The following is a 115,343-nucleotide window of genomic DNA, read 5'->3' as shown; positions in this document are numbered from 1 at the left end:
CACAGGCTTAGCACTATTTATCCGCCCGTTATTTGGACTCAAAAATCCTAAATCTAATGATTCGATTTGTTAAGTTTAAATAAAACCTTCTTTGCATGAGCAAAGGAGGTTTTTATTTTAGGTGACGTTTGGAATCGCTCTGCTATTTTGTGAATCACTTGAAGTTTAGTACAGCTCATCAGTTTTCTCCGCAGCGTTTGCGCTACTTTTCTCTTAGCCAAATCCTCTTGTTCTAACCCAAAAAGAATATAAAAACTTCCTTTTTTTATAAAAATTTCACTTATTTTGCCGATAAAACAGGAGAATTGTATGTATTTGGCGAAATAAGCAGTAAACACCAAGTCCAGACACAGTTATCAAAACGTAAAAAGGGGTTTTAACGTTACATGAACAAGTATTTAAAAAAAGCTGTTATTTATGGAAGTTTGTGTTTTTTATTGGGAGCGTGCGGAGGAGCAGGAGAACAAACCTCTTCTGAGCCGCAGAAAAAAGAAGAAACAGTAAAGTCTAAAGAAGAAGCGAGTAAAAAAGAGAAAAAAGACGCAATCAATACAACCATTAAAGTTAGCGCAGCAGGAGATTTTACCTTAGGAAACGATGAAAGCTTTGGGTACGATTCTACTTTTAACGACGTAGCAGCAAGAAATGGCCTGCCGTATTTTACGCAAAATGTAAAATCGATCTTTGAGCAAGATGACTTAACAACGGTTAATTTAGAAACAACGCTGACAACTGCGACGGAAAAAGCAAGTAAAACATTTCGTTTTAAAGGTGATCCTTCGTTTGTAAATATTTTAAAGCAAGGAAGTATTGAAACCGTTAACTTGGCTAATAATCATACGCATGATTATTTACAGCAAGGATATGATGATACACGAGAAAACTTAAAGAAAAGCGGAATAGGCTATTTTGGCTATGAAGATACATATATTACAACGGTAAAGGGAGTCAAAGTAGGATTGCTTGGATATCCGGGCTGGGATGACACAAAAGAAGTAAGAAGCCAGATTAAAGACGGAATTAAGTCTTTAAAAGAAAAAGGCGCTAAAATTATCATTGTGCATTTCCACTGGGGATCTGAACGACACTATGTTCCTGATACAGCGCAGCAGGCACTGGCGAAGTATACAATTGATAACGGAGCAGATTTAATTTTAGGTCATCATCCTCATGTTGTTCAAGGAATTGAAGAGTACAAAAATAAATTTATTGTCTATAGCTTAGGAAACTTTATGTTTGGCGGAAACAAAAATCCAAGTGATAAAGACACATTTGTATTTCAGCAGACGTTTACGATTAAAGATGGAAAGCTAACGACAAACAAAGACATCAATGTCATTCCATTCCGCATTTCTTCCACAACTGCGCGAAACGACTACCGACCTACGCCTTTAACAGGAGCAGAAAAGGATCGAGTGAAAAATAAACTGATTGATGTTTCCAATCAAATCAAACAGGAAAAGTGGACGGTCTACGATGAAGATAGTAAATGAAGCTCTCAGCACTGAGAGCTTTTTTTATAAAATAAAGCAGAAATAACTAAAAAAATGATATAATGTAAAAAAATAGATAAAAGGTGGAACTATGGTTAATATAGGTGATATTATTTTTCAAATTCTTATGCTGCTTATCCTGATAGGAATAGCAGGAGTAATAATTGCGTTTATTATAGGCTTAAAAAGGTTGATTCAAAAGCAGGGAGCAAATGAAAAAAGGCTTCAGCGCATGGAGCAAAAGTTAGATGATATGCTGAAAAACAAAGAGTCTTGACTATACAGAAGCACTGTGAATACATCAGTGCTTCTGTACTTGACATTTTATAAAAAAGCAGTAAGATATGTATACATCGTTTATATAGGGAGGAAGTTACATGGCAAAGTCAAAAGCAAAAAAAATGCGTGATAAAATGACGCGTGAAGGAAAACGAAATCCAGAATTAAACCGCAGCCTGTTTGTATTTACAGACATGGAAACGCGCAAAACTAAAACAAAGCAGGAAAAACTTCAGCATCAGCACACAAAACATAAAAAACGATTATCAGACGGAGCGTACAGTACCGGAGATAATCGTTTTTTTGTTTGCATTTAATTTATCCACAAAATGAAAAAGAGCTGTTTCACTATCCATCTTGCTTTACTCTGCCCCAAACATTTTTACTGTAAACTTTCATAAAAAACCCTTATGATAGTAAAAGAAGGAGATGAACTAGGAATGCTTACGATTGAAAAAGTACCTAAAAACCAAGCGGGCGTTTTGCAAAATTTGTATTCTCTTTATCTCCACGATTTATCTGCGTATACACCTTCTTTAGATATTCGCGAAGATGGAGCTTTTCATTTTGAAGAGCTGCCCTTGTTTTGGAAAGTAGAAGGCCTCTCGCCATACTTTATTAAAGTAGATGATAAGCTGACGGGCTTTTTTTTACTTCTTGAACAGCCCGCACTTCAGCAAGAAGCAGATTACTGCATCAATGATTTTTTTATCTTAAACAAATACCGAAAGCAGGGCATTGCTTCTGAAACGGTAAAAGACATTTTCTCTCATCGAAAAGGAACGTATATGATTATTGAGCTTGCAGGCAATAAGCGGGCTATTTCATTTTGGAAACATATTTATGAAAGCTTACATATTTCCTTTCAAGAAAAGAAAATTGAACTTGACGGAGAGCCAACTCTTATTCAAACGTTTAGTGTGTAAAACCCTTCTGGAAAGCAGAAGGGTTTTTATTAAACTAAATATTAACAATTTTCAACAAATTATGTATAATTAAAGATGCTTGTCGACATTTATTCACAGGAGCATTCCTGTAAAGGAGGAGTAAAATGAAAGCGTTATCTAATTTCTTCACGGCGCTTGTTCAGCGCTTTTTACCTGATCCGTTTGTATTTGCTTTAATCCTGACGCTGATTTTATTTGTATCAGGTATTGTTTTTACTCCTCACGGGCCGATTGAGATGGTTCAGTTTTGGGGAAGCGGCTTTTGGAACCTTCTTGCATTTGCGATGCAAATGAGCTTAGTGCTTGTCACAGGGCATGCGCTTGCTAGCTCGCCGCTTGTAAAGAAGTGGCTTGTAAACATAGCACTGTTAGCCAAAACTCCGGCGCAAGGGGTTATTCTGGTCACGCTAGGCGCAGCCATGGCCTGTATGATTAACTGGGGGTTTGGCTTAATTGTAGGTGCGCTGTTTGCGAAAGAAGTAGCGAAACGCGTGCCGGGATCTGATTATCGGTTTTTAATTGCCTGTGCTTACATAGGGTTTTTAACATGGCACGGAGGCTTGTCAGGTTCGATTCCTCTTGTTGCTGCTACACCTGGAAACCCAATGGAAAAAACGGCTGGACTTATTCCGCTGTCAGACACAATTTTTACAGGCTACAACTTATTTATTACCCTCGGATTGTTGATTGTCCTTCCTATTATGACAAGACTGATGATGCCGACGGGAAAAGAAGTGGTAGAAATTGATCCAAGATTATTGGCAGAAGATGAAATGGCTCCTGCTACAGTTGTTGAGACAACTTCTTCTAAGCCAACATTTGCTGTACGCATGGAGAACAGCAGGTTTTTAAGTCTAACAATTGCACTTCTTGGGTATTCATATTTAATTTATTATTTTGCTACAAACGGCTTTAAAATGGATATCAACACAGTGAATTTATTGTTTTTTACGACGGGTATTTTGCTTCACCGCACGCCTTTATCTTATATGAATGCCGTTTCAAATGCTGCGAAAGGCACCGCTGGGATTGTGATTCAGTTTCCGTTTTATGCAGGTATACAAGGCATGATGGAGCTATCAGGTTTAGGCGGGAAGCTAACGAACGCCTTTATCTCGATTTCAAATGAAACGACATTTCCGTTTCTCGCGTTTTTAAGTTCCGGCGTTGTGAACTTTTTCGTTCCGTCGGGAGGGGGACACTGGGTTGTACAAGGACCTTTTATTATGCCGGCAGCTGAACAGCTCGGCGTAGATCCGGGAGTCGCTGCGATGGCCATTGCTTATGGAGAAGCATGGATGAATATGGCGCAGCCGTTTTGGGCACTGCCTGCACTAGCTATCGCAGGACTGGGAGCACGAGATATAATGGGCTATTGCGTGACGACGTTAATTGTATCAGGCTTTATTTTTGCTATAGGACTAACGTTTTTCTAATACGAAAAGGTCAGCTGAAAAGCTGACCTTTTTTCATTGCTTTCTTCTTTCCCAAGCGTATCTATCTACTTTATAAACCAACTTCGCGCGCACTCCAGTCCCAAAATTCTTCTGCTAGCCGCTCATCTTTTGCTCTTGAAGAAGGGGGCGTCACGCGTTTTTTATAAAAATAAGCGCCGCTAATATGCGTTACTTCAGGGCTGTCCGCTAAATAAATAGCTGTTTCGGCACCTTCAAGAGGCGTTAAAAAGAAAGGCCGAAGCACGGCGTGAACGCTTTTTCCAAAGCCGGTTTGACGGTTAACGCCGATAGCGGTAGAAACTGCTCCGGGGTGAAGGCAATTTACGGTTACCGAAGTGTCTTTTAACTTTTTACTTAAATGAACCGTAAATAAGTTATTTGCTAATTTAGACTGAGAGTATCCTCGCCATATTCCGAATCCCGTTGTTAAATGAGGGTTGGTGAAGTCTATTTTTCCAGCTTTATGAGCACCGGAGCCAACGTTTATAATGCGTCCTTGCTGAGATTTTTTCAGCGGATTTAAAAGCAAATTAGTTAATAAAAAGTGACCCAAATGATTGACACCAAGCATCATTTCAAATCCGTCTTGTGTTGTTTCACGCTTAATTGTCACCACACCTGCGTTATTAATCAGCACATCAAGTACACTGTAGCGAGACGTAAAGTCTTCACTGAAAGCCCGGATACTGTCAAGAGAACCTAGGTCACAGGTCATAAGAGATATGGAATCCGATCCGCTTTGGCGTTTCGCTTCTTCTAAAGCGGCATTTCCTCTTTCTTCATTTCGGCATATCATAATGACTTCGAATCCTTTTTTGGCTAGTTCAATCGTTGTGGCCAGCCCCATTCCAGAATTGGCACCCGTAATTAACGCTCGTTTGGCTGTCATGAGTATGTTCCTCCCAACTACATCTTTTTTCTAGTGTATAGGATAAGAAGATACGTCGTCCACTTCTAGCTTTTCTTTAATGCATGCTTTAAAAAAATGCGTAAAATGTGCACAGGGGAGAAAATGTTGCACAAAGGTCAATATTTTACACCCTACTTGTCAATTAAAGCGGTTTCATAAATAACGGATTTCGCTAAAATAAGACATAGGGAGGTGCTAGTAAGATGAATAGCCAAAGTAAATTACAGGAGACAGAATATGTTCCTTTAGAGCAAGAACTTAAAAGAGAACCATCTATTAATACGAAAAAACGTAAAAATTTGAAAAATGTGGGTTTATTTGCTCTATTTGTAGGGCCCGCACTTTTAGCGTTTTGTGTGATTGTACTTATACCATTTTTTACAGGGATTTATTACTCATTTACAGACTGGAACGGAGTAAACGGCACGATTAACTGGGTGGGACTTGATAACTTTAAGTACTTGTTCACCGAAGATAAGCAGTTTCAGCAGTCGTTTTGGATCACAACAAAATATACGGTCGTTGCAATTATCTTAACGAATGTGGTTGGGTTCGTGTTAGCAATCCTTGTTACTCAAATGTTAAAAACACGAAACATTTTACGTACGGTTTTCTTTATGCCGAATTTAATTGGCGGACTTTTACTAGGATTTGTATGGCAGTTCATTTTTGTAAAAGGATTTGCATCTATCGGACAAATCACGGGAATTTCGCTTTTTGAACTTCCTTGGTTGGGAGACGCAAAAACAGCATTTTGGGGCATCGTGATTGTAAGTGTATGGCAAGGAGCAGGTTATATCATGCTTATTTACACAGCAGCGCTGCAAAACGTACCGCAAGAGCTAATTGAAGCAGCAAAAATTGACGGAGCAAGCAGATGGCAAATTCTTCGTCACATCACAATTCCAATGGTAGCACCGGCAGTAACGGTTTGTTTATTCTTAACGATTTCATGGTCATTCAAAGTATTTGATGTCAACTTATCATTAACAAACGGTGGTCCATTTAAATCAACAGAAATGTTAGCGCTTAACATTTATACAGAAGCATTTGTGAATAACAGATACGGTCTAGGTGAAGCAAAAGCCTTAATTTTCTTTATCGTCGTAGCAGCAATTACAATTATTCAAGTAACATACACCAAGAAGAAGGAGGTTGAATCGTGATGGGAAACAAATATACGAGCAAAACCTTTATTGTTGAAATTTTGGCAGTCCTGCTTGGACTGGTGTTCTTGGTTCCATTTTATTACGTGCTTTCAAACTCGTTGAAGTCATTTGCAGAAATTTTATCAAACACATCGGCACTGCCGACGACGATTCAGTTTCAAAACTTTGTTAATGCATTCAACCAAATGAATTACTTAAAGGTGCTTAGCAACTCGCTAATCATTACTGTTATCAGTAACGCAGTTCTAGTCATCTTCTGTTCAATGGCAGCTTACATGCTGGTTCGAACAAAGAAAAAAATCAGCAGCATTATCTTTATGGCATTCGTAGCGGCAATGGTTATTCCGTTTCAATCCATCATGATTCCACTTGTAAAAGTAGCAGGAAACTTAAATCTGTTAAACAGCATTTGGGGTATTGTGATCATGTACTTAGGCTTCGGTTCAGGTATGACGATTTTCTTATACCACGGATTTATTAAAGGAATTCCAGTTGAGCTAGAAGAAGCGGCAATCATCGACGGATGCTCACGTCTAGGCGTATTCTGGAGAATTGTATTCCCGTTATTAAAGCCAATTACAGTAACCGTCGTTATCTTAAACAGCCTATGGATTTGGAATGACTTCTTACTTCCGTCTCTTGTTCTGCAAGATCCTGAGCTAAGAACGATTCCGCTTGCGACATTCTTCTTCTTTGGTCAGTATACAAAGCAGTGGGATTTAGCACTAGCAGCACTTGTAATCAGTATTATCCCGCTATTAATCTTCTTCTTTGCAATGCAAAAACACATTGTTAAAGGAATTACAAGCGGTTCAATTAAATAATAGAAGCGGCAACAGGGCTGGTTTTGAGGCTGAGGCGTCAAAACCAGCAGCAAATAGGGAGGAACAGAAAATGGCATTCAAAATGAAAAAATGGCCTTTAGCAGTAGGGGTTTTATCGGCTACGCTTTTATTTTCAACCGCATGTTCAAACGAAAGCGCATCTGGTAATAAAAAAAGCGGCGGAGATCAAGTAGTAGTAGATGTATTTCAAGGAAAAGTAGAAATTGCAGACCAGCTAAAAGCTCTAACTGATCAATATACAAAAGAACATCCAAACGTAAAGTTTAATATCCAAACGGTCGGTGGAGGAGCTGACGGTGCAGCAGCTTTAAAAGCGCAGTTTGCGTCGGGCAATGCACCTGACCTTTTCACAAACGGCGGATATCAAGAGGCGAGAACGTGGAAAAATAAATTAGAAGATTTATCGGATCAGCCTTGGATTGATGACGCATATGAAAACACACTTACACCAATGACGATGGACGGTAAAGTATATGGACAGCCGATCAGTCTTGAAGGCTATGGATTTACATATAACAAAAAACTGTTCAAAAAAGCAGGCATCAAAGAACTTCCAAAAACGTATTCAGAATTAGAAGCAGCGGCTAAAAAGCTAAAAGCAGCCGGCATTACGCCATTTTCTATCGGCTACGGAGAGTGGTGGGTGCTTGGAAATCATGGCTTAAACATTCCATTTGCTAGTCAAAAAGATCCGGATGCATTTATTAAAGGATTAAATGACGGCAGTACGAAAATCGCAGGAAACGAGCAGTTCAAACAGTATGTAAAGCTGCTTGATTTAACAGTGAAATATGGAAACAAAAATCCGTTAACGACGGACTACAACACGCAAGTAACGAAATTTGCGAACGGTGAAGCAGCGATGATTCAGCAAGGAAACTGGATTCAGCCAATGCTTGATAAAATTACGCCGAACATGGATGTAGGGATTCTACCTATGCCGCTAAGCGACGATGCAGCTGCATCTGACAAGCTTGCAATTGACGTTCCAAGCAACTGGGTTATTCACAAACAAGCCCCAGCGGCAGATAAAAAAGCAGCAAAAGACTTCTTAAACTGGATGGTCACATCTAAAGAAGGTCAAAAAGCGCTAGTAGAAGACTTCAAGTACATTCCAGCCTTTAAGTCAATCGAAGCAAAAGACATCGGACCTTTAGGTGAAGAACTTCTTAAATATTCTAAGGAGCAAAAAACGCTTCCTTGGGAATGGACAAAATTCCCTGAAGGCGTAACGCAAAAATTTGGAGCAGATGTACAAGAATACATTGGCGGCCAAACATCTGAAGATGAGCTATTAAAATCATTAGATAAAAGATGGGCTGAATTGAAGTAATGGAAAAGACAACCTTTGGGTTGTCTTTTTTTGCAATCAAAAGCCTAATACTTTTAGGTTTCTATCCTTATGGTAGAATTAATTGTGCGTAAAAGGTTATATATTCCTATTCGGATAGAACAGTGGAAATTTTATAATGGATACACTTCCTATATAGAAACTAGAGGTGTTGTTTATGAAAATATGGAAATTAAGTACAAGTTTAGAAAGTGAGCAAATAGCCGCTGCTAACAAGGAAGATGACGAAACACTATTTAGAAATCTGCTGCAGCAAGGAGAGTATCTACATAGTAAAACAAATCTTCCAGTTGAAACATATGAAAAAGGAGAGTTAAATAACCTTTTAACTTATAAAGGTTTTGCAACTCCTCCAATTATCGATGGATATGCTGTTCAGAGCTTAGAAAAACTAATTTCTGAGTTTGTAGAATTTGTTCCTCTTACTCACCCTGAATACAAGTGCTACGCTGTTAATATTGTTAATGTGATAAACGAATGTGTGAATTATTCAGAATCAATACCTGATGATTTTGGAGGGTTTGACAAGCTGTCCTTTATAGAGGATAAGGTAAAGAGACAGCCAATTTTTCGAATAAAGTATACCGAACATAGTCTAGGAGATTTTCCTATTATCTCTCCAGAAATTTATGTTTCTGATGCATTTCGAGAGGTAGTGTTTGAGAACGGGCTAACCGGTTTTACTTTCTATGAAGTATGGTCATCACAGGAAGCAGAAGCTTCAGTTGAAGAGTTGAATCCATTTGTGCGCGAATCGCTCGATGAGGATGTGGAAGCTCACTTACAAGCATATTATGGGCCAATTATCCGCCGTGTCGAAGCAGAGTCAGCTGAGCTGACAGAGGCAGGTTTTTATGAAATGGCTCCTACAGAATCAGTGCCGTTTTATACGGTCGCAACACATGGTTATAGTACGCTTCGCCTGCCGGCACCCCCTGGATTAGACAGCGCGTACGTTGAACTGGTGATGCATGCAGATCAAGATCCGTTTGAAGATGAAAAGTACAGCTGGATTCCTCAAGTCATGCATCAAGTAGGAAGCTTTGCGGTTAACAATATGAATTGGATTGGTCAGTGGATGGTGTTTCCAAATCAAGAGCTGGATCGCTACGTGGATACCTATGAACGAACGTTAACAGGTGAAAAAGTGAAGCTGCCATTACAGGTTCAACCGTATTCACCAGAAAGCGGCTTTTGTGGTGTTATGGTCGTGCCTCCTTTGCCCCAGTGCCAAGAGGCATTTATGATGCCGTATCTTGAAAACGGAAAAGAAACCCACGGAGAGTGGCCAGTCTATTTCCATACGCTTCTCCCTTTGTACGAAGAAGAAATGGAGTACTATTTCCAGCATGGACAAGAAGCTTTGCTAGAAAAGATGATGGAAAATGGCATCGAACACTTATTTAATTTACATAGACCTAATACGTTTAAGGAAAAAAGAAAAGGCTTTTTCGGCAGATTTAATAAGTGATAAATAAAAAGAGGCTGGGACAAAAGTATGTTAGACGAAGTGAAAAACGAACCATTTATCAACCATGTTGATGAGTGGTTCGTTTTTTTGTTAGGGTAAACGTAGGTTTCACCTGTTTAGATTCTTCTAGCCGTTGATTGGAGGGCAAGACGAAGACTCCTGCGGGAAAAGCGGAACAGATGAGACCCCGCAGGAGCGTAAGCAACGAGGAGGCTCAGCGTCCGCCCGCGGAAAGCGAAGTCTTGCACGGAAATCAACGGCGGTGTCTCAAGCGGTTCAGCTCATGTCTCCCATTTGTTCGTCTTTAGATTGGATTCAACTCGTTATGTCCTAGCCTCTTTTTATTTTGCTTCTTCTTACAAAAAGGGAAAAAGCGCGCTCCTTCCTGTGTGATTGCTTAACTTCTTGGCCAAAGCATAACCGCTACGCCAATCAGACACACAAGTCCGCCAATCCAATCGTATGTATCGGGCATTTTTTTATCAACCCACCACGCCCAAAACAGGCTTAAAACAATAAAAATACCGCCGTAAGCTGCATATACACGTCCAAAGTCGGGGAACGACTGCCACGTAGCAATAACGCCGTACAGCACCAAAGCAATACCGCCCAGAAGTCCTAACCAGCTTGATGCTCCCTCGCGCAGCCACTGCCAAATCAGATAGCCTCCGCCAATTTCAGCAAGACCCGCTAAGATAAAAAGAAAAATCGCTTTAATCATAACCTATACTCCTTATATCATCATTTCGTCTCTTTATTCTATCTTACTTTTTTCGTTTGATGAACCATTCGTTTGCTTTAAATAAGTACACTGGAAAGCATTCCTTTATCAATTTGTCTTCAAACCTGCTAAACTATTAATAGTATGAGTTTATGTGACTCTTTGTACGAGTGCAAAGAGCTATGTAATGACTGCTGCTCAGAGTACTTTTACAGGTAGACGTTAGCAGGAAATTGACTAATTAAAAGAATAAGACGTTTAACAGTATAAAAAAGTAAAAAGAATGCAGATATAGGGGTTTGGTAAAATGAGTTTAGATTATAAAGTGATACGCATTGAACTGCCTACGCCATTTCCAATTGGACCAGTGAATGTGTTTTTATTAAAAGCAGACAAGTTAACGTTAATTGATGCAGGTATGAAAACCAAAGAAGCGTGGAGCGTTTTTGAAGAGGCGCTTCGTAAAGAAGGATATAAAGTAACAGATATTGAACAAGTGATTCTAACTCACCAGCATCCGGATCACACTGGATTTTTAGAATGGCTGCCGAGTGATATACCGGTTTACGGTCATAAGCTTGTGGAGCCTTGGATTTACCAAGATGAAGAGTTTGTTCAGCAGCATAATGAGTTATACCGTAATTTCCTTATAGAGTTTGGAGTCAGTGATGATGTAATGGAAGAATGGCTTCGTAAAGCAACGGCTGCGATTCAAGTTTATTCACCTAAAGGGCAGAAGCTGGCAGGTTATTTAAAAGAAGGCGATACACTTCCGTATGCGAGTGAGTGGGAAGTAATTGAAACGCCGGGACATTCTTTGAGTCAGCTGATGTTTTACAATCGAAAAGAAAAAGTCGCGTTTGGCGGAGATCATATTTTGCCAAAAGTCCCGTCAAATCCATACCTAGAGCCAACCATTCAAAACCCTAAGCCAACGCCGCTATTGGACTACTTAGCGTCTCTAGAAAAAACGTTGAACTACGACATTGATTTGATTTACAGCGGTCATGGTGAACCGCTTAGTGACATTCATTCTTTAATTATGGAACGTATTCAAAAGCAGCATAAATGGGCGCTGCGCGTGTTACAAGCGATGGGGGAAGGAAAGAAAACAACGCTTGAAGTCAGCGCTGCATTTTTCCCGGATATGTATCAAAAAGCACCTGACTTTATTTTCTCAGAAGTGTACGGCCAGCTTACGTATCTAGAAAAAGAAGGCTACGTGGAATTAACAAAAAATAAAGACGGCGTCTTGCTGTGGGAAGCTGCACGTGTGCTTGCTCCTCAGTCATAACATAAAAAAACCAGCTTCTTTAAAGAAGCTGGTTTTGTCTGCTTACAGTGAATGCAAGCGCTCAATGCGTTTTTCAAGCGGTGGATGAGTAGAAAATAAGCGTGAGAATTTTTCTTTACCGCTAATTTTAAAAGCGGCAATTGATTTTTGACGGTCATCTACTAATGAAGTAGTATGACGAAGCGATTCTAACGCATAAATCATTTTTTCTTTACCACCGAGTTTAGCTGCAAGCTCATCGGCTTTGAATTCACGTCTTCTTGAATGCCAGAAAATAATTGGGCTGCTTAAGATACTAAAGAGAATCTCAAATACAATCGATGTAAGGAAATAAACAACCATCGCAAACTCTTCTCGCACAAAGTTTGACACCGCTTTGGCTACTAAACGAGAGAAGAAAATAACGAATGTATTTAATACTCCTTGCAGAAGCGTAGTTGTGACCATATCACCGCTTTTAATATGCGCTATTTCGTGAGCGATAACGCCGCTGATCGCATCGCGGTCCATTCGTTCAAGCATTCCGCTTGAAACAGCAACAAGTGAGCGTCTTTTACTTGGCCCTGTTGCAAAAGCATTAACTTCCGCCGAGTGATAAATTCCGACCTGAGGCATTTTTCTTAATCCTGCAACAGATGCAAGTCGGTGCGTTTCTTCTAAAACAAATCGTTCATATTCACCTTGAGGGGAACGTTCATCAATAACTTGAACACCCATCATCCACTTTGCCATTAAGCGTGACATCATAAGAGAAATAATCGCGCCGCTGAAGCCGGCAATGACGCTAAATGCCAGCAGGCCGCCGTAACCGCCGCTTCCCATATAGCTTTGAACACCTAATAAAGATGTAATCGTTGTGATTGTAATTAATACTAAAATATTAACGAAAATAAACAGTGAAATTCGTTTTAGCACAAGTCTTCCTCCTTTAACTAATACGTGCATGATAGGTATACGGTTAGTAGAGAGGAAAGGTTTCATTTATTTATTCAAATTTACTAAAAAGATTACTATGTTAAGTGGTTTAATAAAAAAAGTAAATAAATGGTTGAATACTTACCATAAATCGGTTATTATGAGTGATGTAAAGCTATCTTGTCTTGCAAGGTAGCTTTACTTTAAAAATGTATCTTGTATAACAAGATAGTGAAAAGGAAGAAATCGATATGTCTTTGAGAAGTCAATTGTTAAAAGGAATTTTAGAAGGGTGTATCTTATCAATCATTCAAAAAGAAACGGTTTATGGCTATGAGCTATCCCAGAAGCTTCAACAATATGGATTAAATGATGTGAGTGAAGGTTCGATTTACCCAATTTTACTACGTCTTCAAAAGGAGGGATTAATAAAGGGAGAAATGAAAGCATCGCCTTCAGGTCCTAAACGAAAGTACTATCATCTTACGGCATCTGGTGAGAGCGCATTATGTGAAATCCAAGAGGAATGGATCAACATTCAAAACCCTGTAGATAAATTGTTGAATAGGAGTTTTTACGATGAACGCTAAGGAATTAATTAAATTAAATAATAAGAAGCGAAAAGAGCTGACCAAGGAAAATGAAGAGTACTATGATAATATGCTTGTTTACATTCGAACAAGTGTGTCAGTTTCTGAACAGCAGGCTGAAGAATTATTGATGGAGCTTTTAGATCACCTTATTGACGCACAAGCGGAAGGGAAGCGTGCTGAAGAGGTGTTTGGAGAAAACCTTAAGACGTACTGTGATGAAATGATTAAACAGTTACCTAAAGAACCCTTAAAAAGCACTGCTTTTTTTATAAGCTTTTTATTGTTACAGCTTGCAAGCTTGATGGCTATAGTAAGCGGGATAGGAAATATTGTTGTACATTATGTTAAGGATAGCAGCCAGACTGTTTATATCGGAACGGCAATCGTCACTTTTGTTATTGTTGCAGCTATTATTTCTCTTGATGTTTTTCTGCTTTTAAAATGGATACAAAAATCTGTTTACAAAATTACGAATAAGATTAAGGACTTTTTTCTACTCTTTGTCTTAATTTTTATTTCTCTTGCAGGGATGGTTTTTTTACCAAAGCTTATTCCACCTTTTGGCTATGTAATAGAAGTTGGAGGCTTCTTATATTTAGCTGCTGGTGCCTTAACGCTCATCGTTTTAAGGTGGTTAAATAGTAAATATCAAATTACAAAATGAGATATAGGAAGCAGCAAAATGTATTGTTTAGTCTATAATCAAGAGCATGTTTAAATAAATTTCATAATTTACGTCTATCTTGGGACAAGACGTACTAAAATAATTAAAAAGGTGTTCAACTCATGAACACCTTTTTGGTAACACCATTTAAAGATTACTAACCTTAGTACGTTTAAAAATGTACCTTAGGTTCTGTACCCAATTTAATTCGTTTGAAGTTTTTAATATGCTTCCATGTAATGAAAACAAAAATAATGGCTGCAAATACGATTAGTACAACATCACCTACATAGAGTGATGCCAAAAAGGCAACCAATGCGCCAATAGGTGAAGATAAGGATACGTATTTAGAAATTTTGAGAGAAATTAAAAAAGCAAGAATCCCTAGAATGAAAGCTAATGGTGAAAATGCAAGGAATACACCAGCGGCAGTCGCTACAGATTTTCCTCCTTTAAACCTTGCAAAAACCGGATAGCTATGTCCGAGAATAGCAATAAATCCAGGGACAAGCATATGCAAGTGACTATTCATCATAAGCGGTAAACAGACGGCTAGCGAGCCTTTTGCTATATCGCCGATCAATACTATAATACCTGCTTTCTTTCCTAAAGTGCGAAAGGTATTAGTAGCTCCTAAGTTACCGCTTCCGTGCTTACGAACATCGGTTTTGTAAAACCCTTTTCCAATCACTAAAGCAAAAGGAATTGATCCAATTAAATAAGCTAATAAGATAATTATAGCGTTTGTTAGTACGTTCATTATTGGCACCTCAAATTGTGTTGTTAGTATTCATTAAAATATAAATGCGGTAAAAGCAGTCTTTTGTATGGCTAAAGGCCTCTAGTTTTTTCGGTGGAGTTTTTGTAAATTCGATTGGATTTCTAGTGAACAACCCAATAATTTTTGATATGTTAAGATATTTTTGAACTTTTAAGCCTTGATACGTATTAGTATAGGTTGAGATGTCTATTGTGAATACGTAAAAAGATGAAAAGAGGAGAAACGAAAAGGAAAAAACAAAAAACTTGTAATACAATTTTAAAAATATAACATAAATATTTAAAGGTTAAAAGATATTTTGGGTATATTGTAGTAGAAAAAAGCGTTTTGATCATTTTTTTATGAAAAACAAGACAAAAAAATTAACAAATCCAAAAAAATATAATAAAATGTAAAACAGTGTTTCGAAATATTAACTTCTTAAAATTGAAAGGGGTTCTGCACTTGTTGTGGACAGATATCAAAGAACGAGAAGTAGTTATGTACAAAAACTGCCAGGCGAAAATTTTAGAAAAAAAAGGGCCGAATAAAATAGTCGTTCGAAATCTAGAATTCCCGGAAAAAGGCGATTGGATATCAGCTGAGCTTGATTTTGAGGCTGTTGAAAAATTTGAGAAGAGTCGAGAACACTAATACTAAAAACATTTTATAATACTTTTATTTGTTATATAAGAAAAAGCCGAGCTTACATTTTGAGTTCGGCTTTTTTGTTTATGTTTAATTCGTTCTCTTTACGAAGAGCTCCTCGTTATTACATGTAAAACGCCGCTTTTCCTCTCGTTTATGTTCCACTATTAAACTATTTCTACATAAAAACTTATTTTCGTTTGGGACTATCAGCTTATTTTAGAACGCGCATTTTTGCCGCTTTTTTCATATACAAACGTTCAGAAACAAAACTTTTGTGCATACATTGAAGGCAAAGGGGGAGGATACAATGGGAAAAACAAGTCGTATATTGAAATGGGTCAGCGGAGGATTGGAGGCTCTCTGGGGGATTCCCCTCTTAGGCGGTACCTTGGTTATAAGTCTAGCCTACACGCCACTCATTCTAATGCTCGCATTGCACGTCGTAGGTTTAGTATTTGCGATTAAAACAAACAAAGTTCGGACAGGGCATATCATGGGAATTGTCTGTTCTGCTATTGCGTGGATTCCAATTGTCGGCATGATCATGCATATCTTAACGGCTATTTTCTTACTGATAGAAGCAGCCAAAGATAACGAGCCATCTGAAGACGCAGTATAAAAGAAAAGCCGCCTGATTTTTAGGTGGTTTTTTTGTATTTAATGCCACAGACTTGGAGGCTATATTATTTTGGGAAATCCTTTTTATGTTAGAATATTAGAAGTATTTTCTAAAAAAGGGGGTAAACACAATAGACAAAGCAAATCAAAAGAACAAAAGATTTCTTGCCGCAGGAGTTATATTAGTCGCTCTTGTAAGCTTTATATTTTTACTATGGAGTAAAGGCTGGGTAATTCCAAATGCAATGAGTGCCAACCGCTATGAAGTAAAAGGTGTGGACGTATCTTCTTATCAAGGGGAGATTGTTTGGAATGTGTTGAGTAAACAAGATATTCAGTTTGCTTTTATTAAAGCAACGGAAGGGAGTTCATTTCAAGATCCTTTATTTAAACAAAATTGGGCACAAGCAAATCGCAAAAGCATGCGGATCGGAGCTTATCACTTTTTTAGTTACGATAGTAAAGGCTCCACACAAGCGGCTAATTTTATCAAAACGGTTTCTCTTAAAGATAACGATCTGCCTCCCGTGATTGATGTTGAATTTTACGGAGACAAAAAACAAAACCTTCCGTCTCAGAAACATGTATACAAGGAGCTTTCTAGTATGATTACACGTCTTGAATCTCATTATGACAAGCGCGTTATTCTTTATACGACGCCTAAAGCGTATGACTTGTACATTAAAAACAGATATCCCGGATGTGATATTTGGATTCGCGACGTTGTGAAAAAGCCAACTCTTGAAGAACAGCGAGAATGGACGTTTTGGCAGTATACGGACAAAGGGCGGTTAAGCGGCTATAAAGGTGAAGAAACGTTTATTGATTTAAATGTGTTTAACGGAAACCAAGCAGAATTTGAAAAATACTAGTTTACTAGAAAGATAAGAGAGGGAGGTAAAGCGATGCCTACTTATAACAAGCTAGTGCGAGATAAAATTCCCACAATTATTGAACAAAGTGGAAACACCTTCAAATCACGCGTGCTGCAGCGAGATGAGTATCAAAATGAGCTGAAGAAAAAGGCAAAAGAAGAGCTTCAAGAATACATAGAAGCCCAAACGCATCAAGATGCCATTGAAGAACTCGCAGATTTACTAGAAGTTATGCACGCGCTAGCAGCTGTACACGGGGCAACGCCCAAACAGCTGGAGAAAGTGCGTGAGGAGAAGGCCAAGAAGCGCGGGAAGTTTGATGATCGGATTTATTTAGTGGAAACGGAAGAAGTGTAGACCCGTGTTTTGTTATCTTAAATTGGTCACCGTCATTCCTTAGTATTTCTCTTTTCATCTCAGTTACAAAATCCCCTCTTGAAATTTTGTTCACCAAACAAGTAAACTAAAGACATAAGTTTGGTAAAATTGGGATAAGAAATTCATGAGGTAAGGGAGAACAAGTCGATGGAGATGGATCAAGAGAAATTTAATAAGGTGATTGAAGCGGCAAGGATGTATTATATTCTTGATTATAATCAAAGTGAAATTGCAAAAAAACTTGGTGTATCAAGGCCTACGGTTTCTCGATTGCTGCAGACAGCAAAAGAAGAAGGCATTGTTCAAATTAAAATTGTGGATTCATCTATCAATAGTGAAAAATTGTCTTCTCAGCTTGAACAAAAATTCAATCTAAAAAAAGCAATCGTCACACCGGTGCCTCAATATGAAAATCACATTATTAAAAGTCATCTAGGCGTGGCAGCAGCTGACTATCTCTATGACATCGTAAAAGATGGAGATATTATTGGGGTGACGTGGGGAACAACTCTTTATCAAGTGGCCATCGATTTAAAACAAAAGTATGTGAATGACGTGCAGGTTGTGCAGTTAAAAGGCGGAGTAAGCCATTCGGAAACGAGCACGTATGCTTCTGAAATTATGTACTTATTTGGAAAGGCATACAATACGCCTCCTATGCATCTTCCGTTGCCTGTGATTGTTGATCACGTGGTAGTCAAAAAAGCAATGGAAACAGACCGTCATATTAAGCGCATTTTAGATTTAGGCAAGCAAGCCAACATTGCCGTGTTTACTACGGGCCCCATTAAAACGGATTCGCTGCTTTTTCAGCTTGGCTACTTTTCCGAGCAAGATGTAGAGATGATTTCCTCGCGAGCAGTAGGAGACATTTGTTCACGCTTTTTTGATAAGGATGGACAAATTTGCAATGAAAGCCTGGATGAACGGACGCTTGGACTTGATTTGGAGGAGCTGAAGAAGAAAGAGTACGCCATTTTAGTAGCTGGCGGGGATCAGAAAATCGACAGCATTTACGGAGCGCTGCAAGGGAAATTTGCAAATGTACTCGTTACTGATCAGTTCACGGCGCGCTTTTTATTAGATAAACAAGAGTAAAGGAGATGAAGACGCTGTTTTTTCAAGAGCAAAAGCTTCATCGAATTGAAATAGTAGAAGATATTGTATCTTATTCCGTGTCGTCTCTGCAGGCACAGCGAAACCGGTATCCTTTTCAAGGGGACGTTTCAAAAGACGGAGTGATTGCCAAAGGAACCACGGGCTATATCATTAAACGGTGGGGAAGAATGTATTTTTCTCCTGATGCTAATCAAAAAGGAATTGAACAATTTACACCCCCTGATCAGCCATATGTATTAATTCCTTATAAAAAGGTAAAGAATAAGTACAGAATCGTATTGTCATTTGTGATAAAAGCTGAAAAATAAGGGAAGACTTCCGAGTGCGGAAGTCTTTTTTTATTCACTAAAACAGCGGCTATAAATATTTTTGAACAAATGTAAATATATCTGTTTACAATTGTTCAAAGCTATTATATAGTAAGGGTGTAAGTTGTTGAAAACGTTTTAGTGGATGCACAATATGCAGATACTTTTAGGGGGAAAACGTCATGAGAATGGTTGACTTAATTGAAAAAAAACGTAATGGACATGAATTAAATAAAGCAGAAATCGATTTTATTATCGAAGGTTATACAAAAGGGGATTTACCTGATTATCAGCTATCGGCATTTGCGATGGCGATTTACTTTCAAGGAATGACGCAGGAAGAACGCGTAAATTTAACGCAAGCAATGGTTGAATCAGGCGATCAAATTGACTTATCAAAAATTGAAGGTATTAAAGTAGACAAACACAGCACAGGCGGCGTAGGTGATACAACAACACTTGTATTAGGTCCTTTAGTAGCTGCGGTTGATGTACCGGTTGCCAAAATGTCTGGCCGCGGCTTAGGACACACTGGCGGTACGATTGATAAACTAGAAGCAGTGCCTGGCTTCCACGTTGAAATTACAAACGAAGAATTCATTCGTTTAGTAAATACAAATAAAATTGCCGTTATCGGTCAAAGCGGAGACTTAACGCCAGCGGATAAAAAACTTTATGCGCTTCGTGATGTAACAGCAACGGTTGATTCGATTCCGTTAATTGCAAGCTCAATTATGAGTAAGAAAATTGCGGCTGGAGCAGATGCCATTTGCTTGGACGTGAAAACGGGGAACGGCGCATTCATGAAGAAGCTTGAAGACGCTGAAGAATTAGCAAAAGCAATGGTTGAAATCGGAAAAGGCGTAGGCCGAAACACAAAAGCAATCATTTCAGATATGAGCCAGCCTCTAGGTTTTGCGGTTGGTAATGCGCTTGAAGTGAAAGAAGCAATCGACACGTTAAAAGGCGAAGGCCCTGAAGATTTAACGGAGCTTTGCTTAACATTAGGAAGTCATATGGTTGTACTTGCTGAAAAAGCAAGCAGCTTAGACGAAGCGCGTGCAATGCTTCAAGAAGTAATTAAGAACGGAAAAGCATTAGAATCATTTAAAACATTCTTAAGCGCACAGAGCGGAGACGCTTCTGTGGCAGACGATCCGTCTAAATTACCGGATGCAGCGCACAAAATTGAAGTGCCAGCAAAAGAAGATGGCTACATTTCAGAAATCGTTGCAGAAAAAATTGGCGTAGCAGCAATGAAGCTAGGTGCAGGACGTGCAACAAAAGAATCTGAAATCGACTTAGCAGTTGGTATCATGCTTAATAAAAAAGTTGGAGACCAAGTGAAAAAAGGCGACTCTCTTGTTACAATCCACAGCAACAGCGAAGATGTACAAGAAGTGATGGATATCGTTTATGATTCTTACAGCACGGTCGCTGAAAAAGTAGAAGCTCCAACGTTAATTTATAAAGAAATTCATTAAGAAAGAGAGAGGAAGAACAAAATGAGTCAAAACATTACGGGTATTATTGATCATACATTATTAAAAGCAGATGCAACAGAAGAGCAAGTTACGGTTTTAGCACAAGAAGCAAAAGAATATTCATTCGCTTCAGTTTGCGTAAATCCAACGTGGGTAAAAAAAGCAGCTGAGTTATTAAAAGATGCTCCAGAAGTAAAAGTGTGTACGGTAATCGGTTTCCCTCTTGGAGCTACGACTTCAGCAGTAAAAGCATTCGAAACAACAAATGCAATCGAAAACGGTGCAGATGAAGTAGATATGGTGATCAACATCGGCGCGTTAAAAGATAAAAACTATGACTTAGTGCAAAGCGACATTCAAGCAGTAGTAGATGCTGCAAAAGGAAAAGCGCTAGTAAAAGTAATTATTGAAACAGCTCTTTTAACTGACGAAGAAAAAGCAAAAGTTTCTGAGCTAGCTGTAAAAGCTGGAGCTGATTTTGTTAAAACGTCAACGGGCTTCTCAACAGGAGGCGCAACGGTAGAAGACGTAGCGCTTATGAGAAAAACGGTTGGACCGGATGTAGGTGTAAAAGCTTCTGGCGGCGTTCGCGGCTTAGAAGATGCAAAAGCAATGATTGAAGCAGGTGCAACACGTATTGGTGCAAGCTCTGGCGTATCAATTGCAAAAGGTCAATTAAGCAACTCTGATTATTAATAAATGACAGCAGGTTAGTACTAACTAACCTGCTGTAAACTAAGCAAAGGATGATGACGGTGGAGCCAAAACAATTAATAGATGAAGCAATCGCAGCAAGCAAACAAGCACATGTACCGTATTCTCACTTCCATGTTGGTGCAGCTCTTTTAACAACCGATGGGAAGATTTATCGTGGATGCAATATTGAAAACGCTTCCTATGGATTGACGAACTGTGCTGAGCGAACGGCTATTTTTAAAGCTGTTTCAGAAGGGGACAAGCAGTTTTCAGCTATTGCAGTTGTAGGAGATACGGACGGCCCAATTTCTCCTTGCGGCGCATGCAGACAAGTATTAGCTGAGTTCTGTGATGATCACACACAAATTATCTTAGCAAACCTAAAAGGAGATTTTGTGATTACAAACATTAACGAAATCTTACCAGGCTATTTTTCATCAAAAGACTTACAAAAATAAGTAAGCAGTGGAGGATACTATGAAATATTTAATTGGCATCTTAGGATTACTCGTTGTCTTTGGATTAGCGTATCTTGCAAGTAATAACCGTAAAGAAATCAAATATAGACCAATCGTTATTATGGTTGTGATTCAGCTTCTTTTATCAGCTTTACTTCTAAACACGAAGTTTGGCTTGATTATTATTAATGCGATTGCCAGCGTTTTTGGAAAGCTGCTTTCATACGCAAATGAAGGCGTAGAGTTCGTATTTGGCGGAATCGCGAATAAAGGATCAATGCCGTTTTTCTTAAACGTGCTGCTTCCAATCGTTTTTATCTCTGTCTTAATCGGGATTTTGCAGCACTTTAAAATTCTTCCGTTCATTATGAAATGGATTGGGTTGGTTCTCAGTAAGATTAACGGAATGGGAAAATTAGAGTCTTATAACGCAGTAGCTTCTGCCATTGTAGGTCAGTCAGAAGTATTTATTACCGTTAAAAAGCAACTAGACAAACTGCCGCCAAACCGTTTATATACGCTTTGTGCATCAGCTATGTCGACTGTTTCAATGTCTATTGTCGGTGCTTATATGACAATGATTGAACCAAAATACGTGGTAACAGCAATTGTGATTAACTTATTTGGCGGATTTATTATTTCTTCTATCATTAACCCTTACACAGTAACGGATCAAGAAGATATTTTAGAAGTACAAACTGGTCATAAGCAAACGTTCTTCGAAATGCTTGGCGAATATATTATGGATGGATTTAAAGTAGCAATTATCGTAGGTGCGATGCTAATTGGTTTCGTTGCGCTGATGGCTGCGATTGATAACGTGTTTGAAATGTTATTTGGTCTGTCGTTCCAGCATCTGCTTGGCTATGTGTTTGCACCGTTTGCATTCATCATGGGTGTTCCTGCTTCAGAAGTTGTGGCAGCGGGTGGAATTATGGCAACAAAGCTTGTAACAAATGAATTTGTGGCAATGATGAGTCTTTCAGATATGGCTTCAACATTCAGTGCTAAAACACTTGGAATTGTATCCGTATTCTTAGTATCATTTGCTAACTTCTCATCAATTGGAATCGTGTCAGGAGCGGTTAAAGGCTTAAGTGAAAAGCAAGGAAATACAGTAGCGCGCTTTGGTCTTCGTTTACTGTATGGAGCTACGCTTGTAAGCGTATTGTCAGCGATTGTTGTCAGCTTCATTTTATAAGTGTAATAGAAACAGAAAGAAAAGCAGTTTCCTTTTCAAAAGGAATTGCTTTTTCTTTTTTACATGTAAACCGTAACTCCGCACATCCTAAAGAAAAACATCGACACAGAGGAGGACAAGAAAAGCTGGGGGCTTTTCTTACTGAAAAATGGATCAAATTGGACTATTGCTGTCAGGTGCAGCTTTATTTTTAAACGGACTGATGCTGCTTGGAAAAGCAGATGAAAAAAATGTAGGCGTATTTAACCTATTTGTTGGAGCTTTTCAAGTTATTGCTCCGTTTTATTTAATTATTACGTCAGACCAAAGCAACTGGATTTTATATGAAAGAACGGCAATCTTTTTATTTGGCCTCACGTATTTATATGTAGGCGTGACGGTATTAAAAGGAATGCAGGGAACGGGGCTGGGCTATTATTCACTTTGGGTATCGATTATCGCTTTAGTGTACGTTACGGTTTCTCTTGTTCACTATCATGACGTAGTGAATGCCATTACATGGATTCTTTGGTCGTTTTTATGGTTTTTATTTTATGTGCTTAATACGAGCAAAAAAGATGTATCTGCATATGTAGGGAAAGTGGCGATTGTACAGTCTTGGGTGACCTTAACAATCCCAGCGCTGTTTTCGCTAACGGGCGTATGGGGAAATAAAGATATGTACAATATGTGGGGAATTGTGTTGGTAGCTTCCATCATTTATTTTGTATACGTAGGATATCGACTATTCTTTTCTCAGCCGAAAAAAATGATTTTGAAATAAAGTATTTACAAAAAATAGATAATAATGGTAAGATGTTAGAAATTAAATGCCGTGAAGAGAAAAGTAGACAGCGCGTATTCTTAGCAGAGAGCTCCGGAAGCTGAAAAGGAGCAAGAAAAACGCTGTTGAAACAAGCCTCTGAGCAGCGCATTGGATCTAACGTGATAGTGCGACGGCTGCTTCCGTTACAAAGCTAGAGTATAAGCGAAAGCCGTACTCGATAAGGTTTATATGGCGACATATGAACAAACTAGGGTGGCACCGCGATTTATAATCTCGCCCCTAAGACAGATGTCTTGGGGGTGGGATTTTTTTATTGGCAAAAATCAATAATGAAGCGGAGGCCTTTCTTTTATGAAAAATAAGCTGTTGTCTTGGAAATACCCGTGTTTATTGCTGTTTGGAATTGGCACTAGCAATATCGGCGACTGGATTTATTTAATTGCTTTAAATGTCATGATGCTTGATATGACGAATTCGCCGCTTGCGGTTTCAGGACTATACATGATAAAGCCGCTTGCTGCGCTCTGTACAAATATATGGTCTGGAAGCTTAATTGACCGCATGAACAAACGGAAGCTGATGATGTTTTTAGATTGGATGCGCGCCGGAATTATTGTTTGCCTTCCGTTTTTCTCATCCATCCTTATCATTTATGTGCTGGTATTTATCATCAGTATGGCAAGTTCGATGTTTCGTCCGACATCGATGGTCTATATCACAAAGCTTATTCCAATTGAAAAGCGAAAAAGATTTAATTCACTGCGCAGTTTGATTGACTCAGGAGGCTTTCTTCTTGGTCCGGCTGCAGCCGGTGCGTTATTTATGATTGGAACGCCTGCGTTTGCTATCTATGCCAATGCTGCAGCGCTCGTGGTGTCAGGAATGGTTACTTTATTAATGCCGAACTTAGATATAAAAACAGAAGCTAAAGAAAATAAACTCTCTGTAAACACAATTGGAGAAGATTGGAAAGCGGTGTTTCGTTTCAGTAGAGCTAACAGATATATTATGACCATTTATGTATTATTCAGTTTCTTAATGGTCATGGCCACGGCAATTGATTCACTTGAAGTTTCATTTGCAACAAAAGTCATTCATTTGTCCGAAAGTGAATACGGATTTTTATTAAGCGTAGCAGGCGCTGGCATTATGATTGGCGCAGTTATTAATACACTGTTTGCTAAGAAGCTGTCCACGAACTTTCTAATAGGTGCCGGCAGTGTAGGAGTATCGCTTGGCTATTTGCTGTATGCGTGTTCGTCTTCTTTTCAAACTATTGGAGCGGGATTTTTTAGCTTATCTTTTGCGTTAGCTTTTGCAAGTGCTGGTTTTCAAACCTTTTATCAAAACAGCATTCCCGTTGACATGATGGGGAGAGTAGGAAGTATCTATGGGCTGCTTGAGTCACTGCTAATTATTATTATGACCTTCCTATGCGGAATGGCTGCACACATTGTTTCAATTCAAGGAGCTGTAATTGGTGGAAGCCTGGTTATGCTTTTAAGTACGGTTGTACTGTTTTTGTGCACGTTAAAGCCGGCGTTTTATAAAATAAGTTTAGTTAAAAAAGAAGGAATCTAACGCATAGGTACTAATGGACAAATAAGCTAAGAAGCCGATAAAAAGAAATGAATACAGAATAAAGGATGAGAAAGCATAGTGAAAATGAAAGATGCGTTAAAGAAAAAAGGAATGTTTGTTAAAAAATTACCGAATCAAGGTGAGCTCTTTCGAAAGCGGTGGGAACATGAATTTGCAAGTGCTTTAAGCGCATCGCAAAAAAAGAAAATTTATATGGATGAATTTTTGTGGCATGCGTTTAGCTATGAAAAGCTTCCTTGCTTGCAAGGAGAACAAGCGATCCAAACGTTTGAGCACCAAGTTAAGAACGACTGTTATTTGTTATTTGAGCATGATGAACGAGTGCTGCAGCTATCTAAATGTAAGCATTTATCAACCACTGATTTGAGTGGAAATACAAATATGTATTTAGAAGATTTATATGTGGTGGATAAAGATTTTACGTGGACTTATGTGATCACGCATGAAAGTTCATGTGGACCTTACTTTTACCGAACATAAGTAAAGATAGCGTCTGCCGTGTTTATTGACACGGCAGTTTTTTTGTTATAAAAGAACATTTTATTAATTAAAAGTAATTATAGTAATAAAATGGTTTTTATTATGGGGTATTTGGGTATTTATTACTAACTATTATCCAGCTCTCTCCTATATCTATATTACCATTTGGGATTTTTTCAAAAAATAGGATATGAAAATAATTTTTTGTATGCTAAGGTAATTACTGCTAGTAAGCTTGTCTTACAAAATTCGGTTTAAAAAGGAGGTTTTTGTATGAAATGGTATTTACATGTGCTAAAAAATTATGCAACGTTTCAAGGAAGAGCAACGCGTAAAGAGTATTGGATGTTTGTCTTATTTAATTTTATTATATGGTGTGTGCTTTCAGCTATTGAACTTATAACAGATATGCCTCCGTTTTTGCGTATAGTTTATCTTGTTGCAGTCTTCATTCCATCTCTTGCTGTGACGGCGCGCCGACTGCATGACATAGGAAGAAGCGGTTGGTGGCAGCTCATTACTATTATTCCGATTGCCGGAAGTATTTGTCTATTAATTCTTCTTTGTCTAAGAAGTGAGTCGCAGTTAAACCGTTTTGATGTACCTAATAAAGTTGCGTAGGACTTAAACGGTTAGGTAGTTTAATTTAATAAACAAAGAGAGGGTTTAAAAATGTACTGGTATATAAAAGCGTTAAAAAATTATGCGACGTTTCGAGGAAGAGCAACGCGTACGGAGTATTGGCTGTTTACATTATTTGCTTATATCTTTATGATCATTCCATATATCTTGGTTTTTATCGATTCACTTGCAGTATTTGGAGTTATTTTAGTATTACTTTATGGAGCAGCAATGATTCTGCCTTCACTTGCAGTTACTGTTCGCCGACTGCATGATACAGGAAGAAGCGGCTGGTGGTATTTAATTAACTTTGTTCCAGTTATCGGAGGCATTTGGCTGCTCATCTTACTTTGTCAAAGAAGCGAAGTAACAGCCAATATTTACGACACAGACACGCAGGCTTCTTAACCAGAGTAGTTTATTAGTTTAAAAAGTTAGTAAACTAAACGTGCGAATTGTTTCTAATTAAAAAGAGGTTGGGACAAAAGTAATTTAGTTGAAGGGAAATCCGAACTAATTGAGATTCTTGATAGAGAATCCAATTAGTTCGGATTTTTTCATAGTGTGATGGTGAACGTAAATTTTATGTATGTAGATTCTTCTAGCAGTTGATTGGAGGGCAAGGCGAAGACTCCTGCGGGAAAAGCGGGAGAGATGAGACCCCGCAGGAGCACAAGCGACGAGGAGGCTCAGCGCCCGCCCGCGGAAAGCGAAGCCTTGCACGGAAATCAACGGCGGTGTCATAAGCGGTTCAGCTCATGTATCTGATTTGTTCGTCTTTAGATTGGACTGATTTCATTATGTCTCAATCTCTTTTTTTCATTTTCCCATACGCTGCTGGGAATTTCTTTTCGAAGAACAGGTGCAATATCACTTGCAAAGCGCTCTAGCTGTTCGCGCTGTTCTGCTTCGCTTAGACCTTCTACGCTGATGCTCAGCACTTCGTTTCCATAAGCATGGTGATAATCTATTATTTTTTTAATGATTTGCTCCGTGCTTCCTACTAAAGCAGGACCGTGTTGAACGATATCTTCTAGTGACGTGAACGGCGATTGATTATGTTTCGCTGCCTCTGTATTGCTAAACGCGTTATAGTACGGGCGATAGCGGCGAATCGCTTCTTCCGTTGTATTAGAAATATATAGGCTGCTTGCCCCTGAACCGACTATGGCCCTGCTTGGGTCATGACCATAATAAGCAAAACGTTCGCGGTAATGGTCAATCAGCGCTTTATATTTAGCCTGAGGGTGAAAAGAATTGGATGAAAATAGAGGCTCTCCGTATTTAGCTGCAAGTTCTGTAGACAGCGGGCTTGACGCGCTTCCATGCCAAACAGGAATAGAAGGTTGAAACGGGCGAGGCTGAGTCGTAACGTTTGTTAAAGGCGGACGATAACGGCCGCTCCACGTGACATTTTCTTCTGTCCAAAGCTGTTTCAAAAGAGCGTATCTTTCAGCAAGAGATTCCCACTGTTCTTCTTCTGTAATGCCAAAAAGCGGATAATGACGCGGGTCATTGCCTTTTCCGATAATCAGTTCAAGACGGCCACCCGACAGGTGATCGAGGGTGGCATAATCTTCAGCTACTCGTACAGGGTCTAAAATGCTTAGAACGGTAACGGTAGTAATGAGACGAATATGTGACGTTTTAGCAGCGATTGCACTTAAAACAACGGGAGGAGAAGAAGACAAAAAAGGAGCTCCGTGTCTTTCGCCGACTCCGTAAGCATCAAAACCTAATTTTTCTGCCAGTACTGCTTGATTTAACACATGCTGAAATTTTTCTTGAGCAGTTAATGTTTTTCCAGTAACCGGGTTTGGAATGTTTTGAATAAGGCTAAATAAAGCAAATTTCATACGTTTTACCTCCAAAAGATAAAATGGTGGACGACAATAAAAAAAGCAAACGTACACTCATTATCGTGTCCATTTGCCTCCAGTTGACTGGTAGATATGCAGTTCCATTGTTTTATTAGTTGTATCTTAAGCGGTAGGCGCCGAGCTGTCAAGATAATCTTTTCTGAAAACCTACTTGATTTATCGGTTAACTAGTATTATGATGTGAATAATCTTACACGAAGTAAGCCCACTGGTTAACCAGAGGCTCTTGATGAAGCAGGTGCTTTATCAAGAGCCTCTTTTTATTACATAACATAAGGATTCAGGGGAGGAACGTATGAAAAAATATTGGCTGTTTTTACTTTCAATTGTAGTAGCTGTGAGCGTGGCAGGATGCGGAAAAAACGTATCTTCAAGTGCAGGAGAAAAGGAAGAAAAAGATGTTCAAACGATTGTTGTTGGAACGGGCACTCAGTTTCCTAACATTTGCTTTATTGATGATAAAGGTAAACTGACCGGCTATGATGTAGAAGTAGTAAGAGCGATTGATAAGGAGTTAAAGAATTATAAATTTGAATTTAAAACGATGGAATTTTCAAATCTGCTTCTCAGCTTAGAAAGTAATAAAATTGATATGATTGCTCATAACATGGCTCAGAACGCTGAGCGAAAGAAAAAGTTTTTATTTAATGATGAAACATATAATTATTCTCCGCTTTATGTAACGCTCCCTAAAACACGAGATGATATTCATTCCTTAAAAGATTTAGAAGGTAAAAAAATGATTGTAGGAGCTACAAGCAATGCGGCTGTCTATCTAGACAAATACAATCAAAAACATGGTAATAAAATCGATGTAGTTTACGCTGGTCAAGGTGCTGATGATGCCACAACTCAATTAAAAACAGGCCGGGCAGATGCTACGCTTGCGACACCATTTTCCATCGACTTTAGTAATCAAGCGCTGAAATTTCAGCAAAAAACGGTTGGAGATATTGTGATTAATTCAAAAGTGTATTTTATGTTTAACAAAAAAGACGAAAAGTTAAAGTCGGAAGTCGACCAAGCGATTAAAAAGCTGAAAAAAGACGGTACGCTAAAAAAACTCAGCACAAAATGGCTAGGAGAAGACTATACGGTGCAAAATTGACTATAGCAAAAAAAGCAGCTGACCATACAGCTGCTTTTTTTGCATGATATAAATTCAATAGATAGAAGAAACGATCTGCAAAGAAAACAAAAATTAGTGTATAGTAGAGCTATAAGTACTATAAAAGCAGGACCGCAGTAGGAGGCAATTCATTGATTACGGATTTACAGCGCGGAGATTTCTTTCAAAAAGGACATCGTTATCGCAGAAAACAAATTCATAAGCTTTATAAAGGACAAGAACAAAGCGAAATATCAACGCCAAAAGCGCATCCATATATTTTTATTTTCACAAAAGAAAGCGGAAGTGAATACGGAACAGGACACGGATGGAATAGAGATAAAACCTCTTTTTTCTATACGGGAGAAGGTCAAAGAGGATCCATGCAGCTCATTAAAGGCAACAAGGCGCTTCGTGAACATTTTTTATCAGGAAAAGCCGTTTACCTGTTTCACTATGTGGAGCCGGGAGTAGTCGAGTTTATTGATGAAGTGACGTATATTAATCATCAATTAGAAATTATGTGGGATTCAGACGGAGAGCTGCGTGAAGCGATTATTTTTGAACTTGAACCAAATCCTGTGATTGAGGAAAAAGCAGCAAAGCTGGATGTTTCAGCTTATTCAACTGAACAGCTTCGTCATATAACGTTAGGGAAAGAAAAAAAGGCAAGTGTTTATGAACAAACGGCAGCTCTTAAACAATATGTTCATAAACGAGCGGCAGGTATCTGTGAAGCCTGCGGAGAAAGCGCGCCGTTTATCGCAAAAGATGGAAGCTCCTTTTTACAAATGTACTATCTTTCAAAGCTGTCAGAGGGCGGACTTGCTAAGCCAAAGGACGCTGCTGCACTGTGTCCCAACTGTCATAGCCGTCTACGCTACGGGAAAGATAGTGAAGTATATAAAGAAGAGCTTATCATTAAAATTAACAAAAAAGAAGCAGGGGAGAAAAATGAGTAATATCACTTCTCCTATTTTCTAAAAAACCGTCTCTAGACAGTACAACTGCCGAGGCGGTTTTTTGTATGTAGAATGACTTCAAAAAATAAAGACAATAAAGCGTATAAAAATAATAGAAAAACAGATAATGAAAAACTGAAGCTTTCGTTTAGAAAATAGTAAAAGCTGGGGTGATGTGCTGTGGCAGACAAGTATGATTGCGTCATTGTTGGCGGAGGAATTGCAGGACTTCAAGCCGCTATTCAGCTTGGAAGATATAAGCGCAACGTGTTAGTTATTGATTCAAACGATGGACGTTCCAATCTCTGCAAAAATTATCAAAATATATTGGCATGGCCTGAGGGAATAAGCGGGCAAACTCTAAGAGAAATGGGAAGGCAGCAAGCAAAAAGCTACGGCATTCAATTTGCAGAAGAACGTGTCCTTCAGTGTGAAAAAGAAATAGAAGGGTTTAACGTCATTACAAACTCTGCGAACTACGAAGCAGCTACTTTACTGTTTGCGACGGGAGTAGTAGACCGGATTCCGCCTGAACTTCAGCAAGAGCTATATCCTTGTATGGGAAAAACCGTATATGTATGTCCCGACTGCGATGGGTATGAAGTAAATAATAGAAGGGTATTAGTACTAGGGTCAGGAAAAGCAGGAGCCAGTTTATCTCTTACGTTAACATATTGGACAAATGACATTACGTACATTAATCATGACAAAAAAGAGATTGGACCTTTAGCAGATACCTTGATGCAAAAGGGAATTACCTATAAAGAAGCGGCAATAAAAAAAATCATAGCTGAAGCAGAAATGTTAAAAGGAGTCATCCTCGAAAACAATGAAATCGTCTATGGTGAAAGAGGTTTTTTAGCGTTCGGAGGAAATAAAGTTCGAACAGAATTAGCGCATGAGCTCGGAGCAGAACTTCTAGAAAATCAGCACATTATCGTAAATCCGCGTACAAAAGAAACCAATGTTTCAAACGTGTGGGCAGCAGGAGATATTGTGGCGCACTCTGAACAAGCGGCGGTAGCGATGGGTGAAGGTTTGCAAGCAGCCATTTGGATACATAAACGACTGCTGGAGCAAGAGGGACAAAATAATTTTTAATAAAAATAGAAACAACATGTTTCATTTACTTTTATTAGGGAAATGGAAATAAAAGAGAGATAAAGAATGATTAAAAACAAGGAGAAGGAGTGTCAAAAAAGTGGTATATAGTCAAGCAGTAAGAAAGCCTGAGTTTCAACAAGCGGAATCGGAAGGGTTAAATGAAGCCATTCACGAGTACATAACTCGTCGTACACGTCACAATGCACCGGTTGTGGATGCGCTTCGATATATTATGACCATTGAACATAAACATGAACGTATGCAGATAGCGGCAGAGCTGTTCGGATCAGCTATTCAGCGTGTAAAAGATCAAGATATTATTCAATATCTAAAAAAGTGCGGAAGCTACAGAAGAATTTCTGATACGACGGAATAAAACCGTTTTCTTTGAAAAAGCGCCTTTAATGGAAAGGGGCTTTTTTTGTTTCCTGCATTTAAAAGCGAAGGCAAATACATAGAATTCTTCCAGTTTGTGCATAGTAAATGAAGCAGAATTAATTGAGGAAGAGACAGAGTTTTGTATCTGACTACGTGAATGAACATTAAAGTAGAATACAATCTTCATTTGTACAGATACCCACTCTTGAATAAATAAAGCTATACGTATGTAGCCCTAGCAGGAGGTTTAGTATATGAGTCAAGAAATACCGTTAAGTTCAAGTGAAATTGCTACTCTTTGGATGACCTATCAGCAAAAGACAATGATTCAAAGAATTTTAGAATATTTTATTGCCCAGGCAGAAGATGACAAGGCGAAAGAAATTATGCAAGATACGTATACCCAAGTGGTGAACTACATTGAAGATATCAAAATAATTTTAAAGAATGAAGGGGCTGCCATACCGGTTGGATATACAGAAAAAGACGTAAATGTTGGCGTTTCTAAGCTCTATGATAAAATGTTTGATATTATGTTTCTTCGCCTTTTAAAAGAAATTAGTATGGGATTACATACGCTGCATTTAACGATGTCCTACAGAAAAGACATCATTCGTTTTTATAAAGAGCTTACCGCTTTCACGCAAGATGTGTACGACAAATGTGTAGATTATCTTCAGGAAAAAAACGTGCTTCCAAGACCTCCAGCTGTTTCAGTACCTAAAACAGCGAAGTTTGCTGAAGGCACAGATTACATGAACGGAATCCATTTATTTTCGAGTAAACGTACATTAAATACTGTAGAGGTAGCACATATTTATTACGCTATCGAAAGCAACGTTCTTGGCATGCAAATGATTACAGGGTTCGCTCAAGTAGCAAGTGAGCCTGAAGTAAAGAAGTATTTTATAAAAGGAAAAGAGCTGGCTAAAAAAGTTGTAAGTAATTATAGCAAGATTCTTTTGGAGAGCGATATTCAGACGCCTGCTACTTGGGGAGCGAAAGCGACAGAATCAAAAGTAGCACCTTTTTCAGATAAACTGATGATGTACTGCGTGAGTTTATTCTGCAGTTTCGGGCTGGGGAGCAACGCTTTAGGCACTGCGTTTAGTTTGCGTGGAGATCTTCCCCTTACTCTTGTCAGTACGGCAAAAGACATTTTAACATACGGGCAAGACGGGGGAAAAATCATGGCCAAAAACGGATGGCTTGAGGAACCGCCAAGTATGGAAGACCGAAATGATTTGATTAAATAGAAAGATTATAATACATCAAGAAAACTTCTTTTTTTAAAAGAAGTTTTTTCTTTTGGATAAAAATGTCGTTATTTGTTCATTTAACGGTTTGTTTTTTGAATAAAAAGGATATATAAACTATAAATTTACAATTATATGATAAAAAAGGAGGATTTTGCAGATGAAATGGTACATAAAGGTGTTAAAAAATTACGGGGTATTTTCTGGTCGAGCAAGCCGAACTGAATACTGGATGTTTGTGTTAGTTAACTTTGTTATTTCGTGTATTCTTTCGTTCCTTCAGTTCGTTATTGATAAGCCTCTTTTTCTGCCGGTTATCTATTCGTTATTGGTTGCAGTCCCATCGTTAGCGGTAGGAGCAAGAAGACTCCACGATACGGGAAAAAGCGGATGGTGGCAGCTTATTACATTGGTTCCACTTATCGGCGGTATTTGGCTAATTGTGTTATTCTGCCAGCCTAGCGATCCAAAAGAAAATCGTTTTGGTACAACGGCCAAAGCAGCATAAATAGAACTCCCCCTTATATAAGGGGGAGTTTTTTAGTGCACAGGTTCCACTATAGCTCCATCATAAGCCGATTGGTAAATGGCTCGTATGTCTTTTTCATGAAGAGGTAAAGGACTGCGAGCAAGAATTCGTTTTTGCTGGACGCCATCTTCTGTCAGCCTTTGAAGGGCACTTTCTGGAATATCAAATCCGCGAAGGGTTTGAGGAATGCCGACGTCTTTAACAAGTGACTGCAGTTGTTTTACACACTGATAAGAAGCTTTCTCTTCTGATAAAGAAGTAGCGTTTCCGCCTAGTGCTTCAAAAATATCCCGCATCTTTGTCACGCAGCTGCTGCGGATATAGCCCATAACGTATGGAAGCAGTACGGCGTTTGATTCACCGTGAGAAATATGAAACTGACCGCCTAATGGATAAGCAAGCGCATGAACACCAGCAACACCGGCGTTAAAAAAAGCAAGACCTGCTAAATAGCTTCCGTAGCTCATCTGAGTTCGCGCTTCTTTATCTTCGCCATCTTCTACAGCTGTTCTTAAAGAAGAGCTGATCATGCGTATAGCCTTTAGGGCTAAGGCGTCCGTTACTGGATTTGCATTTACCGATACATAAGCTTCAACGGCATGAGTTAATGCATCAATCCCTGTAGCCGCCGTTACTTTAGAAGGAACGCTCAGCGTAAGCTCGGGATCTACAATGGCGGCGTCCGCAAGCAAATGGTCGTGGGTCACGACGTCTTTGCTGCTTTCAAGAGATAATACAGAAATATTCGTTACTTCTGAGCCTGTGCCGGAGGTCGTAGGAATTAAAATTTTTGGAAGCCCTTTTTCCGTAATTTGTTTCGTGCCAGTTAAGTTCAAATATTCTTCTACAGCTCCGTCATGAACGGCTAAAACGGCCGTAAGCTTTGCTAAATCTAATGCGCTACCGCCGCCAACGCCAATGACTAAATCATATTTTCGGCTTTTTGCGTAAGATACGAGTTTTTCACCAAGCGCTAAGGGCGGCTCTGGTGCCGTATCTGCGTATACATCTACTTCGTATCCATTTTGGATAAGAGGAGCACTCACTTTATCGACAAGTCCAATGTCTTTTAACACGGGATCTGTGACGATTAAAATATGAGCAGGGTCATATTTTTTTACTTCCGGAAGCAGTTGCTGAAGTGATCCCCATCCTGTATAGCTAAGAGGGGTAAAAACTAGTTTTGACACAGTCATTCTTTTATCCTCCTATAGGCACTGTTTTGTTGGCGGTTTCAAAGATGTGGTTTTGCTTCTACGTATATTATAATGAAGTATCGCAAATTTTTCATTGAATGCAAATTAGCCGTCACGAAAAAATTGAGCTTTACTTAACAGAGGCAAAGGATGGGGAAATGTTGAGATACGTAACAAAAGAATTAGCTCAGAAAATTGTTTGTAGAACGATGGAAATTATTGATTGCAACATTAACGTGATGAACGAAAAAGGAGTCATTATTGGTTCTGGTGACAAAAAGCGAATGGACCAAATTCACGAAGGAGCGCTAATGGTATTAAAAAGCGGCAGTTCTTACGAAATTACTCAGCAGCAGGCTGACACGCTGCGTGGAGCCAAACCGGGCGTGAATTTGCCTATTTTCTTTAATGGAGAAATTGTTGGGGTTGTAGGATTAACAGGACTGCCAGATCAGATTCGTAATTACGGAAAGCTCGTGCGCATGGCGGCTGAAATGATTTTTCAAGAAATGATTTTAATAGAGGAAATTCAGTGGGATGAACGATTAAAAGAAGAGCTGGTTCATCAGCTTCTTCAACAAGAAGAGCCGCTTGATTCCTTATTTTTTGAACGAGCGAATCGGTTTAATATTAACTTATACCTTCCAAGAATGGCACTAATTATTAAAACTGAAAATCGCCATGAAGTTATGAAGGTTGTAAAGAAATACATAGCTAATAATGATTTATACGCTATGCTTCCAGACGGAGTAGTCATATTAAAATCTATAGAAGCGGGCAGCGCCAGTAGCTATGCTGAACAGCTGGAAAAGCAGCTTCGTGCGTCTGTTTGTCCTTATAAGTTATCTGCAGGATCTGTTCAAGCTGATTTTAAAGGCCTTCATACATCGTATCAGCAGGCAAAAGATACGCTTTCGGTTGGTTCAAAGCTTCATCAAGAAGCTGATTTCTACTGCTATTCGGATTATCAAATTCCAGTACTGTTACGTCAACGCGCCGGTTTTCAAGAAAATCATGATTTGTTGCAATACTATGAAAAGCTTAAGGAATATGATAAGAAAAAAGAGCTTATCGAAACGTTAACGATCTACATAGAAGAAAATGGCGAAGGAAGCACGGCAGCTAAAAAGCTTTTTATTCATCGAAATACGCTAAGCTACCGTTTAGATAAAATTCAAGATATCACGGGAAAAGATCCAAGGAAAGTAAAAGATCTTTTCGAACTGTATGTAGCGCTACTGCTATCTAAAATTTCATAATTGTGCACGTGCATAAAAGATCTTGCGATAGCAAGGTCTTTTTCTGTTGAAGTGACTAATGAAAGAATATTAGATAGCGCTTACAATTTACTTTAGGGACAGGAGAAACAAGAAAGGGGATGCTTTATGGACGTTCAAGTAAGCGCATTAGGCGCTATTTGTGCATTAGTAATTGCTATTATATTAATCTTAAAGAAAGTGGCTCCAGCATACGGAATGATAGCCGGAGCTTTAATTGGAGGACTGATTGGCGGAGTTAATATCGCTGATACCGTTAATTTAATGATTGAAGGAGCGCAAGGCATCATTCCTGCAGTGCTGCGAATTCTTGCAGCTGGGGTATTGGCCGGGGTATTAATAGAATCAGGTGCTGCAGCGGTTATAGCAGAAACCATCGTAAAAAAACTAGGTGAAACAAAAGCGCTTTTAGCTCTAGCGCTAGCTACACTTATTCTTACGACAGTAGGCGTGTTTGTTGATGTAGCGGTTATCACAGTGGCGCCTATTGCTTTAGCTATTGCTAAACGTACGGGTATGTCAAAGCCAGCTATTTTATTAGCAATGATTGGAGGGGGAAAGGCAGGGAATTTAATGTCTCCTAATCCTAACGCTATTGCTGCTTCAGATGCATTTAATATTCCGCTTACATCCGTGATGGCTGCAGGAATCATTCCCGCTGTATTTGGCGTAGCGGCCACTTATCTAGTAGCCAAACGATTAGTGAAAAAAGGAACAATGGTTCAAGCTGAAGAAATAGATACAGTGGATGCAAGCAGCTTGCCGCTGTTTTTAACGGCTATCATAGCACCTATTGTTACCATCGTGCTGCTGGCGCTGCGTCCGCTTTTTGATCTTAATGTTGATCCGATGGTTGCACTTCCTGCAGGAGGGATTGTTGGTGCCATTGTGATGAAAAAAGGAAAACAGCTTAATACATACGCTATTTCAGGTTTAGGGAAAATGTCAGGTGTAGCCATTATGCTGCTTGGAACAGGGACATTGGCAGGAATCATTGCTAACTCTCAGTTAAAAGACGTGATTATTCAAGGCTTGTCTGCCATTGGATTGCCAGCTTATGTTTTAGCTCCGGTTTCAGGTATTTTTATGTCAGCCGCAACCGCTTCGACAACTGCAGGAACAGCAGTCGCAAGCCAAGTTTTTGGCTCGACGATTTTAGAGCTAGGCGTTTCTGCTTTAGCCGGGGCTGCTATGGTTCATGCCGGAGCAACCGTACTTGATCACCTTCCGCACGGAAGCTTTTTCCACGCAACGGGCGGAAGTGTAAATATGAAAATAAAAGAACGTTTAAAATTAATCCCTTACGAATCGCTTATTGGACTCATTATGGCAATTGTATCCACGCTTATATTTGGTGTATTAAAGCTATACGGGTAAAAACAAAAAGGAGTGTTTCTATGAAAATTGTGATTGCACCGGATTCATTTAAAGAAAGCTTAACGGGTTTGCGCGTTTGTGAAGCGGTTGAAAAAGGAATAAAAGCTCATTTTCCTAACGCGGAGATTAGTAAAGTACCTATGGCAGATGGAGGAGAAGGAACCGTTCAGTCGCTTGTAGACGCAACGGGTGGAGAGATTATACAAACGCGAGTAACCGGACCTTTAGGGAAAGAGGTGGAAGCTTTTTACGGAATTCTTGGAGACGGCAACACGGCTGTTATTGAAATGGCGGCCGCTTCAGGTCTTCATCATGTCTCTGTCGATAAACGAAATCCGCTTATCACAACAACGCGAGGAACCGGCGAGCTCATTCTTAAAGCGTTAGATCATAAAGTGAAGCATATCATTATTGGCATTGGAGGAAGTGCTACAAATGATGGAGGAGCCGGTATGGCAAAAGCTTTAGGGGCAAAGCTTCTTGATGCTAACGGAGCAGAAATAAAAGAAGGAGGCGGCAGCTTAGATCAGTTAACTGCTATTGATCTGACAAACTTGGATTCCAGGCTTGCTGAAGTCAAAGTAGAAGTGGCGTGCGACGTAGACAATCCGTTAACAGGTGAAACCGGAGCATCCGCCGTATTTGGGCCTCAAAAAGGCGCAACTTCTGATATGGTTAGACAGCTTGACCGTAATCTAGCTCATTACGCAGCGGTTATTGAAAAAGAAATGGATATTCATATTCAGAACGTCCCTGGTGCCGGAGCGGCAGGAGGACTAGGAGGCGGCCTGCTGGCATTTTTATCTGCGGAGTTAAAGCCAGGTGTAGACATCGTCATTAAAGCAACTGAGCTAGAAAGCTATATTAAAAATGCCGATCTTGTCATTACCGGTGAAGGAAGAATAGATGGACAAACCATTTACGGAAAAACACCCATTGGCGTAGCCAAAACAGCAAAAAAGCATAGCGTTCCGGTGATAGCGATAGCAGGGAGCATTGGAGCAGGAAGCGAAGCTGTGTATGAACATGGTATTTCGGCTTTATTTAGCGTCGTGCCCGGAGCGGTCGATCTGTCAGAAGCGCTGGAAAAAGCGGGTGAAAACATTGAACGAACGGCTAAAAACGTAGCGTCAGTTATACGCTTAGGCATCAAGTGAAGAAGTTACAGTTTTTATTGTTCTCTTTTTAATAAATAGTAAAAGGTCTCTTTCATCAGAAGAGGCCTTTTTTTCGTTTAGTGCTGAAGTAAGCTGCTATCATTCTTTTAAATTTTATATAGGAAATAGAACTAAACGTTTTCTGAAGCGTCATAGTAAGTAAGCAGTTACAAAGATTCGCTAGCATGCTCGTCGGCTTACTAACTGCTACTTACGGAAAGGAGAAGTAAACGTGCAAAAAAAGTTTAGGTTCTTGAGAATTCTACGAAACATGATAGTAGCTATTTTAGGGATATGCATGATTTGGGTTGTAACGAATCAAGTTATAACGGCGGTAGAAAAGAAAAAGTACCCGCCTATTGGTCAATTAGTAGAGGTTAATGGCAGAGATATTCATGTATATACAAAAGGTAAAGGGGAAAATACAATTGTACTACTAACCGGCCTAGGAACGACTGCGCCTGCACTGGATTTTGAACCGTTAGTAAATGAACTGTCGAAGGATAATAAAGTTGTGGTAGTAGAACCATTTGGATACGGATGGAGTGACACTACGAATAAAAAACGTACGGTAGAAAATAGTGTAAGTGAAATGAGAGAAGCTTTGCAAAAATCGGATATAAAGGGTCCGTATATATTAATGCCGCACTCAGTTTCTGGCGTGTACAGCATGTATTACGCTAATAAATATCCAGATGAAGTAAAAGCAATTATTGGAATAGACCCTACGTTACCAAAAGCGCTGGATTATTTTAAAGAAGAAACGCCGAATATACCAAGTTTGATGAGTGTTTTAGCGCCAAGTGGAGTTGCTCGCTTAGCCCTGCTTACTAGTCCTAATCAGTATCTACCGCTAGCCGAAGAAGGAACGTATACAGCAAAAAATTTAAAAATGACAAAAGCAATCTCCAGCTGGAAAGGCTACAACAAAAACGTCATTGATGAAGCAAAAGAACTGAACAACAATATAAATAAAACTCTCGATATGTCGTTTCCTTCAAAAATGCCCGTAATGATTTTTACTAGAAAAATAGATAAAGAAGCAAAAGAAGGAAAATCGAATATCACGTTTTATCAAGATCAATTAAGTCACGTATCGTCGCAAAAACTAGTTGTTTTACAAGGTCATCACTATTTACACTGGACGAAGTACAGAGAAATGAGCAAATATGTGAATGATTTTATAGATACATCTATTAATTCAAGTACAAGGAAATAAAGTTGATTTAAGAAAAGGAGTCCGAACATTGGATCTCCTTTTTCTAGTACAGTGAAGAACGATAACTAATTTATTCGTTCTATGTATATAAATGTTATAATTAACCAATAACTGGAATTTTTTGTGTATAAGTGAATTTTAAGAAAGTTGATAGGAAAAGGAGTAACATGATGAAAAGTCAAGTTCGTTTACTAAGGGATAAAGAATTAGAAGAAGCAGCAATCATCTATACAAATGTTTTTAGTGGGTCACCGTGGAATGAGCCTTGGAGTATAAACACTGCTTATGCTCGTCTATACAATATCAGTAAAACTCCAGGTTACATAGGGATAGGTTTCTTTCATAGTGAAAATAATAAACTCATAGGATTTATAGTAGGAAATGAAGAACAGTGGGCGAACTATAAGACGTTTTATGTAAATGAAATTTGTGTGTTAAGCAAGACTCAGCAAACTGGCATAGGAACGAGTCTTTTATCTTTCCTTAACGAGTTACTTATAAAAAAAGAAGTGAAAGAAGTCTATGTGTCTACTGAAAGAGGCCAAGGCAAACCAGAACGTTTCTTTGAAAAGAACGGTTTTGTTACTCATGAATCTCGTATACTGATGACAGTAAATGTAGATTAAATATAAGTGAATGAATGTAGGGTATCCGCTTTGTTATTTTAAGAGGAAGGGTTCATAAAGCAGGAGGAAATAATCTATGATTTTTTCGCTACTAGTTTTAGCCGCTATTTTAATGGTGAGTATTCCGTTGATGATTATTATGATTAAAACGGTGTGGCATCGAAAGCTTCCCCGTAATTACTATACGCCGTTTGATTATCTTGCTGCACAAACAGAAGAAGAGTTTCATGAAGAGCAAAATGAACGAGAACTAGAAGAAAAAGAAGGAGATGTTGCAAACAGAAAGAGCTAAAGGTCGTTTTCAACTCCTTCTGTTTACAGCCCACCCCTCCACAATTTCCGTGAATTCATCTAGGTGTTCTTCAAATATCCGTTTTCGATGTCCATTTGCTCCGGATGGATGAGGAAAGCCAAATAAATACGTATGCCGAGAAAACGAAGGTTCACCCGAAAGCTTTCTTAAAACATTTTCAACGGCTTTTCCTAGTGGAACAATTAAACATGGATTCGTTATTTCGCTCAATTCATGCGTGAACACTTCAAAAGCATAGTGAGAAAGAAGCGCTGATCGTTCAATTGGCGGCTGATGGCCCGTATAGTTTTTTCCTTTATAAAACACGGGATATTTCAGTACAGAAGTTGTATGCAGTAAATCTCGCTGTGAAGCAAATAACTCAGCGGCACTGTCTATACCGATCGCTTTTTGAACGCCGCACCTGTCTAACATGTCTATTAAATTTACTCTCATCGTCCCGCTAAAGCTAGCGGCTTTTTTTGTTTCGTACAGTACTTGTTCAAGCGGATGATGATGGGACAGGCTGGAAACGCATTGTTTAAAAGCGGTTTTCATTTGAAACCAGCCTGGTGTGATGCCCGCAATGAAAATATGAGCGTCTGGATTTATGTAGTCGTTATGAGGTGAGTAATACATGCTTAATCCATTTTCTTGCCGAATTAAAAAATCTTTTTGCAACAGCTGTTCTTTCGTGAAATTCATATTATGCAATTGTTGAAGGGCAGGCAGACATTGTTGAAAATAAGAATGTTTGCTAATCATATGCGCTCTCTTTCCTTATCAGTATTTCTTCTTTTATTTTCCCCAACAAACCGTTTTATATCAAATATGAACAAATTCTTATAAAAATTAATATTTACTAAAAGTTTACTTAAGTTTTAGTGCGGTTTGATAAAAACAAGGCAGTGGTAGCGGCTTTTTTGTCACTTTAACGGCGAAACTAACAAAAGAAATGAAGAATTTTGGAGAATATTTTAATAAATTTACTGAAATTTTAAAATTATTTATTGAAAGCGTTTTATTAATGTGCTATTCTTCCAATATAAGAGATAAATATTTAGTAAAAATAGAAGATTATAATAGAGAGGTAAAAAGATGGCAACTTTAAAAGATATAGCGGCGTACGCTAATGTTTCCAGTTCAACCGTATCCAGAGTACTAAATAATGATCATACGCTTTCTGTATCTGAGGTTACCCGTGAGCGCATTCTTCATGCAGCCAAGGAGCTGCAATATACGCCTGTGAAGATACGAAAAGGAACGGCAAACGGAAAAGACATAGAAGCTCCAAGGATAGGCATTATTTTTGCTCAATCGCTTGAAGAAGAGTTAGTGGACCCTTTTTTCTCTTCTATTCGCCATGGAATAGAGAGTGAATGCGCAGAAAAAGAAATTTTTACAGTAAAGTCATTTAGACTAAAAGGCATGAAGCAAGAAGAGTTGCTGCAGGATCTTGATGGAGTAATTGTAGTGGGAAGAGTTAGTCCAGAAACGGTTCAAGAAGTGAGCAATCATTTAGATACTATTGTTTTTATCAATCACAAAGCGGATGAGGATTTGTACGATTCGGTCATGATTGATTTTGAGAAAGCTACTAAACATGCATTAAATCATTTATTTGACCTCGGTTATAAAAGAATTGGCTATATCGGAGGGACAGAAAGAGAACACTATATAAATGGAAGTTCTATTATTGAAGATCAGCGTCAAACAGTTTTTGAAAGCGTTATGCATGAAAAAGGCCTGCTTGATTCCGAGAAAGTTTATATAGGGGAGTACTCAATGACTGAAGGATATGAGCTGATGGGACAAGCGATTAAGCAAGGAAATCTTCCTGAGGCATTTTTTATCGCAAGTGATGCAATGGCGATAGGGTCGATGCGTGCCCTGCAGCAATCAAATATAAAGGTTCCTGAAGACGTAGCGATTGTAAGCTTTGATGATGTGGATGTCGCAGCATTTGCGAGCACGCCGCTCACCACGGTTAAAGTATATACCGAAGAAATGGGAAGGCAGGCTGTTAAAATGCTAGTAGATCGGCTAAGCGGCAGGTCTATTCCTTTAAAAGTCATGGTACCGACTAAATTAATTTACCGTGAAAGCTGCGGAGCTTTACTCAAGAAGTAGTAACCTAAAAGCTATAACTCGAAAGGGGGTGATAAAAAAGCAGAATTCATACATAAAGAGTGATAAGGGGGAAGGAAAATAGAAAAAATCATAAAAAAGGCAGGTTAAAAAGCCCTAGAAACTACATACTTATTGGCAGATAAGTATGTAAATGAAAAAGCTTTTTCATCTCTAGGACTCTTTGAACCTTTGTAAAAGTATAGGACTAAATTATAAGTGACTTTATTTCGTTGTGCAATGAATTTGTCTATGATTAAAATACTGAATATTCAGTTATTTATAACTTGATAGAGTATAAGGAGGAAAGAAGATAAATGAAAAAGCTTACGTATCTTTTCGTTCTATTACTAGTCTTTTCTGTTGTGGCAGCGGGCTGCGGAAATAAAGAAGCGTCAACAGGCGGAAATGGGAAAACAACGTTAACGCTTTTTTCTACGATGAGTAATAAAGGCGAGAGAAAAGCGCTTCAAAACGCGATTGCAGAATTTGAAAAGCAAAATCCAGATATTAAAATTGATGCAAATTTTCCGGGTAACGGCTATGAAGATATGCTTCGTGTGAAAATGGGTGCAAATGATATGCCGGATTTATTTGATACGCACGGCTGGTCTCAGCTTCGCTACGGGGAGTATGTAGCAGATTTAAAGGATATGGATTGGGTTCAGCATTTGGATCCAGCGCTAAATCAAATTTTAAAAGATAAAAGCGGCAAAGTGTATGCGTATCCTTTAAATCAAGCAAAAGACGGAATTAGCTATAATGCGACGTTATTAAAAAAGTACGGAATAAAGCCTCCTAACACAATGGATGAATTTATAACAGCGTTAGAAACAGTAAAGAAGAAAAGCAAAGGAGAAGTAGCTCCTTTATGGATTCCAGGAGGAGAAAATGGCAATATTGCTCAAGTGTTTGATCAGCTGGCTACACCTCAGCTTATTACAGCAAAAAATAAGAACTATGCTAAGCAGTTAGAAAAAGGAACATTTAATTGGTCAAACTACACGCCTCTAGCGGAAACAATGGCAGAAATGAAGAAAAAAGGGCTGCTGAATGAAGATGTATTAACCGCAAAAGTATCTCAAGCAACGGAATTAATGGCTCAAAATAAAATTGCTTTTACATTTGTGGGGGGATCTCTTGGGCCTGATGCAACTGAATTAAACCCTGAAGTAAAAGTAGGAACGGTACCGGTGCCTGCTATTCATAAAGGGGGCACGCAAAGCTGGATTGGCGGAGAGCGCTTTACCCTTGCTGCGTGGAAGGATTCTAAGCACCTTAAAGAAGCGAAAAAATTTATTGAATTTGTGTCACAGCCGGAAGTTGCCAAAAAGATTGCCGAAGGAACGTCTTCAGCATCGGCTCTGACAAACAATAAAACCCAAAACTACTACTCTGAATACTACGATAAGTATAGCGATATTAAAGTTGAGCCATACTTCGACCGGAAGTATTTACCGAGCGGCATGTGGGCGGTGATGTCTTCTACAGGTCAAGAATTGCTAGCGGGAAGTTTAACGCCAAAGCAATTATCAAAAGAGATGGAAAAAGAGTACAAGCGTCTGAGTAAACAATAAAATAGTGTGCAAAAGTTCCTTGTTCGCTAAGAAGCAGGGAGATAGGCTTCTGCTTCTTTTCAACACAAGCTGAAATAGGAGTGAACACGATGAATGAAATAGTCAGGAAAGAGCCGGTTTCTGTAGTAAGAGATACGGAAAAACGAAAGAAAAAATTAAAAACAGAGTCTTCTTTATGGTGGATGTACCTTCCCGGCTTAGTAATTATCACCGTTTTTATTATCTATCCTTTTATTAACGGAATTAGACTTTCCTTTACTAATTGGAATGGATTTTCACAAACATACGATTGGATTGGGCTCCAGCAGTATAAACGTTTGCTTGCAGATCCAACGACTTGGCTTGTGATAAAAAATACGCTGCTCTACGGAATAGGCAGTACAATTTTCCAAAACATTATTGGCTTGTTATATGCTTTGCTTCTCAATCAAAGCATTAAAATGAAAGCTGTAACAAGAACAATTGTCTACCTTCCGGTTATTATCAGCCCAATTATTATGGGGTATATTTGGTACTTCTTTTTTGCCTACCAAGGAGGCGCTTTAAATGACCTTCTTGTATTTTTAGGCTTTGAGAAGATTAATGCTTTGGGGACCCCGGAGCTTAACTCTTGGATTATTGTGTTCGTCAATACGTATCAATTCGTTGGAATTGCGATGATTATTTATTTAGCGGGGCTGCAAAGTATTTCAAAAGATTACTACGAGGCAGCGCAGCTTGACGGAGCATCTGCTCTTCAGCAGTTTAAAAACATCACGCTTCCACTGCTTATGCCTTCGATTACAATTAACGTCGTTTTAAATATTATCGGGGGTTTAAAGCTGTTTGACGTAATCGTTGCGCTGACAGGAGGAGGACCTGGAGATGCATCGCAGTCGATGTCTACTTTCATGTATGATTTATATTTTAGAAGACAAGACGCCGGCTATGCTGCAACTCAAGGTGTGTGCATGGCGGTCATTATCTTAGTCATTAGCTTATCAGCACTTGTGTACTTTAAGCGAAAGGAGACAGAAGCGTGATGGACTATACAAATAAACGGAAAAAACGATTTTTTACCTTTCTAGCGCTTTGTATAACGCTCGTTCATATTGTCCCTTTTTATATTCTAGTTACGACTTCTTTAAAGGCAACCGGGGATTTTAGTTCAAAATGGGTATTTCCAAAAAGCATACACCTTGAAAATTTCACAGCGGCTTGGGAGCAAGCGAACTTAGGAAATTCTTTTGTTAATACATTTATCATTACATTCGTTTCGGCGATCCTGCTTATTTTTTTAGGATCAATGGCCGCGTATCCTTTAGCGCGCCGCCAAACGAAACTAAATAAGTACGTCTATTTTATCTTTATCGCCGTGATGGTAATACCGCCTTTAACAGCGTTAGTTCCGCTGTACAAAATGGTTGTGAATATGGGGATGATGAACACGTACCAAATTGCTATTTTAAATAATGTCGCAGCATTTTTGCCGCTAACGATCTTTTTGTATGCAGGCTTCATTCGCTCCACTATTTCTAAAGAGCTGGAGGAAGCAGCAAGAATTGATGGGGCCGGTACGTTAACGATTTTCTTTAAAATCGTATTTCCACTGCTAAAGCCTGTTACTGCATCCATTTTAATTATTGCAAGCGTCTATATTTGGAACGACTATCAGTTTGCAATTTTCTTCCTTCAAGATAAGGAAATGCATACATTAACCGTTACGTTAGCAAGCTTTTTTGCCGAAAATCAAAATAATCTTAGCTTAGTAGGAGCAGCTGCGATTATTGCGATGCTTCCAATGACCATTTTATTTTTAGTGCTACAAAAATACTTTATTGCAGGGCTTTCATCAGGATCTGTAAAAGGATAAAACCAATACGAGGAAGGAAGATGACAATGTCTAAAATCACATTTATCGGAGCGGGAAGTACAGTTTTTGCAAAAAATATTTTAGGAGACTGCATGTTTGTGCCTGCTTTAGCTGGCTTTGAATTTGCGCTATACGATATAGATGCTGAGCGTTTAAGAGATTCGGAAAATATGCTAAACAATCTAAAAGAAAACTACAAAGTGAATATTACGGTTAAAGCCTATTTGAACCGCAGAGAAGCTTTAACAGGAGCAAAGTATGTGATTAACGCCATTCAAGTAGGCGGTTACAAACCAAGCACCGTCATTGATTTTGAAATTCCTAAAAAATACGGCTTGCGTCAGACGATTGGAGATACAGTAGGAATTGGAGGAATCTTCAGATCACTGCGCACGATTCCGGTCCTGTTTGATTTTGCAAAAGATATTGAAGAAGTATGTCCAGATGCGCTGTTTTTAAATTACACCAATCCAATGGCAACACTAACGGGTGCAATGCTGCGCTATACAAATGTAAAGACGGTAGGCCTTTGTCACAGTGTTCAAGTATGTACAAAAGATTTATTTGATTCTCTCGGAATGGAGCATGAAGGAATACAAGAGAAAATTGCAGGCATTAACCATATGGCATGGCTGCTAGAAGTAAAAAGAGATGGACAAGATTTATATCCAGAAATTAAGCGTCTAGCAAAAGAAAAACAAAGAACAAAGCATCACGATATGGTGCGTTTTGAGCTAATGGATAAGTTCGGTTATTATATTACCGAATCGTCTGAGCATAACGCAGAGTATCACCCATACTTTATTAAACATAAATATCCAAATCTTGTTGATCAGTTTAACATCCCTCTTGATGAATATCCGCGCCGATGCGAGGAGCAAATTAGCAATTGGGAATCAATGAGAGAAGAAATGGTTAATAACAGTCAGTTAACTCATACGCGTTCAAATGAGTACGGCTCTAGAATCATTGAAGCAATGGAGACAAACGTGCCGTTTAAATTTGCCGGTAACGTATTAAATACCGGGGGCTTAATTAGTAACCTCCCGACAAAAGCGTGTGTAGAAGTTCCATGTGTTGTAGACCGAAGCGGTATTATGCCGACTTATGTAGGAGACTTACCAGAGCAGCTTGCGGCGTTAAATCGCACGAATATTAATACGCAATTATTAACTATTGAAGCAGCTGTTACTAGAAAAAGAGAGCACATCTATCAAGCAGCGATGCTAGATCCTCATACAAATGCGGAATTATCCATGGATGACATCATTCGTATGTGCGATGATTTAATTGAAGCCCACGGCGAGTGGCTGCCTGACTTTACAGGGAAAGTGAACCAATACGTGTAAGAAAAGAATCCTCGGCTGAGATCAGCTGAGGATCTTTTGTACTTAGGAAAAGAAGGGAATATCATCCAAATGGATATTGACATTTAAAAATGTTCATCATACACTGTAAGAAGCAAGTCATTTTATACTAAGAAAGGAAAGGTACCGTAGACAATGGATAAGTAATCCTATTTTTTTTAGACATTCTTTTAAAACTTTATTTTAAATGAACATTTGTCTAGATAGGATTAGTCTGTACATTTTTAGGTGCCATTTCTATATGTCTTATATGAAGTGATTTCTCCCTTTTTTTACTCTATAAAAAGGGTGCATATTTGCGTATGCCTAATTATGACCTCTAATCCTCTCTAGAAATCCTAGGGAGGTTTTTTTATGTTATTGTTAGAAGCTATAAATATTGAAAAAAGCTATGGAGACCGCCTGCTGTTTCAAGCAGAGAAACTTCAAGTACATCGCGGAGAGCGAATTGGAATTGTTGGGAAAAACGGAGAAGGCAAATCGACGTTGCTTCATATTTTAATGAAAAAAATGAGTCCAGATCAAGGGATTGTGCAAACATATGGCCGTTCCTCACTGATTCCACAGCTTGATATTCAACCTACAGGAGACGTTTCTCCTGAGATGAAAAGTCAGTGGAGTGTGCCAACTGAAGCGGACTTTCTTAGCGGAGGAGAAGAAACAAGAAAGAAAATTGCTGCTGCTCTTTCATCCGGCGCGGAACTGCTTGCAGCCGACGAGCCAACGAGCCACTTAGATGTAAAAGGCGTAGAGAAGTTTGAAGAAGAAATGAAGTCTTTTACAGGCAGTCTGCTGCTGATTTCACATGACCGAGAATTATTAAACCGCCTTTGTACGTCTATTTGGGAAGTAGAAGGCGGCAAAATTCACTGTTATGAAGGCAATTATCAAGAATATGTGACGCAAAAAAAACACGCAGTTGAAAGACAGCAGTTTGAATATGAACAGTATGTAAAAGAAAAGCAGCGGCTTGAACTGGCGTCTGAAGAAAAAAGCCAAAAATCAAAGTCGCTTAAAAAAGCGCCGAGCCGCATGGGCAACTCTGAAGCGAGACTTCATAAGCGAGCGGTCGGAAAACAAAAAGCGAAGCTAGACAGAAGCGCAAAAGCGATTGAAACAAGAATTGAAAAGCTGGAGAAAAAAGAAAAGCCAAAAGAAATGGAAGAAATTCATTTTGACCTATCGCAGTTTCACCAAGTGCACAGCAAGCAGGTACTAAGTTTTGACAAAGTCTCAGCATCAGCTGGTAATCATATCTTGTTTCAAAACCTAAAAGGCGGTGTGAAGCCAGGAGCGAAAGTAGCAATTGTCGGCAAAAACGGCGCCGGAAAATCTACGCTGCTGAATATGATTGAGCAGCGAACAGAAGGAATCACGGTTGCGAAGCCTGTAAAACTCGGCTTTTTCCATCAGCGCCTTGAAAATCTAGATCCCGCTAAAAGCATTTTAGAAAACATTAAAGAAGACAGTCCGTACACCGAGCAGTTTATTCGTACGGTGCTATCGCGCTTACTTTTTAAACGTGAAGACGTGTATAAAAAAGTAGAGATGCTAAGCGGAGGAGAACGAGTCAAAACGGCATTAGCAAAAGTCTTTTTAGGAAACTATAACGTTCTTCTTTTAGATGAACCGACCAACTATCTTGATCTTTATACAAAAGAAGCGCTTCAAGAAGTGTTAAAAGCTTATCCAGGGACGATTTTATTTGTGACGCACGACCGCTATTTTGTTAAAAAGCTTGCGACGCATGTTTTGACGTTAAAACAGTCCAAAGCGGAGCTTGCGGCGATTGAAGATACGGGTAAAAGCAAAAAAGCGTCACAGCAGCAAAATGAAGCCGAGAAACTTGCGCTTCAACTAGAATTAACAAAAGTGATTAGCGAGCTTTCTATCACGCCAGAAGGAAAAGACAAACAGCGTCTTGAAAAAAGATACGAAGAGCTTTTAGAAGAAAGAAAACGATTAAATAGAAAGGAAGGGTAATATCACTTCACCTAACAATGAATACAATGATGTTACTGAACATCAAAAGCGTATTGAAGGAAAATTAACGGATATGAATGTAAAAGGAACGCCCAAAAGAATAAAATGGATTGGCTATGGAATCATTATTTTCTTTGTGATTCTTATTCTAACGATGACCATCGGCGTATTTATCAATTAAAACAAAAAGCAGCCGCTTCAATGTTGAAGCGGCTGCTTTTTTATTTTCCTACTTTTGTAACGATCGCATCTCCATTTTTTCCAACTCGTACAGTAGCAAAACGAGCTTCGCTTTCCACTTTGCTGCCGGTTCCTTCTGGAATAAAGTAATGCTCAATTCCGTACTGAATTCCCCAGTCGTGATAGCTGCCCGTAATGACAACGTCTTTTTCTTTAGAAGTATACGGCTTATTCCAGTCATCATCCGCTTGGTAGATTTTTGCGTATTCATACACGCCTTGTTTGTCAGGGCGAAGAACGAGCTTCACTTTTTCACCGTCTTTTACATGAGGTAAGGTAACGTGCGCAATGTCGTAATTCAGCTCAACGTAATCGCCTTGCAGCAGCGAGCGCGGATCGATCGGCTGTAAAGCGAGCTTAATTTCTTTTCCGTTTTGAAGAAGCACTTCGTTTTTAGTGAAAATGCCGCCCAGCATAATAAGCTGAACAAGAATGATGATCCATACAGCGGTTCGGCTGCGATCAAGAAACGACGGCTGCGGCTGATCAGGCGTTGACAGGTCCCATTTCCTGCTTAGGAAAAGAAAGATAAGACCTAAAATAACGAGCACAAGTGATTTATTAAATAAATCCCACACAAAGTCGTAATATTTCATCGCTAAAAAAACAAACCAGAAGATCATGCCGACAATAAAATCATATTTTGGCTCTTTTCGTACCGTCACAAATAAAAAGACGGTCGAAATTACAAAAAACACCGTACAGTAAATAATATTTAAAAAAGAAGGTTCGCTTAATTCAGTCAGCGACAGTAAAAAGATAAAAGCAAGAAGCAGCGCCGCTTTTTTAAACGCGTGGTGTACGTTTATCGCGTACACAGCGGCATTTAATAGAAACAAAGCGAGCAGCACATAATCTATTTTGATAGTGTCATAGTAAGCAGTCGGAACCTTTATTAACAGAAGCCCTTGCACTAGCACAAAAAGCAACAGGCGAACGGGCGTATGCTTTGTGAATACTAAAAGCGCTACAAGTGCGATGACGTAGATAAAAAACAGAATGTCGTTCACAAAAAAAGAAGCGCCGCCGCTAATTAATACGCCCATCATTAAAAGCGTATATTTCACGGTTGGAATATCAGCTTTAATTAAATAACATGCCACAATCAGTAAAACGCCAATCACAAGCATTCCATTTGTTGGGTACGTTCCTGTAATAAGTGTGACAAGTCCTCCTAAAGAGCTGCTGCCGATGACCGATGCAATGGCCGTAATCCCAATCACCGCTATTCGTTTGATTACGCGGAGCGAGGTTTTTTGTGCTGCCGTGTTAGCAGTGAGCCATTTGACAAACCATACGCTTGCACCAATAAATAAAATCACAAATCCTAAAGCTAAGAACAGTGACCATTCAGCGTAGTGTTTAAAAATAAAAGAGAAAAACTGTTCAATAACAAATAAAGCAAATGCTACGATGGAAATCCCTAAAAACGACCTTTGCGGCTTCACTTTTGAAAAATAAAAAAAGGAGCTTAGTAAAAACAGCAAATAAAAAATAATAAGACCAATCCGTAAGCTAGAGCTCCCTGTGAAATCCGGCAGGGAAACAGTTAAAAAAATGTAGTGAAACAAACAAAACGCTGCATACATGATCACAGGAGACGAGCGCCGTTTCTTTTTTATGATCCAAAAAATAATCAAGTTCACAAACGCCATTCCTGCGTAAAGTAAAAGCGTCTCGTGTTCGCCTCGCTGTGAAACTGCGCCAGTTGGTGAAATGAAAAAAGCCATGGTGAATTGAAATAAAACAAACGATAACACGTAAAACGGCTGATACTTTGTAAAAAAGCTAAACAAAATAACCGGCACAAGCCAAATTAAAAACAGCCAGTACGATTCAGCGTGCGTGTTGTAAATTTGAGAAAGAAGCGCGATGCTTAATCCAAATGAAAGAGCGCCGGCCAAAAGCGTCCAGTGACTTAAAAACGCCTGCTGAGGAAGCAGCTTTCGCACTGCAAATGCACTTCCGTAAAACAGCAGCATCAGCCCCACGCTCAGCGCAATTTTAGTGTAGCGGTCAAAGCCTTGCCAGTTCGATGCAAAGAAATATAAAATGCCGGACAAAACAAGAGCCAACCCCAGTAAATAACCGAGTCTTACGAGCTTTTCTCTCATACTCAACCTCCTCTTTATATTATGTATATACTAGCGCATGTTTAAATATTTGAAAATAGAAAGAATGAATGCGTTTTAACAAAAAAATTGTGTAAAAAGGCCTTTTAGTGGCGTGGAAATAACACATGAAGTAGTCCGAAAATCTTGATAAATTGTCAATGGTAAGATAGTTTTGGTTATTTTATCCTGAAGAGTGGGTATTGAACTAAAAACCTACATTATTCCCAAAAAATATAAGAAAACGTGCCGATGTGCTCTCTTTCTTTATTTGATAAGCTATAAAAGGGAATTACTGTTAGAAGAACCAAGAGATAGATATAAAGGAAGTGTCATCATATGAATGAGATGTTTGTTGCTCATCTTTACACCCAAGTGAAGCAGGCACATGAAGATATCCATCAGCTTACCGCTAGTAAAAACACGTTAACGGAAGTCAAAGGCGAGCTTGAACGTGCAAAGGAAAAGGTAAAAGAACCAGAGCTCACTTCCGCCACTTGGTCAGGTAGCCTTGCTGTTGGGTTTGAAGACATCCGTACGGCTATGTTAGACGAATACGATGATTTGCTGACCCGTCAGCTGACGGATGCCCTTACGACAATTGATGCAAAAATTACGGCGCTTCAATCGGATATACAAGGGATGGAACGCGCCATTAAAATGCAAGAAGACGAAGCAAAAGATAAGGTGTGATGCAATATGGCAGACGAAATTAAAGTAATAGATGGTGAAATTAATAGAACGCTTAGTGACCTAAGCGCTGCTGCGCAGCAGTTTCAGCCGCTTTTTCCGTTTCACGTAGGAAGCGGACAAGAACTAGCGGTGCTTGATGAATTAAACCAGCTGAACCAGCAGCTGCAAACCTTAATTGTGGACTACAAGCAAACGCTCCTCGATGATTTAAACGCCACCAAAAAATCCGTGCAGTCCATAAAAGAAGCAGATGAAAAAGCTGCAAACGCCGCTAAATAATGTTCATATTTTATATAAAGCTATCAAAAACAACCTTTCAACCAGCATAGATTTGGCATTCAAATAAAAAGGTTTTACCTAGCGGATGATGCAAGCCTTATAAAGAGGAGCGTCCGCTTAGGTTTAGAAAAATGACGGGCGCTTGTTCGTTAACCGTTTGTTGTTTTTCTACATCGATACAGCTAGGAGGTTACAGGTTATTGAAAACACTTGATGTCGATGCTTTTCACGAAAATATTCAAGCTATCTTAGACTCTATTAAAAGTCAAAAAGAACAAATTCAGGGCCTGATTTCACAGGTTCAGGCATTTTCAAGCTTAGATGATGCGTTTAAAGGAAAAGGAGGAGAAGCGATTCGGTCTTTTTACGAAACGGGACATGCTTCTTTTTTAACGCTGTATCATTCATTACTCACTTCCTATGAAGCTCGATTAACTCAAATCACACATGCGCTGCGCTCATTTGAACCGAGCGAAGACGGCTACATTACGCAGCCCTTTCTGCAAGACACTATTCCCGCGCATTTAAATCAAACAAGAAATACAACTGTCTCGCTTGTCGATCAAGCGAATGCAGCGATTCAAAAAGTCAGTCACCTTGCTTCTGTTTCAGTGCTTAACGACCAAGGTTTTTTAACAGAAGTAGAACAAGCAAAAAACAAAGCGGACAAAACGATGAACGATTTAGTCCGTTTTGACGAACAGCAAACGCAAAGCCTTTCAGCCATTCAAGATCAGCTGACGTCTTTAAACTCGCTGCTTTCTAAAGTGAAAGCTGGGTTTCAAAATGGTTCCATTCAGCCGGGCAATGTAAGTGAGCTGAGCGCGTTAGCGAAAAAAGCGATGACCGATTCAGGAGGCGTCTCGGTTTTTGAAGAAGGTATTCCAACAACCTTGACAAGAAAAGAAAAACAAGAGAAAGTGATAAAGGAAGTAGGCCTTAAAAAACTGATTCAGCTTCAGGCGATGACGCCTGCTGAACAGTTAAAAGAAATTCACAAGCTTGAAAAAAACTCGCCTTACATAAGAGAAGTGCTAACGCAAATTCAGCAGGATACAGCACCTGCTAACATGAAAAAACTAGCGGAACTGTCACCTGCAGAGCAAGCAGTGGAACTAGAAAAAAGTCCATACCTGCAGGCGCTCAACGATTCTTCAACTGTGGGCATGCTAACGTCTCAACAGATTCTTCAAAACGCTACGAGCGTTGAGGGAATGCTTATGCAGTCGGTGGTGCGTCAGGGGCAGATTAGGAGTGTTGGGACTAAAAAAGAAACTACAAGTCCTAAAAAGCTGACTATTCAACAAAAAGAAAAGCAAGTTATTAAAACAGTTGGACTAAAACAGCTAAAAGAGCTGGAAATGATGCATCCACTGGATCAAAAAAAGAAGCTCGAACAGCTTGAAAAAAAAGCTCCCCATGTTAAAGAAGTTTTTAAACATATTCAAAAGGAAAACAGTCCAAAGGTTCAGCGCGATCTTGCGGCACTGTCTCATTCTAAAGCAAAATTAGAAAAAGAGTTGAAAAAGTATCCGTATCTATATGAGAATTACAAAAAGCCTGAAATCGCAAGAAGTGTATATGAGGAGGAAGCCAAAAAGCAACAACAGGATGGTCTAGCAGCTGTTTCTTTTGTAGCGGATATGGTCCCTGTAGTTTCCAATGTAAAAGGTGGATGGGAAGCAAGTGTAGGATACGATCCTATTACTGGGAATGAACTATCTAGTTTTGACCGTTCTGTTTCTGGAGCAGGAATTGTTTTTGGCGGCTTTGCGAGAGTGCCAGGGAAAGTGGTGAAATACGGAAGCGAAGGAGCAGAATACGTACTTCGTGTAAACAAAGCAGAAAAGACCGTAACCAAGCATAAGGTTAAAGATGTTTCCAAGGGCGAGTCGAAAGCTGTGGAGAAAGTGGAAAAGCCTGGTGGTAAGGCGGATGTTGAAGGGGTTCGTGATCAGGCGGCTGTTTCTAAGGGTACGGGTAATATCGGGAATCAGACAAGAGATCAGGCCAGACATATTGCTCAAAATCAACTAAAAAATGGAGAAGTTAGTATGTCTAATTTGGAATCAATGATTCCTTCGAATATTCCAAATTCATTTAAACCAACCGATACTATTACTGATGGAGCAAAATATGAATTTACTCTTGCCGATGGACAAAAGGCTATTATTCGATGGCATTCTCCAGACCCTATAGCGGCAAGCAAATATCCAGGATCAGCATCAGGTTCAAGATGGACTGCACAGATAAAAATCGGAAATAAACAGCTAAAATCGGACGGAACATGGACAAAAAATCAATCTTTAAATGAGGTTCATATTCCAATAGAAGGGAAATAAAATATGGATATAAATGAAATTGAGAATCTACCTGATAGAATACCAACTGGAACACTAATATCAATGTTTCAAAATGCATTAGATCAATTTAGAAATAATAAAATTGAAAAAGATGATTTTTTATTAATCCTTAGTCAACTAACAGACAGGCAAGTTATGACATACGAGTTATTAAGAAGTGATATACGAAATGATATTGATAGAACTCTCTCTAGATTATGGAATACAGATTCCTATGATGAAGTAGATATTATTCTTTCTATTGTAGTAAATCTCGGTCTAGAAATTTGCTTTAATAAAATAAAAGAATCACTGGAACAGTGTAAGGATATAGATAAATCGATCCTAAATGAAATACAGGAAACAATAGATGAAGTAGGCGAGAATATCTCTAATCCGTATTATAGTTTGGAAGAATTTAAATAATCTGTCACTAGTGTGAAATACCGTAAACTAAACTTACAATGGTTAAAATGGATCTTTAATTACTACCTTCTCTAGATCAAAGATATCAAGACTTAAACTTAAAGAGAAGTATACAAATCGCTGAGGAGTACATGGATTAAATTTGAGGTACAAATAATGATATTTTGTATCAAGAGAGATTAATCCTGGTTTTCAAGCAAAAACCTTGATTGGCTAAATGCCTTTCAAGGTTTCTTTTTATTATATATGGCATGATGAAGCAAAAAACAGCTTATTACCCGTAACCTGTAGTACAAGAGAAAGAAGTAGTTTGGTAAGGGTAAGGCTAATTTTTTTATTTGTAGATTTTAAGATTACAACATCAACATAGGGTACGGGTAATAATAGTCAGCCGGTCAGCGGAACTAAAACAGATTTTGGAGCAGAGAATCCAGTATCTGGACAAGATTGGAATAATTATTTCAAAAATAAATATGGGAATGAAAATGTTCAATGGAAACCTGCATCATTTGATGACATCATTGCGAATCCTGAAAGATTGTATGGAAACTCTATTGGAATGAGGTATGTACGGAAGGGGTGGATACGGTTGGAAATTCACTAATCCGGATGGAAGTGTGTTCTATCATGGCGGTGGAGGAGTGCATAAGGGTTCATACTATGGATTTTCAAATGGAAAAACAAAAAAAGTGAAGGTATATAAAAAAGAGGATGGTTACGTTCCTACTATTGATGATAAAGGTACTACAATACAAATTGATTAAAGAAGGGGAGTAAATTGTGATATCAATTGGAGAATCATTTAAACTATTTTTAGAGACATTAAAGCATTCTAATTCTAATGTTTTAACATTGTCAGATGATTTAATGGAGTATTATCTTCTTGAAGAGTTTGCAATAGAAGCACCCGCCTATTTAAGTGAATTTACCCTTGATAGATTAGCTAGTGAAGGAATTATAGATGAAGAAATTTTTGAAAAAAGTAAAAAATTAAAAGATGTGTATTTTTCAATGAATCAAATGAAAGTATGGGATAGTTCCTCTATAAAAAAAGCTCAGAGTGGAAAGAAATTTTTTCTCTTTCCGATCAAATCTGTGAGTTAATTAATAAAAAATGGACTGGTAAAGAAATAGAATATTTAGAAACAATATAAAGGCGATAAATATTATACTATAGTGTAAAAGGTTTGTTACCCCGCTTTAACATGCAGCAAGCCATAATTCGATACAGGCAGCTCAATGGTTAATTAATCAAGGTGCGAATGTGAATGCTGGCGAAGATTTGCATATACATGCTACAGCTCTCGTAAAAGCTGTTCAGCAGGGACATTTTAAAATGGTCAAGCTGCTCGCAGAAAGCGGAGCCAATATTGCTGCTTGGTACACGTTAGGTGAAGGTCAAGAAACTACAACAATTAATGCTGTAAAAATGGCTCAAATGAAAGGTCATAATGAAATCTTAGCCTATTTGTATAGTAAAAGTGAAAATGAAATGAATAAATTAGAGTGGGAAAATAATAACTCAATTTTTAATTATGTTGAAAATAAGATAGGAGAAGTCAGTTTTACCTTAAGTGAAATTGTTTCAATAAGCCGAGTCGAGATAGATGTACATGTTATTATGCCAACCGAAGAGAGAAACGCAATTACATTGTTTACAACAGGTATGAGTACACTTCCTATGGCTGAAGGTAAAGTAGAAGAAGAGCTACAATATGCAGAATTGATCATGACTCTACCGCCTAATTGGCCGATTAATGAAGAAGCGTTAAAGAAGGAAGAAAACAACTGGCCTTTGGGTTGGATAAGACAAATAGCTCACCTTTCACATATGTATGAGGGGTGGATTGACGAAGGCATAATTATTCCTAATGAGGAACCTCCTCAGCCATTTGCTAATAATACAAAGATGTCAAGTTTATTAATCATGCGACCATGTGGAGAAAATCTTCAACTGATCGATGAAGGTAAGGGTGTTATTAATTTATACCAGTTGATACCACTCCATGAAACAGAGAGACAAATAGCCATAGAAAAAGGTTCTGATTATATAGTAAAGCAATTGAAGCGCAGCGATCAAGCACCATATTTTGAAAACATAAATCGTAGTAGTGTCTGCTAAAGGAAAAAGAGCTTCAAACGAAAATCAGGAAGAAAATCTATATTCCTTATAGTGGGGTAAATATACAAAACCTTACATTTGTAAAAAAATATTAAAGTTTTAGCGAAAAAACTACAGTTACATAAAAAGCACTTGATTGTCTATGAGAGGCAACAAGTGCTTTTTTGTGAGGAATTAACCCTGTGGAAAATGTAAAAAATGACTGTATGAAGTTCATAGCTCATGGATGCTATACCATTAAATAGTATTAGGTGCACTGTCACCTGCAAAGTAAGCAGTTGAACTAGAAAACAGCCCAAAGATTCAGCAAACTCTTGCGGCGCTTGCTCATTCTAAAGCAAAATTAGAAAAAGAGTTGAAAAAGTATCCGTATCTATATGAGAATTACAAAAAGCCTGAAATCGCAAGAAGTGTATATGAGGAGGAAGCCAAAAAGCAACAACAGGATGGTCTAGCAGCTGTTTCTTTTGTAGCGGATATGGTGCCTGTGGTTTCCAATGTAAAAGGTGGATGGGAAGCAAGTGTAGGATACGATCCTATTACGGGGAATGAACTATCTAGTTTTGACCGTTCTGTTTCTGGAGCAGGAATTGTCTTTGGCGGCTTTGCGAGAGTGCCAGGGAAAGTGGTGAAATACGGAAGCGAAGGAGCAGAATACGTACTTCGTGTAAACAAAGCAGAAAAGACCGTAACAAAGCATAAGGTTAAAGATGTTTCCAAGGGCGAATCGAAAGCTGTGGAGAAAGTGGAAAAGCCTGGTGGTAAGGCGAATGCTGAAGGAGTTCATGATCAGGCGGCTGTTGCTAAGGGTACGGGTAAATTTGTCCACAATGCTGATGATGTTGTATTCAAACAAAGTTCAATAGATAAAGCTTTCAGTAAACACAGAAATGATTTTGGAAGTTATCCTGATGGTAGCAAATCTAGTGTGGAATTATTCAAAAACGATGTTTCAGAGCTGATTAATACTGGAGTTCAAAAACAAGGTAAATATAGAAACGTTGAAGGAACGCATATTTACAACGAAACTACTAAACAATGGACTTTTATTAACTCAGATGGAACTATGAATACAGCTTTCAAATTAAGTGATTCACAATACAAATATTTAATTGAAAAAGGAGTTGTAAAATAGTGAGATTAGTTAATACCCTTCTCTCAGAACATGAATTAAAGAAAGAAGATATTGAAGTGATTTGCAATATATTTAAGAAACAATATGATGAAAATATAGAAGTAAATAGCTATAAATATGATGATCGTAAATATTATGAAACTGATTTTGATATAATTGACGTAGAATTTCTAAAGGAAAATATATATATAGAAATTGATAAGTTGATTAAGATTCATGAAAAGATTATTCAATTAGTTAATCAAAATGTAGAAATAATTGTAGCTAATGATGATACAGATACGGAAATCCAAATATTTGAAAAAAATTGTAACGATATATCAGGATTTGGACTGTTTATTACTTCAAGAAAAATTCTAGAACTTGAACCCTATTATACTTCTGATATTTGCAACGCATATTTGAATTTTGAAAATGTTAGTTTTGGTGTAATGTTTGAATAGTGTTAATTAGGAAGAGACGGTTCTTCCACTTTAGGATGGATGAATGATTTGCTAAAATTTTTATAAAAGAAAAAATTATGAAATTCATGCTGGGAAATGAGATTTTACGAACATAGACAAGAAAAATATTTGTGTTAACATTTTTTATTACTACCTTGATTGGCTAAACGCCTTTCAAGGTTTTTTTATAAAGTTGGATTTGGTAAAAAGGTATCCGAAGAAGAATAGATATAGTGATCAAGAAGTAATGAGAGTAGCTAACTAGGGGTAAGTCTGTATTTAACTAACCTTGACAAGAAAAGAAAAACAAGGGAATGTGATAAAGGAAGTAGGTCTTGAACAAAAGATTTAGCCCAAAAGCAGCAAGCAATTGGTCGGAAAAGGTGTATGAACCGTTTCAAAAGCAGATCAAACCTTTACTAGATGCTGAGATACCGACTTTACGTCCTCAACCTCAACTGGTAGGGATAGGAGAGGCGTTACCTCGATAGACCTTTGGTAAAGCGTTAAATGGGTTAATGACGTATAAGATAGGGAATGTTTCGAAAGGTCAGTCCAAAGCGTTGGAGAAAGTGGAAAAGCCTGATAGTAAAGCGAATGTTGAAGGGGTTTATGGTCAGGAAGCTGTTGCTAAGGGTACGGTTAAAGGTAATAAACTAAAAATAGAAGATTTCACTAAAGAGATATTGGAGGCTAAACCAATGAACTCTCCAATACCTGAAAAGTGGTATAAAAAAGGTGGAAGTATCTCCATCGAAAATAATGGTACTTGGACTTATACTAACAAGTCTGGAACATCAGTAAGCTACCCGAATGGTTATCCAGATTTTACACCTTTTATGCATCCAAATGTTAAGCCTGTAAAAATAGAAGTTCATTCGCCTAAAAATAATCCGAAAGATTTTGAAAATACAAACAAAGCAGCTAGACTTACAAAAGATACTGATCCACCAATAATAGATATTAGAAGGCCGCCAGACGGTTATACGTGGCATCATCATGAAGATGGAAAAACAATGATGCTAGTAGATGAAGATATCCACAGAGAGTTTAGGCACATTGGTGGTCAATCAAAGGTTAATGGAAAAAATAAGTAATGATATAGGAGTGAGAGTATGACAAAAATGCTTAGTGTAAATCCAAAAGTTTCTTTACAGGATATAAAACAATTTGAACAAGAGTATGAACTTACGCTACCCAAGCAATATGTTGATTTTCTACTAGAATACAATGGAGGATTTCCTCAAGAATCTAACTTTAAAATCTCTGATGATAAAGGAGAAAGTTTAGTCAATAAGTTTTATGGAATTGGCGATATGAAAAGTAATTTAAGTAAAGTTTTTGAGGTATTAGAAGGAGAAATACCAGAAGATTTTATTTCAATTGGTAATGACCCTGGAGGAAATGAGATTTTATTAGGAGTTAGTGGAGAGTATCAGGGAAAAGTATATTTTTGGATTCATGATATAGAACCCGAAGACGAAATGGACAATATGTTTATCCTTGCAGATAGTTTTACTGGGTTCTTTAATAACTTATATGAATCAGGATAATGGATACTTATAGAAAGCTACATTTACAGAAAGGGAAGGAATGGAATGAAGATCGAATTATTAAAAGCAGTGGACCAAGAGTTGGAAATGTACCCTGAAGCTTTTGGCGGTGCTGTTACTAGTGAGGAAGTGACACAAGCTGAAGCGAAGCTAAAAGTGAAACTTCCAGAGGACTTTAAAAAATTTCTTTTGAGGTATGGTTCGGGGGCAATTGGTGAAGCGGTTGTTTTAGGGTTAAGAGAGGCAGAGTTTGTGTCTACACCGTCATTTGTAGATAAATCTCTACAGTTCAGAAATATGTTGCCTCAAGGATACGAGCATTTTGTTGTGATTGGAGTAGACAGTGCGGGAAATCCAGTAGGCTTTCAATACCCTAATAAAGAAATCGTCATAGTTGATTTTGACTTTGGCGGAAAAAAAGTTATAGCAGGAAGCTTTGAAGAATATTTAGATAAATCGATTCGTGAAGAATTAAATATCCATTTCTGATTGGAGTTATGGAATAGTCCCTATTTATAAGGAGGAATTAGATGAGAAAAGATTTAGAGTGGGAATATGCTGATCGAGAAGTATCAGAAAATGAGGTTGAAGAAAGTGGAAGGCAATTAGGATTCCACTTACCTAAAGATTATATTGATTGTGTAAAAATAAATGGAGGTGCTAGCGTATTATCAGAAGAATTTAATGTAGGCAACGTAGAGCTTTGTTTTGGTAGTTTATTTAGCTTTGATAAGAAAAGCAGTGAGTACATTGTTCAAAAATATGAACTATATAAACCTATGCTTTCGAAAAAGGTTTTTCCTATTGCGAATGATCCCGCTCGAAATTTAATTTGTTTAGATTATAAAAATAATATAGACAACCCGATTGTGGTATTTTGGGAACACGAAAATGCCCCTGAAAAAGAAGTGTTAATGGAAGAGAAAGGTTTAACTGAAGAACAAGTGGAAGAACGTGCAAGGAGCAATGTATTTTACATCGCAGATACGTTTACGGATTTTTTAAGTAAATTACATGATTGAAAAGCTTTTTGTGAGTGCACGTTGATTTGCTAAAGTCTCTAAGGGGTATTTTTGTGGAAATGCTTCATCGAAAAAATGCTCGAGCGTATAACAATATGTCACTCGTCAAAATTTGGAGGGTTTTCTTTTAAATATTCAAATATAGTCTATGTAAAAGTCAACATACATGTTAGGTTTTATAACATAAATTTCTGAATAATCATTTACTTATTCACTTATTTCATGGTATGTTATATGACATAGATATTGTAACTTGCAATATGAGCTGAAAATTAGCTGTTATAATATAATACTTATTTCTCTAAATATGCACCTGAACGAGCCGGTGCTCTATACATATATGAATACATCTACGTATAGCTAGTCAAAAAGAATGAAGGCTTTTCTATTTATAGTGCTGATTGTTCTTTGGGCTGAGTATAGTTATAGTAGGTGAAATTTTCAAGGCAGTTATTTTGGTTTTTAAGCTGAATTTTTGGAATAGTTTGTTATTTTATTAATCAATGCTTTGCCACTTAGAAGTAGGTATAAAAGTTTACTAATAAAAGAAAATGCAGACGAAATTTAATAAGTTTTTTGGAATTTGTGGGCGATTTTCTCACTTTTTTATCATTTTTGAATAGTTTATAATCATCAGACAATTATACTGTGATATAGTTATAAGTGAGACAGAAAAAGGTGTGTTCTTAGGTCGCACCTGAATTTTTTTACTACGTAAGCAGGAGCGCCTACATCTTTTTACAAATATAGGGGATGAGGAAGGTTATAATGAGCAACGTACAGAAAAAAACAGACGTTATCTTAATTGGTGCCGGAGTCATGAGCGCAACTTTGGGATCATTACTCAAAGAGTTAGCACCTGAATGGGACATTAAAGTATTTGAAAAACTCGCAGACGCAGGGGAAGAAAGCTCGAACGAATGGAATAATGCAGGGACGGGCCATTCTGCGCTGTGCGAACTAAACTATACATCAGAAAAAGCTGATGGATCTATAGATATAACGAAAGCGATTCGAATTAACGAGCAGTTTCAGCTGTCAAGGCAGTTTTGGTCTTATCTGGTAAGCAGCAAGTTGATTCGCAATCCGCAAGATTTTATCATGCCAATTCCGCATATGAGTTTGGTACAAGGGGAAAAAAATGTATCGTTTCTGAAAAAGCGTTTTGAAGCGCTGTCAAACAATCCGTTGTTTCAAGGAATGGAGTATTCCGACAGTCCTGACAAACTAAAAGAATGGATTCCGCTAATCATGAAGGGGCGCACGTCAAATGAACCGATTGCCGCAACTAAAATTGATTCGGGAACAGACGTAAACTTCGGTGCTTTAACACGCATGTTGTTTGATCATCTGAAGAATAAAGGGGTTCACGTTCATTACAAACGAAGTGTAAAAGATATTAAACGTAAAAGTGACGGTATGTGGGAAGTAAAAGTCGCAGATGTAGACAGCGGCAAAGTTGAGTACCACACGGCAAAGTTCATCTTTATCGGAGGTGGAGGCGGAAGCTTGCCTTTACTTCAAAAAACAGGTATTCCTGAATCCAAGCATATTGGAGGATTCCCGGTAAGCGGATTATTTATGGTATGCAATAACCCTGAAGTGATTGCGCAGCACCACGGGAAAGTATACGGAAAAGCCAAAGTCGGAGCTCCGCCAATGTCAGTTCCGCACCTTGATACACGCTATATTGATAACAAAAAGACGCTGTTGTTTGGTCCATTTGCCGGCTTTTCACCAAAGTTCTTAAAAACAGGTTCAAACTTGGATTTAATCAGTTCTGTAAAACCGAATAATATTTTAACCATGCTAGCAGCAGGTGTCAAAGAAATGGCGTTAACGAAATACCTGATTCAGCAAGTGCTGTTATCAAATGAAAAACGTGTGGAAGAACTGCGTGAGTTTATCCCGAACGCGAAAAGCGAAGACTGGGATATCGTTGTAGCAGGCCAGCGTGTTCAGGTAATCAAAGACACGGAAGCCGGTGGGAAAGGAACGCTTCAGTTTGGTACAGAAGTTGTAAGTGCCGCTGATGGTTCTGTTGCTGCACTTCTTGGCGCTTCTCCTGGTGCGTCAACGGCCGTTCACGTTATGCTTGAAGTATTAGAAAAATGCTTCCCAGAAAACATGAACAAGTGGGAGCCAAAAATAAAAGAAATGATTCCTTCTTATGGCATGTCGTTAGTTGATCATCCAGACTTCTTTAACGAAATTCATGCGTCTACTTCACAGACGCTTGGTTTAATTAAAAAAGAATCCGTTTATAGCTAAAGATTTTACGCCGTAACAAACAGTACATGTGTATGTGAAGAAATCTACAGGCGTGCACAAACACCACCTTTTCTTGAGGTGGTGTTTTAATGGTCTTTATATGTAGAGTTTGATTTAAGAGCGGTATTGATTGCTTCCAGGCTGAAGTTTCAAATGCTTCCACGCCGCAATTGCATCATCGCGGCTTTTTCCATTGTTTTTCGGATCGTTAAAAAAATCGCGAATAAAGCGGTTGTACTCAAACTGAGGCGCAATTTCTTTTTGATAAGAAGGCTGCTTTCTTCGTTTTTCTTCTTCATGCCACGCTTTTACCACATCTCGATAGGTTTTCCCTACATTTTCTTTAAAGTAGTTTTGAATATACGTGGAAAAATGAAACGTAGGATGAATGGCTTCTTTAAAAAAAGCCCGTACTTCTTGACTGCAGAGGTGATTTTCCCCAATGACGGTATCTAATGTTAGCAGCGCTTTCGTTTTAGAGGACGAGCGTCTTTTAGAAGGTGATTTTGATTGTTGAGTGTTACCGGTTGTTAAAAACACTTCAATTCTTTTTGAAAGTTCCATTTTAGATCCAGACGGGCTCATATTGTTTTCACGGCAAAATTGCTGCAGCTCGGTTTTGAGCCAGTAAAAATCGGTAAAGTCTTTGATAAGTAAATCTTTTGTAAGTTCAGGTCGCATCGTTTTCACCTCCATATATTTACTATAGAACGTTTGTTCTTGTTGGTCAATTGTTTTTAGAGAAGTACGAAGGAATGTCTTTTATGTTTCTTCCTACATAGTGAGAAGAAATAGGCTGTTTATTCACCTCTCTTGCCCAAATAGAAAGCTGGCCGATGTGATGGATTTCATGAATGATGATGTGATGCAAAATGTCAGCTTCCGTGTAAGAAGTAGAATCCCAAGGGACTGTTACGTACCTTTTGTTGGAAAAATTCAAATGACTTAGAAAGTCGGCAATTTCGGGTCTATGTGCGGAAGAGAGTGCTTGAAGCTTTTCGAGCGTATCGTGTTCTTCAAAAGAAAGAACGATATCTGGTTTACCTTGGATGGCGCGTATCCAACTGTCTTCCACATCAATAATATGAAACAGAGTTTGTAAAATGCTGCCCGTTCCTCCAGTCCGCTTCTTCAACAGTTCTTCTCTAGAAAGTTGATAACACCAGCTAAACCATTCATCTCTCACTTGCCAATTATATTCAAAAAAATGAATCATCTACCACACCTCACATGTTTTTTTACCTCTTACTAAATTAGATTAAGGCTTGTAAATTCCTTTGTAAAAAGAAGAAAAAACGTCTAGGCAAGAGATCTCTTGCAAATTCCAAAATCAAACAATTACAATAATAGAAAGGAGTTGATCACATGACGCTACATAAAAAAGTCCTTTCTACGATTCTAGGAGGAGCTGTCGGAGACGCTTTAGGCGTTCCAGTTGAGTTTAAAAAGCGCGATTCATTTCGAATTACAACTATGACCGGCTACGGTACATACAACCAGCCTAAAGGAACGTGGTCAGATGATACGTCTTTAACGATGTGCTTGATTGATAATCTACTAGAAAAACAAGATGAATATGATTTAATGCAAAAGTTTGCGAACTATTGGTCGGACGGCTACTGGACGCCGTACGGAGAAATGTTTGATATAGGCATTGCAACAAGCGAAGCGATTCGCCGCTATAAAAGAGGACTTCCTAAAGAAGAGTGGGGAGGAAGCGCTGAATATGACAACGGAAACGGAGCGCTTATGCGTATTGCCCCGCTTGCGTTTACACTACGTCAGGAACTTAGCTTTACAAAAAGAAAAGAAGAAATAGAAAGAATTGCGCACGTCACGCATCGCCACTTGCGCTCTACTCTTGGCTGCATTATATACGTGGAGCTGCTTATTCGTCTCCTTCACGGCGACGAGCCTTTTGAAGCATATGAAAAAGCGGTAAATCTCTGTCAAAAGCATTTAACAGGTACGGAGTATGAAGCAGAATTTTCTGCGTACGAACGAGTGTTAAACCTAAGCTTGCCCCACGCAGCAAGAAATGAAATCGGGTCAACTGGATACGTCGTCAGCTCGCTAGAAGCATCACTTTGGTCTTTTCTGCAAAGTGATGACTACGAAGAAGCTGTACTTACTGCTGTGAATTTAGGGGAAGACACAGATACAATAGGCTTTATTACAGGAACTATGGCAGGAGCATATTATGAGCTGGATGGTATTCCTGAAGAGTGGGTTTGTCAGCTTGCTAAAAAAGAAGATCTAGAGAAATCGTGTAAGAAGTTTGCAGATATATGTTAACGGATCATGAAAATTACTTTAAAGTTCGGAGGAGATAAAGTGAAATTTTGTATGGATTTTGGCGATACCAATTTTATCGGAGTGGCAAACGCAAAAGAATATCAATCATTTGTCGATGAGGATTGGGAGCTAGATCAGCTTTTGAACCATTTCGGCAGTGAAATGAAAAAAAGAAATATCCTAGTATGTCAAATGACAGAAGAAGGAATTGAACACTCTTGGAACGTAGAAGTGAAGATTGGAACAGAGTCAGATATAGATACATACTTTAGAAAAGCAACAGGTTATATAAACGTAACCAATCACCAGCTTTATCTTGTAGATTATGACTGTCTTACGATGGCCGCCCAGTTTGAAGATCAGTTAGTGCCTGATAAAAACTGCTCCAAGTATAGAATTGATATTAAAAACGGTATGTACAAGGTCGAACTTATCCAATTTTATAATGTTGACCAAGATGAGTATACAGGAAATGACCAAACGGATCTTTTATTGAACTTTATTAAGGTGGAGCACGTTGAAGAAACAGCCGATAAAGTGTTTTGGTGTACGTATTAAGTAGTAAACGTACCGTAGGCTCTAACTTAGAGGCGGGGTGTGCTGGTCTGAGTGAGGCATCTATTTTATTTATATATTCACTGAAACCCTCTGGCTTTGCGTCAGAGGGTTTTTATGGTCAAAATCATTTATAGTATACTTTTACATAACATACAAACTAAAAGTTAAAGAAAGGTGATCACAATGCCAAATGCATGGGATGCAGAACAAATTGTATCAGCACCGCTTGCCAAAATGCTAATCGAGACGCAGTTTCCAGAACTTGCGCCCACTAAAATTTTGCTGCTTGGCTACGGCTTTGACAATACGGTTTATCAAGTAAACGACCGCTTTGTTTTCAGGTTTCCAAGACGAGAACTCGCAGTAGGACTATTAAAAACAGAAAATCAGCTTTTACCAAGTCTTGCTTCTCAGCAGCCGCTATCCATTGCAGAGCCCATTTTTTTCGGTCAGCCGAATGCAGGCTATCCTTGGCCGTTTACGGGCTATCACTACGTGCAAGGAACTCCGCCTGCAAGATTAACAGAAGAAGAGCGTGTACAATCGGCTTCTGTATTAGCAAGATTTCTTCGCACGCTGCATCACTATCCTCATTTAAAAGCCCAAAAGCTCGGCGTGCCGTTTGATGAGCTAAATCGGCTTGACATGATGAAGCGAAAGCCTGCGCTAGAGAAATATGTTAAGCAAATGAAAGAGCATAACCTTTATTCTAACCAAGGGGTTCTTGAAGACTATGTAAATGACATACAAGAAATTAAGTATCAAGAAAAACATGTACTAGTTCACGGAGATCTTCATATTAAAAACATGATTGTTAATCAAACCAATATGGTTTCAGGCATCATTGACTGGGGAGATGTTCATATAGGTCACCCAGCAGTCGACCTAGCGATTGCCTATAGCTTCCTACCATCTAAAGGAAGAGCTCGTTTTTTCAAAGAATACGGAGAAGTAGATGAAGAAACGCACAGGCTTGCAAAATGGAAAGCCGTATTTACAACCGTAGTGCTTGTGGCACATAGCTACGATCAAGGAGATAAACAAACGTTAGAAGCGGCTCTAGAAAGTTTAAACCTCATTTTTCAAGAGTAATAAAACTGTAATAGAATTTCTGTTCAATTCCTGTATAGTTAAGAAAGGATAAAAATAAAAACAACAGGTGAAGCAAACGATGAATACAAGCCATTGGAATGAATCAGCAGCACATTTACTAGAAAGGTGGATACAGCTATATAAAGAAAAAACATTTCTTATTGAAGAAACGGTATCTTTAAACATGCTAAAAGAAGAAGTAGACGGGATGGATAAAGAAAAATTTCTCTCCATAGTAGAACGTCAGCTGCAGAAAGTGTATGACGAACTAGAAAAAGAACGGACAGAGTACAACATGAACAACAGTGAATATGCAATGGTGACGTTTCTTTCAAACGATTATCCGGAGTACATAAACAAGCGTCAAAGCAATATGAAACAGCTCCAACAGTTAACAAGCATACATAGAAGTGTTACAGAGCTTTTCGGAAAAAAACTTTCTTCCGAAGCGGATATGGTGGCATTTAGGAATGACTTTTTTCAACTAACGGAAAAACACGCTAACACGTCATCATTAAAAGAAATCAAGGAAAGCTGGAATACGTATTTGTCGGCGTTCGTTGACTTTCAAAAAAAGCATGAACATGTAAAACAAGCGACCGCCACAGTACTCGAAGAAGACAAGAGCTTAAAGCAAGAGTGGAAGCAGCTAAGCAAAAATAAAGTAGTGACCAAACAAAAAGCAACCGCCTTTCGCACAAAGCAGCATGAGCTAAATGAAAGTATTCGAAAAGCCACGACTGCACAAAAACAGTTACTCGAACTGCACTGGCCTGATATTCGCAGTCAGTTTGATGCCCTGCAAGAAAAAATGAGTAAGAGTCTTTCTACCGTGCTGAAAGAAACGCAACGCAGTATGGAAGTCATTAGCCAAAACGATGCAAATGAACATGCCAAGTTAAAGCAATCACTTACCGACCTACATGCAGTCCACAAAGTCGACGTTCATCAAACGTGGTTAGCGGCTTTTATTAAAAGATCACGACCATTTTTTAACGAACTGAGTGAAGATATCAAGGATACTCGGTGTCAGGAACTGTGGAACCGAATTTACGGCATGTATAAAGGAATAGCAGTAAATGAATTTATTGTTGCATATGAAGAATTTTTAGCACTTCAGCCGCTTAACAGTATAAAAAGCACTGAGGTGTCAAAGCCATTAGCACGGTTAAAGCTAGATATAGAACCTGTTACGCTGCCAGCCTACGCAGACTTTCCCGTGCTCAAAAAGCAGCAATCATCAAGACACACTTTTCCTATTTTAATAGGAGGCGCTATTGTTATGGTCTTATTGCTGACGATTGTATATATGAATCGTGATAATCAAACGGTAGAAACAAGCTCAGACATAAAAGCTACGGCCAGCAAGAAGTCGTTAAAAAATGAACAGCCTAAGCCAGATGTTGTAAGCAAAACGGATCTTGAAAACTTTTTTATTTCCTATAAAGCCGCGTACTTTTCAAGCTTAAACAGCGGCGACTTTAGTGGGATGGCGCCCTATATAGACTCGAATCAGCCAGTGTATAAGCAGCTGAAGAGCTATATCACATCACTTGCCGGCAAAAACGTATCGTTTGCTAACGATCAGTTTCTCGTGACAAAAACAGAATCACACGACGATGGAACCTACAGCATTTATACAAACGAAGTATACACGTTCACCGACTCATATGACGCGAGCACGCAGTTTGAAAAAGAACGAATTTATCATGTGAAAGCTGCTGGCAAAGACAAACTTCAAATTACTAAAATTGATACGTTAACAGATGAGCAGACGCCGGTGGAAGAGTGAGTGATTTTTAAAAAATAATAAATAGCCGCTAGTTCCTTTTGGAGCTAGCGGCTATTGTGGTTGGGGAGAGGAAAGTGCTTCAAGTGACTTCTACGCTGCCAGCGTGGAAAATGAAATTTCCTGTAGTTTTCTACTATGTTCAGAAATACCTCTATATCAAGGATTCAAGGGGGTTTTTAAAATTTAAATGAACTATAGTTTCCCTTGATTTTCTATAGTGTATGACCAAAATATGACCAGAGTGTGACCATTATTTTTGGGGTGAATGTAGCTTTTCTTTTGTAGAATGACATGATTTTAAGATGTGATAGTATGCCGTATTTATTAAGTAGATTATATATTTTTTTAAATTCTCATTAAAGAACCCTAGGTTATTTAATAAAGAAAAATAATCATTTCCTAAACATGATTTTTTAACTCGTTAAGCTTATCATTCTTTCATTATAAGTATGATGGTAGGGAGGAGTATACTTTACAGTCCTCCGGCGTTTATTGTTTAGGAAAAAGCTATGTGACGAGAAAATAAAACACTGAAAAGTATGTTATTCATCCAGGTTATATTATTATAGAGATAAGACACAGGGCATGATAAAAAATAAAAACAGAGCAGTCGTACTTGCTCTGTTTTTATTTTAGCTTTAACTATTTATAAAATTTATGAAATAAACCGCTTGAGCTAAAGTTTCTATTACTTCCCGGATTATTATTGATCGCAAGCAATTCCATCTCCATCACGATCTAAGTGTCTAGCATATCCAGGTTCACCTTTATGAATTGGTGCTGCATTAGCTTCACGTACTGCAGTACAATTTTTGTAAAAAACGTTGTTTGCCGCTTGTTGACGTTGTTCTTCAGCAAGACGAGCTGCCTCTTCTTGCTTTTGTTTTTCTTCAGCTAATCTTTTAGCTTCTTCTTCTTTCTTGCGTTGTTCCTCTGCAAGGCGAGCGGCCTCTTCTTGTTTTTGCTTTTCTTCAGCTAATCTCTTAGCTTCTTCTTCTTTCTTGCGTTGTTCCTCTTCTGCAAGGCGAGCAGTTTCTTCTTTTTTGTCTTTTTCTTGATCTAATTTCTTAGTTTCTTCGTTCTCTTTTGAACTCACTTCAACACTTTCATCATTTTTGTTAGGCTTAGAGGTCTTAGTTTCCTGCGGGTCTTCACCGAATATAATGATACTAGCAATTAATAGAATAAAAAGATAAGTAAGAGATGCAATTGATCTTTTCCACCATTTCCCGCTACGGAAACCTAGAATTTTTTGATACCATTTTCGAGTCTTTATTTTAAAGGAAACTCCCTCTTCAGACAGTAAGGATTCAAATTTTTTCCCGGAATTGTTTAGTATAAGTCTACCTTCATCACCTGCGATCTCAGTTTTGAGAGCAAAATGATCAATAATCATACCATTAAAAAATGAGAAGGGCCATGAAAAAACTTTTTTAGCTTTTCTATGCTCATTGTCATATTCATAAAGATAAACAAGCTTATCAACAACAATAAAGTTACCTTTTTTATCTTTTTCACGATAGTGACCCTCTATAATAAGGGGAGCATCAGGATGTTTTTCTTTTAATAATCTACTGCCATTTTTAGAAAATCCCATATCATCACGTTTCATAAGGAACGCAGTAGTTTTGATATTATCTTCTTTGAGTTCATTTAACCTTTCAGCATGTAGGAAATAATCAAAGTTATGGGTAACAGTTGTGAGAATATTAATATTAGGATTTAAAATCTTCTCTTCCAAAATATCTAAAAATTCTTGAGTATCATCATTCTTTTTAATATCATCAAATTTTTGAGAAGTATAGCCCACAAATATGGTTAACTTCCACTCATTTTTGTCTTTTTCATCGGCTTGGATATTCATATCATTAATATCCTTATATTCAAAAGCACGATGTTCGTGTTTAGTGATAAATAACAATCTATAGTTAGTAAGCACAAGTATGCCATCTACTTCTTTTCCACTTTTCTTGTCAAACTCAGCCTCAATAACTTTTAGTATAATTTCATCCAAACTAAGGATATTATGTTCGGCATGAATAAGTAATTTCTCATACTTAGATTTTACTGCACTTTGTGACATTGTAGGTTTATTTCCAAACCATTTCTGCATATTCTGCATAGTTGACCTCCTGTTAATTGTAAACATTAAAATGCACAATTTTAATCTTACACCAAGTAACGTTAAAATTGTAAAAAAAATTCATAAATATATAATTTGGAATTATACCAAGTTAGAATAATTAATTAAGTTAGTTTTATTAGCATGGCAGCCTCGATAGTTAACCTTGTCTATACAATTATCAACATAATGCAATGTAACTAAAAAATGATAAAAATCGTATTTATTCTACAAAAAAGGTCCGGAAGATCCACATGATTTGGATAGAGACGGAGATGGAATGGCATGTGATGCAAATTAAGCCAACTAACAGAATAAAAAGCCCACAGTATAAGCAGTGAGCTTTTTTGCAGTGTTTAACCAAAAGTGAACATCTATAAGGAGCTTCTACCGAATATAGTATGGTGAAAATATATATAAAGGAAAATAAATAATCTAAATTATATAATGGTTACTTATTAAATCATGAAGTGCCAAAAAGGAGTTGTTTTTAGGTTCGAAAGGGAATTTTTAGAATTAAAAAACTAAGCTGAAGTTAAAAGTGAAGCATGATGTTTTTATAAATAATATAAACTAGAGATAAATATTTGTGCCTATGACTATCCTTTTTTATTTTGAAGTTATATCCTTTTTAATGAATCAAGAAGCTTATAAAAGGGATTATTATCCTATTTAGATAGTGTATTAGCAGTTTTATAATGGATAATAGAGGGAAATCTCAAACCAGAGATATATTAATCATAAAATAAAAGAGGGTATGGAATGGGAAAAGTATATGAAGCCAGTACGCTTTTAGCTTATGCAACAGACAGGATGCAGGCGTACAAAGCATTTGATGAGCAACTAGATGCATTAAAAAAAGCCCTTCATGCCGTGGCTACACTGGATCATGAATTTCAAGGGAAAGGTGCCGACAGAATAAAAAGCTTTTATACATCACAAGTAGATATCGTCACACATTGGAAAAGCCTTGTTTCTTCACATCAAGCCTATTTTAATAGTATTGCAGACTATGCTGAACAAGCTAAATTAGAAGGTAATACGGTTGTAGATGTATCTTTTTTAGAACAAGAGCTGGCTGTTGCCAATGATCGTTCCAAGCAGATGGTCGAACAGCAACACACTGAACTTGAAGCGATTTTAAGCAATATTGAAGATATTATACATATTACACCGTTTTCCACAGAGGCCTTTGAAGATGAGTTAAGCGCTGCTGAGAAAAAAAGAACAGAAACTATTACCGCAGTAGAAGAACTAGATAATCAACTTTCAAGTGAATATGAAATGTTGAATTCTTTCTATGAATCCGTTCAATTTAGCGTAAATGGTTTGGAACAGCTAACTTCTCAAGGCGGCAGCGCTTATCAGCTTACTTTTGATGCTAAAGCTTACAAAAATAGTCAAGCATACAAAACACAGCAGCAAATTGATGAAGTCGCTTCAAATTATGTAGAGGGAAAAGCTGAACAAAAACAAGAGGTTAAAGAAAGAAAAGCAGCCATTGAAGCTGAGAGACAAAGACAAATCCAAGCCAATAAGCCGTGGTATGAAAAAGGCCTGGATATTGCAGGAGAACTTACTGGGTACTATGATTTTAAACGAGCCGTAGACGGAGTAGATCCGGTTACGCGTAAGAAACTTTCTGCTACGAAAAGGGTGACAGCTGGAGCGATGGCGGCAGCTGGATTTATTCCATTCGTGGGGTGGGCAGGACGAGCTGTAAAAGGTGGCAACGTTGTCTATAAAACGGCAAAAGGCATGAGTGCTGCGCATCGTGCAATGGCTCTTTACCAAACACCTAAAGCGTTTAAAGTGCTTGAACAAACAGAAAAAGGTTTGTATGGGCTTGTCTTAACAAATGGCATGTATGAGTATACAATGGGGAAGGACTTACTAGGAAATAAGCTTACTAAAGAAGAGCAGCAGGCTAGTTTGTTTCAATCGTTTGGCATTGCTGCAGGAGGCGTTCTTGTTTCAAAAGTAGGAAGTGGTATAAACAACGTACAAAGGCCCTATATTTTATCAGAAATTAAAAATACGTTAAGTCATAGGTTTACAAACAAAAAATTAAAAACGATAAAGAAAAATGAAAAAAACTTTGTATCCACACTCCATTATCTAAAAAATGAAATTAAAAATATTGGAGAAATTAATCTTCCGCTACCTAGAAGAGTAAAAGTAGTAGAGCAAGCTCTTACTGGAATACGTGTACCTGTGGCTACTGAGTGGGTTAAACTAAAAGATCTGGCTCATGCATTTACAATTAAGAGTAATGGGACACAACCCAATCTTAATCATCCAGTCAGGGTTTATCGAAATATTCCCGATGAGATTTTAAATAAAGAATATACAATTGTGACGAAAAAAGGAACATTTACTACAAAAGTGATGGCAGACAAAAACTTAATTGTTGAAATGCCATTTGTAGGAAAAGGGAAGAGTAGTACAAACTCAGAAGGATGGTTAAGAGACCATAAGTATTATTTTAAAGAACTGTATAAGCAGCATCCAGAATATTTCAGTAAAGCTAATATAGAAAACTTAGAAAATGGATGGGCTATCAAAAATGATGCAGTATTTCGTCGCTATTTTCCTCAGTATGACATCACTGGTTTAAGAGGAAAACCATTATTACATCATCATATTGGCGGTGGAGGTCAAGCTATGGCTATTCCTCAGCCACTACACCCAGGTAGTGGGGGGATACATAACATTGAGAAAGAAATTAAGGTGTGGGGAAAAGATCAGGTTAATGCTGATAGACTTCAAGTATTTATTGATTAATAAAGGAGACTTAAGATGAGTGTAAAAGCTGTAATGACGGATTATTTCGAGAGATTACTAGATTATTGGAATGAAAAGTACAATACGTTTCCAAAGGCTCCATGGGATGAAGATATAAATCCATTGCTATATTTAAGTGAGCCCGATGAAGAAGAATATGTTTTTTGGAAACCAGTAGAAAAAAAAGATGTTGAAAACTTTAGTGCAGTTGAAACTGAAATTAAAATGCCTTTGCATTATTCAATCAAAGATTATTTCAATAGTTATTTATTTTTAAGCTTAGAGGGGCTTTATCATTCAAATTATATATACCTTGAACCTGTCGAGCCAGATAAAGATTTATTAAGTTATTTTAAAAATCTTAAGAACTACGAAGAGAGCCAAGGTAAGGAATTTAGATATATACAGATAGGTTTTATTTCTCCAGATGAAATGGCAATTAACGTAGATAATGAAACAGGAAAAATTTATATAGAGGATTATGAAACTGATGAATTAAAATTATTAGCAAATTCTCTTGAAGAATTAATAGAGGAAATAAAGTTGAAGAAATAATAATTTATTGGATAAATTTATTTTAAAATAGGGTTCTTAGAAGCCCTATTTTTATTATGTATCCATTTTATCCAATGGATGAGGAAATAAAAGGAGCATGAAAAGTGAAACAAGCAATGGAAATATACTTTAGTAAACTGTTAAAGGAATGTGCGATGTTAGAAGTTGTAAATTCCGAATTAGAACTGTACTAGTCTGTCTAATTATGGATACATTAGATCAAATATCCGTTCCTATTTCGGAAACAGCCTACATATAAAATAGGGAGGTCTTATATCATATACCTTTTAATTATTGTTGTTATTAGTTGAATATACATTACTCTAGCTAATGAAAAGCAACGGGGAGAGTGGAATTTTATTTGTCTTCATCTAATGGGTAGCTTTTGGTCAGTGTTAGGCTATCATTTTGGCAGCCATTTTTCTTACTCAACTATAGAGCAGGTTAGTTGAAGAACATTTAGGGCACGGATTCTTTCTTTATCATGATGTATAATAATCACATGGAAAAAAACTTTCGGAAATTAGGGGGAAATCGAGGGGGAGGTATATTATGAGTAAACAAAAAGCGCCTTTAGAAAACTTAAAAGTCATCAGAGATGAATTGAAGGAAAGAAATTGGGCTGTAGACGCTTTTCTATTCCAGTATAAAAAGCAAGAATATGTCGTCCTAGTAAAAGTTTATTCAGATAGAGAAAAGAAAGAAAGTACCTACGCGATTGTAAAGCTTGAGTTTATTAAAAAGAGGCATAAGAACGAAAATTTTTGTACCTACGCAGATTTATACAAAATACATATCCCTGATATGAAATCATTTAGAGAATTTTTCGGAATTGAGTATAAAGAAAATCTGGGGGATGTAATTCAACAATTTACACAATATTTTTCTACTTTTATTCCAAATCAATTAATGGCTAATAAAGAGACATCTTTAAAGAATTCTATAACAGAGTACTTGAATAAAACGGATTCTGAATCTTCTACGGGTATCTACTGTATTGGCGTGAAGAGAAATGGAATCAAAAAGGATGGTACATCAGGGAAAAGGAGTCCTGAAAATAATCAAAAAGCAGCATTGCTGAAACCAGAGTTATTTAATAAACTGATGGATGATACTACAATAAGTTTTTGTTTTTCTGAGGATCCTACTAGGGAGAATACAGATGAGGATATTCTTCTACGATGGGCAGAGAGGAACAATAATTTGTAATTAAGAGATTTTCTTTTTTACTTTAACTTCTCTATAAATAACCATACTCAAAGAGGAATCTTTATTTCAAATACATCATTACAAGACAAAGCATCCTTTCGGGGGTGCTTTTTATATTGTCACAAAACACATTAACAATAAACGACAGGTTATGGCATACATTAGTCGAGTTCCTTTCAAAAGGGAGGAGATGTGCTATGTCAAAATTAATAACTTTAGAAAGAGCCAAATCAGAAATTAAAAAGTTGCAACATTATGCTAATTTAGTCGAGAACTACGAAGCTGACGTATTTAAAAAGGCTATCATTAAAGAACATGTCATCACGAATAGAGTTATAAAACGAACGGAAAACTTAGGTGTCGAAAGAGAATTTGCCATATCCCTTATTAAGAAGAAAGGAAAAGATGAGCTTTCTAAATTGATCAGAAGCATGTATATGACGAGGACAAAACCAAGTAGAAGTTTTAAATATTAGCATTCATTATTTGTCTTTTTTTGTACGAAAACTTGTTCGTACCACAAATTTAGGACTATAAAAATGTTCCTTCATTATATGCAACAGTATCAAAGGAAAAAAGAAAACTATAAAGAAATATACTTGCAACAGGTAATTGTAAGGAAAGATTTGTTTTTAAAACATCTATCAAAGCATTAAGTTCTTTTAAAGAATATTGTTGATTTTTTTCTTGAACTAACGGGGCAGAAAAGTATAATTCAATAAATTTAATTTATGGAATGAAGTCCCAATTAATACACGATTGCAGAAGACGAAAATAATTCACTAGCATGGGAAGATCGGGAAAGCTCTCCGGCCGAGCAGAGGATACGATGGAAAATAGACAAATCAAAAAAGAAAGAAGTCGGTACCGTGGTGGGGGATACACTCTAATAGCAACGTCCCGCTACTATTGGGAACTGCTCAGTGATTTATAGGAAATGTTGATCCCCATGGACTGTGCCTTCAAACATCTCCAAATGAACGACTATATAGTCCTCCAATTATGGGGAAAGAAAGGTGCGAACTGTTATTTGATTGATCAGGTCCGGGATCGAATAGGGATACGCGCCAAGATGGACACAATCCGCAATTTTTCCCTTAAATATCCCAAAGCTTATACCAAAATCATCAAAAGCAAAATGAACAGCAGCACGGTTGTCGAAATGCTAAAGATGGAAATCGGTGGGATCATTCCTTATTCTCCAAAGGAATCGGAAGAATCGGGAATGTATTCCGGTAATCCGAATGTGGAGGCGGGAAACATATTTCTCCTCATCGTTCTCTTGCTCATTGGGTACATGATTTTTTAGATGAATGGCCGGTAATTCCTAGGGGGAAGTGGGATGATTAGTGAGATGCTTTTACGATGCTTCCCATTTGATGGTAGTCAACCCCGCCGATTTTTATTGGAAGAGCCTAATTTTTAGAGGGCTTCTCCCAAAACGAATTTGCGATAAGATAATAGATGAGAGGATGAACAATATGACGGTAATAGGAAGAAATAATAAATACAACCATTTAAAAAATTTTTTAACAGAAGAAAATTTAAAAAATACTTTAATCAAACATAATTATAATCGTAAACAGTCAGCCAAAAAGTTAGGAGTAACCACGACCACCCTCAATAAATATTTAAAAAAATTCGGATTAGATGATTTAAAGAAACCACCATTGTTTACCAAAGAGCAATTAGAAGATTTACATCTCAATCAAAAGCTATCGCTAGCGGAAATTGGGAAAATGTTTAGTTGTACGGATAGTACAGTTTCATATCACTTAAAAAAACATAATATCCCCGTTGTTCTTCATCATATTAAAGATGTAACTTTAGATGATATTTTATCTTTAGTTGAACAGGGTTTTTTAATCCATGAAATAAGGGGAAAATTAGGCGTAAGTCGAGGGAAGATTTACGAACTGACAAAAAATGCGGGGCTTAATTTTACACACCATGAAAACCAAAGGAAAAAACATTCTAAATTTATGAAGGAAAATAATCCAGTTCCGAAAGGTGCAAGGAGAAGTGAGGAATTTACAAGAGGATTTAGGGAGTATGTCAAAAAGCAATCGGAAGTGACACAGCTCGAATATGAGACAGTTCATTTAAAAGATTTTAAAAAGTATGCCAAAGTTTCTAGATATATTGCCTATCGCTATTACGGAAATGGAGAACATATTCCGGATGGAATGGTGATCGACCATAAATACTCTATAAAACAGGGATATGTAAATGGAGTTCCCGCTCCAATCATTTCTCATCCTTCTAATCTACGATTAATTCCAAAAGGAGAAAATCTTCTTAAAGCTGACCAAAGTATCATTACCTTAGAAGAACTTTATAAAAACGCAGGTGAACAGTGGGATCCATCCATTCGTGAAATAAAAACATTAACAAAACCATGTGAATATTGCGGAAAGGAAATCTCGTATAGAAATAATAGAAAGCGGTATTGTTCCCTAAGTTGTAGTAAAAAATGGAGATATCGCAATCATTATACAATTATAAAAAAAACTTGTGCTTTTTGTGGAGAACCATTCGAAGCCAAAAGTACACCGGAGCATCCCGAAACTGCTATTACATGCAGTCGAAGCTGTGCATCAAAACTTCATTGGGAAAAAAGAAAAGAAAAGAAAGACCACTCTTAATTATGAATTTAGAGATTTTCACGTATAATAGGGCGTAAATATTGACGTATACATTGACATTTCAGAACATTAGAAAATCAAAAACAACTTTTCTATAACGATATCGTCGAAAAACAAACAATGGAAACGGTATGAAATTTATGTGGATGTGGAAAGTGGTACGACAAATAAGCGAATTTTTTTAAAATGAATGATTGATGATGCTGAGAAAGGTAAATTTGATTGTATTCTTGCAAAAAAAATGTCTCGTATAGCTAGAAATGGTGAGTTGGCATATAAAATTAAAAAAGTACTGCTTTCCAATAACATAGATTTTATTACATTAAATGGCGCAATTAACACGATGGAAGACAATTCCGATAAATTCGGTATTTATACTTGTCTATATGAGGAAGAGAGCAAGAGAATATCTACCCATATAAAAACTGCTTTAGAGCAAAAAGCATTAAAGGGAGAATTCAAATGATTCAGTCCTCCTTATGGCTAATTTATTAAGGATAAAAAATTATATCCACGAAATCATGCAACATTAGAAGCTGTCAAGAAAAAATTTTCATTTTAAAGGTAATGACTTAAATGATGAAGAATTAAAGTCTTATATTAAACGTATTTACTACGTATTACTATCCCGTGGAATAAATGGTTGTTATGTATATACAACAAACCCTAATATGCAAAAATACTTGAAGGGAATTGTCGAAATCAGTCAGTAATAGTTTATGAAAAGAGCTACTTAGAATGAGGAGACTTCTTACATAAACTTAGATTGAGTTCTGAAGTCAGGAATCAATCGAATATTTTTCTCTCTAAATTGTTAATATACTCCTAATAGTTAAGGGAACAAAATACGAAGTATTAAGTGGTTAAAAAATTTCAGAGGTAATAACTGTTATAATTTCTGATGAAATATTAAAAGAATTTATGGGAGGATAAGCATGATTGATTGGTCAAAACTAAAACCATATGATACTGATCAAAAAAGAAGTTTTGAAGAGTTATGTTATCAAATTACTAGAGTTAAATTTGATAATGAAGGGATTTTCACCTCTGTAGATGATAGTGGTGGTGGGGATGGAGTAGAATTTTACCTAACACTTCCTAATGGGGAGGAGTGGGGGTGGCAAGCTAAATTTTATTTGGATGGACGGCTAGTTTCAGGTCGAAAAAGAAGTATAGTTGACTCATTGGAAAAATCACTAAAAGTTCACCCTAATCTAAAGAAATGGTATTTATGTATCCCCATGGATCTTACGGTTGGAGAAAAAGAATGGTTTGATAATAGTTTAAAAGATATCATACCTGAAGGCGTAGAGATAGATCTGTATTTCTGGGGAGACAGTGAATTTAATTACTATCTAGGAACTCCAGAATTAGCGGGCAGGAAGAACTATTTTTTTGGTGATCTTGAGCTAACAATGGATTGGTTTAATAACCAAGTTTCAAACCAGTTGTCAGCCATTAAAGGGAAGTATAATCCAGCAGTTCATACGCAAACAGAAGTAGATTATGAAATAGACTCTTTTTTATTAAATGAAGGATATAAGCAAAGACTAATAATACAGAATCAGGGGATTTCTAATTTGATTAAGGAAGTGCAACCCTTAATTATTGAAGTTCAGGAAATAAAAACGTCAAATCTTCCATCGTTAATAAAACAGGATTATTTAAAACATGCACGAAATACGGTCGATGCTTGTGTTGAGTTATTATCTATTTCTAAGGAAGAAATTTCGTTCTTGGAAAAGAATCATTACCTGGGAAAGCGTTCTTTACCGTTTGAAGAAATGTTAGAAAGACTCTTTTTATCTATATTAGCCTTGAGAGAAAAAAGTTATTCTATTGAAAGTGAGTATCTTGATGTAACTAAAGAAACAGATGAACTAGAAAGACGCAATATTAGAGAGTTAAGAAGAATCTTGTGGAAACCAAAGGAGCACTTTGAAGAAATTTACTACACCTTTAAAGACAATATCGCTAAAGTAATCAGAAGTAGGTCTAATAACTTACATATTTTAGGTGATGCAGGGTATGGAAAAACCCATGTTACTGCTCATATTTCCAGAGAAACAATAGGAAAAGCTCTGCCTGCAATATTTATCTTAGGAAAAAATATAATAGATAGTCGATCATTATCTGAGCAGCTTTTAGTTAACTTGGACATTCCAAGAAACTATAGTTGGAGTGACTTTTTGAAGGCGTTAGATGTTTCTGGAAAAGCATTTAGAACAAAAATTCCAATATTTATTGATGGATTAAATGAAGTAAGAGATATTAGTGTAGTTAAAAATGGGTTACCTGGATTAATAAAAGAAATTTCAGCTTTTCAAAATATTTGTCTTATTACTACTTGCAGGAATACATACGTTGAGCCAATCTTCGGAGAAATCCCGGAGAATAGTGTTCACTTAGAGGGATTTTTGGATGGGAAACTGATTGAGGCTGTCAAAATTTATTTTGATTATTATAAAATAAAAGCAGGTATATCCGCTGTTTCACTTGAAGCTTTTGAGCATCCTCTTTATTTGCAAATTTTCTGTCAAACTAAAAACCCTGAAAGAAGATACGAAAAAAAAGTATTTGTTAATGAACAATCTATGTTCGATATTTTTGAAGCCTATATTGATCAATGTAATGAAACGCTTAGCGGAAGATTGAAATTTAATCCTAGAAGAAAAATTATTACGAAAAAGCTTACGAGTTTAGGGAATGTTTTATGGGAAAGAAATACTAGGTCTATTTCAGTTGAAGAAGCTGAGGATATTCTAGAATATAAACAGGCGCCGAATTGGAATGAATCTATTGAGAAAAACCTAATGGATGAAAACTTATTAATCTATCGGGATTGGTATCTAGATGGAGGCAATGAGGTTATCACGTTTACCTATGATTTATTGGGTGGTTTTATCATTGCAAAACATTTACTTGAGGAAAACAGGGAACGTCTGAAAGAGTTTCTAACTGATTCTAACACTGTAAAGCTGCTTTTTGGGGAAGACTACCGATCTAGACATCCATTATATGAAGATATTAGTCGTTGCATTGCTGCAATGCTACCACTTTATCAAGGAGATTATTTAGTGGGTTATATTAAGAATCAAACGACTGTTAATTTAACTGTAGAATCTTTTTTTGAAATGTCTCCGGAGAGTATTAATGATAAAGCAAAAAAAATAATTGAAACTCTTTTTACAAAGCCAACTAATCAGAAACGACTTTTAAAATTAAGTGAAAAGACATTAAGACAAGTTAGTCATCCATTGAATATTCATTTTTGGACGGTATTATTAAATGATTTAAGTATGGTTGAAAGAGATGCTTCGTGGAGTGAGCATATAAGAGAATATAAAGGTGATATAGAAAAAGAAATTGAGGTGTTAGAGCAATGGTGTAAGGTAAATCAATCAGCATTAGGTTTGTATGAGAAAGACTATTTATACTTATTAGCTCGTAATGTCATGTGGACATTGACAAGCACAGTTAGACCTTTAAGAGATAGAGCTACACGAGCTCTTTATTATTTTGGTAGAGCTTTTCCTAAAGAGTTTTTTGAATTACTTCGTTACTCTTTTTCAATTAACGACCCTTATGTTTCAGAACGTATGTTGGGAGCTCTTTATGGTATAGGGATGGCTAAGCAGTATGAATTTGAAGATGAAGAATTCAGATTGGATCTTTTACCTTTTATGGCTAAAGAAATATATGATTTGATGTTTGCAGACAAAGCTAGGCATTTTACTACTCATATTTTATCAAGGGATTATGCAAAGAGGTTTATTGAAATAGGCTTGAGTCATCATGTAAAACTTCTTACTGAAGATGAGAAGGCAAATATCTCTCCTCCATTTAATCAATCAAAGGGAATAGAATGGGGAAGTGTTGAAAAGGAAGAAATTATAGATCATGGAATGGGTCCAATTAGAATGGATTTTGGGAACTATACCATTGGTAGACTAGTGAAAGATCGTTCAAATTACGACTATGAGCATGAAGATTTCAAGAAAGTCAGAGCTAATATCTATTGGCGTATTTATAACCTAGGCTATTCAGGTGAGCTTTTTGAGGATATTGACAATGATATCGATGAAGGGAATTTCCGCTACGGGCGATCAGAAGATGGCACACAGACTGATCGTTATGGAAAAAAATATTCTTGGATTGCATTTTTTGAAATGGCAGGCTATAGAGATGATCTGGGGATACTCGGAGATGATTGGTATCAGGAGGAATGTAGAATCTCTGACTTAGATATCGATCCAAGTTTTCCAGTTAAATTACCTGAAGTTCAAATTGTAAAAAAAGAATATTTCGCCAATGAATTACCTATCAATGAGTGGCTATTTGGAAACTGTGTGCCAAATTTTGATGAGTACTTAGTAATGGAAGAGATAAATGGTGAGAAAGGCCCATGGGTTTTATTGGATGGTTATTTCTCCGATGAAAATAAAGAACAAACCAGAAGTTGTTTTTTCTTTCCAAGGGGATTGCTTGTAAAGGAAACGAATTTTGAAAAGATTATATTTCTATTGAGGAGGCAACCTCTTGGAGGTAGATGGTTACCAGAAGTACCTACTGATTCATATGTGTATGCTGGAGAAATTCCTTGGTCTGATACCTATAATAAAAACGGGGAAACTGAATTAAAATTTGTAACAGCGAAAGTAAGAGAACAGGCCCAGGTTGAAAAAAGGATTCTGATTAAGGAAGGGAAGAAGTTAACCGATGCAGAAGAAAAAGAGTTTATGGATAGGCTGGTAAATGAAGAGAAAATTGATTTTATTTCACGTTTCATGAATGGGTTAGAAGCAATAGAGGAACACTCGGTAAATCTTAAACCTTATGGTATAACCATGGAAAAAGAAATAATTGAGAAATTAATAATAAAAGAAGAAAAAGAGAAATTTAATGTCCTTTTGCCGGTCCGCGAAAATAATTGGGGAGAAGGCAAAAGTGGCATTATTCCAAGTCGAAATGTAGCAATTCCAACTAAAGAGGTAACAGATGCATTAGGGCTGATTAATCAACCACAAACTTTTGACCTGTATGAAAAAGATGGAAGAAAAGCATCTATGACAGTGGAATTTGGAAAAAATTATAGGGATAGACAACATTTCATATACTTAAGACAAGATTTATTAAATAAATTCCTTGAAAAAGAAGAATATCGATTGATCTGGGGATTATGGGGGGAAAAAGAAATTTCTTACAAAAGTAAAGGATTCAGGGACTACTTTCATAAAAGGTATGGAGAGGTAAGAAAAGATTTTCAAGAGATTCTAATATATGAGGGGAAGAAAAAATACAATTAAATAATATCTAAGCAATTTATTTGTATTATATTATTAGTATCTATATTAAAGTTTTTGCTTTTAAATATAAGATAGATTGCCAAACAAACTAATAAAATGGCCGCTAAGCACACTGAGTGTGTTAGCGGCCATTTTATTAGTTTGTTTAACTTTTTCCTTTTCCTTACTTTAAATAATCTCTTATAACTTACCTAGATCCATGAATTTCTTTGCAAAAAAAATTTTTTAGGAATATAATACCTTTACAACCAATAAAAATTTTGTTTTCCATAAATTTTTAAATGCTTAATAGATGTTTTGTGACATTAGTAATGTGTAACAAGTTCTGTTTTCTTGAAAGTTGTAGACAAATAATCGACAAGTGAGAAAATTTGAAAATCCGAAGATTCGAAGATTCATAGTAAAAACTATAGAGTAATAAAAAGTCTTAATAGATAAAAAAATTAAACGAAAACACTGGACAACAAGAAAGTTTTGAGTGTTTTCTCCATATTTTTAAAAAAATAAGGCAGATAACGTTTGCAAAAAGGGGAAAAGGATGATTTCTGAAAGAACATGTGAAATATGTAATTGTAAAAAAATAAAGAGATCTAATCAGAAAAGGTGTAAAGATTGCCTTCCTTTTTATAATGCAGCTAACAGAGCATTTACACGTTGTGAATTAAAAGAGTATGAAGACTGGAAAATAAAATCACAAATAATCAAAGCTCAGAAAAAAGAAAAAAAACTAAGTGTAATTGAAAAGAAAGGCTTATTAAACAAGAAACAAAAGGAAGAGTTAAAAATATGTAGAAAACGAATAAGAATGGGTTTTCTAACAAGAAGAGATATGGCTCTTCATATTAAATATTTATATTATAGACAAGAAAGGAGGTGTATTTATACAAAGGTAGAAATGCAAATAGCAGGTTTTAAAGGTTTGAATTTTAGTGTTGAACGTATAGAAGTAAAAGGTAGATATGATATAAATAACGTGTCTTTATGTTTAGATATTGTAAATAAGATGAAAAATAAACTTACTAATGAAAAAGAATTTTTTGAAATGTGTATGTATGTTATTACTAACTACATAAAGAAAAAAGTAGAAGATGGAACTTACACAAAAAATGATATTAGAAGTTACTTAGTTTCAAGTATTTTAAAGCACATAAATTAGCAAAATATTTTTACAAAATTTGAAACTAGGTTTACAGTTCATATATTCTTAAACATAATAAGGCTCTTTGTAGAGTTTATAATCATTTGCTAAGAAGTAATATTATTAAAATTCAGACTATTGATTAACAATGAAAATTCTAAACATTTTTATCATGTAAAATAATTAAAAGGGTGAAATTTATGAGCGCAAAAATGAACTGGGATCACTTACTAAATAAAAAACGACAAAGAAAAACACAGTCAAAGACAATGCCTTACCGTAATGAATTTGATAAGGATTATGATAGAATTATTTATTCCTCATCTTTACGTAGACTTCAAGACAAAGCTCAAGTTTTTCCTCTACAGGAAAATGATTTTACAAGAACTAGGTTAACTCATTCTATGGAAGTAGCTTCACTTGGTAGATCTATGGCCTGGAATATTGGTTCGTGGTTATTACAAGAGAAAAAATTTAAAAACTTTTGGGAAGTTAAAGAATTAGCTTCATTAGTTGAAGTTTCTTGTCTAGTGCATGACCTGGGAAATCCACCTTTTGGACATTACGGAGAAGATATCATTAGAAACTGGTTTAATAATTGGTTTGATAGTGATGAATTTAAAAAGGTAGAAAATAAGTATGTGGAAAAAGGGTTTTGTTCTTTAGGTAATCAACAAAAGAACGATTTTAGATATTTTGAGGGTAATGCACAAGCAATAAGAATTCTTTCAAAATTACAATTTCTTAATGATCAATACGGAGCAAACTTTACTTATGGAACTTTGGCTACATTAATGAAATATCCTTGGGCTTCAGATCATCCTCAAGCAATAAATAAAAAGAAGTTTGGTTATTTTTATGCTGAAAAAGAATTATTTGAAAAGTTACATAAAGAAGTAGGAATTGGTGACAGAAGACACCCTGCGACGCATATACTAGAAGCAGCAGATGATATTGCATATTTAACAGCAGATATTGAGGATGGAGTAAAAAAAGGAATTGTCAATTGGGAAAAAGAGTATCAAGATATCGCTGCCTATTTACAGCTAAACTATGCTGATAAATACGATTACCTTGAAAAATATAGAAAACAGGTAATTCAGTATAAAGTTCCTAACAATGATTTAGTTAATGTGCAGAATTTTAAAGTGATTGCTCAAGGAATTATGATTGAAGCTGTTGTTGAAGTTTTCAAAGATAATTATAATGAAATTATGGAGGGAACATTTCGAGGCAGTCTGTTAGATGCTTCTACAGCAAAAGAATTAGCTAAAAAGTTGGAAAAAATTTCGATTAAATATTGTTATAATGACGAAGAGGTTCTGACATTAGAACTAGTAGGAGATAGAGTCATTAGTGATTTATTAGATCTGTTTGTTGATGCTGTAGTAAATATTGAAGAAGATCCAAAAACAAAGTTAAAAAAAGAAAAATTATTTCATTTAATTTCTAAGAACTTCAGACATATTCAATCTCTTGACAGCAATGGTCTTCCTAATATAGAATTTAAAGACGTATCTTTATACAATCGTTTATTACTTGTTACCGACTTTATTTCAGGTATGACTGATTCATATGCAGTTAATTTGCATCAAAAATTATTGGGAGTTAAACTTCCTTAATTTTTATGCCATAGAAATGGGTGGTTAAAATAAAAGCTAAAACAACAATAAGAAATGAAATTTTTAAGTTGTTAGAAGATTACCCAACTTCATTGAACTTTATTAAAGACCTGTCTACTATAGGTGAATTGTTGTTCTTTGGTGGTTCAATTAGAGACTATTATGTATATAATAGATATATAAATATGCCCAGAGATTTTGATATTGCAATAAAGATATTTCCTAATAATGAATCCTTACTTGAAGAATTTATTGGGAAATATGTTCACCGAAAAAATCGTTTCGGAGGATATAAAGTAAAAATTGAAAATATAGAGTTTGATATATGGAATTTGGAAAATACATGGGCTTTTAAAGAGAATAAATTACCCGCAAAAGAAGATAATTTAGTAAAGTCTGTATTTCTTAGTATAGATGGAATAGCTTATAACTTTAATAAAGATACCCTATATGACGAGGGGTTAAGAAGATCAATAAATAATAAAAAGATTAATATAGTATTAAATGATAACCCTCAAAAGGATTTAAATTTATTAAGGGCATTAGTGTTTAAGAAAAAATATAAATTAGATTTTGGAAACGATCTAAAAGAAGAATATCAGAGATCATTAAGTATTCATGAAGATCTTTATGAAAGGCTTCATCAACTTCAGTATTCTCATTATAAATTTGAATATTTAACTCGTAACGAAGTTATAGAGGAGCTAAATTCTATTATAAGTTAATAAGGCTTTACTGTAATTTTAGTTTATAAAGAAAATAACACGTAATATCACGTGTTATTTTTTTATCCAGTTTTTCTGTTAGTCTGAGTCTAATAATCATCCTAATTTTACGTAGCTACTCTTATGGTTCTTCAGGAGCTTCTTTTAGGTCGTTGAAAAAGAGGATTAGGCGAGAGGCAGCAAAATCTATTTCATGTTTGGGCTCGTTATTTTCTACGCTGCGGTCACCCAATTTTTCAATTAAATAGTCAGTAGTAACATAGAAAAAATCAGCAAATTTATTAAGTGTTTTATTATCTTGATCAATCTTTCCATTTTCATAATGAGAACATCTTGCTTGAGATGTTTCATATCATTGAAAAACATCTTCTTGACTTTGTTTACCGCATAACCGCTTTAAACCATCACCAACCATGGCTTATTTAATGAATAGTTTGTATCTTTTGACCGTTCCAGAAACAACCATTCTTCAGGTAACAACCATCTATTTAATGGTTCTACCTTTACTTAGAAATGAATTTTATTCTCTTATTAAAGAGGCTGAGAGTAGTAGATTATGAGCAAGAATATAACTTATTATTCAAAACGGTTGCAGAAAGCAGTAAATCGTTTAAGGTATAAGGATCTCAAGTTATTAGTGAACTTTATATGAGTTTTTTAGGTGAATTATACCATGAAGTATATACTGGATTTAAAATAAATGAGACACCATATTATAGATTTTAAAAAAAGCGTTATATAAACTGGAATTCGTGTTAAATAATATTATAATTTATCAAGAATACTCATTTGTCTTTAGGAAATGAGTATTTTTTATTAAAGTATTAAACTACAATCATATAAATGCTGATCATAAAGATGCTTAACTAGAAAGGAGTAATTATACTCACTTTGATAAAGAATCGATTATGATTTATGCAATTGATTCGAGTTTAACCAAAGATGGTTTTAAAGTGGAATGGAACTATAAATTATCGGATACTGACAAAGAATTTATAAAAAGCGTTTATCCGAAAATAAGTGATATAAAACAAATTCCTAGATGGTTTGGGTGAGAAAACTAAGGCGGTGGAATTGCTATCTCGGATTTGAATGGAAACGGGAAATTAGACTTAATTGTATATCACATAGATACTCCCGCTGGTGAGAATCACGGTTACTATCATATTGTTTGGGATCTTGATTCAAACGTAAATCCATAAAATGACTGGAGTAATCTAGCTCCAAATGACAGAAGATCGATCATTTCAACTTATTTGTTTTATTTATTATCATCATAAATCCATCTACTTTTCTTTTGTTGATAGGAGCATATATTCTCTAAGTTTAAAAAGTAGATGAGATTTACAGTGCGATCATAGCCGCTACTATTACAACTTTTGGGAAAATGATCCTAAGCTCTGTTACCGCCTCCACTCTTACTAGTTAATGGTCTGACCGCACCTTTCAATATATCAAAGCTGAAATATTGAGAATAGGCGAGAAAACAGGAAGGAATACTACTTTAATCGGAGGAAATAAATATAAATCTAAACGTTAAAGGAGACTAAAATGAGTATTAGACATGTTTCGAATGCTGATAATGAAGGATGGTTACTTGTCAAGTTTTCAGGGAATAGTCACCCGGAAGCTCTACCGCAATATTTAAGAGTAGAATACATAAAGACTGAGGGGGGGCGTGATTATTTTAAGGTAATTGAAGGTGTACATGTAGGCAAAGAAGGAAGTGTAAAGCAACAGGAAGGCGGTGGATCATATTTAATTGAGGGGGATCCGAAGCAGCCTGCAGCTAAGGTACACTTTGTCATAGGTAGTAAAAAATTATGGTATCAAAATGACGGAGGGTGGATCGGTCCTATAGATACTATGACCGATCCTGATAATAAGGTTCCTGTTGGTACGTACAATATTGAAATCCCAGATGCACCTCATAAGGTCCCAGATGAATATAAAGACAAATCGAGATTTGCAGGTACATGGTTTCGGATTGGTCATACAGGGGATCGCTACCTTCACCCCGGATCAGTATCAGCTGGTTGCGCTACAGTGACTGATATTCCCAAATGGACAGATTTATATAATTACTTAATAAATCGTAGGAAAGATGATAAGAGTGTAGGCGAGATTTACGTTTTTGCAACGGATTCTGACCGCCCTCAATAGACAATAGTACGTTTCGGTTTAGATAGCCAACTTACTTCGTAAGGTGCTTATCAAGGTTTCCAGTGTTTGAACCAATGTGTATCTTAGCAGGCTCGTAATTGCGGGCCTGCTTTTATTTAGAAATGTATCAACTTGGACTTGGTTTAATAAGAAACTACTTTATTTTCGTTAAACATCGTGAATTAACTCCGCAAGAGCGAGGAGAAGCGGAAAACCTCGGCAAAAGGAATGAATTTCGAGATTCTCCTAATGAATACGGTAGTTTTCTTGGAGATATATTGATTGCTCTTCTATCAAGAAATACCGCCACAGCTTACATGTAGTCTATGTCTGCAGTTGGCGGTGCCTTTTATTCGAGGCTACTACCTGCCCTACTATTCTACATCGATTACGCTTAGCTTGTTTGCCTTGCTTATATAGGGTAAAAAGCCCGCTGCCGAGTGAACTCCCAAACACCGGAAGAATAATTTATATAATTTCAATAATTTGGTAAACATAGGAGTGTAATGTAAAATAAGAACAAGGACTTTGGGGTGAAAATGATGTCGGTTACCTTCAAATTATGCTCATTCGATGCCAAGGGGCATCTTTATATTAGTAAGCCTGATGCGCCTGACCAAGGGTACATTGCTTATGTGCTCCCGAGGAAAATCCAGTCGACTTTGATCAGTCTTGAGCAGGCGTTGCATCAATATAAAGGCACTTTCGTCTTCTCATTGACGCCTCTTCCCGTCACAACCGAATCGGATACAGGGAAATTCATGAAGCTTTTACAAGCCGTCCTGCCCGCCCCGCCGGCAAGATGGTTCATGTGGCTTCACGATCCATTGGCAGTTAAGGCCACTACCATATCCCGTATGGAAATAAACGCATCCGGCAGACGGATTGCTTCATCGGGCAGCATTCCCATCAACGGCAGGCGATGGCGTTTCATGCTACCTGAAGGGTTACCGCTTGCACTCACAGACAATCAATCGATCGAGATGAGCGCGGGCCGGGAAACGCCAATCCGTTTCGCTGGCCGTCAGGCGCCGGCGGTGAAGGACATACGTAAAGTAACGATTCCTTTTACAGGTCCATACCGGGGCTGTATACAGATCAATGCCTTGTATATCAACGTCCGTTCCTTGGCAGGGAGACATAAGCTTCGAACCGGTTTTCAATTTTGCCATCCGGATGGGGCGGATGAGGGGGCGGTTCGTTCCGGCTGGTATCCGCTGCTAGAACAAAATGGAAGCGAATATATCGGTTTTGCGGCGAGCTTTGATCCGTGTGCAATGGCACGCGGAGCGCGATCAATTGGAGAATCGGGCAATATTAGAGCATATCTGCGTTTTACGGGACATAATTGTGATGGCAGACGTACGCTTTTGAATACTGCATACATAACAAAGCTGGGCTATCCGGTCCAAATGACGCCTATCGTTGGAAGCGGAGACGACGCCATGCTTGTATTTCATGAAACTCCGGGAGACAGAGGGCGCTCAACCGGTCTCATGCTCTCGCCAGCAGGAAAGTTTGCACTGTCCGTTCAAGACGGCATCGGGGGATATGGACATGATTTACTGTGTGGGTTATCAGGTACCGAGTCTCTTTCCTTCGAGTCGGGCGATTTTATTTATTATTCGCCTTTCAATTCGGCTTATGCCCGTAGCTATCCGTTTCAACAAACGACGACAAGGAGCTATCCTGTCGACGAGATTGAGCAATTGCTTCGGAACGACTATCTGACCTCGTATGCCGTCCTGAAGCCGATGACTCCGGGTCCCGCTCCTAATACAGTCCGTTACTGGTCGCAGTCGGAGGGAGCGGTTCTGTATGGCAGCGGAAGGATCACCAAGGAATTTAACAAGATGTTCCTCGATTACGAGCAAACATGCGTTGCGGTGAGGGAAAACAGTCCGCCGTTCCCACTTGTTCCGTACGGGCGCGTTCAAGAAGAAGCCGGGCAACATCATTTTACAGAAATGGATTATATCGATTTCGAACAGAAGGTGATAGCCCTTCTCCGGCGACATCTGTTGGAAGTGGAACATGAAGAGGCCTTCAAGTTAACTGACGTGGATTTTGCCGATATGGAATATCAGGCGACAACGTCGTCAGGCCAGCTGGTCGCTCTGAACGGCAGCCGTTATCTCAAGGTTCTACTGGGACGGTCCGCGAAACCCGATGCGCCGGACTTGAGCTTTGTCCGTCTAGATGAGAAGCTACAGAAGGCGTTACAGACGAATCAATTATTTCTGGTCGCTTCCTCTAATCGGTATCTTAGCGCTTCTCCGGCGGAAGGGGACGGACCAGGCTTTAACAACCGCTTGGATATTGAAAATTGGATGTTTAGCATCGAGACGGGAACACGTAATCAATACATGGATTATCGGGATATTATTCTGATCAAAGGGCGTAAAGATACAGAGATGTGTATCCGGGATCTTGTTGCAAAGCCCGAAATGTGGACGCAGACGAACGATTTCTCCGTATCGGCGGACGGGCAAAGCCTGGATGCATCTGCGGAGCTGGCTGGATTGTCCTCATGGCTCGTGAATTATATAGAGGATGCATGCAACCAGCCCGATCCGGCATTCGAGAACTTCAGGTCGATCGTCAACAGTAAGAACTGGAACGGCATGCTTATTCTGAAAGCCACACTGGCCGACATTCCGGAGGAGGTTGGGATGCTTGCCGCCGGGATGGACCCGCAATACATGTTTGCCCATCACCTGGGGACCGGTTCGACCCCGGTCAAGAGGGAATTGAATGCGGAGGAAAATAAAGCAAGCGCCGTCTTCGGGCTCATTCACTATGTTCATCCTCACTATACGCCGCCTGAAAACGATCCATATTATACCATCGACCCGGATCCAGGCGACTTTGATTTCAAAGTGCTGTATATGAAGGTCAGTCTGTTTCAAGGCGCCGTAGCTGACTTTTATTGCTTGTCGCAATTGACGGTCAACAAATTGTTCGACCAGCCCGTCGCCGGAATGAAAGGGATGCCGAAAGGAACGCACACGATGCTGATCGAAGGCAACGAGGAACGGCAAAACGGCCTGTTATCCTACCGGTTTCAATTGAAGCACGACTATGTGTATCATTTTTCCAGCAGTTTATTGGATAGAGTGGAGTTGATCGGGATTAGCCTGAGCAACGGACAACGCAGCCAAAACCTGGACCAAACCGCCGCCACATTGTATCAGTTTAACCTGTCGGGTTACATAGCCTTTCATGCGTGTAGGCAAAAGTCGGGAACAGAACACTTTTTCGATGTGATGTCTTTCGGAGCGGAGCTGCCGGCGAACTCGGGGAGGAGAATACGCCTTGCCGAGCCCGAAGCGGCAAGGCGTATCGGCCTCAGTTTCTCTGCACTATCGATTACGATGAAGGTGCCTGATGCGATGCAGGGGGAAAACTCGTTCGAAGCGGATCCGACGCGTATGGTGTTCGACCCGACCGTCAGCACTATCCGTCAAAATAGCCTTTTCCGCTCATTTCCGCTTGAACTGCAGGGCTTAATTGTCGGCGAAGGGGATATAGGGAGCCTCGGTTATTTGCCGGTCGGCGTTGTCCCGCAATTGACGGGAGTGGGTAAACGACGCTGGCACGGGCTGCGGATGCGTTTAAATCTTGGCGGACTCGGCGCTTTGGCAGGCAATGCGGGAATCGATGCGGAGCTACTGCTGGCATGGAGCTCGGATGATGGGAACGACATGCAGTCGTACAACCTATCGGTAGGGCTTAAACTTCCTTCGGCCCTCAAGCGGTTTGAGCTGCAGGGCGTGGTGGAACTGGTATTCGAACATCTGTTTCTGCGGTTTGATGAGAAGCAGGGATTCTCCTTGGAGATGAATCCGGTTGCGCTCAGGCTTCTTGGTCTTAAGCAGCTACCAACAAGCGGCGCGATATCGATGAAGCTGTTCGGAAAGGATGGAGAGAAGAAGATAGGCTGGTATGCCTTATATCCTACAGAAGGGAGCTAGACGGAGTGAGTGATTTAAAAGAGTTATACATGGATCTTGACCGAGCGCTTCTTCCGGGGGGCAGGATGGAGCTTCTTTCGGCGCTCGGGGGGACGGGAATTATCGCCGATACCCTGACTAGGTGCGTCGGGGACAATGCGCTTCAGCTACAGAATGCTACGGTCGTCTTCAATTCGTCTCAGACGCAGATTGTCGTTGAGGGGATCGAGACAGATTTTGGATTCGGACAAACCGCGGCGCATTTGGTCTTCACTGTTTCTTCAGAAGACCGTTATCACTTGGCATTGACGCTTAATCCTGTTCAACAGGACGAAATATGGCGGTGGAGAGGATTGCCCTGGATCGCTTTTCGTCTGGTTGCACTGGAGCTCGCAGTTGAGGACCGGGACGAGCAGGCTGTATCTGGTAAACTTACTGTCTCAGCCAAAGTCGGTACTCAGTGGGTTACCTTTTCGGCAAATTATCCATTTAAGGACCTTACTTCCTTCAATACGGAAGGCGTTATCACCAATCTGGGAATGGCCGATTTATCACCGTTCACTGGTAGCGCCAATTTGCTGCAGCTGTTGCCCAACACGCTCAGAACGTTCGTTTTCACACCGGAGAATATTCGCTTCAATGTGGAGGGTAACGCCGAGAAACTAAAATCGATCCATGCTAGACTACGCTTGAATGAACAATGGACTTTGTTTCCGGAAGTCGATGTGAAATCCTTATTGATTGACATCGAGGTAAACGAACAATCGTCGAATACCGATCTGGAAGTGAAGATTTCGTTTGAGGGTGATGTCGTACGCAAAGATAAAGTCATCTTAAAGCTGTACGGAACGCATGATCAGCTTAAGCTCAAGCATGCAGGGAAGTTGCCACTCTCAGAATTTCTGGAACTGTTTGTTCCTGTTACGATGCCGGATATCGGTCTGGGTGATGTACTGGCGTTGGAGGCATCAATCTGCTTTAAGCCGGATTTCGTCTATTCGCTGGAAGCCAAGATAGGCAAGAACGAACCTCCACCGCTGCTGACTGTGACAGGCATTCAGCTTGAAGATATTACGATATGTGTGAATGGCGATTCGCGCAAACAGTCAGTTGTGCTGAAAGCTGAAGCGGACTTTTACGGGTGCGAACTTAAACTTGAAGCGAACTATTCAGGTTGGAAAAATCAGGTGGAACTCGGCGAAGGTCAGTGGATATTTACCGGAAGGTTAACGGAACCGGAGAAAAAGCTGAAGAAAATCGTCAAGCAGCTTGCTTTGCCAATCAATCTCCCAGAGTTGAACGGCATCCATGAGCTCGAGGTTGTTTATAAGCCGAAAGCGACGGCGGGCCTCGATGAATGGTGCATTATCGGATATACCGATGAATGGAAAAGTCCGATCGATGATAGCACCCGTGTTCATGCCGAGCTAAAGCTGGAGCAGAAGGTAGTCGGTGATCCGCCTTCCAATCCTCAAGTTTCATTCAGCATGTGTGCTGTCATGCATCTCGGGAGCGACGAGTTGCGAATATGCTACGATGGCAGCGGCGACTACACCTTATGCTGGAACGGTTTCAAAGGTAGGTATTCACCGGGGCAGGAAGTTGCAGAAATCGATCTTAACGCTGAACGTCAGTGGACCATCGGCAATATTGTGGAGTGTGCTGTTTCATGGGTAACGGGCATTCGCTTCGGTTTGGCGCCGCCATGGAATGTTCTGGACGACATAGGCTTGGGCGACTTGAAGTTGCGTTTTTATTTTAAAGACAAAAAATTAGACCATATCGAATTTTCCAAAGACTTGGACGACTACGATTTTGGTTTCGGCACCATTAAAAGCCTGAAACTGAAGCATATCTGGGATAGTAAAAGCGTCATGATTACGCTGGACGGTGATATCACAAACTGGTTTGGTGAGGATGAGCCTTTGGAGTGGAACGTAGCGGACCCGTCCAAGACGCCTGCACTGCCCGGAATGGGCAATCAACTGTTTAATTTGAAGTTGCTCGCGCTCGGTCAGCATATCGGGATAAAGGATACCGTCAAGAACGTCAAGGATGCGATTGATAAGATACATGATTTTCCTGATTCCCTGCCGCTTGATGAAAACTCTTCTAGAACGGCTGTCTTCGATCCAAATGCAGGCTGGCTCATTGCCGCGGACTTTGACGTGCTGAAGACAGGGAGCGATTATCTGTTTTCGCTCGGCCTCATCTTTAACGATCCCAATCTGTATGGGCTTCATCTGTCCATGGGCAATCAGGCCGGAGGACTATTCCGCGGCCTCGAATTCGAAATCCTGTATCAAAAGATCAGCGACTCGATAGGTGTCTATCAGGCAGAAATTCAGTTGCCGGACAGTCTGCGCTATCTCGAATTCGGCGCTTATTCCATTACGCTCCCGAACTTCTCGATCGCCATTTATACGAACGGCGATTTCAAGCTCGACATCGGGTTCCCATGGGATTTAGATTTCTCGCGTTCATTCACGATCCAGACAATCGTTCCCCCAGGGATTCCGGTAATCGGTTCTGCAGGATTCTACATCAATAAGTTGTCTGGCGAAACTTCAGATCGTGTACCTGTCAGTGACAACGGACGGTTTGGAGAGGTGCTAGAGTTTGGTTTCGGCATGAGGCTTGGCATCGGCAAGGAGATCGTGAAAGGTCCGTTGAAAGCCGGATTCAGCGTGACGATCATCGGTATTTTGGAAGGCGTGCTGGCCAAGTGGATTCCTTGGGATAAGGAAGATCATCACGCTGCGCTCGCAGAATCATCCGACTTTAATCTTCAGGGAGAATATTTTTTTCAATTAATCGGAACCGTGGGTATTCAGGGGAAATTGTTTGGCTCTGTTGATCTGCCGCTCATCAAAGCGGACGTCGATATAACGGTAACCGTGGCGACGCAGCTTACGTATGAATCCTACCGCGACATCGAGTTCGCGATTATTGCGGATGTTCGCGTGTCCGTCAAAGTCAAGATCGGTTCAGGCCGGTTCGCCGTTAAAATCAAAATCCATTATGAAGAAAGCGTTAAAGAAAAGTTCGTCGTGGAAGCCTCCGGGAAGGCTCCTTGGGATCCCGTCCCGCCTGGCTCGCGATTGATACCCGAACATGGATTAGCCCCGGAGCGGGTTGAAGGCCCATGCAGGCTGACAGATGTTGCTGATACCTCTTGTGCGGATGTTGCTGATACTGACGATAGGCGCGTTCCGATAAAGATGAACTGGCGCAACTTGCAAAAGAGCGAGCATCCTGTAAAGGCTCGATTGACGCCAGTGCTTACGGTTAACACCGAACAGTTTGCAAACGGAGACTACGCGGCCCATCCCGCCTATGTTCTGCTGCTTGCGATGGATACGATGGGTGAAATGGATGAAACGGGAAAAGAACTTCCGGAGCTAAGTGACTTCGAGATTATTTGCAGACAGCTGTTTCGCTGGTTAATCGCAGCCGCCGGGAAAGGGAGTTGTCGTGAGGACGAACTAGATACCACGAGCCTAACCCGTACGCAGCTGTGCAGGATTAAGCACTATTTATCGGGCGAACAGTCGGAAAGTCTGGTTTCAGAGGGAGACGGCCGATACGTGGTTGAAAAGGATTGGACGCCGATCCCGGTTGCTGAGATTGTGCATTTTATGGAGCAGCACTGCAACCTGACGATTTATATCGCCCCGGAGGGAGAAGAGCCGCAGGAAGGAGAAGAGCCGGAGCTGCCTATGACGACCTTCTTCCCGATGGTGCCGCAGCTGCGACTGACAGTACCAGACCCGCTCCATCCAGAGAGGATCTATATTCAGCATCATTTCCATGACGTTGCCTGTGTAGACAATGACTATTTGTCCAATCTTCAGCGAAGCTTTATGCAGATGGCGGTTCAAGTCGGACAGGAGGAAGCAGCGGACGATGAACAGCTTAGACGATCATCCGGTCACGCCTGCATGCACTCCATTGCAGAGTTTGTCTTTGCCGACTATTTCCTGCTACTTTGCCGTCAGATGACGGAGGCTGCCCTACATGCGCTAGATAATACGAAACATCTGCTAATACGGAATCAATCGATTCATAGTATTGCTTGTACGTATGCGAAGCATAAACAGGAAGAGTTTACCGTTGCCGACCTGCTTCATGCCAACCGGGATGTTCCGTTAAACTCACAGCTCACGGCCTTTACAGCTCTAAAGCATAAAGTGCGGGCGGAGGACACCTTGAATACCATATTCAAGCAGTATGGCTATGTGCCAAATTGGTTCAACACTTCGCTCCCGGGTCAGACCGATCTTCTTCAAATAGGTGTGAAAATAACGTGCGAGCTTCCAAGCGGCGAGCGAGTATCGTACGACATTCGAAGCGGCGATACCTTGCTTACCTTGATGACACAATTCGGCTATACCGATTGGGAACTGTTTAAATCGAAGTGCAGCCTTTTCGACATGACGGCACTCCGTCCCAATGCTCAAATCACGCTGCCTGACTTTTCCTTTCAACCACAGAGCGGTTACACTCTTGGAATGATTAGTGGTCAAACGGGGCTGAGCTTCATACAGCTTGCAGATAGCACTGCAAACCTTGACAGCATGGCGTTGTTCGCGGCGGAAGAGAAAAGCCTGTTAATCGGGGAACTAATTTCCCTCGAAACTGGAAGCTTGTTCGATCAAATGCGCATTGACCATGCTTTGCGCAATCTGTCGGGCATGGTTTCTCGTTTCTTTCTGCACGGATTGCGTCTCCCGCTGAAAGGAATCCGGCTGCCGGAGCAGTTGCTGGACGAAGAAGGATATCGCGGCTTGTACCAATTAACCGGACAGCAGTTTGACGTGCCGACTTTTAAGGATGCGTTATCGTTTACCATCGACAATCCGGACGAATTATCGTGGGTCACTTTAATGAAGGAGGAATGAAAGCAATGTGTTCGTTGAATGTTAAGCTTAATGCGAAGGAAATCATCAAAATCAAGGCAGTCGCCGAGTATATAGGACAAGAAATGTTCAGCCCGCCTGCGAACGTTACCGTCGGAGAGACGGTACAAGAACTGCCGATGAAGTATACGACCGTGCAGGGCACCGCTTGGCAGGCAGCACTGAAGGGTACAAATAAGATGTTGACGCCTTTGCAAATTTGGGATATGCCGGCCGATTTTTCGAATTTGACGGCCAAAGCGGTCTTGACCAATCCTTCCGGGACTGAAGAAACAGTCTATTATCCGAAAGCTTTCCCCATGCGAATGTTGAAAAAACGTGATACAGATCGGTATGAGGAGAAACAGATCTCCGATTTTGCATGGGCGACCAAGCTGAATGTCACCATCAGAAGGATTGCTGACGGCGACAACAGCGTCTTTAACAAATATACGTACGAGCTCGCCGGAGTCCGGGAATCGGATATGATTTTGCTGGAGCGGCTGATGCGGCATGTGAAGATGAATCCATCGGATCTTCCTGTAAAAGTGAAGCTGCTATATAAAGACGAAGCGAACAGTAATGAACTGTCCTGCTCGGAAAACCAGTTGTTGTTCATCCAGAAAGCGAACTGCAGCATCGAGACGAATCCGTCGAATTCGGGCTTGTTAAGAATGGAGGAAGCGCTTGCTGACGGGCTTGACATGGATCTGTTCATTCGCAGTCTTTGGGAAGGGAGCGTAACCCGTTCTGGGGGGTTCTTCCTGTTTCATTACGATATCGACAACAAATCCGGTATTCCTGAGCAGCTGTTCGAAAATCGGGGCGAGGCTCAGGTCAGGCTGCTGTTTCTCTGGCCTGTTTACGAGGTGGAAAAGGAGGAATTGCTGGAATTGCGCCCGTATATCAATACGGTTGTAACCGCTATCATCCCAGAGGATGAAGAACGCGCCTCCATTTATGTCAAATTGCTCACCTCTACCATCGATCGGCCAAGCGACGGGCATCCTGCACTTGAGAAGCTGGCAAGCAGTTACTTCACCGATGCATCCGCCATTGCAGTGACGAACCGTCTGCTGCAACTGACTCCCGGCGTGTCGCTGCAAATAAGGAACGGCACATACATGGTAAGAGAAGGACAGCCGGACGATTCTTCCACCATAGCGGAGCATTTCACAATCAAGGAAGAAGATCTGTTGTCTACTAATCCCGGCTTGCGGCAAGGCGAGAAGCTTCAAGTGTCTATGGCGGTTCGGTTGCCCGAGCTTGTGGTCGTGACGACCCCGGAGCAGCATTTGGAGCAGATTTCGAAACAGTTTGGCATACCCGTTGCCGCGCTTGGCGCTGATAACCGTCATATTCCGGGCTTGTTCGCTCCTGGCGGCACCATACGGCTTGTGACGGGAAACCGAAACCAGATCGGCGTTACGCCTCCCGGATCAGTGGAGGTCAGAGCCGAACGGCCGGCTCCTGTCGAATGGTCAGACGGGAAGGCGTTTATGGCCGATCACTATCTGGCGAGCATGTTTCAAATGCTACAGCCTCGGATCTGCCACAATTTCGATTTTCGAGCGAGTAATCCCGGTTTACCGGCTGGACCGAAGATGAGCGAAACGGTAGACTACGTCAATTTTCATACTGCCAATCCGTCTGCCGAGTGGTGGTACAGCCGTTCCGTTCCTTATTCTATGTATGCGGTGGCAACTAACTACAATGCGCCGTCTTCCCCAGTATCGAATCCGTACGAAGGAGCAGGAAAGATGCTCCAGCTCGATTTGCAGTGGCTGGATTTATTCGGCAATCGTATCCGATCCAACCTTGATGATTACTCCACAGGCAGCGGAACCGCAAACAGGATGCCCACGATTGTCGGCTACTCGGATACGCTGCTTGGCCTTTCGAGATGGCCTTTCGTTTCGATTGACTATGTCTTAGAGCCAGATGCAGAGAATCGTTCGCAAGTTCTGCTACGCATACTTCTTAAATTTGATGCATCCTCCTTCCGCATTAAGAAGGGAACCGGCGAAAATACGGTTCGAAAGAGAGCGTTGGAAGCGCTGGCGACTTACCGCACCATCTTAAATCAGTTGATGCCGCTTGCTAGCGGAGGCGATCTTGGCTTCCAATGGTGTACAAGTCTGCTGCCGGGTGGACCGAGAAATCTATCCAAACTGAATAAACGGTTAATGCTGAAGATGCTGAAACGCATATGGGAATGGCTATCCGATCTTGCCTGCCATCCCGGTAGATTCAAAGATCCAGATATTGCCTATACGTTGGATCAGCCGATTGTTCGAAGGGAGATCAACAAATCGAATTTGTTCGAGCTTACCGTGGATGTGCTGCTGACAAGACCGCTTGATGCCGTTAGCCCGTTATTCCGCTCGTCGAGACATGTCTTTGAATCTTCCACGCGCATTCTTCCCCGCAGAATCGCTGAACCCCGAGATAAAGAGAAGCGGTCCCTGCGGCAGTTTGCGATTATGGCAGAGCGGGCTCTATGTATGGAGGACCGGTATTTCTTTAAACTAGCCGTGGGCTCCGACCGGAACCGGGTTGTGCATGCCCGCACCGAGCAACCGGTATGGCTCGTCCGATTCGCATCGAAGGGTAGTAACGAAGGGATGCATTACGACATACCCATACTGGATAAATCCAAGCTGGCTATCTATGCTCCGAAACCGATGATCAACCGCTCAGAACCGTTCGAGTATAAGCAGACGTGGTGCTACAAGTACCAATCCGACGAATCTGACGAATCTGGTTTCTACGAAAATCGAGATGCGGGCATGGTGCAGAAAAACCGCGAGAGCATGGAAAAGTGGGCGCGGCACTACCTCGCTTCGATTGACCGAATGCTGTCCCCTCGAAATTGCTCAGCAATGGGTGTGATCCGCAAGCTTACACAACAGGATCATACTTTAGCTTTGCAGGAGCTCAAGAAGAAGCTGGCGAAGGTTGTCTCAGGGCTGCTAGACTATGTTTACCGAGGCACCCCTCCGGATAGTGAGCGGCATGAGCCCGTGCGCGAGCTTTACCGGCAAAGGTTGCTGAAAGAATTATCGAATGCCTACTCCATCGGCGCTGCTATTCAATTTCAAGTGGAAGCAAGCGGCGGTGAGGCGGGCGACGAGCCGCCAAGCGAGCTTTGCCGGCTTTACGGACCGATCGTACCGAACGGGAAGGAGGTGCCTGTCGGATTCTCGCTCACCAATGCGAGGCTACCCTTGTATCGGACAGCAGATGGAGCGAAAGAGAGAGCATTTCTCCAATTTTCCCTCTCAGGCAACAGGGTAGGCGCCGGCGCGGCACTTCCAGGCGAGGATACCGTTCAACCTTTCGTCGACCTTGACGTCGGCTTTTTGCCGACACATATCGAGCACCAGATAGAAGCGCTGCCTTCTTCGGAAGCGGAGAGCCCGGAGGACGTCTATCAAGCCTCGTCATGGCTGCATTTCATTGTGCCTCCGGTGGAGGGAAAGCAGAGCGAGTGGAAGCTGTACCGAACGCTTGGTTCCTTTAAAGTCCCGCTCATTCTTAGAGCGTTTCCAGAGGAACCACATCTTGTTACGCAGTCTTTCGAAGACCCGTTGAAATCCGTCAAGGAACAGGGGCCGCTTACAGACTATCTGATGTATGATTACCTTTTCACATACAGGCGTACCAAACATTATACACAAGACCGGGTTTATTTTTACGTCAAGTTCAATGAACTGATTAATGAGACGCCTTCGTTCACTAATACTGCCGATCTATGCACCACGTTGGCCCTGTTCAACGATGTTTACAAAGACTTGGAGAAGGACCTTGACAATGAGATTGGAAAGCTGACGAAAATACCGGAAACTTTCAACGAAAAGACGCTCCCGCAGATCGACAAGATTTTCCGCGATTATCTGGAAATGGCCAATCGCGTCGCAGATAGTTGGATCACCGAATCGGAAGCGGAGAAGTTTCTGGATGACAGCGGCTATCGCTTCTTTTTGTCCGAAACCGGGATAAATGATGAAGACCGACAATCAGAGGCTTACCTGGTCGTCCGTTTCGAAGAGCTGACGCCACCGCCTAAGGGGATGAAGCAGCCGACGGTAACGATTAACGGCTACCGGACATTGCTTAATAAAGTGACTTGCAGAAAGGACCCGAATACCGATAAAGTGCTGCATGTTTACGAATTTACCTTTCAGGATGAGAATGGGACGAAGCTGCTGCCGGCCAGCGACGGACAGACAATTCCCGAACGGAAGGTCCGGCTGCCTAATATAAACATCGTTGTCAACCAGAACGTTTGCCTATATTCGCATGTGACGCGCAACGAAGAATTGATCGACGGTTGTCCTCTAGCAGAACCTTTTGTTTATCGGACGGGCGAGAAAAAAATGGCCAAGCCGCTCAAGCCGCATTTGTTACGGGACAACCGGATTGATATGGCCAAAGTCAGCGGAAGCGGCAGACCGCTTGAGGAGCATTTGAGCGCATTCTTTAAAGCGTTGTTTGACGGATGCGCCCCCGATTCCTGCCAAAAGGTCCAGCTGGAGTTTTTCTATTCCTACCGGATATCGCAAAAAAGCTTCCGCCCGTCCTTGCCGATGGCGCTATTCCCTCCTCTGGAGATGGAACTGTCCAAATTGCATGTCGTTTCCGACAACTGGACGGTCGGTCGGTACAATCAGGATGCATCGTTTGTCTGCAACTTGACTTCACGTCTATGGAGGGCGTTTAGCGAAAATCCGCCTCGAGGTGCCGACGGTAGCATCGAATTCAAACTGACCGTTATGACGAACCGGACGGCAGAGGATATACGTCTTGTCGACCTTAACGCGGTTACGCTCGGGATCGAGCACGTGAATCCTGCGCCTCCCCTTTATGACTGACGTAGCCTGTAAACACGTTGACTAATAACACCTGAATGGGGAGGAGGATGGCTCATGTTAATGCCGGTAGTCTACTTTAACAGCTTGGAGATATGCAGATGAACGAACAGAAGGGCAAATCTACTGCGGTCATATATTGTACGAGGCTGGTGAATGGTACGATTATTAATGAAACACAGGAATGTTCGGAGCAGAGCTAGGAAAGGCTAGCTGAACGGCAATGGGCCGCACAGGACTTGACCTGTACGGTCCATAATTAGTGTTGCGTTGGGTGAAAGGAAGCCCGATAACACAAACATAGGTGTTTTTGGATCCCCGTAAATTGGGGATTTTTTATTTCAAAGCACAAATGTTTGTGTCGCGAAGCCACAACACAAACATAAGCGCATAATCGTAGATTCATTTGGATCGCAGTAGTTAATGATTTATTTTTCAGTGGGCTCGCTCCGCTAACGGGTAGTAATCATAATACATTCGGGGTGTATATATATCATCTGACTTTTATACAAATCAAACTACTTAAATATAGTTAGCACTGATGGACACGACTTGTACATGGTTTTGTAGAAATAGCGTTGTTATAATGGAGAAAAACAGTGAGAATGAGGTAACTAAATGTTGAATACGAGCATTGGAAGATTGAGGTTCAGTGGATTTTTCGAGGGTCTTTCCTTCTTCATCCTGCTCGGAGTTGCCATACCGTTTAAATATATTGTCGGTATACCAGTGGACGTCTTTGCGGTCGGCCTGTTTCACGGAGCCTTCGTTGTATCTCATTTCGATCGGCCATGCATCATGGTGCTTGCGCAAACTATCTCTGGGAACTTATTACTGGCATTTATCGCAGCATTTTTACCAACCGATTTCCAAACCATTTAGAGTCAGCACTTGTAGCTACTGGGTTATCAGGATTCTTTGCATTATTTAAGTTTTTATTTGGGTTTTAACTATGTTTAATAAGAATATCTAAAGAAGAGACTACAAAGTCTTTTCTTTTTTGGGAGAAAACAGCAGTCATTCCTTCAATACTATTAGCATAGCGTTCAATTCTCTTTCCTAGCGTCAGTTTTGTGCGAGGAATGGCTACAATAGTAAGTGCCAGTACGCTTATATAAGTATATTTTCTAAAGGAGCCCCTAAAGGAGCTTTGTCTGTTTTCTTTAATAAAATAGTATTTAATGTCATATGTACGTGGTACTTATATATATAAGGGGATCAGTCATGTCCCCTTTTCTTTATTTTTTGTTTTATCTCTTCTATTAGCAACTTTTCTTTCCTTTCTTTTACTGTTAGCCTTCCTTTTATTAAAACAAGCAGAATTTTCTGTTTTACTACAAAATTCTTTATCAATTCTTCCTGTAATTATATTTCCGCATAAAGCACAGCTTTTAATTGATTTCCCTCGTTTATTAACTAAATTATTCAGTTCCCACCAGAAATAACCTTCCCAACCAAAAATACGTGTAACAGGAATCATTTCACGAAAAACCTCGTCATATTTCTTATGATTAAGTAAATCTTTAAAACTATCAACTTCGATATTAAAGCTGCCTTCAATATTAAAGAACAATTCTTCTAATCCTTCAGTTACGAGGGTAGGTAAAATTAATTGATTTTCAAGGGTTGTCCATCCTTTTGAAGTAAATTTACTTACCTGTTCAGCAATTCTATTCTGATTTTTTTCAGCATGTAACGCATAGTATTTCAACTGTTGTTTTTGGTTAAGTAAATCCATTCCGCCACCAAGAGGAAACATTTCTTTGAATGGAAAATCCCAAAGTAATATCGTGTGAGTAGCCTTTCTGCCACTTTCATTAATTACAGTGTTCAGACCATCAGCAACTGGTTCTTCTTCCCATCCATAACTTCCAAAAATTTCTCTACTTTCTGCTTCCGGACTAATACTTTCAATAATATTACTATCATCAGGAGGCCATTTTAATTTAATTTCATTGTTTTCCTCATCTATATCCGCGATTGGAAATGAGGGACCTGGTGAAAATCCAACATCTACTTCTCTAAAGAACACTTTTTCATCACTAAAAAAAGGAAGGTTCATTTTAAAATGGTTACTCGTACTACCAAACGCTGGATCATTTGAATTTAACCATAGATCCAGCAAGTTATGAGGAAGCTTTCCGTTCCAATCTTTTGGTAAAGCAGTGTCTACTGGAGGATACATACCTGTATTCTTAGAAACATCTGCAATTGTAATTACATTAAATGATTCGCTCGGAATAGCACATTCCTTATATGTAGAGACGCCAGCTTGCAAACACCAACGTTTTGTTTCCTTTAACCCAGGAAGTAGCCAAACTTTATCTTCACCAAGCCATTCTCGTTGGGCACGCTGAATATCTCTTGAGAAAGAGGGAGTATCCCAACTTACATTTAATAATGGTAACCATAATTGAATAGGTTTCATAAATTTCACCACCAAATGTCGCACGATATGTCGCACAATTTTTTCTTATGTAATTTATCTTACTATAAATGTGTAGTTATTAAAAATAAATGGTGGGGAGTGAAGAGAGTATGACAAAACTTGAATATGTAAGGAGAGAAGCGGGATTATCTCAGATCGAATTAGCTAAGAGAATTGGAATTAATTCTACCGCTATTGTTCAAGTTGAAAGAGGGCATAGGAAATGTTGGCCAAAACTCCGAAAGCAGTTAGCCCAAATTCTAGAAGTTGAGGAAGTAAATCTTTTTGATGAAGAAGGATGGCCTAAAAAAGTAAGGATTGATGTGAGAGGTGAGTAAAGATTGGACATATCGAATATGGTTATGTGTTACTTGCCAGGAAAATAAAAAATTCTCCTTTATGGATAAGCCTTAAACCTACTCACAGACTAGTATTAATAGAATTGATATTACAAGCACAGTTTCAAGATGGAGAGGTAGTAAGAAATGGAGAGATAATTTTTTTGAAAAGAGGGCAGGTTGCTACTTCATATCAAAATTTAGTAAATGATATAAAATCACCTGAAGTAACAGTCAAAGTAGTAAGGAGTGCCATTAATAAATTAATAAAATATAATTTTTTGGCAAAGGATGAGGCAGTTGCAAGGGCAAAGAAAGGATTGTTGTTAACCCTAGTAAACTATGACTTTTACCAGAGTCCAGATAATTACAAGGGCAAAGCTAGAGGCAGAGAGAAAGGCACTTTAAAGACAAAGGAAAGACATTATGAAGGCGAAGTAGAGGCAATAAATAATAAGGTAAATAATGATATAAAAACAAATAATAATTACCAAAGCGCCATTAATTGGGATGATATTAGAGAAGAGGTGATGAAAGAAGATGAAGAAAATTGAAGTTGTTGATTTACTCGATCATTTATCACGAATTTATTTGGGAAGGTTTAAAGCAGATGAGAGAACACTAGACGCTTGGTATTTTCATTTAGCTGATAAAAAGAAAGATGAGATTCTTAACAATTTAAAGGCTTATGTTGCTAGCAATAAATTTCCTCCTGTAGTATCTGACCTGCTGTCCAAACAAAGTGATTTAAAATATTTTAACTTTGATAAGAATTTTAGTAATGGAGAATCGGATAATGAACCAAAAGGTTGAACAGGCTTTGGAAAACGAACAATTTTACCTTGGATCAATTTTAGCTGAAGGTATTTTAGTTGAAGAAGCAACTTTAAGTATGGAACATTTTTTAAAAGAAGAACATAAAAAATTATTTAAATTTCTTCTAGAATTTCGAGATGAAAATAAAACAATCAATTTATATAGTATTTCACAATTGGGCCGTAAAACTGTAGATTCTCTTGGAGGTATACAATATCTAACCGATATGGCGTTAAGTGTACCTTCAATAAGTAGTTTTAAGGTATATGAAAAACAAATTCTTAGCTACTGGTTAATTAATAGGGCCAGTCACCTTGCAAGAGACTTTATACAAAGGGCAGAAGACGCTATTAACATTAATTTATTGAATCAGCTGATTCAAAAATTAACGGAATTGGAAACTAAAACAGTAGAGAATACTATGAATTTCAAAGAGCTTCTAATAAAACGTCATGAAGATCATTTGAGCAGTTCAGCAGAGGGACTAACTGGGGTGAGTTCTGGATTTAGAGAATTAAATACACTAACGGATGGATGGCAGCAGGGAGATTTAATTATTATTGGAGCCCGTCCTTCTATGGGGAAGACAGCATTTGCTTTAAATTCAGTCCTTAACGGTTGTCTAGATGATAGAGTACTAGCCACTGTTTTTAGTTTAGAGATGTCAAAAGAACAGATCCTTGATCGTCTTATTGCAATTACAGCAGGAATTAACTTAATGAAAATGAGGAATCCTAACAAGAACTTTACAGATTCAGATTGGGATAGGTATACACAAGCAACAGGATATCTAGAAAAGGTAAATATTCAAATCCAAAATGAGAATGAAATCCCCAGCATGAGAGCTATTATAAGAAGAAGTAAAATGGAATATAAGGATAAGAAACATGTAGTGTTTATAGATTTTTTAACTTTGATAAAGCCAACAGGATTTGAAAAAAACCGTCATCTGGAAGTTGAGCAAATTATATTGGAACTAAAAAGGATGGCTGTGAACCTTGAGGTGCCCGTGATAGTTTTAGCGCAGTTAAACAGGCAGATAGAGCAGCGTTTAGATAAAAAGCCAGTAATGAGTGATCTACGAGAGTCAGGTTCTATTGAGCAAACTGCTGATATAATAATTTTTCTTCATCGTGAGGATTATTATAACCCTGATACGGAGCTGAAAGGAATAACGGAGGTACATGTTGCAAAGAACCGGAATGGGGCTATTGGTAAAACTGACATGCTTTTCATTAAGGAAACAAATCTTTTTAAAGAAATGTGTACAGAAAGGAGAGAGTGAGTATGAAAAGTAATGAAACGAAGAAGAGATTTATTGAGCTTCGTGCAAAGGGAATCAGTTTTAACAAAATATCAGAAAATTTAAAGGTAAGTAAAAAAACTTTAATAGAATGGAGCAGGGAGCTAGAACGAGAGATTACTAACTTAAAAGCTGTAGAAATGGAAGAGTTACAGGAGATGTATTTTGTCCAAAAACAAAAGCGAATTGAGTTGTTCGGCAGTCAATTAGAACAAATTATAAAAGAACTTGATCAAAGGGACTTTGCTGATATATCTACTGAAAAACTCTTGGAACTTCAATTAAAATATTTAGATTACTTGAAGCGGGAAGAGATTGATTTGTCTTTTCAAGTAGAGGAGCGGACAAGCTTGGATGAGGCAATAATGAATATGGGTAAATCAATAAGAACTGTTAGAGTATAAAACCAAAACTAATCTAAATCTAAACCGCTTGAGATCTAGATTAATGTTAGCTATAGGAGAAAGGGGCATCACCATGAAAGACTTAAATGATTATCCGGATGTTTTAAATGTTGCTGATGTTCAGAGGATATTAGGCATTGGTCGTCGGCAGGCTTACGAATTAGTGGCCTCTAAACAGTTCCATACAGTAAGAGTTGGTAAAAGAATTAAGATTTTAAAAGCTGTATTTGTACGTTGGCTTTATGGCGAGAAGTCGAGTGAATAAAAAGGTAGTAATCCACATTTAAGGGATTGTTTATCTGACCAAATTTATATATATTTGAGATGGCATATACTATCACATCTCAAACAATTAGTTTATATATGAGATGTGCTGTTTTGAAGCACTCTCTTCTTAAAGTGCTTATCCGCTATATGTGGTTAAGCACTTTTTATTTTAAAGTGAGGAGAGATTGACTTAAATGAATGGATCTGTAAAAAAAGAGGGTAATAGCTGGTACTATGTCTTCTATTTAGAAAAGGATGCTAATGGTAAGCGGAGACAAAAGAAGAAAAGAGGGTTTAAAACCAAGAAAGAAGCACAGAAAGCTTTAAATGAAGCTATTAATGCTATAAACAAGGGTACCTACATTGAACCATCTAATCTTCTGTATAAAGATTATTTAGAGCAATGGTTCTCTACTAAGAAGAATAGCATTGGTATCCAAACCGCGAAGGTGTATGAAAACTACCTTAAGGGACGAATTATACCTGCACTAGGAAACTATACTTTATCAAAGTTCTCTACTATTCATATTCAGTCTTTCATTAATAGCCTAAATGAAGAGGGATTAAGCAGTGCCACGATAAAAAAAGTTTTTGAGATTATAAGAAATTCTCTGGAGCATGCAGTGGATTTCGAGTTAGTTCACAAAAATGCTGCCTCAAAGGTTAAACTGCCAAAATCCAACAAAAAGGAAATGACGGTCTGGAATGAAGGAGAAGTAAATAAGTTTTTAAAGGTTGGAAAAGAAGACCCTGGCTATATAGTTTTTTATTTGGCTTTAACTACGGGAATGCGTCAAGGTGAAATACTCGGTTTGCGTTGGAAAGATATTGATTTAGATAAAGGTCTTATAAATATCAAACAGACCCTAAGTCATGATGGTAAGACATTTATAAGCGGGGCTAAAACTAAATCGAGCTTGCGAACGATTAACTTATCTGAGTCGACTGTAAGGACTCTTAAAGTACGTAAATTAATCGTTTCAAAAGAAAAACTTAGTTTAGGACCAATATACGAAGATTTTGATTTGGTTGCGTGTACTCAGCATGGTACACCGTATAATCCCGCTAACGTCAGAAGAACTTTTAAGAAATTAATTAAACTAGCTGATGTTTCTGACATCCGCTTTCATGATCTAAGACATACTCACGCAACGCTGCTTCTTTCAAAAGGAATAAATGTAAAAGTTATATCAGAACGATTAGGGCACAGCAACATAAAAGTAACGCTTGATACCTACTCACATGTTCTGCCGACTATGCAAGAAGAAGTTGCTCGTAAATTGGATGAAATCATTAAATAATTGTGTTTATGACCAAAGTATGACCAATAGAGCATTTTTAAAGAAATAAACGTTTAAGGTAAATTTAGAAAAAAAGAAGAAGCCTTGATAAATCAAGGTTTCTCCCGCTTATTTGTCAATAGAAAAGAGGAGGCCTAAACCCTAGACCTCTACGCTGCCAGCGTGGATATCTTGTTATATAAACTTTTAAATTCTTCCATATAGAAGCAAGAAATTAATCTAAAGTACGATCATATTAATACCAGTTTTTCTCGATAAAATGAAATGCCGGTCGTAAATTTGTTTTATTAGCAATTGAAATAAGAGCGGGTACCACTGAAGGATCCGTTTTAGAGAAATTAGGAATCCTCGGATTTAACCGGAAAAACTGATCGCCTAAAAGCTCAGAGCTGACCATTGATTCATAGTAGCTCGATCCACCAGAGATAATCTGAAGAAACGGCAGCAATGGCTCATTTGGAGACCGGTCTAAAAGCACTCCCCAATTTGGCGGCAGGTCCTCCATATCTTCTGGTCGTATGTTATCGGCACTAACCATTCCCCATCCCTTGGTATCTCTTCTTAATTGAGTGGGCTGCTCACCTGTTCCGATGGATAATACGGCAATTTGATCCAACGGCTGCTTTGCTTTTCCCACTGCAAACGCGATACTAGCTGTACTGGTGTTAGTTGCTACTGTATACCCATCCACGTAGTTTTGATAAGCTCTTTGCGTTGCTGGAGCAGCGCTGCTCCTAAGTATTACGTCACTAGCTTTCTCATTAAGATAAGGAGAACCTGGAAAGTTGTGAAATAACACAGGATTCCAACGATTCAGTTCCGGTGCAAACAAATGAAAGGCAGGCACAACAATTCGTTTCTTTAAGTCTCTAAGGCGAAGGTCTCGGGGGAAAAACGTTCGTATGGCTTTAATAAAACCAGAATAGGGTACTTGTTGGTTAAAAACCGGTCCGCCCGGTCGTGAAACACTGAATGCCGGTAAGATTTGATCTTTAAAAAAATCAAACGTCTCTTCTGGTGATCTTCCGCTTGCTAGTGCAAGGGCAGTAAATGAACCAATCGAATTTCCTGAAAAAACATTGGTTTCACTAATTAACTTGGGGTTTTGATAAGCCAATCTATTCAAAAGTTGTAAACTTAAAGCACCTAAAGTACCGCCTCCATCAAAGGTTATAATTCTATATTTTGTCAAAGGTTATTTCTCCTTTCGAATCCCAATAGAGGTATCATTCTGTATATGTTTATTTGATGTGTTGGAGAGGTATGAGTATCTCTTTTACTGATCCTTTAGGAGCCGGGTTATGCAGATGAACATTCTTAAAAATAAATAAAGACCCCCACAAATAAAACCATTGGCTAAATCTTAGCCGATGGTTTTATTTGAGTAGATGTTGTTAATAAGGAACATTTCCTTGCTTAATTACAAAAATAAGAACAAGAAAGAGTATGAAAATGGAAATGAAGCTGAAAATATTATACTCATAACATTTCGTTCCTTCTTTTAATCTTTTCATTCCCTTTATAAGTGCAGGTCAAATCTAAAATAGCCCTTTTAAAGAAATTAAAGGAAATATAATACCCGTTTATACAACATTTTATTGTAAGATAGATTAGTTGCATATGAATCGAATATTAGTAGGTCCACACTAACTTATCTATTTTTAGTGTAAGGAATCAAGAAAGAGTGAGGGAAAGGTCAAAATGTCTAAGACAAGGTATAAGAACCAAAAAGAATCCAATGAAGCAATTGCAAAAGCTTATATACAGAACGATTATACAAATAGTCAGAATAAGCTGTTGCTAGTATCAAAAGCTAATTACGGGGAAAAAAGTTCAAATGTATGCTACTCGTCAGTAGACGATAAAGGTATGAATTTTTATGAATTTAACAACAACGCTGAACAGAATTTAATGTTAATTGAGCGGTATGAATGGGCTGATTTCTCTAGCGTTACAATTGACCATAGCATTACAAAATCAGCATTTACATTTGTCGGTCATGGTGAAAATAGGGATATTACAATAGAAGTAAAAGGAAAGGAAGTAGAGCAAGTTATTCGTAACCACTCTTCTATGGAGGTTAACGTAGTAAAAAGACCTGTCTGGACTAAAGTATTAGGATATCGTTCACAGACAAGTTGGAAAATGTTTGTGGCTTCGACTGTTTATACATTAATTCTTTTATTTATTTTAAATGCTTTGTTACCAGCATCTACTCATAATTTTATTACGGGACTATCTTTATTCCTTTTCCTTCTAAGCATCATAGGTTTCCTTGTTGGATTAATAAAGCCAAAATGGGTATTGCCTAAATTTAAAGTCAAAACAAGAAAACGTGTATTATTTTCTTATCTATATTTAATTCTTAGTTGTTTATTTATTGTTGGAATCTTTAGTGATGAAGAATCAACATCTACTCCTGCTTCAACTCAAATAAGTTCTTCGCAAAACAGCGTCACTGTTGCATCTAAAAAAGATGGTGCTGATAGCAGCGAGCAAAAAGTTGAAAAGAATGATAGTGATAAAGCAGTAAAAGAAGAGAAAAAACAAAAAGCTGAAGAGCAAGCGGCAAAAGAAGAAGCAAAACGAAAAGCCGAGGAGCAAGCAGCAAAAGAAGAAGCAAAACAAAAAGCTGAAGAGCAAGCAGCAAAAGAAGAAGCAAAACAAAAAGCTCAGGAGCAAGCGGCAAAAGAAAAGGCAGAACAAAAAGCTCAGGAGCAAGCGGCAAAAGAAGAAGCGGAACGAAAAGCTCAGGAGCAAGCGGCAAAAGAAGAAGCGGAACGAAAAGCTCAGGAGCAAGCGGCAAAAGAAGAAGCGGAACGAAAAGCTCAGGAGCAAGCGGCAAAAGAAGAAGCAGAGCGTAAAGCTCAGGAGCAAGCGGCAAAAGAAGAAGCAGAGCGTAAAGCTCAACAACAAGCAGCTAGTCAACAGGCTACAACAAGCAGTTCTACTAGCAGCAGTGGAAATTATAAGCCATTTGAAAATGATCCGAGTGATGATCAACAGTCTAATATGTCTTGTTCGGGTCAAATCAAAGGTAACAAAAACTCGAAAATTTACCACGTACCTGGCGGAGCTTATTATGACAGAACTCAAGATAACATTGTTTGGTTCTGTTCAGAAGCGGATGCACAAGCAGCTGGATATAGAGAATCCCAACGATAAAAAATGTATGCAACCTTTAAAAGCTCTCCTATATGTTTCTTGGAGAGCTTTTTTCTTTATGAGAGGATTAATATAACGTATGTATTAAAGGCACAGGACGAGTAAGTTTTAAAAGCAGAAAAGATATGAAAAAAGAATACTTTGAACAAAATAATTTGGGTAAGAAAGCTTAAAGTAGAGTTTTGTAAACGCGTCTGTAAATAAAGTTCACTGGCCCATCTAATGCTGTCATATAATAGAATTAGCTATTATACTTACATTTATTAATACTTTTTCAAAAACGGTCTTAGCTCTAAGGTTTTAAATAGTTTTATAGATGGGAGTTAAAGCAAGCTTATGAACAGAGAAGAAGTACTACAAAAAATAAAGAACTTAAACATCTGGAAAAAAAGGGATCAACGAGCTCCGCACAAACCATTGTTGATACTGTATGCCCTAGGTCAGCTACAGGCCAAGCAACGAATGCACCTGCCGTATAGGGAGGTGAAAATCCCTTTAAAAGAGCTGCTTATGGAGTTTGGACCTTCTCGGAGTTCCTACCATCCAGAGCATCCTTTTGTTCGTTTGACAGGAGATGGAATATGGGAGCTAAGCGAAGCAGTGGATAAGCGTAGCTTTACAGATAAATATTTACTAAGTACAAATATAGTAGGCGGTTTTAGACAGGATGTTTATAACCTTTTTGCAAATGATCCTACGCTGCTTCAAGACGTCGCGCAATTTTTATTAAATGAACATTTTCCGGATACGATCCATGAAGATATATTAAGAGCCGTAGGCTTGGATTTTGAAACACAGTTAAAGCGAAGAAGAGATCCAAAGTTTCGAGAGAAAATTCTGCAAGCTTACGGATATAGCTGCGCTGTTTGTGGGTTTAACGTTCGTCTTGGACATAATTTAGTTGGTGTAGAGGCCGCTCATATTAAGTGGCATCAAGCGGGAGGGCCAGATATTGAAAGTAACGGAATCGCGTTATGTTCAATGCATCATAAATTATTTGATCGAGGAGTTTTTACTTTTTCAGATCATAATGAGCTGTTAGTGGCAACTCAAGCGCACGGGACGAATGGATTTGAAGAATGGCTTATGAAGTTTCACGGGCAAAAGCTTAGAGATCCTATTCATCCGGCGTATCAGCCGAGTGAAGATTTTCTTGGGTGGCATGTTAGAGAAGTATTTAGGGGACCTGCTAGATATCAAGCAGGTGATATAAATTAATTTTTGTGAATGATAGATTGCTGCGTCTATAATTAGGAAGTGATTTACATATTGTAATGTCAGTTAAAATACGTTCAAGAAGATATAGACGGAGGAAGAAAGATGCTACGAAAAAGCGGTGCGAAACGAATACAGACTTGGTTTTACGATGAAGATCCAAATGGGATTAAAGTATCTGAGGTGCCGAATACAACGATACAGGCTGTATTCATTCCCAGAAATAGTTTGAAAGATTTAAAGGGTGAAAGCGAAGTAGAAAAGCCCGGCATTTATTTTTTATTTGGAGAAGATAAAGAGACATATATTGGAGAGGCAGAAGTGGGATATGAACGTTTAAGACAGCAT

104 protein-coding genes, 3 pseudogenes and 1 other annotated feature (2 of these 108 only partly in view) are annotated in these 115,343 nt (G+C 38.6%); of the genes and pseudogenes, 94 read left to right on the top strand and 13 right to left on the bottom strand.

The annotated features are described in order from the left end of the window. The 6 genes and pseudogenes from U9R83_RS14105 to U9R83_RS14080 form a co-directional block, all read left to right on the top strand. Positions 1-73 carry the 3' portion of a YeeE/YedE family protein gene (locus U9R83_RS14105; RefSeq protein ID WP_226701330.1) on the top strand. The gene continues 1,172 nt to the left of window position 1, outside the view, so only the last 73 of its 1,245 coding nucleotides appear in the window; the start codon falls outside the window, past its left edge; it ends in the stop codon at positions 71-73. 313 nt (positions 74-386) lie between these two features. Continuing rightward, on the top strand, positions 387-1,493 hold the full coding sequence (locus U9R83_RS14100; RefSeq protein ID WP_014459640.1) for a CapA family protein: 1,107 nt from the start codon (positions 387-389) through the stop codon (positions 1,491-1,493). 91 nt (positions 1,494-1,584) lie between these two features. Continuing rightward, on the top strand, positions 1,585-1,770 hold the full coding sequence (locus U9R83_RS14095; protein ID WP_013057499.1) for a DUF4083 family protein: 186 nt from the start codon (positions 1,585-1,587) through the stop codon (positions 1,768-1,770). Positions 1,771-1,870: 100 nt separating this feature from the next. Further along, a pseudogene (locus tag U9R83_RS14090) lies at positions 1,871-2,105 on the top strand (hypothetical protein). Positions 2,106-2,212: 107 nt separating this feature from the next. Next, positions 2,213-2,698 carry a GNAT family N-acetyltransferase gene (locus tag U9R83_RS14085; RefSeq protein WP_208733362.1) on the top strand — a complete coding sequence of 162 codons (486 nt, stop codon included), beginning with the start codon at positions 2,213-2,215 and terminating at the stop codon, positions 2,696-2,698. Positions 2,699-2,823: 125 nt separating this feature from the next. Further along, complete coding sequence (locus U9R83_RS14080) at positions 2,824-4,155, top strand: TIGR00366 family protein (RefSeq protein WP_014459643.1); 1,332 nt, start codon at positions 2,824-2,826, stop codon at positions 4,153-4,155. Between the two features lie 70 nt (positions 4,156-4,225). Here the strand turns inward: U9R83_RS14080 and U9R83_RS14075 are convergent, their stop codons facing one another. Then, complete coding sequence (locus U9R83_RS14075; protein ID WP_115654172.1) at positions 4,226-5,065, bottom strand: SDR family oxidoreductase; 840 nt, start codon at positions 5,063-5,065, stop codon at positions 4,226-4,228. Between the two features lie 224 nt (positions 5,066-5,289). On the opposite strand from U9R83_RS14075, the gene U9R83_RS14070 reads away from it, so the two are divergent. From U9R83_RS14070 to U9R83_RS14050, 5 genes are all read left to right on the top strand, one after another. Continuing rightward, a complete protein-coding gene (locus U9R83_RS14070) occupies positions 5,290-6,252 on the top strand; it encodes a carbohydrate ABC transporter permease (protein ID WP_013057494.1) in 963 nt (320 codons plus the stop codon). Next, entirely contained in the window at positions 6,252-7,079 is an 828-nt protein-coding gene (locus U9R83_RS14065; protein WP_013057493.1) for a carbohydrate ABC transporter permease, read from the top strand. Before U9R83_RS14070 ends, U9R83_RS14065 begins: the two co-directional genes overlap by 1 nt. A 70-nt stretch (positions 7,080-7,149) precedes the next feature. Then, entirely contained in the window at positions 7,150-8,433 is a 1,284-nt protein-coding gene (locus tag U9R83_RS14060; protein ID WP_328575298.1) for an ABC transporter substrate-binding protein, read from the top strand. 175 nt (positions 8,434-8,608) lie between these two features. Continuing rightward, positions 8,609-9,922, top strand: a complete 1,314-nt coding sequence (locus U9R83_RS14055) for a suppressor of fused domain protein (RefSeq protein WP_052191896.1) — start codon at positions 8,609-8,611, stop codon at positions 9,920-9,922. Positions 9,923-10,055: 133 nt separating this feature from the next. After that, the gene (locus U9R83_RS14050; RefSeq protein ID WP_080754439.1) at positions 10,056-10,256 is read left to right on the top strand and encodes a hypothetical protein; all 201 of its coding nucleotides are present in this window, start codon (positions 10,056-10,058) and stop codon (positions 10,254-10,256) included. A gap of 63 nt (positions 10,257-10,319) precedes the next feature. Here U9R83_RS14050 and U9R83_RS14045 read toward each other — a convergent pair whose 3' ends face one another. Then, complete coding sequence (locus U9R83_RS14045) at positions 10,320-10,643, bottom strand: YnfA family protein (RefSeq protein WP_014459650.1); 324 nt, start codon at positions 10,641-10,643, stop codon at positions 10,320-10,322. 307 nt (positions 10,644-10,950) lie between these two features. Between U9R83_RS14045 and U9R83_RS14040 the strand changes: the two genes are divergently transcribed. Continuing rightward, the gene (locus U9R83_RS14040) at positions 10,951-11,937 is read left to right on the top strand and encodes an MBL fold metallo-hydrolase (RefSeq protein WP_014459651.1); all 987 of its coding nucleotides are present in this window, start codon (positions 10,951-10,953) and stop codon (positions 11,935-11,937) included. 42 nt (positions 11,938-11,979) lie between these two features. Here the strand turns inward: U9R83_RS14040 and htpX are convergent, their stop codons facing one another. Next, positions 11,980-12,852: a protease HtpX gene (gene htpX / locus U9R83_RS14035; RefSeq protein ID WP_014459652.1), complete on the bottom strand. Its 873-nt coding sequence runs from the start codon at positions 12,850-12,852 to the stop codon at positions 11,980-11,982. A 251-nt stretch (positions 12,853-13,103) separates the two neighbouring features. On the opposite strand from htpX, the gene U9R83_RS14030 reads away from it, so the two are divergent. Both U9R83_RS14030 and U9R83_RS14025 read left to right on the top strand, forming a co-directional pair. Continuing rightward, positions 13,104-13,442, top strand: a complete 339-nt coding sequence (locus U9R83_RS14030; RefSeq protein WP_013083614.1) for a PadR family transcriptional regulator — start codon at positions 13,104-13,106, stop codon at positions 13,440-13,442. Beyond that, positions 13,432-14,109 (top strand): DUF1129 family protein, encoded by a 678-nt coding sequence (locus tag U9R83_RS14025; protein WP_014459654.1) that lies wholly within the window; start codon positions 13,432-13,434, stop codon positions 14,107-14,109. The genes U9R83_RS14030 and U9R83_RS14025 overlap by 11 nt, the downstream gene beginning before the upstream one ends. A 172-nt stretch (positions 14,110-14,281) precedes the next feature. Here U9R83_RS14025 and plsY read toward each other — a convergent pair whose 3' ends face one another. Further along, complete coding sequence (gene plsY, locus U9R83_RS14020) at positions 14,282-14,869, bottom strand: glycerol-3-phosphate 1-O-acyltransferase PlsY (RefSeq protein ID WP_014459655.1); 588 nt, start codon at positions 14,867-14,869, stop codon at positions 14,282-14,284. Between the two features lie 465 nt (positions 14,870-15,334). On the opposite strand from plsY, the gene U9R83_RS14015 reads away from it, so the two are divergent. The 16 genes from U9R83_RS14015 to U9R83_RS13940 all read left to right on the top strand — a co-directional run bounded on the left by U9R83_RS14015 (position 15,335) and on the right by U9R83_RS13940 (position 26,872). Then, on the top strand, positions 15,335-15,523 hold the full coding sequence (locus U9R83_RS14015) for a hypothetical protein (RefSeq protein ID WP_016764545.1): 189 nt from the start codon (positions 15,335-15,337) through the stop codon (positions 15,521-15,523). A 304-nt stretch (positions 15,524-15,827) separates the two neighbouring features. Beyond that, the gene (locus U9R83_RS14010) at positions 15,828-16,139 is read left to right on the top strand and encodes a hypothetical protein (RefSeq protein ID WP_014459656.1); all 312 of its coding nucleotides are present in this window, start codon (positions 15,828-15,830) and stop codon (positions 16,137-16,139) included. Between the two features lie 178 nt (positions 16,140-16,317). Next, positions 16,318-17,010, top strand: a complete 693-nt coding sequence (locus tag U9R83_RS14005; protein ID WP_208733465.1) for a glycoside hydrolase family 25 protein — start codon at positions 16,318-16,320, stop codon at positions 17,008-17,010. A gap of 33 nt (positions 17,011-17,043) precedes the next feature. After that, positions 17,044-17,370, top strand: coding sequence for a nucleoside triphosphate pyrophosphohydrolase (locus U9R83_RS14000; protein WP_115654166.1), 327 nt, complete (start codon positions 17,044-17,046; stop codon positions 17,368-17,370). Positions 17,371-17,544: 174 nt separating this feature from the next. Beyond that, positions 17,545-18,489: a sugar-binding transcriptional regulator gene (locus U9R83_RS13995; RefSeq protein WP_026106623.1), complete on the top strand. Its 945-nt coding sequence runs from the start codon at positions 17,545-17,547 to the stop codon at positions 18,487-18,489. A 5-nt stretch (positions 18,490-18,494) separates the two neighbouring features. Then, a complete protein-coding gene (locus tag U9R83_RS13990) occupies positions 18,495-18,818 on the top strand; it encodes a hypothetical protein (RefSeq protein ID WP_140451470.1) in 324 nt (107 codons plus the stop codon). Between the two features lie 182 nt (positions 18,819-19,000). After that, a complete protein-coding gene (locus U9R83_RS13985; RefSeq protein WP_014459661.1) occupies positions 19,001-20,302 on the top strand; it encodes a pyrimidine-nucleoside phosphorylase in 1,302 nt (433 codons plus the stop codon). A gap of 21 nt (positions 20,303-20,323) precedes the next feature. Further along, a complete protein-coding gene (gene deoC / locus U9R83_RS13980) occupies positions 20,324-20,998 on the top strand; it encodes a deoxyribose-phosphate aldolase (protein ID WP_014459662.1) in 675 nt (224 codons plus the stop codon). Positions 20,999-21,057: 59 nt separating this feature from the next. Continuing rightward, on the top strand, positions 21,058-21,456 hold the full coding sequence (locus U9R83_RS13975; protein WP_013057475.1) for a cytidine deaminase: 399 nt from the start codon (positions 21,058-21,060) through the stop codon (positions 21,454-21,456). 19 nt (positions 21,457-21,475) lie between these two features. Continuing rightward, positions 21,476-22,657: a NupC/NupG family nucleoside CNT transporter gene (locus tag U9R83_RS13970; protein WP_028412960.1), complete on the top strand. Its 1,182-nt coding sequence runs from the start codon at positions 21,476-21,478 to the stop codon at positions 22,655-22,657. Between the two features lie 148 nt (positions 22,658-22,805). After that, positions 22,806-23,420: an AmiS/UreI family transporter gene (locus tag U9R83_RS13965; protein WP_098196627.1), complete on the top strand. Its 615-nt coding sequence runs from the start codon at positions 22,806-22,808 to the stop codon at positions 23,418-23,420. Positions 23,421-23,462: 42 nt separating this feature from the next. Continuing rightward, positions 23,463-23,707, top strand: a binding site (T-box leader). 67 nt (positions 23,708-23,774) lie between these two features. Then, positions 23,775-25,004, top strand: a complete 1,230-nt coding sequence (locus U9R83_RS13960) for an MFS transporter (protein ID WP_328575297.1) — start codon at positions 23,775-23,777, stop codon at positions 25,002-25,004. Positions 25,005-25,088: 84 nt separating this feature from the next. After that, a complete protein-coding gene (locus U9R83_RS13955; RefSeq protein ID WP_328575455.1) occupies positions 25,089-25,505 on the top strand; it encodes a DUF4275 family protein in 417 nt (138 codons plus the stop codon). A gap of 273 nt (positions 25,506-25,778) precedes the next feature. Then, the gene (locus tag U9R83_RS13950; protein ID WP_028412962.1) at positions 25,779-26,126 is read left to right on the top strand and encodes a DUF805 domain-containing protein; all 348 of its coding nucleotides are present in this window, start codon (positions 25,779-25,781) and stop codon (positions 26,124-26,126) included. A gap of 51 nt (positions 26,127-26,177) precedes the next feature. Then, positions 26,178-26,534: a DUF805 domain-containing protein gene (locus tag U9R83_RS13945; RefSeq protein WP_140451474.1), complete on the top strand. Its 357-nt coding sequence runs from the start codon at positions 26,178-26,180 to the stop codon at positions 26,532-26,534. A 200-nt stretch (positions 26,535-26,734) separates the two neighbouring features. Next, positions 26,735-26,872, top strand: a complete 138-nt coding sequence (locus tag U9R83_RS13940; RefSeq protein ID WP_186808517.1) for a hypothetical protein — start codon at positions 26,735-26,737, stop codon at positions 26,870-26,872. A gap of 33 nt (positions 26,873-26,905) precedes the next feature. On the opposite strand, the gene U9R83_RS13935 is transcribed toward U9R83_RS13940, so the two are convergent. Next, positions 26,906-27,982, bottom strand: coding sequence for an LLM class flavin-dependent oxidoreductase (locus U9R83_RS13935; protein WP_226701328.1), 1,077 nt, complete (start codon positions 27,980-27,982; stop codon positions 26,906-26,908). 319 nt (positions 27,983-28,301) lie between these two features. Here U9R83_RS13935 and U9R83_RS13930 point away from each other — a divergent pair, with 319 nt between their 5' ends. The 6 genes from U9R83_RS13930 (at position 28,302) to U9R83_RS13905 (ending at position 33,322) form a co-directional block, all read left to right on the top strand. Continuing rightward, complete coding sequence (locus U9R83_RS13930; RefSeq protein WP_140451476.1) at positions 28,302-29,114, top strand: amino acid ABC transporter substrate-binding protein; 813 nt, start codon at positions 28,302-28,304, stop codon at positions 29,112-29,114. A gap of 152 nt (positions 29,115-29,266) precedes the next feature. Further along, complete coding sequence (locus tag U9R83_RS13925; protein WP_014459672.1) at positions 29,267-30,076, top strand: hypothetical protein; 810 nt, start codon at positions 29,267-29,269, stop codon at positions 30,074-30,076. 180 nt (positions 30,077-30,256) lie between these two features. Continuing rightward, positions 30,257-31,177: an NAD(P)/FAD-dependent oxidoreductase gene (locus U9R83_RS13920; RefSeq protein ID WP_226701327.1), complete on the top strand. Its 921-nt coding sequence runs from the start codon at positions 30,257-30,259 to the stop codon at positions 31,175-31,177. 100 nt (positions 31,178-31,277) lie between these two features. Beyond that, positions 31,278-31,556 (top strand): hypothetical protein, encoded by a 279-nt coding sequence (locus U9R83_RS13915; protein WP_140451478.1) that lies wholly within the window; start codon positions 31,278-31,280, stop codon positions 31,554-31,556. Between the two features lie 256 nt (positions 31,557-31,812). After that, positions 31,813-32,814 carry a DUF3231 family protein gene (locus U9R83_RS13910; protein WP_014459675.1) on the top strand — a complete coding sequence of 334 codons (1,002 nt, stop codon included), beginning with the start codon at positions 31,813-31,815 and terminating at the stop codon, positions 32,812-32,814. 160 nt (positions 32,815-32,974) lie between these two features. Beyond that, positions 32,975-33,322, top strand: a complete 348-nt coding sequence (locus U9R83_RS13905) for a DUF805 domain-containing protein (protein ID WP_098999501.1) — start codon at positions 32,975-32,977, stop codon at positions 33,320-33,322. 32 nt (positions 33,323-33,354) lie between these two features. Here U9R83_RS13905 and U9R83_RS13900 read toward each other — a convergent pair whose 3' ends face one another. After that, positions 33,355-34,539 carry an iron-containing alcohol dehydrogenase gene (locus tag U9R83_RS13900; protein WP_226701326.1) on the bottom strand — a complete coding sequence of 395 codons (1,185 nt, stop codon included), beginning with the start codon at positions 34,537-34,539 and terminating at the stop codon, positions 33,355-33,357. 158 nt (positions 34,540-34,697) lie between these two features. On the opposite strand from U9R83_RS13900, the gene U9R83_RS13895 reads away from it, so the two are divergent. The 6 genes from U9R83_RS13895 to U9R83_RS13870 all read left to right on the top strand — a co-directional run bounded on the left by U9R83_RS13895 (position 34,698) and on the right by U9R83_RS13870 (position 40,487). Beyond that, positions 34,698-35,798: a CdaR family transcriptional regulator gene (locus U9R83_RS13895; protein WP_226701325.1), complete on the top strand. Its 1,101-nt coding sequence runs from the start codon at positions 34,698-34,700 to the stop codon at positions 35,796-35,798. Between the two features lie 126 nt (positions 35,799-35,924). After that, positions 35,925-37,193: a GntP family permease gene (locus tag U9R83_RS13890; protein WP_028412973.1), complete on the top strand. Its 1,269-nt coding sequence runs from the start codon at positions 35,925-35,927 to the stop codon at positions 37,191-37,193. 20 nt (positions 37,194-37,213) lie between these two features. Next, positions 37,214-38,350 carry a glycerate kinase gene (locus U9R83_RS13885; protein ID WP_208733371.1) on the top strand — a complete coding sequence of 379 codons (1,137 nt, stop codon included), beginning with the start codon at positions 37,214-37,216 and terminating at the stop codon, positions 38,348-38,350. Positions 38,351-38,621: 271 nt separating this feature from the next. Next, complete coding sequence (locus U9R83_RS13880; RefSeq protein WP_208733466.1) at positions 38,622-39,569, top strand: alpha/beta fold hydrolase; 948 nt, start codon at positions 38,622-38,624, stop codon at positions 39,567-39,569. Positions 39,570-39,736: 167 nt separating this feature from the next. Next, positions 39,737-40,195, top strand: a complete 459-nt coding sequence (locus tag U9R83_RS13875) for a GNAT family N-acetyltransferase (protein ID WP_243549442.1) — start codon at positions 39,737-39,739, stop codon at positions 40,193-40,195. Between the two features lie 76 nt (positions 40,196-40,271). Continuing rightward, positions 40,272-40,487 (top strand): DUF3951 domain-containing protein, encoded by a 216-nt coding sequence (locus U9R83_RS13870; RefSeq protein ID WP_208733373.1) that lies wholly within the window; start codon positions 40,272-40,274, stop codon positions 40,485-40,487. Between the two features lie 9 nt (positions 40,488-40,496). Here U9R83_RS13870 and U9R83_RS13865 read toward each other — a convergent pair whose 3' ends face one another. Continuing rightward, positions 40,497-41,252 (bottom strand): hypothetical protein, encoded by a 756-nt coding sequence (locus U9R83_RS13865; RefSeq protein WP_208733374.1) that lies wholly within the window; start codon positions 41,250-41,252, stop codon positions 40,497-40,499. A 333-nt stretch (positions 41,253-41,585) separates the two neighbouring features. Here U9R83_RS13865 and U9R83_RS13860 point away from each other — a divergent pair, with 333 nt between their 5' ends. From U9R83_RS13860 to abc-f, 6 genes are all read left to right on the top strand, one after another. Continuing rightward, on the top strand, positions 41,586-42,617 hold the full coding sequence (locus U9R83_RS13860; protein WP_208733375.1) for a LacI family DNA-binding transcriptional regulator: 1,032 nt from the start codon (positions 41,586-41,588) through the stop codon (positions 42,615-42,617). Positions 42,618-42,931: 314 nt separating this feature from the next. Next, the gene (locus U9R83_RS13855) at positions 42,932-44,191 is read left to right on the top strand and encodes an ABC transporter substrate-binding protein (RefSeq protein ID WP_014459691.1); all 1,260 of its coding nucleotides are present in this window, start codon (positions 42,932-42,934) and stop codon (positions 44,189-44,191) included. An 89-nt stretch (positions 44,192-44,280) separates the two neighbouring features. Continuing rightward, positions 44,281-45,213, top strand: coding sequence for a carbohydrate ABC transporter permease (locus U9R83_RS13850; RefSeq protein ID WP_208733376.1), 933 nt, complete (start codon positions 44,281-44,283; stop codon positions 45,211-45,213). Next, positions 45,213-46,043 (top strand): carbohydrate ABC transporter permease, encoded by an 831-nt coding sequence (locus U9R83_RS13845; protein ID WP_014459693.1) that lies wholly within the window; start codon positions 45,213-45,215, stop codon positions 46,041-46,043. Before U9R83_RS13850 ends, U9R83_RS13845 begins: the two co-directional genes overlap by 1 nt. 26 nt (positions 46,044-46,069) lie before the next feature. Beyond that, the gene (locus U9R83_RS13840; RefSeq protein WP_140451489.1) at positions 46,070-47,392 is read left to right on the top strand and encodes an alpha-glucosidase/alpha-galactosidase; all 1,323 of its coding nucleotides are present in this window, start codon (positions 46,070-46,072) and stop codon (positions 47,390-47,392) included. Between the two features lie 372 nt (positions 47,393-47,764). Then, positions 47,765-49,393, top strand: a complete 1,629-nt coding sequence (gene abc-f / locus U9R83_RS13835) for a ribosomal protection-like ABC-F family protein (RefSeq protein WP_140451490.1) — start codon at positions 47,765-47,767, stop codon at positions 49,391-49,393. A gap of 221 nt (positions 49,394-49,614) precedes the next feature. Here the strand turns inward: abc-f and U9R83_RS13830 are convergent, their stop codons facing one another. Continuing rightward, positions 49,615-51,747: a GDYXXLXY domain-containing protein gene (locus tag U9R83_RS13830; protein WP_140451491.1), complete on the bottom strand. Its 2,133-nt coding sequence runs from the start codon at positions 51,745-51,747 to the stop codon at positions 49,615-49,617. Positions 51,748-52,083: 336 nt separating this feature from the next. Here U9R83_RS13830 and U9R83_RS13825 point away from each other — a divergent pair, with 336 nt between their 5' ends. The 15 genes and pseudogenes from U9R83_RS13825 to U9R83_RS13755 all read left to right on the top strand — a co-directional run bounded on the left by U9R83_RS13825 (position 52,084) and on the right by U9R83_RS13755 (position 64,030). Beyond that, positions 52,084-52,437: a YwqH-like family protein gene (locus U9R83_RS13825; RefSeq protein WP_140451492.1), complete on the top strand. Its 354-nt coding sequence runs from the start codon at positions 52,084-52,086 to the stop codon at positions 52,435-52,437. A gap of 6 nt (positions 52,438-52,443) precedes the next feature. After that, positions 52,444-52,716 (top strand): DUF5344 family protein, encoded by a 273-nt coding sequence (locus U9R83_RS13820; protein ID WP_016764504.1) that lies wholly within the window; start codon positions 52,444-52,446, stop codon positions 52,714-52,716. A 200-nt stretch (positions 52,717-52,916) separates the two neighbouring features. Further along, positions 52,917-55,058: a T7SS effector LXG polymorphic toxin gene (locus U9R83_RS13815; RefSeq protein WP_243549439.1), complete on the top strand. Its 2,142-nt coding sequence runs from the start codon at positions 52,917-52,919 to the stop codon at positions 55,056-55,058. A gap of 3 nt (positions 55,059-55,061) precedes the next feature. Continuing rightward, the gene (locus tag U9R83_RS13810) at positions 55,062-55,484 is read left to right on the top strand and encodes a hypothetical protein (RefSeq protein WP_014459700.1); all 423 of its coding nucleotides are present in this window, start codon (positions 55,062-55,064) and stop codon (positions 55,482-55,484) included. Between the two features lie 566 nt (positions 55,485-56,050). Next, positions 56,051-56,248: a hypothetical protein gene (locus U9R83_RS13805; protein ID WP_014459702.1), complete on the top strand. Its 198-nt coding sequence runs from the start codon at positions 56,051-56,053 to the stop codon at positions 56,246-56,248. A 16-nt stretch (positions 56,249-56,264) separates the two neighbouring features. Next, the gene (locus tag U9R83_RS13800) at positions 56,265-56,588 is read left to right on the top strand and encodes a hypothetical protein (protein WP_014459703.1); all 324 of its coding nucleotides are present in this window, start codon (positions 56,265-56,267) and stop codon (positions 56,586-56,588) included. Between the two features lie 112 nt (positions 56,589-56,700). Beyond that, positions 56,701-56,847: pseudogene (locus U9R83_RS13795) on the top strand (ankyrin repeat domain-containing protein); the annotation flags it as partial. Continuing rightward, the gene (locus tag U9R83_RS13790; RefSeq protein ID WP_014459704.1) at positions 56,821-57,606 is read left to right on the top strand and encodes a suppressor of fused domain protein; all 786 of its coding nucleotides are present in this window, start codon (positions 56,821-56,823) and stop codon (positions 57,604-57,606) included. The pseudogene U9R83_RS13795 and the gene U9R83_RS13790, both read left to right, overlap by 27 nt. Before the next feature lie 355 nt (positions 57,607-57,961). Beyond that, the gene (locus tag U9R83_RS13785) at positions 57,962-58,741 is read left to right on the top strand and encodes a pre-toxin TG domain-containing protein (protein ID WP_014459706.1); all 780 of its coding nucleotides are present in this window, start codon (positions 57,962-57,964) and stop codon (positions 58,739-58,741) included. Further along, complete coding sequence (locus tag U9R83_RS13780; RefSeq protein WP_033579303.1) at positions 58,741-59,184, top strand: hypothetical protein; 444 nt, start codon at positions 58,741-58,743, stop codon at positions 59,182-59,184. The genes U9R83_RS13785 and U9R83_RS13780 overlap by 1 nt, the downstream gene beginning before the upstream one ends. Positions 59,185-59,756: 572 nt before the next feature. Further along, a complete protein-coding gene (locus U9R83_RS13775) occupies positions 59,757-60,281 on the top strand; it encodes an HNH endonuclease (RefSeq protein WP_226555385.1) in 525 nt (174 codons plus the stop codon). A gap of 18 nt (positions 60,282-60,299) precedes the next feature. Then, positions 60,300-60,737 (top strand): SMI1/KNR4 family protein, encoded by a 438-nt coding sequence (locus tag U9R83_RS13770; protein ID WP_208733378.1) that lies wholly within the window; start codon positions 60,300-60,302, stop codon positions 60,735-60,737. A 45-nt stretch (positions 60,738-60,782) separates the two neighbouring features. Continuing rightward, positions 60,783-61,226, top strand: coding sequence for an SMI1/KNR4 family protein (locus tag U9R83_RS13765; RefSeq protein WP_014459711.1), 444 nt, complete (start codon positions 60,783-60,785; stop codon positions 61,224-61,226). Between the two features lie 41 nt (positions 61,227-61,267). After that, positions 61,268-61,759 carry an SMI1/KNR4 family protein gene (locus U9R83_RS13760; RefSeq protein WP_014459712.1) on the top strand — a complete coding sequence of 164 codons (492 nt, stop codon included), beginning with the start codon at positions 61,268-61,270 and terminating at the stop codon, positions 61,757-61,759. A 768-nt stretch (positions 61,760-62,527) separates the two neighbouring features. Then, a complete protein-coding gene (locus U9R83_RS13755; RefSeq protein ID WP_013083523.1) occupies positions 62,528-64,030 on the top strand; it encodes a malate:quinone oxidoreductase in 1,503 nt (500 codons plus the stop codon). 114 nt (positions 64,031-64,144) lie between these two features. Here the strand turns inward: U9R83_RS13755 and U9R83_RS13750 are convergent, their stop codons facing one another. Next, complete coding sequence (locus U9R83_RS13750) at positions 64,145-64,711, bottom strand: DUF6434 domain-containing protein (RefSeq protein WP_014459714.1); 567 nt, start codon at positions 64,709-64,711, stop codon at positions 64,145-64,147. 46 nt (positions 64,712-64,757) lie between these two features. Beyond that, the gene (locus U9R83_RS13745; RefSeq protein WP_014459715.1) at positions 64,758-65,246 is read right to left on the bottom strand and encodes a DinB family protein; all 489 of its coding nucleotides are present in this window, start codon (positions 65,244-65,246) and stop codon (positions 64,758-64,760) included. A gap of 149 nt (positions 65,247-65,395) precedes the next feature. Here U9R83_RS13745 and U9R83_RS13740 point away from each other — a divergent pair, with 149 nt between their 5' ends. The 4 genes from U9R83_RS13740 to U9R83_RS13725 all read left to right on the top strand — a co-directional run bounded on the left by U9R83_RS13740 (position 65,396) and on the right by U9R83_RS13725 (position 69,767). Next, complete coding sequence (locus U9R83_RS13740; protein WP_014459716.1) at positions 65,396-66,325, top strand: ADP-ribosylglycohydrolase family protein; 930 nt, start codon at positions 65,396-65,398, stop codon at positions 66,323-66,325. 51 nt (positions 66,326-66,376) lie between these two features. Then, a complete protein-coding gene (locus U9R83_RS13735; protein ID WP_176543654.1) occupies positions 66,377-66,883 on the top strand; it encodes a hypothetical protein in 507 nt (168 codons plus the stop codon). A gap of 183 nt (positions 66,884-67,066) precedes the next feature. Beyond that, a complete protein-coding gene (locus U9R83_RS13730) occupies positions 67,067-67,975 on the top strand; it encodes a phosphotransferase (RefSeq protein ID WP_014459719.1) in 909 nt (302 codons plus the stop codon). Between the two features lie 79 nt (positions 67,976-68,054). Then, positions 68,055-69,767, top strand: a complete 1,713-nt coding sequence (locus U9R83_RS13725; protein WP_140451497.1) for a TcaA NTF2-like domain-containing protein — start codon at positions 68,055-68,057, stop codon at positions 69,765-69,767. A 703-nt stretch (positions 69,768-70,470) separates the two neighbouring features. Here U9R83_RS13725 and U9R83_RS13720 read toward each other — a convergent pair. Further along, positions 70,471-71,889, bottom strand: coding sequence for an excalibur calcium-binding domain-containing protein (locus U9R83_RS13720; protein ID WP_328575296.1), 1,419 nt, complete (start codon positions 71,887-71,889; stop codon positions 70,471-70,473). 762 nt (positions 71,890-72,651) lie between these two features. Here U9R83_RS13720 and U9R83_RS13715 point away from each other — a divergent pair. The 17 genes and pseudogenes from U9R83_RS13715 (at position 72,652) to U9R83_RS13635 (ending at position 104,640) form a co-directional block, all read left to right on the top strand. After that, positions 72,652-74,673: a T7SS effector LXG polymorphic toxin gene (locus U9R83_RS13715; protein ID WP_328575295.1), complete on the top strand. Its 2,022-nt coding sequence runs from the start codon at positions 72,652-72,654 to the stop codon at positions 74,671-74,673. Between the two features lie 15 nt (positions 74,674-74,688). Next, the gene (locus tag U9R83_RS13710) at positions 74,689-75,228 is read left to right on the top strand and encodes a SecY-interacting protein Syd (protein WP_328575294.1); all 540 of its coding nucleotides are present in this window, start codon (positions 74,689-74,691) and stop codon (positions 75,226-75,228) included. Positions 75,229-75,780: 552 nt separating this feature from the next. Then, complete coding sequence (locus U9R83_RS13705) at positions 75,781-76,437, top strand: DUF6037 family protein (protein WP_328575293.1); 657 nt, start codon at positions 75,781-75,783, stop codon at positions 76,435-76,437. A gap of 197 nt (positions 76,438-76,634) precedes the next feature. Continuing rightward, positions 76,635-76,913 (top strand): hypothetical protein, encoded by a 279-nt coding sequence (locus U9R83_RS13700; protein WP_328575292.1) that lies wholly within the window; start codon positions 76,635-76,637, stop codon positions 76,911-76,913. 554 nt (positions 76,914-77,467) lie between these two features. Further along, entirely contained in the window at positions 77,468-77,746 is a 279-nt protein-coding gene (locus tag U9R83_RS13695; protein ID WP_328575291.1) for a hypothetical protein, read from the top strand. Between the two features lie 172 nt (positions 77,747-77,918). After that, complete coding sequence (locus U9R83_RS13690) at positions 77,919-79,082, top strand: hypothetical protein (protein WP_328575290.1); 1,164 nt, start codon at positions 77,919-77,921, stop codon at positions 79,080-79,082. Between the two features lie 190 nt (positions 79,083-79,272). Continuing rightward, positions 79,273-79,548 carry a recombinase family protein gene (locus tag U9R83_RS13685; RefSeq protein WP_328575289.1) on the top strand — a complete coding sequence of 92 codons (276 nt, stop codon included), beginning with the start codon at positions 79,273-79,275 and terminating at the stop codon, positions 79,546-79,548. A gap of 94 nt (positions 79,549-79,642) precedes the next feature. Further along, a pseudogene (locus U9R83_RS13680) lies at positions 79,643-79,795 on the top strand (DNA/RNA helicase domain-containing protein); the annotation flags it as partial. A gap of 222 nt (positions 79,796-80,017) precedes the next feature. Next, on the top strand, positions 80,018-84,388 hold the full coding sequence (locus tag U9R83_RS13675; RefSeq protein WP_328575288.1) for an NACHT domain-containing protein: 4,371 nt from the start codon (positions 80,018-80,020) through the stop codon (positions 84,386-84,388). A gap of 538 nt (positions 84,389-84,926) precedes the next feature. Next, a complete protein-coding gene (locus U9R83_RS13670) occupies positions 84,927-85,544 on the top strand; it encodes a hypothetical protein (RefSeq protein ID WP_328575287.1) in 618 nt (205 codons plus the stop codon). A gap of 182 nt (positions 85,545-85,726) precedes the next feature. Further along, positions 85,727-87,148: a deoxyguanosinetriphosphate triphosphohydrolase gene (locus U9R83_RS13665; protein ID WP_328575286.1), complete on the top strand. Its 1,422-nt coding sequence runs from the start codon at positions 85,727-85,729 to the stop codon at positions 87,146-87,148. A gap of 68 nt (positions 87,149-87,216) precedes the next feature. Continuing rightward, positions 87,217-87,873 (top strand): hypothetical protein, encoded by a 657-nt coding sequence (locus tag U9R83_RS13660; RefSeq protein WP_328575285.1) that lies wholly within the window; start codon positions 87,217-87,219, stop codon positions 87,871-87,873. 1,551 nt (positions 87,874-89,424) lie between these two features. Then, a complete protein-coding gene (locus U9R83_RS13655) occupies positions 89,425-90,036 on the top strand; it encodes a hypothetical protein (RefSeq protein ID WP_328575284.1) in 612 nt (203 codons plus the stop codon). A 533-nt stretch (positions 90,037-90,569) separates the two neighbouring features. After that, positions 90,570-94,010 carry a hypothetical protein gene (locus U9R83_RS13650; protein ID WP_328575283.1) on the top strand — a complete coding sequence of 1,147 codons (3,441 nt, stop codon included), beginning with the start codon at positions 90,570-90,572 and terminating at the stop codon, positions 94,008-94,010. A 5-nt stretch (positions 94,011-94,015) separates the two neighbouring features. Then, entirely contained in the window at positions 94,016-98,890 is a 4,875-nt protein-coding gene (locus tag U9R83_RS13645) for a hypothetical protein (RefSeq protein ID WP_328575282.1), read from the top strand. Further along, positions 98,887-103,761 carry a hypothetical protein gene (locus U9R83_RS13640; RefSeq protein ID WP_328575281.1) on the top strand — a complete coding sequence of 1,625 codons (4,875 nt, stop codon included), beginning with the start codon at positions 98,887-98,889 and terminating at the stop codon, positions 103,759-103,761. Before U9R83_RS13645 ends, U9R83_RS13640 begins: the two co-directional genes overlap by 4 nt. A 615-nt stretch (positions 103,762-104,376) precedes the next feature. Next, a complete protein-coding gene (locus U9R83_RS13635) occupies positions 104,377-104,640 on the top strand; it encodes a DUF3817 domain-containing protein (protein ID WP_328575280.1) in 264 nt (87 codons plus the stop codon). A gap of 340 nt (positions 104,641-104,980) precedes the next feature. On the opposite strand, the gene U9R83_RS13630 is transcribed toward U9R83_RS13635, so the two are convergent. Further along, complete coding sequence (locus U9R83_RS13630; protein ID WP_328575279.1) at positions 104,981-106,186, bottom strand: hypothetical protein; 1,206 nt, start codon at positions 106,184-106,186, stop codon at positions 104,981-104,983. A gap of 110 nt (positions 106,187-106,296) precedes the next feature. Here U9R83_RS13630 and U9R83_RS13625 point away from each other — a divergent pair, with 110 nt between their 5' ends. From U9R83_RS13625 to U9R83_RS13595, 7 genes are all read left to right on the top strand, one after another. Continuing rightward, positions 106,297-106,524: a helix-turn-helix transcriptional regulator gene (locus U9R83_RS13625; protein WP_328575278.1), complete on the top strand. Its 228-nt coding sequence runs from the start codon at positions 106,297-106,299 to the stop codon at positions 106,522-106,524. Positions 106,525-106,688: 164 nt separating this feature from the next. Further along, a complete protein-coding gene (locus U9R83_RS13620) occupies positions 106,689-107,078 on the top strand; it encodes a hypothetical protein (protein WP_328575277.1) in 390 nt (129 codons plus the stop codon). Then, on the top strand, positions 107,065-107,337 hold the full coding sequence (locus U9R83_RS13615; RefSeq protein ID WP_194757858.1) for a replicative helicase loader/inhibitor: 273 nt from the start codon (positions 107,065-107,067) through the stop codon (positions 107,335-107,337). The genes U9R83_RS13620 and U9R83_RS13615 overlap by 14 nt, the downstream gene beginning before the upstream one ends. Further along, positions 107,321-108,625, top strand: a complete 1,305-nt coding sequence (locus U9R83_RS13610) for a replicative DNA helicase (RefSeq protein ID WP_328575276.1) — start codon at positions 107,321-107,323, stop codon at positions 108,623-108,625. The genes U9R83_RS13615 and U9R83_RS13610 overlap by 17 nt, the downstream gene beginning before the upstream one ends. 2 nt (positions 108,626-108,627) lie before the next feature. Further along, positions 108,628-109,047 (top strand): hypothetical protein, encoded by a 420-nt coding sequence (locus U9R83_RS13605; RefSeq protein WP_194757856.1) that lies wholly within the window; start codon positions 108,628-108,630, stop codon positions 109,045-109,047. A gap of 73 nt (positions 109,048-109,120) precedes the next feature. After that, positions 109,121-109,312 carry a helix-turn-helix domain-containing protein gene (locus tag U9R83_RS13600; RefSeq protein ID WP_328575275.1) on the top strand — a complete coding sequence of 64 codons (192 nt, stop codon included), beginning with the start codon at positions 109,121-109,123 and terminating at the stop codon, positions 109,310-109,312. A gap of 196 nt (positions 109,313-109,508) precedes the next feature. Next, a complete protein-coding gene (locus U9R83_RS13595) occupies positions 109,509-110,615 on the top strand; it encodes a tyrosine-type recombinase/integrase (protein WP_328575274.1) in 1,107 nt (368 codons plus the stop codon). A gap of 235 nt (positions 110,616-110,850) precedes the next feature. Here the strand turns inward: U9R83_RS13595 and U9R83_RS13590 are convergent, their stop codons facing one another. Then, on the bottom strand, positions 110,851-111,807 hold the full coding sequence (locus U9R83_RS13590; RefSeq protein WP_014459721.1) for a patatin-like phospholipase family protein: 957 nt from the start codon (positions 111,805-111,807) through the stop codon (positions 110,851-110,853). Positions 111,808-112,316: 509 nt separating this feature from the next. Here U9R83_RS13590 and U9R83_RS13585 point away from each other — a divergent pair. The 3 genes from U9R83_RS13585 to U9R83_RS13575 form a co-directional block, all read left to right on the top strand. After that, entirely contained in the window at positions 112,317-113,780 is a 1,464-nt protein-coding gene (locus tag U9R83_RS13585; RefSeq protein ID WP_328575273.1) for an MAP7 domain-containing protein, read from the top strand. Positions 113,781-114,116: 336 nt separating this feature from the next. Next, positions 114,117-114,998 carry a phosphorothioated DNA-binding restriction endonuclease gene (locus tag U9R83_RS13580; RefSeq protein ID WP_014459724.1) on the top strand — a complete coding sequence of 294 codons (882 nt, stop codon included), beginning with the start codon at positions 114,117-114,119 and terminating at the stop codon, positions 114,996-114,998. A gap of 102 nt (positions 114,999-115,100) precedes the next feature. Continuing rightward, positions 115,101-115,343: the start of a GIY-YIG nuclease family protein gene (locus U9R83_RS13575; RefSeq protein WP_014459725.1), read on the top strand. The gene runs 744 nt beyond the window's last position; 243 of the gene's 987 nt are visible here — the first part of the coding sequence; it begins with the start codon at positions 115,101-115,103; its stop codon lies beyond the right edge, outside the window.

Source organism: Priestia sp. LL-8, from assembly GCF_036227845.1.
GTDB classification, from domain to species: Bacteria; Bacillota; Bacilli; order Bacillales; family Bacillaceae_H; genus Priestia; species Priestia zanthoxyli.
Note: the sequence above shows the minus strand (reverse complement) of the source record. Positions and strands in the feature narration are given on the sequence as shown.

Bases quoted from the DNA above. Each gene is read 5' to 3' on its own strand.
- U9R83_RS13630 (WP_328575279.1), bottom strand. From the start codon at position 106,186: ATGAAACCTATTCAATTATGGTTACCATTATTAAATGTAAGTTGGGAT.
- U9R83_RS13715 (WP_328575295.1), top strand. From the start codon at position 72,652: ATGGGAAAAGTATATGAAGCCAGTACGCTTTTAGCTTATGCAACAGAC.
- U9R83_RS13895 (WP_226701325.1), top strand. From the start codon at position 34,698: ATGTTGAGATACGTAACAAAAGAATTAGCTCAGAAAATTGTTTGTAGA.
- U9R83_RS13580 (WP_014459724.1), top strand. From the start codon at position 114,117: ATGAACAGAGAAGAAGTACTACAAAAAATAAAGAACTTAAACATCTGG.
- U9R83_RS13700 (WP_328575292.1), top strand. From the start codon at position 76,635: ATGTCAAAATTAATAACTTTAGAAAGAGCCAAATCAGAAATTAAAAAG.
- U9R83_RS13675 (WP_328575288.1), top strand. From the start codon at position 80,018: ATGATTGATTGGTCAAAACTAAAACCATATGATACTGATCAAAAAAGA.
- U9R83_RS14030 (WP_013083614.1), top strand. From the start codon at position 13,104: ATGTCTTTGAGAAGTCAATTGTTAAAAGGAATTTTAGAAGGGTGTATC.
- U9R83_RS13880 (WP_208733466.1), top strand. From the start codon at position 38,622: ATGATAGTAGCTATTTTAGGGATATGCATGATTTGGGTTGTAACGAAT.
- U9R83_RS13600 (WP_328575275.1), top strand. From the start codon at position 109,121: ATGAAAGACTTAAATGATTATCCGGATGTTTTAAATGTTGCTGATGTT.
- abc-f (WP_140451490.1), top strand. From the start codon at position 47,765: ATGTTATTGTTAGAAGCTATAAATATTGAAAAAAGCTATGGAGACCGC.
- U9R83_RS14080 (WP_014459643.1), top strand. From the start codon at position 2,824: ATGAAAGCGTTATCTAATTTCTTCACGGCGCTTGTTCAGCGCTTTTTA.
- U9R83_RS13725 (WP_140451497.1), top strand. From the start codon at position 68,055: ATGAATACAAGCCATTGGAATGAATCAGCAGCACATTTACTAGAAAGG.
- U9R83_RS13890 (WP_028412973.1), top strand. From the start codon at position 35,925: ATGGACGTTCAAGTAAGCGCATTAGGCGCTATTTGTGCATTAGTAATT.
- U9R83_RS13735 (WP_176543654.1), top strand. From the start codon at position 66,377: ATGGATTTTGGCGATACCAATTTTATCGGAGTGGCAAACGCAAAAGAA.
- U9R83_RS13860 (WP_208733375.1), top strand. From the start codon at position 41,586: ATGGCAACTTTAAAAGATATAGCGGCGTACGCTAATGTTTCCAGTTCA.
- U9R83_RS13690 (WP_328575290.1), top strand. From the start codon at position 77,919: ATGACGGTAATAGGAAGAAATAATAAATACAACCATTTAAAAAATTTT.
- U9R83_RS14040 (WP_014459651.1), top strand. From the start codon at position 10,951: ATGAGTTTAGATTATAAAGTGATACGCATTGAACTGCCTACGCCATTT.
- U9R83_RS13900 (WP_226701326.1), bottom strand. From the start codon at position 34,539: ATGACTGTGTCAAAACTAGTTTTTACCCCTCTTAGCTATACAGGATGG.
- U9R83_RS13870 (WP_208733373.1), top strand. From the start codon at position 40,272: ATGATTTTTTCGCTACTAGTTTTAGCCGCTATTTTAATGGTGAGTATT.
- U9R83_RS13960 (WP_328575297.1), top strand. From the start codon at position 23,775: ATGAAAAATAAGCTGTTGTCTTGGAAATACCCGTGTTTATTGCTGTTT.
- U9R83_RS13910 (WP_014459675.1), top strand. From the start codon at position 31,813: ATGAGTCAAGAAATACCGTTAAGTTCAAGTGAAATTGCTACTCTTTGG.
- U9R83_RS13955 (WP_328575455.1), top strand. From the start codon at position 25,089: ATGAAAGATGCGTTAAAGAAAAAAGGAATGTTTGTTAAAAAATTACCG.
- plsY (WP_014459655.1), bottom strand. From the start codon at position 14,869: ATGAACGTACTAACAAACGCTATAATTATCTTATTAGCTTATTTAATT.
- U9R83_RS13935 (WP_226701328.1), bottom strand. From the start codon at position 27,982: ATGAAATTTGCTTTATTTAGCCTTATTCAAAACATTCCAAACCCGGTT.
- U9R83_RS14095 (WP_013057499.1), top strand. From the start codon at position 1,585: ATGGTTAATATAGGTGATATTATTTTTCAAATTCTTATGCTGCTTATC.
- U9R83_RS13950 (WP_028412962.1), top strand. From the start codon at position 25,779: ATGAAATGGTATTTACATGTGCTAAAAAATTATGCAACGTTTCAAGGA.
- U9R83_RS13875 (WP_243549442.1), top strand. From the start codon at position 39,737: ATGATGAAAAGTCAAGTTCGTTTACTAAGGGATAAAGAATTAGAAGAA.
- U9R83_RS13845 (WP_014459693.1), top strand. From the start codon at position 45,213: ATGGACTATACAAATAAACGGAAAAAACGATTTTTTACCTTTCTAGCG.
- U9R83_RS13745 (WP_014459715.1), bottom strand. From the start codon at position 65,246: ATGATTCATTTTTTTGAATATAATTGGCAAGTGAGAGATGAATGGTTT.
- U9R83_RS13825 (WP_140451492.1), top strand. From the start codon at position 52,084: ATGAATGAGATGTTTGTTGCTCATCTTTACACCCAAGTGAAGCAGGCA.
- U9R83_RS13760 (WP_014459712.1), top strand. From the start codon at position 61,268: ATGAGAAAAGATTTAGAGTGGGAATATGCTGATCGAGAAGTATCAGAA.
- U9R83_RS13740 (WP_014459716.1), top strand. From the start codon at position 65,396: ATGACGCTACATAAAAAAGTCCTTTCTACGATTCTAGGAGGAGCTGTC.
- U9R83_RS13855 (WP_014459691.1), top strand. From the start codon at position 42,932: ATGAAAAAGCTTACGTATCTTTTCGTTCTATTACTAGTCTTTTCTGTT.
- U9R83_RS13840 (WP_140451489.1), top strand. From the start codon at position 46,070: ATGTCTAAAATCACATTTATCGGAGCGGGAAGTACAGTTTTTGCAAAA.
- U9R83_RS13585 (WP_328575273.1), top strand. From the start codon at position 112,317: ATGTCTAAGACAAGGTATAAGAACCAAAAAGAATCCAATGAAGCAATT.
- U9R83_RS13635 (WP_328575280.1), top strand. From the start codon at position 104,377: ATGTTGAATACGAGCATTGGAAGATTGAGGTTCAGTGGATTTTTCGAG.
- U9R83_RS13820 (WP_016764504.1), top strand. From the start codon at position 52,444: ATGGCAGACGAAATTAAAGTAATAGATGGTGAAATTAATAGAACGCTT.
- U9R83_RS13720 (WP_328575296.1), bottom strand. From the start codon at position 71,889: ATGCAGAATATGCAGAAATGGTTTGGAAATAAACCTACAATGTCACAA.
- U9R83_RS14025 (WP_014459654.1), top strand. From the start codon at position 13,432: ATGAACGCTAAGGAATTAATTAAATTAAATAATAAGAAGCGAAAAGAG.
- U9R83_RS14010 (WP_014459656.1), top strand. From the start codon at position 15,828: ATGGGAAAAACAAGTCGTATATTGAAATGGGTCAGCGGAGGATTGGAG.
- U9R83_RS13865 (WP_208733374.1), bottom strand. From the start codon at position 41,252: ATGATTAGCAAACATTCTTATTTTCAACAATGTCTGCCTGCCCTTCAA.
- U9R83_RS14070 (WP_013057494.1), top strand. From the start codon at position 5,290: ATGAATAGCCAAAGTAAATTACAGGAGACAGAATATGTTCCTTTAGAG.
- U9R83_RS14055 (WP_052191896.1), top strand. From the start codon at position 8,609: ATGAAAATATGGAAATTAAGTACAAGTTTAGAAAGTGAGCAAATAGCC.
- U9R83_RS13945 (WP_140451474.1), top strand. From the start codon at position 26,178: ATGTACTGGTATATAAAAGCGTTAAAAAATTATGCGACGTTTCGAGGA.
- U9R83_RS13990 (WP_140451470.1), top strand. From the start codon at position 18,495: ATGAAGACGCTGTTTTTTCAAGAGCAAAAGCTTCATCGAATTGAAATA.
- U9R83_RS13640 (WP_328575281.1), top strand. From the start codon at position 98,887: ATGAAAGCAATGTGTTCGTTGAATGTTAAGCTTAATGCGAAGGAAATC.
- U9R83_RS13985 (WP_014459661.1), top strand. From the start codon at position 19,001: ATGAGAATGGTTGACTTAATTGAAAAAAAACGTAATGGACATGAATTA.
- U9R83_RS13750 (WP_014459714.1), bottom strand. From the start codon at position 64,711: ATGCGACCTGAACTTACAAAAGATTTACTTATCAAAGACTTTACCGAT.
- U9R83_RS14000 (WP_115654166.1), top strand. From the start codon at position 17,044: ATGCCTACTTATAACAAGCTAGTGCGAGATAAAATTCCCACAATTATT.
- U9R83_RS13970 (WP_028412960.1), top strand. From the start codon at position 21,476: ATGAAATATTTAATTGGCATCTTAGGATTACTCGTTGTCTTTGGATTA.
- U9R83_RS13595 (WP_328575274.1), top strand. From the start codon at position 109,509: ATGAATGGATCTGTAAAAAAAGAGGGTAATAGCTGGTACTATGTCTTC.
- U9R83_RS13710 (WP_328575294.1), top strand. From the start codon at position 74,689: ATGAGTGTAAAAGCTGTAATGACGGATTATTTCGAGAGATTACTAGAT.
- U9R83_RS13655 (WP_328575284.1), top strand. From the start codon at position 89,425: ATGAGTATTAGACATGTTTCGAATGCTGATAATGAAGGATGGTTACTT.
- U9R83_RS14045 (WP_014459650.1), bottom strand. From the start codon at position 10,643: ATGATTAAAGCGATTTTTCTTTTTATCTTAGCGGGTCTTGCTGAAATT.
- deoC (WP_014459662.1), top strand. From the start codon at position 20,324: ATGAGTCAAAACATTACGGGTATTATTGATCATACATTATTAAAAGCA.
- U9R83_RS14075 (WP_115654172.1), bottom strand. From the start codon at position 5,065: ATGACAGCCAAACGAGCGTTAATTACGGGTGCCAATTCTGGAATGGGG.
- U9R83_RS13885 (WP_208733371.1), top strand. From the start codon at position 37,214: ATGAAAATTGTGATTGCACCGGATTCATTTAAAGAAAGCTTAACGGGT.
- U9R83_RS14065 (WP_013057493.1), top strand. From the start codon at position 6,252: ATGGGAAACAAATATACGAGCAAAACCTTTATTGTTGAAATTTTGGCA.
- U9R83_RS13805 (WP_014459702.1), top strand. From the start codon at position 56,051: ATGTACGGAAGGGGTGGATACGGTTGGAAATTCACTAATCCGGATGGA.
- U9R83_RS13685 (WP_328575289.1), top strand. From the start codon at position 79,273: ATGATTGATGATGCTGAGAAAGGTAAATTTGATTGTATTCTTGCAAAA.
- U9R83_RS13765 (WP_014459711.1), top strand. From the start codon at position 60,783: ATGAAGATCGAATTATTAAAAGCAGTGGACCAAGAGTTGGAAATGTAC.
- U9R83_RS13905 (WP_098999501.1), top strand. From the start codon at position 32,975: ATGAAATGGTACATAAAGGTGTTAAAAAATTACGGGGTATTTTCTGGT.
- U9R83_RS13615 (WP_194757858.1), top strand. From the start codon at position 107,065: ATGAAGAAAATTGAAGTTGTTGATTTACTCGATCATTTATCACGAATT.
- U9R83_RS13810 (WP_014459700.1), top strand. From the start codon at position 55,062: ATGGATATAAATGAAATTGAGAATCTACCTGATAGAATACCAACTGGA.
- U9R83_RS13730 (WP_014459719.1), top strand. From the start codon at position 67,067: ATGCCAAATGCATGGGATGCAGAACAAATTGTATCAGCACCGCTTGCC.
- U9R83_RS13995 (WP_026106623.1), top strand. From the start codon at position 17,545: ATGGATCAAGAGAAATTTAATAAGGTGATTGAAGCGGCAAGGATGTAT.
- U9R83_RS13965 (WP_098196627.1), top strand. From the start codon at position 22,806: ATGGATCAAATTGGACTATTGCTGTCAGGTGCAGCTTTATTTTTAAAC.
- U9R83_RS13755 (WP_013083523.1), top strand. From the start codon at position 62,528: ATGAGCAACGTACAGAAAAAAACAGACGTTATCTTAATTGGTGCCGGA.
- U9R83_RS13625 (WP_328575278.1), top strand. From the start codon at position 106,297: ATGACAAAACTTGAATATGTAAGGAGAGAAGCGGGATTATCTCAGATC.
- U9R83_RS13670 (WP_328575287.1), top strand. From the start codon at position 84,927: ATGATTTCTGAAAGAACATGTGAAATATGTAATTGTAAAAAAATAAAG.
- U9R83_RS14100 (WP_014459640.1), top strand. From the start codon at position 387: ATGAACAAGTATTTAAAAAAAGCTGTTATTTATGGAAGTTTGTGTTTT.
- U9R83_RS13790 (WP_014459704.1), top strand. From the start codon at position 56,821: ATGGTCAAGCTGCTCGCAGAAAGCGGAGCCAATATTGCTGCTTGGTAC.
- U9R83_RS14085 (WP_208733362.1), top strand. From the start codon at position 2,213: ATGCTTACGATTGAAAAAGTACCTAAAAACCAAGCGGGCGTTTTGCAA.
- U9R83_RS13610 (WP_328575276.1), top strand. From the start codon at position 107,321: ATGAACCAAAAGGTTGAACAGGCTTTGGAAAACGAACAATTTTACCTT.
- U9R83_RS13705 (WP_328575293.1), top strand. From the start codon at position 75,781: ATGAGTAAACAAAAAGCGCCTTTAGAAAACTTAAAAGTCATCAGAGAT.
- U9R83_RS14060 (WP_328575298.1), top strand. From the start codon at position 7,150: ATGGCATTCAAAATGAAAAAATGGCCTTTAGCAGTAGGGGTTTTATCG.
- U9R83_RS13770 (WP_208733378.1), top strand. From the start codon at position 60,300: ATGACAAAAATGCTTAGTGTAAATCCAAAAGTTTCTTTACAGGATATA.
- U9R83_RS13850 (WP_208733376.1), top strand. From the start codon at position 44,281: ATGAATGAAATAGTCAGGAAAGAGCCGGTTTCTGTAGTAAGAGATACG.
- U9R83_RS13665 (WP_328575286.1), top strand. From the start codon at position 85,727: ATGAGCGCAAAAATGAACTGGGATCACTTACTAAATAAAAAACGACAA.
- U9R83_RS13830 (WP_140451491.1), bottom strand. From the start codon at position 51,747: ATGAGAGAAAAGCTCGTAAGACTCGGTTATTTACTGGGGTTGGCTCTT.
- U9R83_RS13605 (WP_194757856.1), top strand. From the start codon at position 108,628: ATGAAAAGTAATGAAACGAAGAAGAGATTTATTGAGCTTCGTGCAAAG.
- U9R83_RS13930 (WP_140451476.1), top strand. From the start codon at position 28,302: ATGAAAAAATATTGGCTGTTTTTACTTTCAATTGTAGTAGCTGTGAGC.